The following is a 101537-nucleotide window of genomic DNA, read 5'->3' on the forward strand; positions in this document are numbered from 1 at the left end:
TGTGAAAAATATGTCATTGTCTGAGCGAGTCTATTCTTGTATATGCGGTGTAAATCTCGATAGAGATTATAACGCAGCTATCAATATCAAAAATGAAGCAATACGCCTATTGGCGTTAGCATAGATAGCAATAAAATAACCCTTGGAACAAGGGAGTTAGCTCGACTGTCTTAGGACGAATTCGTTAGCTACCAAAAGTAACGACTAACCGAGAAGCCCCCACTTCAAACAGTCCGTTAGGATGTTAAGTGGCGGGTAGTTCACTTACTTTCCATAAAGCTAATGAGAAAATCCAATTTGGATCACCGTATCCTTGATAACTTTGAACTGCTTCATAAATTTTACCTTGATGTTCTACTCTATCTCCTTTTTTATATGCAGCATACGAATCCCATGCCTTATACTCAGAAGAGGGGGTATCTTTTGTTGTGATTTTGATTTCATTACTCGCAACTGAAACTTTTCCTTGAGTATCTATAGCTTTTACCATATATCTATATTCTGTACTAGCCAGTAAATTTTCATCTGTATAGTAAGTTGAAGGACTTGTAGCTATTTTCGTACCGTTACGATAAATCTCATATTCTTTTATACCAACATTACTTATGGATTCTTCCCATATTAAATGAACACTGTTTGTAGTAGTTTCTGATGCTTGTAATCCTGTTGGAGCTGTTGGAGCTATTTGTTCTGGATTCTCTTCTTTTGTTGTAACTGAAACTTCATTGCTACTTTTTGACTTATTTCCTGCTGCATCTGTAGCTTTAATTGTATAATTATATTTTGTATTGGCTTGTAATCCCGCATCTTCATAACGTGTTGTTTTTGTTGTTCCTACTTTTTTTCCATCACGATAAACTTCATATTCTTTCACACCAATATTATCTGTGGAAGCCTCCCACTGTAGCTCAACAGTTGTTGCTGTTTGACTAGCAGAGCGTAGGTTAGAAGGAGCTGTTGGAGCGATTACGTCAATTTCAGTACTACTATTAAAAGCAGAAAATAGTTTAGAAAAAGCACCGTCGTCTACATCGGGTAATCCAGAAGCATCTCCAGTTGCCTGACCGATTTGCCAACTTTCAGTAGCTTTTTTATCACGATACACTGACCACATACTAATTTCCCCAATACCTTTTTCTTTGGCAAATTGGAACAATTCTTTTGCATTATTTAATGTGAAAATTTCATTTTGAGTATCATTTTTTCCTATCATAGGTGTAACAGCAATCATTTTCCAAATGTCAGAATCTTTAATAGTACCTTTATATAAATTAGTTAATTGTCCATGCAAGCTATTAATAGCATCTATTGCAGCTTGTCCCATTTGTTGGTTTTGTTGCCCGTAATCCATAGTCATAATATTAACTGAATTTAAATCTACATCATGTTTTATAGCGCTTTGAATTACATTTAGTCCATCATTAGTTAGGCCATATGGCATTACTGGTAAGGTATAACCAATTTTTACATCTTTACCTTCAGCTTTTAATTCATTTTGTAATAACGCAATTGCTTTTGATCTTCTTTCGATAGATTCTGGGTGAGCAACTAAGACGCCTTCAATATCAAAATCCATGTGTGTTAAATGTAATGTGTTAATTACACTTTTATAAGCATCTTTTAATTTATTCACATCTGTAATAGCTGCGGCAAGATCTGCACCTAATCCAGGGATATTACCAGCATTTGCTCCACCAAAAGATACTTTAACATCTCCACCTATTTTTCTAATTTGTTTAATTTGATCATCTAAGTTACCATCTCCAATAGGGGTATGACTTCCTCCCCATACTGGATTTCCATTTTTATCAGCCACTATAAAGGAAAGCGTGAAGAAACTAGTATTTGTTTCTTGGGCATATTTTAATAGGTTTTGAGGATTCATGCCGTTATCTACATATGGTGCAAAAACATGAGTTGGCCAAGTGATTCCTTCACCAAATAAATCATTTGGATCACTATTGTCAGTTATATATTCTGAACCAGTATATAATTCCCAACCGCTAAATTGTTGGGTAGGTAATGTACCTGCATTTACCCAATATACAGAATGATAAATCTTACCTTCATATGTAACGTAAGATTCACCTGGATAATCTTTATTTTTATTCCAAAATGGCGCTACTTGTTGTTGAGAATTCGCTATATTTTCTTGAGCGTAGGCAAACGTATGGCTAATGGCTTGGGATGTAGGAATGATCATAGTTAATGCAACAGCTGTTTTTGCTAGAGTACAAAATGGATGTTTCTTTCTAATCATAATAATATCTCCTCACTTCTAATTTATAATTAAAAAAAGAAATTATATTTGGCATTATTAAAATTCTTTTAATATATATTTTGAAGAATTATTGCCGTAACTCCCAATACTGATACTTTTATACGTGATGATTACCCTCATTTAGTAGGATAACAACTTACAAAAAATGAAACAAATTAGAGGGAAATATAATAATATTCATCCAAAAACAATATATTTCTTCTCATAAACTACAGAAAATCGAATTAAAATGTACATATATATACCATTTTTGTAAGGTGGGGATGAATAGTGAGCTAGAAGTAATATAAATGTACACAAAAGTGTCGATTCTAATAATCTAGTTTGGCTAAAAATTTTTTATCTTGAGTACAAGACTAACTACTTCTATTACTAAATCTAAACAATTTGTTGTATTCTTTAGTAATAAAATGAGAATATTATTTTTAGGTTTTCTAAAATTGTCTTACTTTAGTTGAGTAGGTAAACTGGAAGCAGCATAAATTAAGTCCTTTACTTCTCCTACATTTTTTATGAATTATATCTTTTTAGTATTCTCATAAAAACTATAGGATGTTTGAAAAATTGACACATAGATTTTTGGTTTCTATATGTTAAGATGGTGTTGCTAACCTATTGTTTATAATAAAAACAACTTATTTTTTTATCAAAAGTATAGGACTAGAAAAAACCTCATAAAGAGGTTTTTTTATTTCTATATTTATTTTTGGTGTGAAAATTCAGTTGCAAAATTAATTTTGACATAATGCTATGATTCATTTAAATATTTCGTGCTCTTATATGTTGGATGAAGTCTTCAGATTATTTCATGATATATACAATTTTAATGCTTATTTAGTTTTTAATATATGGTATTGTAATTTTGCTAAACTCTTAAAAGAACACATACAAAATTAAATAATGTGTAATATACACTTAATTAATTTTTTGGATTGTAATTTTGAACTAATTTTTTTAATTTATACTCTGTAGCATAAGCATTAGCAGCAATAATTGCATCAAAAACCATTTCTGGTGAAATTTCAAATGGCATATTATGTATAGTTTCACCATCTTGACAGGCAGCTTCAGCCACTTTCATCAATTCTTCTTTACTTGCATCACCTAAGTTCAGATCTTCAAGTGTAGTTGGTAAGCCAAGCTTGATACAGAAATCAATGTAGTTATATAGTTCTTCAGTTGTCCAAGATTCCAATGCCATTTGTACTAATGTGCCAAATGCAACCTTTTCTCCATGCATCAAATCATGAGTCTTATCATGTAAAACAGTAAAACCATTATGGATGGCATGAGCTGCAGCTAACCCCACACTTTCAAATCCAAGGCCACTAAGCAAGGTGTTTGCCTCTATTACGGCTTCAACTGCTGGAGTAACAGTTTTTTGTTTAACTGCTAAAAGAGCAGCTTCTCCATATTGAAATAAGGTATCCCAACAGAGTTCTGCAATCCTAGCAGCTGCTAGGGTAGAGAGTCCTCCAGCCATAGCGGGTTTTCGGGATTCTAAATTTGCTCTAGCTTCAATCCATGTAGCCATTCCGTCTCCAATCCCAGCAGCTAAAAATCTGGATGGAGCTTGTGCAATGACTTGGGAATCTACTAAAATAATATCCGGATTTTTTAAATAAAATTTGTATTTCTCAAATACTCCATCATCAGAGTAAATAACAGAAAGAGAACTGGTTGGTGCATCTGTTGAGGCAATAGTGGGAACGCTTACAACTTTGGCCGAAAGAATTTCTCCTACCGCTTTTGCTGTGTCTACTGATTTACCACCACCAATACCAATGATTACATCAGCACCAAATTCTTTTCCTATTTTCTCAATTCTTGCAATTTCATTTTCAGAACTTTCACCATTAAAACCGACTTTTTCAAAGCATAGATTTTGTTTATGAAAGCTTTCCATAACTTTTTCACCAACAAGATGCCAAACACATTCATCTACAATAACTAATAAATTGGTTCCTAGAGGTTTTACATACTCTCCAATTTTTTTAATTACATTTCTTCCCTGAATATATTTTTGCGGGCTAATTAGGATACGTTCCATGATAATCACTCCTTGATTTTTTTGTAAGTAAGCTGAAAATCTAACCTTGAATCTAATGTTATCAAAATTCTGAGTACAGAATTATGAATATTTTATGTATATTTTTCGTCTGTTATATGACGGATTAAAAGATAGTGTTATGATTATCAAAAATCAAATACTATTTTTTAAGAAAGATGAAATGGGAAAAATAGTATTAAAAACCTATATTATCAGGTTTTGTATAAATAATCTTATTATATAATAGTTAGAGTTTTAACAATGAAAATAAAAATACATAAAATTCACTGGTTGAATTTTATGTATTTTTATGCATGTATTATTATGAAATAGGTTCTTGTGATACAAAAGATTGAAATTAATATTCATATTACAAATGGTCCACATGCTCGAGCCGTAGCTACACTTATAGCAAAATTGAGCGGAATACTTTTAACGATGAATCTATTCATGAAACACAATCATTATTAGACCAATTGACTCTTGAAAAGAACAGAATAAAGTATTTAGAATGTGAATTGTCGAAATATAAAAAACTAAACAACTCTTTTCCAGACATTATTATTTATAGTGACACTTTAATTAAGACGCTCTTTGTTGCGAATAAAGTAGCAGAATTAGATTCTACGATTCTTATTACTGGAGAGAGTGAAACAGGAAAAGAACTTATAGGTAAAGGTATCCATAAAGCTGTTTTCAGAAAGGATAAGTCGTTTATTCTAGTAAATTGTGCGGCTATCCCCCCTAATTTAATTGAAAGTGAGCTATTTGAGCATGAAAAAGGAGTATTCACTGGAGCACTTCACATGAGGAAAGGGAAATTTGAGCAAGCAAACATTGGAACAATCTTTTAGATGAAATTGGAGGCTTAAAGCTAAATGTCCAAGTGAAATCATTATAGGTTTTTATAATAAAAGGGAATTGTAGGAGGGAATAAAATTATAAAATTAAATGTTAGGGTACTAGCGGCGACTAATGGAAAGGAATAGATGCCATGAAAAAATTTATTAATAATCCAGAAAAAGTAGTTAGGGATATGATTGACGGAATGTTGTTTGCACATTCTGATAAACTACAAAATATGGGTGAAACAAATATAATTCTTCGAGCTAATAGTCCATTTCCAGGAAAAGTGGCAATTGTCAGCGGAGGCGGGAGTGGTCATGAACCAGCGCATATAGGATTTGTTGGTAAAGGAATGCTTGATGCTGCTGTAATGGGCGAAATTTTTACTTCTCCTACACCAGACCAGATTTTGAAAGCGATTCAAAAGGTGGATGCTGGAAGTGGGGTTTTATTAATTGTAAAAAACTACTCAGGAGACATAATGAATTTTGAAATGGCTGCTGAAATGGCTGAAGCACAGGGAATCCCAATTGCTACAGTCATTGTTAATGATGATATTGCTATTGGTAATAGTTCACACACCATGAGAAGAAGAGGAATTTCTGGAACAATATTTGTACATAAAATAGCTGGAGCAATGGCTGAGAAAGGAGCATCGCTTAAAGAAGTTGAAGATGTTGCAAATAAAGTGATTGCTAATATGCGTAGTATGGGAATGGCATTAACAACGTGTACTATACCTGGATCTGATACAGTCGGTTATAGAATTGGTGAAAATGAAGTAGAGGTTGGTATAGGCATTCACGGTAAACCTGGAACTCATCGTATTAGTATGATAGCAGCTAATGAAATGGCTGAACTCCTTTTAGAGCATATTTTAAGTGATATGCAATTGAAAATTGGTGATAAAGTTGCAGTAATGGTAAACGGCTTAGGTGGAACGCCGTTAATGGAATTATATATTTTAAATAAAATGATTAACATAATATTAAACAAAATTGGTATCGATATCAGTAAAACATATGTTGGGGAATACATGACAGCGATTGATATGGCCGGTTTTTCTATTACTTTATTAAAACTAGATGGACAATTATCTGCTTTGCTTAATGATCCAGCAAATACGACTAACTGGCGTGTACAATAGGAGGGCCAACATGTATATTACACCAAGACATATCATCAATTGGATGCAACTTACTGCAAAACAACTTGAGTATCAAAAAAAAAATCTAACGCAACTTGATCAATTTATAGGTGACGGAGATCATGGTATTAATATGAATAGAGGGTTTAAAGAGGTTGAAAAAAAGATATCATATACAGCTTATGATGATATTGGAAATGTATTTCATGATATTGGAATGATACTTATTTCAAAGGTTGGCGGTGCATCAGGGCCTTTATATGGAACAGCATTTTTAAGGGCTGGTAGTGTTTTGAAAGGGAAAAATAAAATTACAATCAATGAATTGGGGATTGCTTTTCAAGAATCTGTAGATGGCATCTGTCTAAGAGGAAAAACTCAGATAGGAGATAAAACAATGCTTGATGTTTGGGATCCTGTTTTGAAGTATATCCAAAGAAATGGAGAAAAAATAAAACCTATTGGTCTTATCATTTTTGCAAGAGAACAAATGGAAAAGACTAAGCCATTATTAGCTAAAAAAGGGCGTGCTTCCTTTCTAGGAGAAAGGTCTATTGGTCATTTAGATCCAGGAGCAGTCTCATCTTTTATTATCTTTGAAACTCTATGTTTATCTCTTATAGGTGAAAAAGATATTGTTAATGAACTGAGGGAGCAATTGTGATGAGTAATGTAGGATTAGCTTTAATTTCTCATGGTTATCTGCAAGTTCAGAGATTTAAAAGCTTTACTCGCCAAATTAAGTTCCGGTGTTTTAATAGTTTCTGTAGGAGGAGTAGATAACGATGAAGTAGGTAGAAGCTTCAGATAAATTCAAGAGGCTATTTATAATGAACGAGTTGTAATTGTATTCGTAAATTTGGGAGGCGCTCTAATTAAGAGTGATTAAATCAAAATAGCAGATTGACCATTAATAGAGGGTCCTTCGTAGCAGTTGTTGAATTAGGGATTGGCAAAATATTAGAAGAAATATATAAGATTTAAGGCTGTACTTGAAGCGAAAACCATTATAAAAATATAAAAGGAGCTAATCTTATGAGAATCGAAAGAAAATTAATTGTAACTCGTAAGGATGGAATTCATGCAAAATCAGCAAGTGAAATTGTAGATGGCTTAAGGGATTATGATTGTTCGGTTCAGTTTATATTTAAAGATAAAAAAGTTAATGCAAAAAGTACTCTTCAATTAATCGATTTAGCAGTAAAAAGAGGGGCAGAAATACATGTAATTCTTGATGGGGAAGATGCTGATGATGCCCTTGTGTTTATACAATGGTTTTTGAAATAACAAAGGGGGTCATAAATATGTCTCCATTTATGGGGGAATTAATTGGAACCTTGGTTCTTATTTTATTAGGGAACGGCGTTGTAGCAGGTACTTTGCTGAAAAAATCCAAAGCACAAAATTCCGGATGGGTTGCAATTACTCTTGGCTGGGGATTAGCAGTTACATTCGCTATATATATAGTAGATAACATAAGTGGTGCACATTTGAATCCTGCAGTTACAATTGCTTTTGCTTGTATAGGGGTATTTCCTTGGAGTGAAGTTCCTTCCTATATTGGTGCACAGTTGATTGGGGCTTTTTTAGGTTCAATATTTGTCTGGCTCCAGTATTTTCCGCATTGGAAAGAAACTAAAAATCAAGAAATTATATTATCGGTGTTTTCTACAAGCCCTGCAATAAAAAGTTGGCCTTCCAATTTGTTAAGTGAAATTATTGGCACTGCGGTATTTGTATTTTCAATTTTAGCTATAAGTCATAATAAAGTTACAGATGGACTACTTCCAATAATAATAGGAGCGTTAATAGTATCTATAGGTTTATCTCTTGGTGGAACAACTGGATTTGCTTTAAATCCGGCTCGAGATTTTGGGCCAAGGCTAGCACATCAAATCTTACCAATATGTAATAAAGGTTCTTCGGATTGGGGATACGCATGGATTCCCATAATTGGTAGTACCATAGGAGGAATCATAGGAGCTATAGGTTTTCAATTGATTTATTAAGCACTTAATATATTAAAATTCAATTAGAAAGTAATTAGTTAACCACATTTACTATCAATCATGTAATGCGAAGGGGTATCTAAGTAAAAAATGTATGCTAAAAAAATCACTATACATTTCTTATAATGTGGAATTGTTTTATTCATAAAATGTTCAATTTATATCCATTGTGAAAAAAATCACAATGGATATAATGAATATATGACGGTTGTAGAGGATGATAGTGGTTTTATTCTTTTGCGACGAATCAACTCTTATATCAAATTTCTGTCTCCAACTATAAACTGTTTTCTGGATAGCTATCTTTAGCAAAATTCTGACTCGTAAGTAGGGGTTATTGTTTTTTTGTTTGCTATTTTGTATGCAGGCGATATAAATCATCTTATCAGATAGAACGGCAATGTTTTTAGTAAATGGAATCGATTTCATTGTGCGAATAACAGTGCTTTTCTTTAGTTGGGAAAAGGAGAAATGTGTATACTCTTTCATTCTATTGAACTTTTGGTAAGTAACATATGCGTAATAAAAACTTACATGGTATTTTTATCATTCGAAAGAACTTTAAATTGTTTTCTGTCATGTTCGTTTGCATTGATAATCATGTTTTTCGAGATAAACGCTTTCCTTATCAATGAGGCAATTCGCAAATGGAGTTTTACTCCTATTTTTGTTTGAAGCAACTCAGTCTATTTATAGTTGGTTAGGTTTAGAGTAAGTGTATTTGAAACAATGATTTTCAACGGTATGTTTTTTCTATATTTTGAAAGCGTTTTCTTATAGTGGGTTATTTTATAAGATTATGAACCTTTTACTTAAGAAATTATGTGTTTTAAGTAATGATTTGAAAAATGATGAATTGGAGATTCACAAACTCATTTTTAGTAGTAAACAAAATTTTATAAAAGAAGTGAGATTTAAATAGCCTAGGAGGTGGTTTTCTCAAGGATAGAAAAAGTTGGTTTTTAATAGTTAAAGATTGATGAAATGAAGAAGAAAAGTTGTGTTGGTTGCGTCAATTCAGAAAAAATTAGGATGAAATATTTAGGAGGTAGAGAGATGGTAGGGATTATCCTAGCAAGCCATGGCCAATTTGCTGAAGGCATTTTACAATCTGGCGCAATGATTTTTGGAGAGCAAGAGAACGTTAAGGCTGTTACCTTAATGCCAAACGAAGGGCCAGACGATTTGAGAGCAAAAATGGAAGCGGCAATTGCATCTTTTGATAATCAAGATGAGGTATTGTTTTTAGTCGATCTATGGGGCGGTACTCCATTCAATCAAGCTAATGGCTTGTATGAAGAACACAAAGACAATTGGGCAATCGTTGCTGGTTTGAACTTACCTATGGTGATTGAAGCTTATGCATCGCGTTTATCAATTACGTCTGCTCAAGAAATCGCAGCGCATATCGTTAAAACAGCGAAGGAAGGGGTCAGAATTAAACCTGAAGAGCTGGAACCCAAAGAAAATACTGATATCGCAGTTGCAAAAGATGTAAAAGCAAATGGCAGACTTGCTCCCGGTACAGTAGTTGGTGATGGGAAAATCAAGTTCGTTTTAGTCCGTGTGGATTCTCGTTTATTGCATGGTCAGGTAGCGACTGCATGGACAAAGTCTACACAACCAAATCGTATTATCGTAGTTTCAGATGCAGTGTCTAAAGACGATCTTCGTAAAAAATTAATCGAACAGGCGGCACCACCAGGGGTTAAGGCCAATGTTATTCCAATCAGCAAAATGATTGAAGTTGAAAAAGATCCCCGTTTTGGTAATACTAATGCACTGGTATTATTTGAAAACCCACTAGATGTCCTGAGAGTTATAGAGGGTGGTGTGGATATTAAAGAAGTTAACGTTGGTTCTATGGCTCATTCAACTGGAAAGGTTGTTGTTAATAAGGTTCTTTCTATGGGAAGAGAAGATGTAGAGGCTTTCGAGAAAATGAAAGCAAAAGGCATTCATTTTGATGTACGTAAAGTACCGAATGATTCTCGTGCAAATATGGATGATATTCTAAAAAAAGCGAAGGTTGAATTATCGTAGTTACATAGCAAATTTAAATGAAATGGGGGATCATAATGTCTACTATAGAAATAATTTTAGTAATACTAATTGCATTTCTAGCCGGTATGGAAGGAATATTAGATGAATTTCAATTCCATCAACCACTAGTGGCATGTACACTAATTGGTTTAGTAACAGGTAACCTGGAGGCGGGTATTGTTCTTGGCGGTACACTTCAAATGATTGCACTTGGATGGGCAAATATTGGAGCAGCCGTAGCGCCAGATGCTGCATTGGCATCAGTTGCATCAGCAATCATTTTAGTATTAGGCGGACAAGGTGTTAGCGGTGTTGCATCAGCAATTGCAGTAGCGGTACCACTTGCAGTAGCAGGACTTTTCTTAACAATGATTGTTCGTACACTTGCTGTTCCTATTGTACACATGATGGATACGGCAGCTGAAGAAGGAAATATAAAAAAAATTGAAGTGTTACACATCGCTGCGGTGTGTTTACAAGGTATCCGAATTGCAATTCCTGCCGGAGCACTTTTATTTATCCCTGCACAAAGCGTTCAAGGATTCTTGGAATCAATGCCTGCATGGTTAACTGATGGAATGGCTATTGGTGGCGGAATGGTTGTTGCTGTTGGTTATGCACTAGTTATTAATATGATGGCAACAAAAGAAGTATGGCCATTCTTCATTATTGGTTTCGTAATAGCTGCGATTTCTCAATTAACACTTATTGCTCTTGGTGCATTGGGTGTGGCTTTAGCTCTTATTTATTTGAGCCTTTCTAAAATGGGTGGTTCTTCAAATGGTGGTGGAGGTAACTCTGGTGACCCGCTTGACGATATCTTAAACGATTATTAATTCAGGAGGAGGAGAAGACAAATGGCAGAAAAAATACAATTAACAAAAAGAGATCGTTTAGCCGTTGCATGGCGATCTACATTTATTCAGGGCTCTTGGAACTATGAACGTATGCAAAATGGTGGTTGGGCCTTCTCGATGATTCCAGCGATTAAAAAGTTATATAAATCAAAAGAAGATCGAAAAGCAGCATTAAAACGTCACTTGGAATTCTTCAATACACATCCTTATATTGCTTCACCAATTCTAGGAGTTACATTAGCACTTGAAGAAGAACGTGCTAATGGTGCAGAAGTTGATGATGTGGCAATTCAGGGGGTTAAAGTTGGGATGATGGGTCCTTTAGCCGGTGTTGGTGATCCGGTATTCTGGTTTACTTTACGTCCGATGTTAGGTGCTTTAGGAGCATCATTAGCAATGGGGGGGAATATCCTTGGGCCAATCCTTTTCTTCTTAGCTTGGAATCTGGTTCGTTGGGGATTTATGTGGTATACACAAGAATTTGGTTATAAAGCTGGTTCTAAAATCACTGATGATCTTTCAGGTGGATTATTACAAGATATTACAAAAGGTGCATCTATCCTTGGTATGTTTGTACTTGCAGCCTTGGTGGAACGGTGGGTATCAATTAAATTCAAGCCAGTTGTATCTGAAGTTCAGTTAGATAAAGGTGCGTATGTTGAGTGGGACAAACTTCCTGGAAATGGTGAAGGGATTCGTCAATCTTTTGAACAAGTAAACTCAGGAATGGCACTGTCACCTACGAAAGTAACTACCTTGCAAGATAACTTAGATCAATTGATTCCTGGTTTAGCTGCATTACTTCTGACATTCTTCTGCATGTGGTTGTTGAAGAAAAAAGTCAGCCCAATTGTTATTATTCTTTCATTATTCGTAGTTGGGGTAGTTGGTCACGTAATCGGACTTTTATAATTTAAGTTGCTCACGTTTTCAATTCTTAAGATATAATATTTAGGAATTGTTGAGATTGAGGTGTAGATTAGTAGCCTGTGAATTGATAATAGTTCGTATAAAAAAGTGGCTGGGGATTATCGTTTCAGCCACTTTTTGTATTGATCTAATTGTTTGAAGTTACGAATTATAAATAGGATAAATGAAATGGAGTGGATATGATGGTTCAATCAATTAATACAAGGGTAGATTTAGTAATAGATGCTACCGCTTTTACGGGACTTACGGACTATGGGAAAATTATGATTGGTGATAAAGGGTTTGAATTTTATAATTCTCGTGATACGCGTAAATTTATTCAGATTCCGTGGGAGGAGGTAGATTACGTTATAGCTTCTGTAATGTTTAAGGGGAAATGGATTCCACGTTATGCTATTGAAACCAAGAGAAATGGGATCTTCACCTTTTCTTCTAAGGAACCTAAGAAAGTTCTTCGGGCTATACGAGAATATGTAGATCCAGGTCATATGGCACAATCTCTAAGTTTCTATGATGTTATTAAACGTGCCCTTAAATCGATGGGTAAAAAGAAATAATAGAATGAAAAGAAGGCGTGTATTTTTCATATAAGAGCTAACATGGTTCTGGTGTAAAAATAGATTAAAAGATAATAAAGCGTATAGACTTCTAACGGGATTGTATCTTATGCTGCAAGTCCAAACAATTGATATATGAATTCTTGTTGGTTTTGGATAGACTGGTTCCGTAGTAAATCAATCTGCTCTCTTTAAGCATATGCACGGATTTCACTCCAGAAATAATGGACGTAGTTGTGACAAAATATTTGAACCTTAGCATAGAACAAGAGCATACCACCTTACTGTTAATAAGATTAGTTCAGGCTGATAATGCCTCCATTTAAACAAATTTTCCTTTTACATACTGATCACGTACCTTTTTTAGAGTCATACTACCAGTATGTCCAAGATTAGGATATTACTTGCAAGAGTCTTGGGATTTTTACAACAAAACCGTTTTATACATTAAAGGTTATTTATGTTATTGAATTATATTTTTGCAAACGTGCTGTGTTATAATTCGAAAATACTGACATTTTTAGTAGGACTTATAAATTTCGGTTTGTCATATGAAATGAAAAATCAAGCCGTTATTTTTGGGGTTCAGTCTACCATTATTTAAACTATTATTCACACTAAAAGAAGTACAAGGGGGAAGGTATATCTATTAAAATAGTGAGATATACCAAATTGAAAATGAACATTAAATTTAATAAAAAAGTAGTAGCATTCACGGCAGGATTAACGGTATTATCTTCACCATTGGTATCGTTCGCAGAGGAAGAACAATTAGTAAACAATAAACAACCTACAAACGTTCAGGAACAAAGTAAAACAACATCAGATGAACAGGCTTTAAAAAGTATTGAAGCTAGTTTTAAAGAGATAGACGGACGTGGTGGAGGTACTGTCGACAATAAGAAAGTAGATAGTCTTCAACGTTCAGAAGGTATTCATGAAGAAACAGGTACACTAACTGTTCCTAACAATTCAAACAGAACAAAACGTAGTCTGTCTCCCATATCACCTAGCACCTCTAGTACAATAAATGGTGTTCCATTCACTGAATGGATTGTTCCAGCAGGTAACGATAATATTCGTCCTCAAAACTATATGAGCCCAAAGTACATTACAATTCATGAGACTGATAATACAAGTGTAGGAGCAGGTGCTAGAAACCACGCTCAATACCTATATAACCAAGCAGTAGGCAACACAGACCGAGCTGCATCTTGGCATTTTACAGTAGACGATAAAGAGATTTATCAACACCTACCATTAAACGAGAACGGATGGCACGCAGGAGACGGTGATGGTCCAGGTAATAGAGAATCTATTGCAATTGAAATCGCAGTTAACAGTGACGGTAACTATAGTAAAGCGGTAGATAATGCTAAGAAACTTGTAGCTTATTTAATGAAAGAAACTGGTGTACCGTTAAATAACATTGTAAAACACCAAAAATGGAGTGGTAAAATCTGTCCTGCTAATATGATTAATAATGGACAATGGGATGCATTCGTAAATGGTGTTGGTGGGTATTATAATAATCTTTATCAACCAAAAGATGACATTACTGGAGGTTGGTATGAAGAAGCTATACGAGAGTTAAATAGAAGGGGTATTATGATAGGGGAAGGAAACGGAGTTTTCGCACCTAATAGAGCGATAACAAGAGCCGAATTTGCTCAATTAATCTCTAAATCTCTAAACCTGCCAGCTGGAGATGCTTCATTTAAAGACCTAAACGATGCAAACTCAACTTTACGAGATGGTATTAAACGTGCTGCAAGTGCAGGTATTATTCTAGGTAGAGGTGATGGTTATTTTGACCCAAACACACCTATTACGAGAGAAGAATCAGCAATTATTGTAAATAAGGCTTTACAGTATAAAGGTATATGGGGACCAGTTGTAAACCTACCATTCTCAGATAAAGACCAAATTAGCTATAAAGAAGACGTACAAAGATTGTATGGTCTAGGTATTGTAAAAGGTAAGGGTGATAATCAATACGACCCTAAAGGAACAACAACTCGTGGTGAAACAGCAACATTCATTCTAAATATGCTACAAGTAATTGAAAATGGTAGTGTTGAAAAGGTAATTGGAATGGCTCAAATTAATGGTATTGGGGTAAATGTTCGAAGCGGATCAGGGACAAACTATTCTATTGTTAGAAAGACAAGTAAAGGCGAAAAAGTTACAGTATATGAAGAAAAGAACGGCTGGCTAAGAATTGGAACAGGTCAGTGGATTTATTATGACTCTAGTTATATCGACTATAACAGATTATAAAAGACTTAATAGTTAAAAGAACAAATCATATTTGGATATATAATTTACTCTCAGGTTGTGAAGAAGACTTTCTCCACAACCTGTTTTTATGCCTGGCCCCCCTTTACTTACCAATACTGATAAAAAGAGGAGAAGGAGGGATTCATTATGATGCTGGCATCGGTAAATCAATGAGATTATTTTCCTTTTGGAACACAGTTTTTTATTAGCTTGATGGATATGAGGTCCCGCCAGCATTTTGGAAAAAAACACGCTAAGAAAATTTTGATATTAAAAAGACTGATTAATCCATGCTTAGATTACTCAGTCTTTTAATATTCAATGGATTTAATTTATTCATTCTTCAAGAATTGTTAATGTTTTATTTGTTGCATCCATCTCTATTTTGAAATCAATTGGGACAGTTAACATCGGGTGAGTATGGCAGCAATCAAATTCTGCAATAAAAGGTATGTAACTCCCCTTTAGAACCTCTAATAGAATCTCAGATGTTTTTTTATTTGTACCCAGTTATTTATGAGGCTTTGGCGTGTTTTATTTTCGTTTGGGAATAATTAATTTCTTAAGTCAGTACGTATATGAGGTGCCCCCTATAAGAAAAATATCTGTCTAAATTGAAAAGTTTTTTAGTTGTAACGGTTAATTTTTTGAATTGTTTCCGTAACATTAAATGGTCAATTTTTAGTAACATACCTAAAAAAACCGTCACAGTAATGTGACGGAAACATGGAAAAGTATTAATGTATTACTATTATTATTTATTTGTAGCTTTTAAAGTATTTAAAACAATTTTGGTTGCATCTGCAATAAGTTTATCATCGTATTCAGCATCTTTTTTATCATGATTAGAAAGGATGGCAAGAACAATTGGTTTTTTATTTGGTGGCCAAATAACTGCAATATCATTCCTTGTTCCATAAGAACCTGCACCTGTTTTATCAGCTACTTCCCATCCTTTTGGTACGCCCGCACGAATTAATTTATCCCCAGTTGTGTTTCTTTTCATCCAATCTACTAATAGTTCACGTTTCTCAGATGGTAGTACAGTTCCTAATGTAAAAGACTGAAGTGTCTTAGCGATTGCTTTTGGTGTACTCGTATCATGTGTTTCTCCTGGATTTACTTCATTTAATTCAGGTTCAAATCGCTTGGAATTAGTAACAGTATCACCAATTTCTCTCAAGATTTTTTCAAATACGGATGGACCACCTAACTTTTTAAGAATTAAATTATGTGCTGTACTGTCACTATATCGAACAGAAGCATCTGCAAGTTCTTTTAATGTCATTCCTGTATCCACATGCTTTTCAGTAATTGGATTATAATTAGAAAGGTCTTCACGCGTATACGTAATCCTTTCATCAAGAGCTTCTATTGAGTTCTGACGTAAAAGAACGCCCGCTGCTAATGATTTAGATGTAGAGGCAAATGCAAAACGATCATCTGATCGATAAGAAACAGTTTGATTCGTACCAGTATCCAGTGCATAAATACCAAGCTTGGCATCATATTCTTTTTCAAGTTTAGCAAAAGAATTATCACCAGTATTTTCTTGTTTAATTGGATTTGTTTGTTTCGTTTGTTTAGGTGATTCAGATGGAGTATTACTATTGGAACAGCCTATTAGTGTTACACATGAAAGTAATACGACAGATACAATCGTAATGTTAAAGAACTTGCTTAATATGAACATAAATTTTCAACCTCTTTCAAGAATATATGGTTTTTTCCTAGGTTTTTCATACAGATGTAAGTAAAGAGAATATGGGGTAACAATACTTCTACAGCTAAAATTTTATAGCTTAAAGCACATGCAAGATGTTTATATGCTTGATAAGCTATTGTTTGAGTTATTCCTTCTTCAATCTCACTTGCAATACTTTACCTGTAAAAGGATTAAGCTTGTATCTCTTAAATACTCATCCTTCTTTTGCATCCTTTTCCTTTTCAAAATAAAAGTCCTTTCATATTTTTGTAATACTTAAAAATAGATTTCAAACGGGATTTATTATATCTAAATTGAACATCTAATTTTAGGAACACATTTAATAGACAATCTAAGTAATAAAATTGTTCCACTTTAATTTGAGGAAGAACTTGATGTTTAAATAAAATGAAAGTAAATTTTTAGCCAAAAGTTTACTTCCAAATTAGAAAAGATTAGGTCCTCAATAGGCTTTACCCCAGCCATAAACCTTACAATCAAAAACAAAGGGTAATTCAACTATCAAACTCATATAAAATTTTAATCTTGTCTAAGCATCCAGTAGGATATACAATTGATCATCTATTTTTCTTTACATAATCTCCAGATACAGTCCATATCAACTATAGATTCTTGCCTTATGCTAAACGTAATCAAAAAGCAAGTAGATAAAGATAATGACTAAAACATTAACTCTAGATACTTTTTTGATGAATATTACAAATAAACAGGAGGTAATGAAAAATGATTAAAACATTATTAGCAGGAGCATTTTTAAGTACAGGATTATTAGCGGGTGGTGCAATTGGTGCAGATGATGCGAAAACGGACAATCTAAAGTCAAATGAAAATTTAAATCAAGTAATTAGACAGAGTGCAGATGGAACAACGTCTTCCTCACAAAACTTTGATTTACCTAAAGATGCAGTGCCAGCATCTAAAGGAGATGTAAAAACTGTTGAAAAATCAGAAGGTACAGGTACAGATTCTCAAGAAGGAAAAATGGTAGAAACAAAAGAAGGTACAGAATCACAACCTGGAAAACATGCAAAAACTGTTGAAAGAACAGAAGGTACAGGTACAGATTCTCAAGAAGGAAAAATGGTAGAAACAAATGGAGGTACAGAATCACAACCTGGAAAACATGCAAAAACTGTTGAAAAATCAGAAGGTACAGGTACGGATTCTCAAGAAGGAAAAATGGTACCAACAAATGAAGAAAATTAAATAATATATAGTTATAACGAAGAGCATCCAAAAAGGGGTGCTCTTTTTATATTATAGGGATCAACTAGTTTTACACAACATAGAGCTGTAGGAGGAATTGAGGATTAGAACATGGGGTACGGTTTCTTCAAATCAGGGTGTTTAGAGCAATAGTTTTGGTGGTAACGTTACAATACAAACATTTTGTTAGAGATTTTTTTAATTTACATAGACTCTAGATAGACTACATATCAACTTCAGATACTTGTTTTATGATACAAGTAATCAAACAAAAGGAGGGCAATACAAAATGATTAAAACAGTATCAACAGGCACTCTTTTAAGTACAGGAGATTATTAACAGGTGGAGAAAATGCTGAAGATGTACAGACAGATAAGCATATTCCATATGAACAAAATGAATTGCAGCAAATTCTAGAAAAGTACGATTCGAAGAAATTTGAGTTATAAAAAGAAAATAGATAAATATAGTAAAAATAGATAAATTGACAAGAGAAAAGCACTTTGTGTATATCACAGGTGCTTTTTATTTTTATTTTGATCTAGGATTTAAATTAAACTTTTATACTAAAATATATATAGGGAAATTTGGAAGTTCATTGTACAAAATTATTTATGGAATATTAATTTTAATTTATACTTTGTATTCATTTTTTGTAAGTGATGGAAGTGAAGTAAGGTTTATTATGGTGTTAACTATAGTACTTATTTTTTCTGTGGTTTTAGAAAAAAGGATTGATTAAAGGTCGTTTTTTAACACTTTTTAAAGATATCTAATTTAAATTATTATTCAGTAGTTTACTTTCATAATATTGATTTTTATACGTGTTTGGTAAAGAAGATACAATGAATTACTAATAAAAAGTATAACGAAATCTAGTTCGGTATAGTAAAGTGCAAATGAAGATGCCCTCTTTGCTATCTCCCCAAAAAAGAGCCATTGCTGACAATTTTATAGACTGTATTTTCAGAAACATTACAAGCGTGTAAGTAAAATGAAAGGAAATTCAATATGAGAAAAAAAATCTTACTACTATAATGAATAACAGAAACACTCATGAAAAAATGTGGTGCGAATCTAGGTGATTTTTATGTCTTTTCATTAAGGTTTTGTCGCAGGAGCAGTACTGTACTAAAATTCAATTAAAAAATTTGATGAAGCTATCACCTTTAGAAAAGATGATTCCGTTAAGTATACATCAATTAGAGAGAACCACATAGATACCGGTATAATTCTGGATTAATATTTACTAGAGGTAACGATACATCGTTATTTTTATCTAGAATATTATTTAAACTACCCAACACGTAACCTAATGGACTGTTGGAGATAGGCGATTTCTGAGAACACCGATGTATCCACCAGTTATCTTAGCAGGCTCTACCTATAGTCCCTGCGGTGAGAACATAAGTATTTTGTACGTTGATTTACCCCAATTTCTACTTTAGCTTGCTTGTCACAACTTTGACAAGCGTGGAGCGATAGAACGTTGAAGAATGATTTGTACCAGTATATAGTGGCGAACAGATTGACTTAGGCCAACCGACATTCATCTTCAACCTAAAATTAGTGTTGCACACCCTCACATTTTTGAGGAAGGAGTCTTCTGTCGGAAAAAAATAAAAAACACAGAGGTGTAAAATGAACATTATTTCCGAACTATTCGTTAGTTTTGCAATTCCTACGATACAACTCACATTTTTGTTCCTTCTCATACTTATTTTTAGCTATTTTGTAGTATACAAAAAGGTATGTAAAGGTGAAAAAAAGTTTACCGTACAACAAATTATATTATTGATATTAATAATAGGATATTATTCTCTTGCATTATCAGCTACTTCATTTGGTCGTTCAGATGATATAGCTTATGCAAGAACAATTGACTTTGATGTACTTAGTGTTTATAAAAAAGCATGGAATACCTTTTCATTTTCTTCTTTTTTCCATATCATTGTGAATATAGGTATGCTTTTTCCGTTAGGAATTTTATTCCCTTTATTTAGTAAGGTTTTTCAAAAAACAAAATGGATGTTAATCATCTCAATTATAGCAAGTTTATTGATTGAAATTCTTGAATTCACACTGCAACGCGGAAGTATGGAACTAGCCGATTTACTTCATAATACTTTAGGCATGATGCTAGGATATTCTGTGTTAAACATAGTTCTTATATTTTTGAAAAAAAAAGAAACAGATACAAAAATAATCAAATATTTATACCTTCCCATTACAGTAAGTTTCGTCGCACTCGGGATAATGATTTCGTATCAAATGAAGGAATTTGGGAATATGCCTATTGATCCCATTACAAAAACTGATATGTCTCATGTTACTATAAAAACATCAATAGAGTTAAAAGACGAAGGGAAAAAAATGCCTGTTTACAAAAATTACGTTACAAAAAAATCACCTGTTCGAGATGTTGAAATTCTTTCTCCAAAGGAAGCATTTCAAAAACTGAAACAAGGAGACTTCGATCCTATAATATCTTTCAAAGCAGGTGATACATTATTCATTACAAAATATAAGATAGATTACTACACTGATACTAAAGGTTTTTCTCAACCTATATATGTTTTTGAAGTACACTTAAATGATAAAGATATTTGGTCTCAACCTATTTCCGCAAAGAAATAACGTAAATTTGGTTCTGTTGCAAATTTTTTCACGAAATACACAGAGACATGAATGTATGAGGAAATATTATGAGGAGGCTACTAGTACTGGCTATAATTCATGATACATCGAAAAGGCGGAGTCCGTTTGCAGACTTCGCTTTTGTTTTTATAGTGCATGCAAGGGTACGGAAACGAAGGGGTATCATCAATCAACTCTCATTCTTAGTGTGTAAATTTGAAGGGGATTTCTCATATAAAAATAGTAAAAGATCTTAGTAAAGAATACACAAGAAAGGTTTCACATACAGCACTTTCAAATATAAATTTAACAATTACAGAGGGAGAATTTGTTGGGATTATGGGCCCTTCGGGTAGTGGAAAAACAACGTTATTGAATATGATTTCTACTATTCACTCGCCAACATCAGGCAGTGTATTCATTAATAGTAAAAATCCGTATTAACTTTTACCCAATGATTTTGCCTTATTTCGCAGACAGGAAGTAGGATTCGTCTTTCAATCCTTTAACCTGTTGCATACATTAACAGTAAAAGAGAATATGGTTCTTCCGCTCGTATTAGATGCCATAAATGTGAAAAGAATAAATAACCGAGTAGAATCTATTTCGAAAAAATTAGGAAACAGTGAAATTTTAAATAAACGAACATATGAAATTTCTGATGGACAAGCACAGCGAATAGCGATTGCCCGTGCACTCATTCATTCTCCTAAATTGGTTCTTGTCGATGAGCCAACAGGAAACTTAGATTCTAAAGCTTCTCAAGATGTAATGGAGTTATTAACACAATTAAATAAAGAGGAAAAGGCAACAATGATGTTAGTAACGCACGATCCAGTTGCTGCAAGTTACTGTGACCGCATAATTTTTATTAAAGATGGCCAGTTATTCAATGAAGTTAATTGTAAAGACGATCGTCCATTATTCTATAAAAAATTATGGATAGTCTTTCTATGTTAGGGGGAAATAAACATGAATTTTCGACAACTTGCACTCAATAATGTTTTACGGAATAAACGAATATATCTAGGTCATTTTTTTAGTAGTACATTTGCGGTATTGATTTTTTTCACTTATGGGCTACTTGTCTTTCATCCGAACCTACAAGGTGAACTAACTCATGTAAGTACCATCATGAGTACATTTGGGAAAATAGGATTTCATTTATCGTATTACTTAATCTTTGTTTTTTCTTTCTTATTTATTTTCTATTCTGTTAGTGCATTTTTAAAAAATAGAAAAAAAGAGTTTGGATTATTAATGTTACACGGAATGTCTCATCAACAGTTTCATCGATTAATTTTTTTCGAAAATATGTTGATTGGAATCCCTTCTATAGTAGTAGGAATTGGACTAGGAATGGTTTTTTCTAAATTGTTTTTACTGGTTAGTGGGTCTTTATTAGGAGTAGAGCAAACGTTAGCATTTTACTTTCCATTCAAGGCAATAGTAGTAACAGCAATGTCCTTTTTTGTTTTATTTCTACTTATTTCATTGTTCACATCAAAAATGGTGAAAATGAATGAGCTTGTAGAACTTATAAAATCAGAGGAAAAACCAAAACCTGAGCCAATAGTGTCTGTTTATATATCTTTGTTGGTACTTATTTTATTTGGAGCGGGTTACTCCTGCATTCACCACAGTATCGCTGCGGTCGATTACATGCGTTTAAATCAATTATTCCTACTCGTAGGAGTAGGAGTCGTATTCATTGTATGTGGGACCTATTTTTTCTTTACTCAATTGTGTGTATATGTGTTATCTGCTTTAAAAAATAGAGAAACTACATTTTTTAAAAGAACCAACCTCCTTGTTATTTCAGAATTAATGTATCGCATGAAAGATAATGCGATAACGTTTTTTATCGTTTCAATTATATCTGCAGTATCTTTTACAGCAATTGGAGTTTGTACGGCTATTGCAAATCCTGAATTGGCAAAGCATGAGACACCATATGCATTTACCTACCGTTCAGATAAGGGGAATATACAAGAAAAAATGCATATTGAAGAGATAAAAAAACAATTAAAAGAATCTGGATTTTCATATAAAATTTTAGCAACAAAATTTAAAGGGGTACAAAGTGGGCCGGTTTTAATTAATCTTTCTACGTATAATGAATACGCTAAAAAATTAGGGTATGAAATAGAGAAATTAACAAATGAAAATGAAAGTATCGTTATACGATCAGAGAAAAATCACAAATATGCTGAGGATCTAGAACCTATTGAATTAAGGCATGGTGAACTAGAAGTACCACTTGCTGTTCAAAAAACAGTTTATATCCCAGAATTTACGGGCACGTTTGTTAAACCTGTTATTGTTTCTGATGCTGTTTATAATAAGGTCCTACGTGTTCAAGAAGAAGGCGTACTCCGAGATTACACAATTTACGGTTTTATCGTTAAAGATTGGTCTGAAACAAGAGCGATTTCCACAAGTCTTAAGAAGTTCATTGGTAAGAATCAAGAAGATTATTATAAGTTTTCATCACTGTATTTAAGATGGATTGAAATGAAACAACAAAACGGACTACTTTCTATTTCAAGTGTAATGGTGGGGATTGTATTTTTCGTATTTACGCTAAGTTTTTTATATTTCCGCCTATTTACTGATTTAGAACGCGATCAAGAGCAATATGAAATGATCTCAAAATTAGGTTTAAGTCAAAGAGAGTTAAAGCAAATCGTGACAAGACAAATGATATTACTATTTTTCCTGCCGATAGTAGTGGCTATGCTTCACAGTAGTTTTGCGTTTCTAACGTTTCATCAATTAGGACAAACAGTAAGTAAGGAAATGTCTGTTCTACAAAGTTCAATTGTTGTATTAGTAATCTTTATTTGTATGCAAATGATTTATTTCCTTATTATTAGACATCATTATTTAAAACGCATATGTACAAAAATGTATTCATAAAAAAGATAGTCAAAAAATTAAAGGTGCATACTCAATCATTAATTTTGATTGGATATGCACCTTTATTGTGTTGAAAAATATACCAAGATTAATATGTATTTGTTCCAATTTCTTTTAACATTCTTGACTTAATCATTTATGAGTGGCTCCAAAAAGAAGGAATGGTTGCCGTACCCCAAATAGAGAGCAAAATAATATAAAATAGTTTAGGAAATATATGACCACCCGCTAATCTATGGGTGGTCTTTTGGTTACAAATAAGCATCAACAACCCAAATAGGTAAAAGTATCGCTTTGGGGAACTACCAATTTCTTAAGTTGATGGGTATGTGATGATACCCATCATTGTATTTAGAGTAAAAATTTTTAAATATAGCAGAAATGATAATGAAGTATTTATCTCTAATTTGCTAACTAAAATTTTTCAATACAATTAATGTAGTAGAAGCAATAGAGAAATAGGTTATTAAATATTCTACATTTTATAGACTTGCTAAACAGTATAAAGAAGTAAAAAAAGGGAAACCTAACGAATAATTAAGGATGATTCAGGGGGTACCAAATGGAGCATAAAACAGAAATAACAATTGGGGATTACGTTCAATTTTTATATCGTAAAAATCCTAATTTAGAATTAACCGGATATGTAGTCAGTGTTCTACAGAATACAATTGTTGTAGATATTACAGAGATAATGGGATTTGAAGTAGATGATGTTAGGCAAGTAGTAAAACACGGTTACTATAATAAAGTGAATCAAAAGCAAATAAAAAATAATGTTTCATAAAAAATGCTCCTAGATTAATCTAGGAGCATTTTTTTGATGAAGTTACTGGATTTCTTACGATGATAAATACCAGCCGTTAAAGAGTAACATATTCATTTAGAAAAAGCACTATCATGGATTCTTTTATATGCCAACCGACGCTCATCTCTACCCAAAATTGGTGTTTCACACCTTCACATTTTTGAGGAAGGGGTCTTCTGTCTGAAAACGATAAAAAAAGTCCTTAACAACTTGTTAAGGACTGCGGAATAGAACCGCAATTTGGGCGGACACCCAATCAGTTTGTAGAAAATAAATTGCGATTATAATAGCAATTGCATTCCCAAAAGCAATATTTCAAATGGATTGTAGCATACCTGTAACTATATTGGTATCAATAAAATATGGATTGGATTACAAAAAGTGGTTTTGAATATTAGAAAAAGTTTAAAAGTTAATTACTTCTCATGAAGAAAAAACCTTAAGAAAAACTTGTAACGATAAATTTTTAGAGGGAAGGTGGATTTTTACTTTTTAATTCACATAATTTTCAAACATTAAAAATCTGGATGTTAATATTTGTTATATAATGGTATCAAGCCGTAATCAATATGGTTTCCCCGTTATGAATAATGAGATAATTTATGTGTCCCATGTACTCGCTTTAAAGCAAAAAAACTTGTAGTGATTTCTACAAGTTCTTTTTGTTTTTCATTTTAAATAACCTACAATAGATCTTTAAAAGAAACTAAATATCTTAATTGTGGAAATTTGTTATTACACCGTCTTCAACATGTTTTTTGAACTCTTTTTCATTCACCTTATAAGTTTGATAAACTCTCTATACGGGGTTCATCCGAGATATATGTAATTTAGAGCTATATTTTGTATTTTATCTCTATATCCGATTATACTGAAAAAAGAGATTATAATAATAATGTTGCGAATTATTTTTGATACAGCAAATTTAACAGTTAGAATATTTCATATTTCCAAACACAAGATGTAACAAAACCTAATAAAAAAATTATATTTTGTTACATTAGATAGCGTGTTATAATGAGTTAGCGTTAACTTTAAGAGAAACAAATCTATATATAGGAGGGGTTTAAGTGAGTTTTTCTCAGGAAAAAAACCTAAAATTAATGATGCATACTATTACTTTACTATCTTTCATCATTCTCATTTTTTTTAGCATTACAATTTTTTATATACCCTTTATTTTTTATTTTATATTTAAATCAAAAGAACTTCGTATCATTGCTATTGAAACAGCTGTTTATCAGCTATTCACTTGGATTATTACATTGATATTGAATACTTTTGTAATGAGGACGTTAATGCTTTCTATGTTCTATTCCGATATGAATGCGGGTAATATATCAGTGATATTGTGGGCAGCCCCAGTTTATATAATCCTAACTATTTTATTAGTTTTCGGGCCTCTTAAAGGAATTTTATATGTATTAAAAGGGAAAGATTTTCATTATCCTATTATTTCTAAATGGATTAGCAAGTAAAAAATAAAGAAAGAAGAATCCAGCGAATTATGGATTCTTCTTTCTTTTATATTTAGTGTCTATTTATAAAATATAAACTCATATTTTGTGTTTAAATGCTAGTTTTATTTATAATTGAGATATTCTTTAACTTCTAAAAATACTTAAAATAAGCATCGCTAAACCGCTTAATGTCATAAAGGTAAAAGCACCATAGCCAAAAATTTGAATCCATTTTGGTAATTGATTCATGTTAATTTTATTTGTTGGGACTCCTTGTATAGAAAACATCATTTCTTGGTCTCGATCCCTATTATTTTGTTGTTGGTACATAAACTCATCACCTTTCTGACTATTTTATTTATAGTATATCATGTTAGCTGTAGTTATATATATAATTCAACAAACAGAAAACTAATAATAGAAATAAAATATAAATGATGAACTATTTTTACATGTATCTCAGCTATTCTCCACGTACGCTTTTCTACTCTAATCGAAATTTACTTAACAAAGGAAATTTCAGTTTCCACCTTCAAAAAAATGTTTTATCTTAGGTTTTATGTCATTTGGTTGCGGGATTTCATTAATTGTCGAATTGGTACATTTTATCTTATTCCAACTTTTCGGGGATGGGCAAAAACACCCAATATAAGTAATTCTTTTTATTGTTTATATTTTGTTATTTCTTGTTGCAGAATCCTTAAGCTATTAAGGATTTCTTTTTTGTATCTAAAATCCAAAAATAAAAAGATAAGATCGGCGAACACGATCTTATCTTTAGCACAAGGAGTAAACAAAAGGATAACCATCATATTTTTATTATAATTTCCTTTTTGTTAATTTTGAATATTGGAACTATAATTAATAAGTATATCTATATTGAGAAATTTATTACAAAATTAGTTTTAAGTCTAAGGAAAAAGCATAATCCCTTTGTTAGACCTTAATACAGCTATTAGCTTTTACTTAAAAGCAGGGTGAATACCTTTGTTTTTAGTGAATCTATATTACATTTTTAATGGAAATAAACAAAAACTTTTTCTTATAAAAATTTTGTTTTATTAAAGAAATAAAATATACTAGACTATAAATCAATTTATAGAATGAGGTATAATACATTGAATAAACGACATATTTTTATAGGTGCTGCAATGAGCAGTATTTTATTATTATCTGCATGTGGTAATTCTGATAATCTTGTTACATCGAAATCAGGAAATTTGACACAAGAAGAATTTAATAAAAAGTTAAAAGAAACAGCAGGAAAACCCGTTTTACAACAAGTAATGTTAGATAAGATTTTATTAGATAAATATAAAGTTTCAGATGATGAAGCAAAGAAAAAAGTTGAAGAATTAAAAAAACAAATGGGCGATAATTTTAAATCCTATTTAACACAAGCTGGTGCTAAAGATGAAGATGATCTTAAAACAAAAATAAAAACGCAAATAGCCTTTGAAAAAGCTGTTAAAGCTTCAGTTACGGAAAAGGAAATGAAAGATTACTATAAACCAAAATTAAAGGCAAGTCATATTTTAGTAAAAGATGAAAAAACAGCGAAAGAAATAAAAGAAAAATTAAATAATGGAGAAGATTTTGCAGCATTAGCAAAACAATATTCAGAAGATCCTGGTTCAAAAGAAAAAGGTGGAGAATTACCTGATTTTGGTCCAGGTGAAATGGATTCTAAATTTGAAGAAGCTGCTTATAAATTAGAAGCTGGACAAGTAAGTGATCCAATAAAATCTTCTTATGGTTACCATATTATTAAATTAACAGAGAAAAAAGAGTTAAAACCTTTTGATCAAGAAAAAGATAATATTCGTAAGGAACTAGAACAGAAGCGTTTACAAGATCAACAATGGCAACAACAATTCTTTAAAGATTTATTCAAGAAAGCAGATATAAAAATAACAGATAAGGATTTAAAAGATACTTTTAAAGAATTTGAAAAATAAAGCTATGTACAAAAAAATAACCCCTCGGGGTTATTTTTTTGTACATAGCTTTAAACTAATGAAATAAAAGCTACTTACTTGCCTTAAAAATAAGTAGGGGTGTTCATTTCATTTTTATTATATCATCTTATATCTTAATTATTTCTTTTTATAAAAACTAACTATGTTATTGTCATATTTATGTTAAATAAGGACTCCCGCCAGATTGTTATCAATCTAAAATTATGAAGTACTCCCATTATGAAAATTTTATATTTTCGCAGCTAAAGGACAAATAAAAAAGGTTTTTAACAATTTATTAAGGACTGCGAAATAACAACGCAATTTAGGTTGGAACCCAATCAGTTTGTAGAAAATAAATCGTGATTATGATAGCAATTGTATTCTCAAAAGCAATGTTTCAAATGAATTTTAGCATATCTGTAACTATATTAGTATCAACAAAATGTGGATTGGATTTCGTTTTTTGTACCAGAACAGATACCCCTACATTTATCTGCCTCTTTGGTAAGGCATCGAATATTCCTTACTTATACTATCACGATTTCTGATAGCTTACATGTAGAGGTATCGCTTAATATAACAAAAATGTAATGTTAATGAAATGTAATCCCATCGATACTATAAATGAATTTATATAAAATGAATTACATAAATGAATGGGAGTTAAAGAATTTTTATAATGAAAAAGGAGAAGTATTAATGCGTAATATATTAAGTGTAGAAAAAATTGAAAAATATTATGGTAATAAAGATAATGTAACAAAGGCTATAGATAATATTAGTTTTAAGGTAGATGAGGGAGAATTTGTTGGGATAATGGGGCCTTCAGGAAGTGGCAAAACTACATTACTTAACTGTATATCAACGATTGATCATGTTACGACGGGAAAAATAATAATCAATAATAGTGACATTACTCGGTTAAAATCAAATTCACTAGATAAGTTTAGAAAAAATGAATTAGGGTTTGTATTTCAGGATTTTAATTTATTAGATACTCTTACTGCTTATGAAAATATTGCCCTAGCGTTAACTATAAAAGGTGAGGAAAGTTCAAAAATTGATGGCAAAATACAAGCAGTTGCAAAATATTTAGAAATTGAACAAGTATTAAGCAAATATCCTTATCAAATATCAGGTGGACAAAAACAAAGGGTTGCTTCGGCAAGAGCTATCGTAACAGAGCCATCTTTAGTACTTGCAGATGAACCAACAGGATCGTTAGATTCTAAATCGGCTAGATTATTACTCGAAAGATTTGAAAGTCTAAATAAGGATTTGAAAGCTACCATACTTATGGTTACTCATGATGCGTTTACAGCAAGCTATGCTCGTAGAATTCTTTTTATTAATGATGGCAAAATATTTATCGAGTTGGTAAGAGGAAATGATTCCAGAAAAGAATTCTTTACTAAAATTATCGAAGTTATAACCCTTCTTGGAGGTGACGATAATAATGTACTCTAAGATTGCTATTGGGAATGTAAAGAAAAGTTTTAAAGATTATGCAATATATTTCTTAACACTAACACTGGCTGTTTGTATATTTTATAGCTTTAACTCAATAGAATCACAAAAGGCACTTATGGAAATTAACGCTTCAGATAGAAAGTATGTGCCTACAGTAATGAACGCTATCTCAAATGTGTCAGTATTTGTATCCGTAATATTAGGTGGTTTAATATTGTATGCAAATAATTTCTTAATTAAAAAACGTAAAAAAGAATTAGGAATATACATGACTTTAGGTATGGGGAGAAGAAACATATCCAGAATATTAGTAACAGAGACATTTCTAGTTGGCGTTATATCTTTAGTGAGTGGACTTATAATAGGTATTGGAGTATCGCAGGGGTTATCTACATTTGCATTAAAGCTATTTGACTTGCCCATCAATAAATATAAATTTGCAATTTCAACAGGTGCTATAGGTAAAAGCGCATTATACTTTGGGATCATGTTTTTACTTGTTATGTTATTTAATGTATATGTTGTTTCTAAATACAAAATAATTGATTTGTTAACAGCAGGTAGAAAAAACGAAGATGTAAAATTTAGAAATCCTCTTATCTATGTAATCACATTTATTATGTGTGTAGCATCACTTGGATATGCATATGTGACTGTACTAAAAATCGGATTGAATTTTACTAATCCTATGATCGTGGTATCAATCATTCTTGGCATATTAGGTACATTTCTGTTTTTCTTTAGTTTATCTGGATTTATATTATATGTTGTAAAGAAGAATAAAAAAGTCTATTTTAAGGGTTTAAATATATTTATCATCAAACAAATAAACAGTAAGATTAATACAAATTTTATATCCATGTCTGTAATCTGTTTAATGTTATTCCTTACTATGGTGACTTTATCTACAGGAATCAGCTTTAACAGAATGATGGACGCAACAATAAAAGAAACAACACCATTTGATGCCAGTATTGTGTTGGTGAATAGGGATGAAAGTTACACTATAGAAGACGTATTAAATAAATCAAATTTTAAACTAAGTAATAACGAAAAATATGTATCTTATAATGTATATTCAACAGAAATGAAAGTGGGGGACTTAATACCAGAAGCATTTAAAGATTATAGGGATAGCGGTGCGAATAGCATTAAATTATCTGATTATAATAAAATTTTAAATCTTAAAGGTGAAAAGAAAATTACTTTAAATAATAATGAAGTTTTATTTCTATCAAATAATATGCGGTTGCTTAATTCGATAAATGAAAGATTAAAAAATAGCAATAAGGTGAATATTAAAGAAAAAGAATATCTGGTAAAAAACGCAAAAGTTATACAAGAGAATCTTTATACTGCTGATACGCAACCTTATTTCTTCACAATCATTATAAATGATGAGTTTGTATCAGACCACAAAATTAATACATCCTTACTTAATGTAAATTATTTAGATGGAAATAGAGAAGAATATAATAAAAAATATGATAATGTTGCACGGGACTTTTATGACGAAAATGGCCCGAAATTAAATATTAGTCATATATCAGGCAAATCAAAGGATGAAGTTCGTGCAGAAAGTAGGGGATTGAAAACAATCATACTGTTTATTGGGATATATATAGGAATTGTATTTTTAATAACGAGTATGGCTGTATTAGCTCTTCAACAATTATCAGAAGCCAGTGATAGCATAGATCGATATAAATCTTTGAAGAGAATTGGTTCAAACGGAACCATGATTAACAAAACGATTTTTATTCAAACTTTCGTATACTTTAGCCTACCAGTTATACTTGCTCTAATTCATTCTATAGTTGGAATTTATGTAATCAATAATTTTATTAACGCAATTCAACCAACAGACATTACTTTGCCAGCATTGATGACTGGCTTAGTATTTCTTGTAGTTTATGTGGGATACTTCTACACAACGTATGTCGGGTATGAAAATATTGTAAAAAGTAATACTTGATTTTATAATGCTCATTAGGGCTATTACACCTTGTTTCTCAAGATGTAATAGCCTTATATTCTGTATAGGGAGGGAAAAGTCATGAAAAAAATCATTCTGATTGAAGATGATGAAATCATCAGAGAAGAATTACAACATTTTTTTATAAAGTATGGATATGAAGTAAAGGCTCCCACAGATTTTAATCATATTATCGAATATATAGAAAGTGAGAATGCAGACCTTATATTACTAGATATAAATCTTCCTGTGTTTGATGGCTATTATATATGCAGAGAAATACGTAAAACTTCAGATGTTCCAATCATCATGGTTACAAGCAGAGATAGTGATGTAGATGAACTAATAAGTATGAATTTAGGAGCAGATGATTTTATAACAAAGCCGTATAATACAGAAATACTATTAGCAAGAGTAACAAATATTTTAAGAAGAACATCTGGAGATTTCAAGATGAATCATATCTTAATTTATAGGGATTTTAATTTAAATCTTTCAAATGCAACAGTTACTTATCAAGACAAGTCTGTAGAATTAACTAAAAATGAAGTCAAAATACTCTCATGCTTAATAAATAATCGCGGGAATATTGTAAAAAGAGATTCACTCATAGAAACTTTATGGAAATCTGATTATTTTGTGGATGATAGCACCTTAACTGTTAATATAAATAGATTAAGAAAAAAGCTTGAAGAGATAGGTATAGAAAATCCAATTGCAACAAGAAGAAGCTTAGGGTATATAATGCCATGAATATAGGTGAATTTATTAAAGATAAAATAGTAGTGATACTATCAAATGTACTGGTATATATCATACTAGCAGGTATATTGCTGACTGCGCATGTTCCGTTCATTATCATATTCTTTGTCTTTTGTATTTGGTTTTTTCCATTGATTTCATATATGGCTATAGAATTTATAAGATGTAAAAATTATTATAATGAGATTAACGGTATATTAGAAAACTTGGAGAAAAAATACTTACTTCCAGAGGTAGTAAAGGAAGCAAACTTTATACATGGGGAAAAGCTTAACGCAATACTAAAAGAAGTAAGTAGAGATATGCATGAAAATGTAAAGTATTATAGAGATATGCAATTGGATTACAGAGAATATATAGAGACATGGGTGCATGAAATTAAGACACCAATAGCTTCTACAAAGCTTATTATTGAAAATAATCAAAATGAAGTAACGAATAAAATTGACTCTCAAATGGATCGGATTGAGGGGTTTGTTGAACAGGTTCTGTATTATTCTCGAAGCTCTAACGTGAATAAAGACTATATGATAAAGCCAATCAATCTTGATAATGTAGTAAGGAATGTAATTAAAAGAAACTATAGGGATTTTATTCATAAGAGAATAAAATTAGATATACAGGGTATTGATGAGATTGTATATAGTGATGTAAAATGGGTTGAATTTATTATTAATCAAATAATAGGAAATTCTATAAAGTACTCAAATAACAAAGAACAAATGATACGTATATACTCAATTAAGAAAACTAACTTAGTAATATTAACTATAGAGGATAATGGCGTAGGGATAGTAACTAAAGATATAAATAGAGTTTTTGAAAAAGGATTTACTGGAGAGAATGGAAGAAGATTTAGCAAAAGTACAGGAATGGGCTTGTATCTATGCGAAAAACTGTGCTCAAAATTAGGTATGAAAATTACCATTGATTCTGAAGTTAATAAGGGAACTAGGGTTACATTAATATTTCCGTTGTCAGGTATGGTAACTTTTGAGTCTTATTTATAAAAGAAATGCTGCATCTTCCCACGAATTTCATATGAAACTTATAAACAAATGCAAAACGGTATGAAAAGAGTAGAAATTCTCTTCATACCGTTTGTCTTATTTAGCCATTTAAAATATTGGTATATTTAATTGTACATCGGATGGATGTTAATCTGAAGTAGTCATTACTATTTTTGATGGCCACTAATACTTAACGTAAGATTTGATTCGGTTGCTACACAGACCTCGTAAGCGAGAAATTGTACACTATATAAAACAGTAAAATAAATATCCGATCCCTTATCGTACAAGGAATCGGATATTTTGTGTCCAAACGTACAATTTTTTTTGATATGGTGCCTCCTACAAGTTCTTTTTGTACTTCGGATTGACGAATAGTAAGTGTTATTGGGGATACCGCTTACATTTCAAAGGTGGTCATATATTCTTTTGATAAAATGCTGTAGAAAGCTTAAGAATTCTTAAGAACTTTTGCCCCTTTTTCTTAAGGTTTGGATTCTAGAGTATAATTATGAGTTCAAACCTGTGGGATGATTAGGTATGAAAACAATTCGCTTTCTCATTTCTATATATAATGCACTAAAAATCAATTGGTGCAGCTATTCCAAGTTCAAGGTTGCTTGGAGACAAAATAATTGAAGGAATTGATTTGAAGAAAGTAAATTACATTCTCAAATATGGACTGAGTACAGGTGTATTCGCAGAAAAATTAATTAAAAGAAGAAATCTCAAGACAATTATTTTATTAATGGAAAATAATAAGGAATTTTATTTTTTTACTAAAAGCAAAATTTAAAGAAGAAGGGAACTTATTAATTGTATATGGATTAGTAGTAAATACTGAACAATGCATTAGGGAAAACGATATTACGTATATACATTATGTTATTTCTTGTCTTCCGTTTGCAAGCTTAAGAAAAAAAGAAGATACAAATGTCTCACCTGCTTATGTCTTTAGCTGTTTAGTGCGAGAAAAATATGGAGGAATCATATGGAGTCAAAAATTCTTATTGTCGATGATGATAAAGAGATTAGAAATCTTATCTCTGTTTATTTGGAAAATGAAGGTCTGAAAACTCAAAAAGCTGAAGATGCTATAGAAGCTTTACAACTGTTAGAAGAAAAGGAATTTGATTTGATTATTTTAGATATTATGATGCCGAATATGGATGGTATTGAAGCGTGTATGAAGATTAGGGAAGACCGCAATATACCTATCATCATGCTATCTGCAAAATCTGAGGATATAGACAAAATTCAGGGGCTAGCCTCTGGTGCAGACGATTATTTATCAAAGCCGTTTAACCCACTAGAATTAATCGCTAGGGTAAAATCCCAATTAAGAAGATTTAAAAAATACAATACGTCCATAGAACATAATAAAAGTATTCTAGAAATTGGTGACTTAACCGTGAATACAGATACTCGTCAAGTATGGGTAAGGGGAATAGAAACAAGGTTAACTCCAAAAGAGTTTGCTATTCTAGAACTACTTGTCCGCAACAAAGGGGTTGTCCTGAGCGTTGCGAAAATATATGAAGCAGTTTGGAAAGAGGTTTTTTATAAATCAGATAATACAGTTATGGTCCATATTACAAAAATAAGAGACAAAATTGAAGAGGATTCTAAACATCCCATTTATATTAAAACCGTTTGGGGAATTGGGTATAAAATATGAAGAGGGTTAGCTTTAGAAATAAAATAATTATAAAACTTCTGGGTGCTGTTGCAGTTAGTTTTTTTGTTGCGTTTGGTTTAACAATCCTTATGGTGCTATTCGTCATAGATCCATTATTTAAAAAACACGAAGATTTTGGTATGTTTGAATTCAATTTATCATTGTTATTTTTATTCTCGTTCGCAACTTTTAACTTTATAGTAATTTTTTTGATATTGGTTCGAAAGAAAATAGCATATTTGAAGCTCATTTCTGATAATGTGAATGAAATTGCCAATGGAAAACTGGGTTTGACCATTGGGATTAAGGGGAAGGACGAATTGACCCAACTTGTCCAAAATATCAACTATATGTCCAAGGAATTGGAAAATACATTTGAACAGGAAAGACGATTAGAACGTACAAAAAATGAACTCATAACTAACATATCTCATGACTTACGCACACCGCTGACATCTATTATTGGTTATATAGATTTATTAAAAAGAGGGCAATACAACAGTAACACACAATTACAGGAATACCTTGAAACCACGTATTTAAAATCACAGAGACTGAAATATTTAATTGATGAACTGTTTGAATATACTCGTTTATCAGGTATAGATGCTAAGTTAAACTTTAATGAAGTTGATCTATCAGGTTTGTTGGAGCAAATAGTTGGAGAATACATTCCTATATTTGAAAAGGAAAGTTTAATCGTTCAAAAATCAATCACGGAAGAAATAATACCTATCTTCATAGATATAGAAAAAATGGTACGTGTTTATGAAAATCTGTTTATGAATGCGATAAAGTACAGCATAAAACCTTCCGAATTATTCGTATGTCTTGAATTAATAGATAACAAAGCGATTTTGAAAGTATCAAATAAAGTCGAGAAACCGCCTGTTAGCGATCCAAATAAATTGTTTGAAAGGTTTTTCAGGGGGGATAAGGCAAGAAAAGATGATCAAGGAAATGGACTGGGACTTGCTATTTCAAAAAGAATTGTTGAACTTCATCATGGTAATATATATGCAGAATATAAAGAAGGTTGGATGTCCTTTATTGTTGAACATCCAATCATATAGATTGGCTTATGGAATGACAGGTTCCATAAGCTTTTTTTTATAAAACTTAAGAATTCTTAAGGATTTTACAGGGTGTTTTCTAATTTTTATAGTTTATCATGTATGTATTCAAAGCGATGAGGTGAGTGGAGAAATTAAAATGAAATTTTCTTTACAGCTTTCAATCGGATACATCGTAACAGCCTTTTGGAAAAGGTAGATACAACATGAATATTTTGTTAGTAGCAAATAAGAATAGCAACTTATTTTAAAGAAATGAAAAAACAAACGTAGGAGGATATATATGGTGAAACCAGTTGTAGACGTGAAAAACGTCCAAAAAGTTTATGGTAAAAAAGGTGAGAACCAATCACACGCGTTAAAAGGTGTTTCATTCTCAATTCATGAGGGTGAGTTTGTGGGAATTATGGGGCCATCTGGTTCTGGTAAAACAACATTATTAAATGTAATTTCAACGCTAGATAAAGCGACAGGCGGCGTTGTTGAAATTGCAGGAACAGATATTACGACAATGAAACAAGGTGAGCTTTCTGATTTCCGTTCACAAAAGTTAGGATTCATTTTCCAAGACTTTAACTTATTGGAGAACTTATCTATTTATGAAAATATTGCACTTCCGCTTTCTCTTCAAGGTGTTCCATCACGTAATATTGGACCGAAAGTAGAAAAGGTAGCTGATATGTTAGGAATTTCAGCAATACTTCAAAAGTATCCATCTGAAGTATCTGGTGGACAAAAACAGCGTTCAGCAGCAGCACGTGCGTTAGTTCATGAACCAGCGATTATTTTGGGAGACGAGCCGACTGGAGCTCTGGATTCTAAAAATGCAACGAGTTTACTGGATGCCATGACAAACTTAAATAAAGAGCAAGGTGTATCCATTATGATGGTTACGCATGATCCTTACAGCGCAAGTTACTGTCAGCGTATTTTATTCATTCAAGATGGTGAGTTATATAAGGAAATTCATCGCGGTGGTACCCGTGATGAATTCTATAAAGAAATTTTAGACGTGCTTGCAAACTTAGGCACACAAAAAGCGTAAGGAAGGAATTTCAATCATGTTATTTAAGCTTTCCATGTCAGGCCTAAAAAGTAAGTTGCAAGATTACATTGTCTTACTTGTTGGTCTAATTGTATCTATTTCAACTTTTTATATGTTTCAAACATTAGCACTAAATAAAGCGTTCCTTGAATCCAATCCACATGCTAATACGGTTGCAATTGCATTCCAAATCGGTTCCATTTTATTAGCAATTGTAACGTTTTTCTATATTTTATATGCAAATTCTTTCTTACTATCTCTTCGCCAAAAAGAATTTGGTATGTACATGATGTTAGGGGCAAAAAAGTATAAAGTTACCTTACTTATGTTTATTGAAACAATCGTAATAGGTGCCGCATCTCTTGTAATCGGAATGGCAGTTGGTGTAGGCCTTGCAGAAGGTATTGGTCAGTTATTGATGAAGCAGTTGGAATTCTCTGGTGAAGATTATAAAGCATTTTATATTCCATCTATGACTGTTACTTGCCTCTTTTTCTTTGCACTATTTATAGTATCAGCAATCATGAATAGCATGAAGTTATCTCGTATTTCTGTATTACAACTTGTACATGCAGATGCAAAAACAGAGCGTATCGCTGTAAAAGGAAAAATGACAGGTGTAGTTGCATTCCTTGGTCTGATTTTGCTAGGGATTGGGTATGCATCACTAATCCATATAGCGCATTTACAGGGAAAAGAGCTAGTAACCGTACCTAAATTCATGGGTATTGGATTAATCACAGCAACAGTCGGTACTTACATGTTATTTGGATCACTTCTCCCAGTTATGCTTAACAAGATAAAGAGTAATAAAAAACGTCGTGAAAAAGGGCTGAATGCTTTTACTTTTGCACAATTGAATTTCCGAATTAATAGCCTAACACGAGTGCTTGCAACGGTAGCAATCCTAGTGGCCCTTGGTGCTGGTGGAATTGCGTGTGGTATGGCATTTAAAAATAACGTTCTAAAGACGACTGATAAAGAAAAAGTTTACGATTCAGTCGTTCATAATCCAACAGCGGAAGAAAAGAAAATTTTGAGTGGCATCTTATTTCAAAAGAAGTTTGAATATCGCTACAAAGTAGATAATCGGTATGTGTATTATATAAAAGAAGATGTAGAGAAAAATCGTCCTTTAGCAGAAGATAGTGAAAATAGGAAGAAGATCAAAGTTTCAGAGGAATTTCCTAAGGATGCATTTAAATTGCCAAAACAACTGTATAAACTGTATAACGATGATACGAAAACAAAACAATGGAAAGAAGCTTTCTTCACAATCCAGCCAACTTATATGTATCCTGATCATGAAATAAAAATTATAGACCAAAGCATATACGATAGTATGAAGGATAAAGAAAATACTGTGTTTATTGGAAAAACAGATGATTTTGGAGCACATTTAAAAGAATGGAAAAAACTTGATGAATTACAGGTAGCGAAATATAAAAATGTGAAAGCGGAAGAATTAGGTAGTACGTATCAAATGTATAATCTGAGTCATGGTATGGCCAGTGGATTCATGTTTATGGGCTTCTTCGTTGGAATTGCGTTCTTAGCAATGATGGCAAGTTGCCTAATGTTTAAAATTCTATCTGGCGCATCGAAAGACAGCACACGTTATCAAATGCTTCGTAAAATCGGTGTCCGTCAGGGGTTATTAACACAATCGATTTATAAAGAGCTGTTCTTCATATTCTTAGTACCGGCAATTGTGGGTATTGCTCATATATTAGTTGGTATGAACATGTTCAGTCCGCTTTTGATTGATCCGTATTTCCGAATTTGGTTGCCACTTGTCATTTTCGTAGTGATTTACTTAATTTACTACTTGATTACAGTTCAATTGTATAAAAGAATTGTACTTCCGAAAGAAAAATAGTTTTAAAAAACATACAAAATATTATACTCAAAAAAACCAGCGATATTATACACATGTACTGATATCACTGGTTTTTTATATGGATATTTGATGGCCAATTTTACAAATTATAGAAATTACAAGCTCAGTTTTACATTTTCACAACAATATTTTTGTAATATTATCTTTCTTTTCCCTCTGTTTGATTGGCTTGGAACTCCATTTTTAGCGCAATACTATCCCCTTGGAAAACGTTTTGATCTGTTCCGTTATCCTCAAATATAAACTTTATCCAAAACCAATCCATTTTCCCAGGTTTTAACCCCCCTGTTTCAGTCCACTTAGAATGAAATACTTTTTTGGAGACAATCTCTGGACTTTGCGATTTTAGTTCTGCAAGGGTTGTCTCGTATGCAGGGCTTTTTGCAGGATCCCAATCCCAAAGAAATTGTACTTTAATATGTTTACCGAAATCTTCTGTAGTATTATTTTGTTTTAAGTCGTTTACAGTATAGTCTATTTTCATCATGATATCTTTAATATCTAATGTACCACTATTTTTTAAATTGAATTTCTTTAATATTTTGTCCCCAGGTTTTAAATTTTCTAAGTTAAGTGAAGTAGTTGGTTGCATAGCTAAATCCAATGTACCTGCAGCAAATGAATTATTTGTCACCACCTGATCACTAAAATATGCATATGTTCCCCCGCCAATTAAAGACAAACCAAGAGCGGCTGTAACCACTCCAACACCTAATTTCTTTTTCAATGACATTTTTGTTCCTCCCATATCATTTTATAATTTTTCTCCCTAATCAACCGAAAAGGTCCCCTTAATTCAGATATACCATGAATTGTTAAAAAATCATATTAAAAGAATAAAATCCCTTATTGAGAAAATTATGTTATTTTTATGTTCTATAAATGAAACGTCCCAAAAATAGAAAAGGTGAATTTATAATTATTGAAAATTCTGCCAAAAAAAATATTAACTTGCTTTTATGATTAGAATTATTTATTTCTTCAGTAGTATTCTAACGCTTCAAAAGATACACCATTCGTGTATAGATAGAGTTTTACTTGAACCATGTGAGATATAAAGTTTTGCCAGCCTACATGTACATGGTCATAGTGTCCAGTTTTATCTGAACTGTGTGGGATATAAACTTATGTAACAGGACATCAATGTAGATCTGTTTCCTGTTTTGTCTAAACGTAGTGGGATTTAAAGTATTGTTACAGCGATATAACTTATGTTAACAAGGGATTTTATCTGAAATATGTGGGATATAAAATGGGGAATGAATCCTAAAGACATCAAAAAAGGAAGTATTATTTGAACTTTGCAGGATATAATTGCAAAAGTTCATAATGAAACCATAGAAATAAAGTCCTAATTAAAAGGGGCTCTATTTCTATGGTTGATACATTCAAATGTTTTATCTATCATTGGTTCATATTGAGAAACCTTACATTAGTATTACAAGTTTATAAGGTTTCTGAATATCTTGTGGCCTAGTAACAGGGAGAGTGTAAAAAGGTTCAATTGAATATTTAACAAAATCCTTATTTGAAAACAAGAGGCCCTAGAGTTAGGGCTCTAGGGCTTCTTATTTTGGTATTCTCACATGGTTTTTCAAAAAGAATAGAACATATTGAAGATATCATGTGAATGTTTCATAAATGTATCAAAAAAGTGAACAAAATTGCTATTGCAGAAGAATCAGAAATGAAGTTTCTAATATGTAAGTACGTGAAAGATATTATTTCCAGTGGATAAAATGGGCATGGGACACCTAATCATTATTTTATCGGGGGAAAAGAATATGTTATGAACTTGGTTGAATGAAAAAATGAAAATTTTACTTTAAGCGCAGTTAATGAAATATATTTTTGGGGTTATATCAATGATTGTTATCTTGATGGACACTTTAACTTTATAAAAGTCACAGAAGAAAACAAAACCATGAGGAATAGTAGGCTATAAACATTTTCAACTACCTTAAAAATCTTTTCTTGATATCCGGAGTAGGAATAAGACATTGGTTTTGTTTGCCAAACCATTTGTATCTATTTTCTGCAACTTTTTTGTAATAAAAGTTTCGAATAGGTTTTGGAATTATTAAAAGGATAAATAATAATTTACAACTTCCTTTTAAGTATTTACAAATATTCAGTATGGCATCGGATCCTGTATAAGCCCTATTATTATCAATAAATATCACACTATCTATTGTTTCGTTAATGTTGTATTGATTTAATAACTGAATGCCAATACTACTTTGGCGTGATGCAAATTTAAAATATTCTTTAGTATCTCTTTTAATAATAAACTGAACACTTTGATTACATAAGTTGCAGTCCCCATCAAAAAGTATAATTCGTGTCATTAATAATCCCTTCTAAAACGTTTATTTAATCTTTTTTATTTTAACGGAAAAGAGAATTTAAATACACTCGTTTTAAATTATTGAATTCCAAAGAACTTTTAATAAAAACGCTATTTTATTAGAAAAGGGGAATGGATATAAATTTATTAGAGCAATAAATTGAAGAAGTGATTAGTGAGGAACCGTACACTGAGGAATGGACAAAAGATTTTGATAAAAAATTTGTAAAGGTAAAGTTGGTTACCAATTGCTATGTTCGGAAACGCAATGAAGACCCAATTTTTGATGTTGATAAATGGGAAAAGGTAAAAGAACAAGGTTATTACATGGGATAAGTAAAAAGCAGCTAGCAATAGCTAACTGCTCATATAAGGAAATCGGAGAAAGATAACCATGTGTCTACAGTATTGACGGAATATTGAGTTTTATTTAGGCGGTAGAGGGAAATGGAAGAAAAAAAGTAACCAAAAGTGGTATCTATGGCATGTTACGGGTGGAACAAAGAAAAACGATGTGTAGAGTTCCAACTATTAAGAAATGAAGAGATATTTGTAATGCCAATGTATAAGAAGGATGTAAGAAGCATGGAACAATTTTTTCTGATTAATGAAAAATAACTGAACAAAATAATCTTTTTAACAGAAAATGAGGAATAAAGATGAGACAAGGAAACCGCGGAATGGCGTTTGAAAAGCTTATTAACCTATCGAATGAAATGTATCAAAAAGGGGGAGTGTATTTATAAACAAGCGCTTAACTCCTGTGAAGGTGTTAAAAAGTAAAGGTGGACGTGTACTAAATGGATTCTATAAGGCTAAAAGTACAGTAGACTATGACGGTGTGTATAAGAGACGCGCTGTAGCATTTGAAGCGAAGTCTACAGAAAATGCTAATCGTTTTGATTTAAAGAACATTGCGCAACACCAGATGGATTACTTGGAGAAAGCAGAGAAGATGGGAGCGATTTGTTTCTTACTTATTGAGTTTAGCAAGGATAAGTCAGTATTTGTAGTAACACTAACGGTGATTCAACCGTATGTAAGGATTTCTCATCAACCTTAAAGGCAAGAAGTCCATATAAAGAACAGACTTTGATATTTATGGGTATGTGGCGGTGCCCCATGCCCATCAAGCTAACATTTTGAAGTGCCCCCAAAACGAAATTTTTATCTCTCTACAGTTGTTTATGTGAATTAAGCTCGTGTTTTGCGTTTTGGGGGATAATTAGTTTTTTAACTTGATGGCGATGTGTCTGTACCCCTAATTTAAGATGATGTCGTACTTCCTCTTCAATCAGATTCGACTATACTTATTCTAACTTTCTACCTGTTAATAAACTTTACAACTGAACCCTAATTTGCAAGCTGGCGGAACAAATCGAAATATCATGCTTTCCCATCAAATAACAAACAGCAACAGTACTTTAAATTTAATTCTTAGGATATCGCTCTTTTACAAGTTCTTCGATGTTAATAGCTTTTTTAATTTCTTCTGATGATAACCAAGGTGTATATCTTGTTCCATTCTTAGTTTGTAAATATATCTGAAATTTTTTATTATATAGTTCTTCTTTAAGGATTGTGGTTACCTTGATTAAATCTTTAATTACAAGGGGATTATTTTCAAATTCATTACTACCGGTATTAATAATTAAATTCACCTTATATCCTCGGATATCCATATATTCCAAATTCGCATAAGTAATACCTTGTAATTCAAAACGATTGTTTTGAATTGCAATTAATCTCTCTTCTATTTTTGTATGATTTTTAATCCAATTTTCCAAATAAATGTCTATGGTATTGTTCATCGTTTTTTTCATTGTTAATAACAGCTCTTCTTTTGTTATCATTTTTTGCAGATTTTTAAAAGGTCCACCTAAAGATTTTCCATTATAATCCTTAATTTCAAGTTCTGTTATCTTTTTATTATTTTTCTGGATGAGTTGAAATAGAGTATATAAACGATCTAATTCTACTGATTCAAATTGGCTAAAATCAATCTCGTTACTCATTTGCAAAGTTAATAATAATTCATTAGTTGGTTTTCCTTCATCTGATCTTCTATCCTCTGACAAATATTGAAGAGTGTTATCAGTTTTAGTTTCCACGTACCCTAACTTTTTTATTTCTTCTAGAGTTGGTTGGAATTTCTGATATGCCTCATATGTTTTTTTTCCATATTTGTATTCATCACTTTTTATGGATGAATAGAAGAGACCATCTACCTCTACTCGAAATTGAATATTTTTATTATTCTTTACTTGCACAGTATGGTATGCATGTCCCATATTATTTTCATTTAAAGGGCTCATATGTGTTACAACAACATCGATTCCGTGTTTTTCTTTTATATATTTTTGTACCTCATCTTCATTAACTTGATTACAACCACTTAAAAATATGAAACATACTACTAGCAATATTACATTTTTCATGCTTTTCATATAAGCACTCCCTACGTAAGATTAATTCTTGAATATGCAGCACACTGCAAAGCACTCTTTCCTTAGTCGTATACTTCAACTTTTATATAGTGTGAATCTTAAATCATTTAAGTTCTTGACGTTCCCATCTATACTGCTTGGAACATTACTGTCTTAAAATATATAACTTATTTATTTCAAGGTCTTTCTCAGTTCTAAAAGCATATGGTTCATTGGGCAAATATCTAAATTGTACATTCATACCATGAGACCTATTTTACTATAAAATAACGAAAAAACACGCTATTCTTTCTGTAGAATCATAGGAAAGGATGGCGTGTTTTATGTCTGTTTCTGTGTCTAACGAATTACAACTATTTGCTCAAGAGATTCAAAGCTTTTTATCTCCAAATATCTTGCGAGATCTTGCTAGAGATGTTGGTTTTGTACAACGAACCAGTAAATACCAAGAAAAAGATTTAGTCGCTTTATGTGTATGGATGAGCCAAAATGTCGCTACGACTTCTTTAACTCAGTTATCTAGCTGCTTGGAAGCATCAACAGAAGTGCTCATCAGTCCTGAGGGGCTGAATCAACGATTTAATCGAGCGGCTGTCCAATTTTTACAACACCTATTAGCTGAACTACTAACCCAAAAACTGGCCTCATCTATTCCGATTTCTTCTCCATACAATTCTGTTTTCAAGCGTATTCGTATTTTAGATTCAACCGCATTTCAACTCCCAGATCCCTTTACATTCGTTTATCCAGGTGCAGGAGGATGCAGCCATACAGCTGGGATAAAAATTCAACTTGAGTATGATTTGTTAAGTGGACAGTTCCTACATATTCATACTGGCCCAGGTAAACAACATGATCGAACCTACGGTTCTCTGTGTGTCCCAAATGTGTCAGCGAATGATTTATGTATCCGAGATTTAGGTTATTTTCATTTGAAAGATCTTCAACATATACAAGATAAAAAGGCTTATTATATCTCACGTATCAAATCGAATACACGTATTTATCAAAAGAATCCTAACCCTGATTATTTTCAAGATGGCAGAATCAAGAAAAGTACAGAGTATATCCAGATAGATATGGAGGTTTTAATGAACTCTCTTCAACCAGGACAAACATGTGAAATATCCAACGCTTATGTAGGAATGACTGATAAAGTCCCAACTCGTGTGATTGTTCATCGACTAACAAAAGAACAACAACAAAAACGATTACAAGATCAAGCTGTAAGAGAAAAAAAGAAAGGAATGAAGTATTCTCCTCGTAGTAAACGACTCAGTGGTATCAATGTATATATGACAAACACCCCTACAGATATTGTCCCGATGGGACAGGTACATGACTGGTATTCTTTGCGTTGGCAAATCGAAATTTTATTTAAAACGTGGAATTCATTCTTTCAAATTCATCATTGTAAAAAGATAAAATCAGAAAGATTGGAGTGCCATTTATATGGTCAATTGATTGCCATTCTACTCTGTTCTTCTATCATGTTTCAAATGCGTCAATTGCTCCTCATGAAGAAAAAACGAGAGCTTAGTGAGTATAAAGCCATATATATGATTAAAGACTATTTTCTTCTTCTATTCCAAACTATACAAAAAAACACCCAAGAGCTATCAAGGGTGTTACTTCGCCTGTTCAACCTCCTACAGCAAAACGGGCGGAAATCTCATCGATATGAGAAAAAAACGGTCTTTGATATATTAGGTGTCGTTTACAATTGTACCCTGTCTGATAATCAAGCCGCTTAATTCAAAAAAGTGAAACCCGTTAGGGTTTATTTCGTATGCAAATCTTTCAATCACCTACACTTGCCCTTTAGAAAAAAGAAACAATCTCGTCTAAAATTGATTTTGCATAAGCTTAGCTTGATAGCGATGGGGTAGCACCACATGCTCATCAATTTAAGAAAAGTAAACATCCCAAAAATAAAAAAAGGACCTTCTTTCTCAAAATAACTAATTGTAGAGAAAGAAAATTTTTATTTAGGGGGTACTTAAAAAACTTAGTTTGATGATGATGTATGGTGATCGCTACTAGAAGGAATTGAATAAAACCTGATTTGAAATGGGAAATGAAAGCTATCATAGTTGTTATTTTTTGTTAATAGCTTTGTTGTTGATTTAAAATACTGTTAAATGTATGGAACAAACTTATTACTTAGGTTGTCTATTAAGTATACGTATAAAACAGGTGTTCATTATAGTTCGCTCATTTTATGAAAAGTGAGATGCAAGAAGAGTGATATCCGATATCCTCTTTAATTGTATCGATATGTATAACACCTAGAAAAACCATATATTCTTGAAAGAGGTTGAAAATGTATGATAGTCTTAAACAAGTTTTTTAACATTTTACATTACAAAAAGATGGTACCTTTAGTATTTCTTTCATGTGCAACGCTTATAGGCTGTTCTGATGGTAACACTCAATCTGAATCACCTAAACAAACGAAACAAACAAATCAAATCAAACAAGAAACTACTGGTAATGATTCTTTTGCTAAGCTTGAAAAAGAATTTGATGCTAAACTCGGTATTTATGCATTGGACACTGATACGAATCAAACCGTTACGTATCAATCAGATAAACGGTTTGCATACGCATCTACCCACAAAGCTTTAGCAGTGGGAGTACTTTTACAAAAGAAATCAATAGAAGATCTAAATCAAAGAGTTTTGTATACTCGTGAAGATCTTGTTAATTACAATCCAATTACAGAAAAGTATGTTGATACAGGTATGACTCTAAAAGAGCTTGCAGATGCTTCCCTTAGGTATAGTGATAATACTGCACAAAATCTTATTCTTAAACAATTAGGTGGACCTAGTGAATTCAAAAAATCATTGAGAGAAATAGGAGATACAGTTACGAATCCTGAACGTTTTGAACCAGAATTAAACGAAGTGCATCCAGGAGACGTACATGATACTAGTACCCCAAAGGCATTAGCTACTAGCCTTCAGGCTTTTGCACTAGGAGATGTACTTTCAACTGAGAAACGGGATTTATTAATAGATTGGATGAAAAGGAACACTACGGGAGACAACTTAATTCGTGCTGGAGTTCCAGGAGGATGGGAAGTAGCTGATAAGACTGGCTCAGGATCTTATGGAACCCGAAATGATATCGCAATTATTTGGCCACCAAATAAAAAGCCAATTGTTCTTGCGATACTTTCTAATCATGATAAAGAGGATGCTAAATACGATGATAAGCTTATTGCAGAAGCAACCAAGATAGTGTTAGATGCTTTAAAAGCGACAAATAAATGAAAATAGTAATTAGTTATTAAAATTTCCCCGTTTTTCCGTCACAATACTGTGACGGTCTTTTTGTGTATTTTAAAAAGAATCGACTTAAGTGAAGAAAAAAGATAGAAACAATCCCTATTGAATTTATTAATTAAGTAACAACAAATATACGCTTTATTGGATACTCATTGCATTTGAGGAGGTATGTAAGATATCATCTTTTTTAAATAAATAAATAAAACATAAAATGCTAAACGAACTATAAAAATTACACCTAAATTAAAGGAGAGTACAAAATGAATACAATCATGATTGTAGAAGATGATATGAAAATCGCTGAATTACTGGGAGCTCATATAAAAAAATATGGATACCAAAGTGTTATTATAGAGGATTTTGAAAATATCTTAGAAATATTTCAAGAGATAAAACCAGATATAGTGCTATTAGATGTAAATTTACCTAATTTTGATGGTTATTATTGGTGTCGCCAAATACGAGCAATTTCTACTTGTCCAATTGTATTTCTATCTGCAAGGAGTGGAGAGATGGATCAAGTTATGGCTTTAGAAAATGGTGGTGATGATTATATTACGAAACCTTTCTATTATGAGGTTGTAATGTCTAAAATCCGTAGTCAACTCAGAAGAGCATACGGTGAATATGCTCCTAAAGTAAAAGAACGGATAGTTGAGCAATCGGGATTATTCCTGTTCCCAGAAAGAATGGAACTTCAACTAAATGATAGGACAATTTTACTTACTAGAAAAGAAACAACTTTATTAGAAATATTGATAACGAAGTCTCCGCTCCTTGTAAAACGTGAAGTGATTTTAGAACAACTATGGGATAGCTCATATATAGACGAAAATACATTGAGTGTAAACATAGGTAGAATTAGAAGGAAATTGCAAGATTTAGGTATCGAAAACGCACTGGAAACAGTTCGTGGTGCTGGATATCGTTTACATGCTACTTGGGAGAAGGAAGGAAAGGAATAATGAAATTATTTTTACAAGAACATATTCCACTTATTTGTTATACATTTGCCCAATTGCTTATTATTCTTTTTATATATTGGTTTGATGGTTATCCACATATTTTGACAGCATTATATTCTGTATTTTTGGGTGTTTTTTTATTAATGGGTTATTTAATATATCGCTTTTATAGCCATCGTTCATTCTACAAGCGCCTATCAACACCAATGGAAGGTTTAAATGAATCAATAAAAGATAGTGATTTGACTCCCTTATCAATGGCCTTAGAAACATTACTACAAACTCAATATCAATATTATCAAAACCAATTAAAAAAATGGGAACGAAAACAACAAGAACAAATGACTTTTATGAATCAATGGGTTCATCAAATGAAAACACCTCTTTCTATTATTGAGTTAATTACACAAGATGCAGATGAATCTCGATTTGACAGTATTAATGAAGAAACGGAAAGAATCAAAAAAGGATTAGAAATGGTCTTATATGTTGCTCGTTTGGAAACATTTGAACAGGATTTTCATGTGGACAGATTGAAGTTATTGGAAATGATTGATTCTGCTATTCATGAAAATAAACGTCTATTTATACGTAGTTATGTGTATCCAGAGGTAAAAGTAGATCCAAATCTTATCGTAGAAACAGATAAGAAATGGTTTCGATTTATACTCAATCAAGTACTGTCAAATGCAATTAAATATTCATCAAGTAAGCAAGAAAAAGTAATAGTATCGGCGTGTTCAAAAGGACGAGCAATTATTTTGGAAGTAAAAGATCATGGGGTTGGTATTCCTACTGCTGATTTACCACGTGTTTTCAATCCATTTTATACTGGAGGAAATGGCAGGAAATTTAAAGAGTCTACGGGAATGGGATTATATCTTGTTAAAGAAGTATGTGAAAAATTAAATCATAAGATTGAGCTAGAATCTGAGGTAGGTAAGGGAACAAAAGTTAGAATCATATTCCCGTATGCATCTCGTTAACCGATGAAAGGTATACTTTTCATCGGTTTTTCTTTTGAATCTTACAAACTTGTTAGATAACTGTTAGGGAAATCGATATGAGACATACTATATATAGGTTACACTTCATGTATCGAAAAGAGAAATGGAAGGTGAAATACTTGTGGAAATACTACATGTTTCAGATTTAGGGAAGGTTTATCCTGGGAAAATTTCTTATACAGCATTATCCCATATTGATTTAAAAATAAACAAAGGTGAATTTGTAGGAATTATGGGACCCTCTGGGAGTGGTAAAACAACGCTATTAAATATGGTGTCTACTATAGATGCTCCAACATCAGGAGAAGTATTAATTCATGGAGAAAATCCGTATCTGTTATCTCCAAATCAGCTGTCTTTATTTCGAAGACGTGAATTAGGGTTTGTTTTTCAATCATTTAATCTCCTTAATACATTGACAGTGAAAGAAAATATTGTTCTTCCACTTACACTTGATGGTGTCAGTCCTAGAGAAATGGAAGGGAAAGTAGAAGCTATTGCTAAAAAACTAGGGATAACTGAAATATTAGATAAACGTACGTATGAAATTTCTGGTGGGCAGGCACAAAGAACTGCAATCGCACGTGCTACTATTCATAATCCAAAATTATTACTTGCGGATGAGCCTACAGGAAATCTGGATTCAAAATCTGCTAGTGATGTGATGGAATTATTGACAAAGCTTAATAAAGAAAATAGCACAACGATGATGTTAGTGACACATGATGCAATAGCTGCAAGTTATTGTGATCGAATTGTGTTTATCAAAGATGGACAGTTATACAATGAGATTTATTGTGGAGATAATCGTAAAGTATTCTATCAAAAAATTCTAGAGGTTTTAGCATTATTAGGAGGAAATGCAAATGACTTTTCGACAGTTCGCATTTAATAACGTTATTCGTAGTAAAAGAACATATTTGGCTCATTTTTTAAGTAGTACGTTTGCTATTATGATTTTCTTTACCTATGCATTACTTGCATTTCATCCTAATTTACAAGGCGATCTTGCTACCAGTGTAACAATCAATACATTTGCAAAGTCAGGATTACAGATATCGCAGGGGTTAATATTTTTCTTCTCATTCTTCTTTATCTTATATTCTGTAAGTGCATTTTTAAAAACAAGAAAAAAAGATTTTGGAATTCTAATGCTACATGGGATGTCACGTACACAGTTGAATAAATTAGTATTTATTGAAAATATAATAATTGGAATCGCTTCTATTTTAACAGGAATTACAATTGGATTGGCGTTCTCTAAGTTTATCTTAATTATGAGCAACAATCTGTTAATGATTGATAACGGACTCCCATTTTACATGCCCTTTAAAGCAATTGGAATAACATTTGGAGCGTTCTTCTTATTATTTTTATTTATTTCACTTTTCACTTCTCGACTAGTAAATGTAGAGCAATTAGTAGAATTAATAAAAGCAGAAGAAAAGCCAAAGCCTGAACCAAAAGCATCCCTTTGGTTATCTTTGTTCGCGCTAACTTGTATTGGATTAGGATATACGACTGTTTTTCATAGTGTTAACGCAATTCAATATAAGGATGTAAAATATGTATTATTCATGATGGCGATAGGGGTGAGCTTTGTTGTACTTGGAACGTACTTCTTATTTACACAGCTCAGTGTGTATGTGTTACGTATATTAAAGAGAAGAGAAAATATTTTCTTTAATAAAACAAACATACTCACCATTTCAGATTTAGTGTATCAATTAAAAGATAATGCAAAAATGTTTTTTATGGTCACTATTATATCTGCTGTTGCCTTCACTGCAGTGGGAACTTGTATGGGATTAGGTAACTCATCCATGGCTGAATCAAATAGTCCCTTTGCATTTTCTTATAAGTCTTATAATAATAATCTTTTAGAAAAAGAGCATCTAAAAAGAATAGAAAGCGAACTCAATAATGGTGGGTTTAAACTCAAACAAGTAGCTTATTCCATAAAACAAATTCCAGATACCCTTTATAACAGTAATATATTATTAAGCGTTATAAAACTAAGTGATTATAATAAGTTAGCTGAGGCATTTGGTTTTGAAAAAGAAAGCTTAAAAGAAGAAAATGATAGTTTTGTCATACCTGCAAGAAAATTCGCAAATACGAAATCGGATCAAAATAACTTTCAATTGTTGCATGAAAATATAAAAAAAGATATGCATGTAGATAAAATACTAACTCCGAAAGAACTACAAGATACAACCGTCACGACAATTATTGTACCAGACGCTGTATATAAACAAATGATAGTCGATCCAGAGAATCATCATGGTGAATCTACTATTAATGGTTTTATTGTGAAGGATTGGGAGAAAACGAAAAAAGTTGCTGAAAAAATTGTGACTACCCTTCAGAAAGATAATGAAGGTATACATGAGCCTGTATTATACAACGAACAATATAATTTTTCTTCTTTAATATCTACATGGATAGTGATGAAACAAGGTTTTGGACTTGCATCCATTATGAGTGTATTAATAGGCATTGTTTTCTTTACGTTTGCTGCAAGTTTTTTATATTTCCGATTATACACGGACTTAGAACGAAATCAGCAGCAATATAAAATGATAGCAAAAGTTGGTTTAAGTAAACCTGAATTAAAGAAAATTGTGTCACGTCAACTTGCATTACTATTCTTTTTACCCATTGTAATAGCAGTTGCACATAGTGTCGTAGCTTTTATGGCCTTGCAAAAGTTAGCTAACTTTTCAGTCTTGGATAGTTCCGTTATAGTATTGGTTTGTTTCTTAGTTTTACAAATTATATACTTTTACTTTGTTCGTGCTCAATATTTGAAGAAAATGTATAAAACAATCATTTAATTTAATTCAAAAAAATAAAAATAAGGAGAATATAGGATGAAAAAAAGATATGGATTATTAATAGTATCTGGTATTTCGATTACCTTGTTAGGAGCGTGTTCATTATTTGGTACAAAAGACTCTCCAGCAAATGGAATTTCAATAGAAGTAGGAGCGATAAACGAACAAACAAGAAGCTCTATAATTGACTCATACAAAGATATAACAAGCTCACAAGACCTATATCAATTAAAAGAAGGGACGATAGATAATAACAAGCTCGACATAAAGCTACCGGCTAATTTTGAGGATTCTATGGATACTGCTACTAGTAATTTACTATTTATTAGTAGAACAACTGCTGAAAAAATGAATAAAAAGGGACTTATACGCGAAAGAGATAATAACGAGGGGCTTACATCATCAGTCCCTATTGATTCGTTACCAAAAATAGAAAAAGATGAAACTATCTTATTTGCAAATAAAGAATATAAAGGCTTGAAAGAACTAACATTTGATCAGAAAAAAATGAATGTTCAATATAAAGGGGATGTATGGCTATCTCCGCATCGTGGTGGATCCAACGTAATCCTATTAATTGTAGATGATACAGTATTTAAAGAAATAAATGGGAAAGAAAAAACTAGACAGATTCTATCTTTTAATAAATCTTTTGGGAATCTTAATTTAGTCAATCAAGGGAAAGCACCAGAATTAAGTAAGGAAATAGATAAAGTGAATGTGGCTTTAGGCACTGAGGACAAGAGAGCTATCAATTTCATAAACATTAAATAAAAGTAAAATGATGGGAAAATGGTTTGGGACGTATTAATCATCTTTGAAACAATCATTTATTGTTTTTTCAAAGATGATTATTTTTAAGGACACAAATAAGTGGACCTGATTTTTTAGTTATAATAAAAGGAAATATTTTACTAGTAGTTAAATGTTTAGGTATATCCTTTTTGTAATTATAAGGAAGAAATTCAAGTTAAGACTGAAACAGTAAGTTAGGAAAACAAGACTGACGGAGTAGAGAATGCAAACAATGAAGAAACTCATGAAGGTCTGTCTATTGTTGAAGAAAAATATTTAGTTGAAAAGTGTATTGAAAGGGTTAGCTCCTCGATAAGTTTCATCCCAGCAATAAACCTCATGCTCAAAAACAAAAGGTAACTCAATTATCAAACTCATATAAAGTTTCAATCTTGTCTAAATACCCATTAGGATATACAATTGATTATCTTTTTTTCTTTACATAATCTCCAGATACAGTTCATATCAACTATAGATTCCTGTCTTATGCTGAATGTATTCCAAAACAAGGAGTCCCACTCCGAGATTACACGATTTACGTATTTATCGTTAAAAATTGGTCTGAAACAAGTGTGATTTCTACAAAGCTTACAAAGTTCATTGGTACAAGTCAAGAGGATTATTATGCCTTTTCATCTTTAAATTTAATACGAAAATTCCCTTCAAAAGATACACAGATTGAATATGTACTGCTTATATCAGGAATGTAACGAAACATAAGCACAATATGTACAATTCTCCAACTGCACTAGTATAGTGGTCTTTGTTAACGGAAAAATAGCTTTTAAAATACGTAAATATGTTTATGTGTGTTAATAAATTTAATAAAATCTTAAAAAAATTTTTAGATAAAATTTCTTTTTTCTTTTTATATTTATTTTATAATTTATGCATAAATATGAAAAATCCCTTTAAAAGATACACAGTTTTTTGTAGTGTTTATATCGGAAGTTTAACGAAAAATAAACACAATATATTTATTTCACTCACTACACTAGTATAGTCATCTGTATTAATAACAAAAGCTACAATTTACAAGGAGAACACTTTATGAGTAAGAGAATAAACGAATTAGACTCAATACGAGGATTAGCGGCTATAACAGTTGTATTTGGACATTTTTGTTTAATGCTACCATCATTGCCTAATTCTATAAAACTATCGCCTCTTAGGTTTTTATGGGCTGGTGGAGAAGCTGTAATCATTTTTTATGTACTCAGTGGTTTTGTGCTATCTATGGCACTCTATCATTCAAAAACGAATTATTGGGGATATTTAATTAAGCGATTTGTAAGAATCTATATCCCTTATTATTTTTGGATATTTATCACCTTTGCTTTATTTATTTTGTTTTCATCATATGAAGTTACGGGACTGCGAGATTGGTTCTATGATAAGTGGCAAGGGCCTATAACAAAATTAGATATGATGAATCACTTTGTACTTCTTAATAACTTTTTTACGGATAATTATAATCCGGTTATCTGGTCATTAGCTCAAGAAATGCGTATATCTATCGTGTTTCCCTTGTTATTCCTTCTGTTTTATAAACAGAGTTGGAAGAAAACGATACTGTTTGCTATGAGCTTTTCTTTAATCGGTATTTTCCTTAATAAGTTGCATATTGGGAAAGCTGAGGGGTTTTATAATGGTTATGCCGATACACTGCATTTCACATCTATGTTTATGGTTGGAATGCTACTTTTTAAACATCAGGAAGAACTTACTCAATTATATAAAAGGATGAAAAACTTAAACAGAAAACTTCTTATCGTATTAGGGATCTTTCTATATCTATATTCCATTATGATTTATGGGCTTTCTAGTAATGATACTACTTTCTTATTAAAAGATTGGGGTGTCGTAATTGGTGTGAGTATAATAATCATTATGGCAATGAATAACCTAAAGGTAAAAGCTATTTTAAATAAGGGTGTATTTGTATATTTAGGGGAAATTTCATATAGTATCTATTTATGTCATTTTCCAATCACGATGGTACTCTTTAAACTTTTGTATGCAAAGATACCTACCCTTTTTCTTCTTATCTTATGTATTACAACGACAATACTTTGTTCTATATTAACGTATCATTTAATTGAAAAGAAATGTATCAATTGGGCAAAACAAAGAACAAAAAGTTTCAAAAAAAAAGTGTGATACTTGTAGGGAGAAGGAAACGATTCAAAGAATAACCCGCCTTGAAACAACCTCCAATTCAGGCGGTTGTTTTTCCTTTAAATTCCTATATTAAAATTTACACCTAAAAAAATAATTTTGAACCCAAAAAGGTACGAATTTTTTATACGAGGAGGAGTAATGTATGAAGGATACGATTAAATCACGATTTATTATATTATTCATTATAAGTATTTTAGGTTTAGGAACCATGCTTGTAATATTTTATGTAAAGCATAAAACCAATATTCAAAGAAATAAAGTGATTGCTGCCGAAAAACGTGTATTGCAATATGAGTCTACCTTGAAAAAAGAATTAGAAAAATATAATTTAGGAGAGAAAACAGCAGTTTTATTAGGAATTATGTACCAAGAGAGTAGAGGTGAGGGAAACGACCCTATGCAGTCTTCTGAATCACTGGGATTAAAGCCAAATGAAATTCAAGAGACAAGTTTGAGCATTAAACAAGGGGTAAAATACTTTGCTCAAATGTACAAATATGGAACGGAAAAAGATGTTAGCATGGAGACAATTATTCAAAGCTATAATATGGGACCAGGGTATATTGATTTTATTGCTAGTCAAGAAGTTAAACAACACTCGGAAGACTCGGCCAAAAATTTTTCTAAGATGAAAGTTGATCAAAATCCAGAGATGTACACTTGTGGTGGAAATAAAAAAAATTTTAGGTATCCATATTGTTATGGTGATTTCACATATGCAACAAGGGTGAATGAAAAAGCAAAGGTTATTGAAGAACTTCTCCGAAAAAATTCAAAGAGTAACTCAGAAAAATTATAATGTACGAATTTTAAGATTCGTGTGAAGTATTTATTAAACCAGGTCATAGTGATACCCGTATTCTAAAAATGGTCTGACTACATGCCTGGTTCAGATGAGTTTGGAGTGACTCATGCAAAGTAGGCAGGACTTAAAAAGCACTCCACCAAGCCACGAGAATTTAGGTTTTACCGTAGGTACCATTTCACGTTCAACAAAATAATATTAGGCTCATAATGTCTCCATTTAAATAAACTTTCCTTATCCACACTAATCAGTCACCTTTTAAAGTAGCCTCATCAGTATGGATAATTTTGAGAATGTTCAATATCTCCTTATTATTGTAAAATTATATTAATAAATGTTAATGTACACATAAAAAACAGGATAGTTCCTATAAAAAGTAAATACCACAATGTCTAGGGGGTTGAAATGGTGGGGAAAATAGTTTTTTTAAAAAAATTAGATAAGAAACTAATCTTCATTTTATTCATATTATGTATCACCAGTATTGTTGCAATATACAGCAGTCAGCAAACCGGGCAATATGGTAACCAAAATTTTGCTATGAAACAAATGGTAAATTACGCCATAGGTTTTGTTCTATTATTAATTGTTGCCAATATCGATTTAGATCAATTACAAAAATTAGCTTGGCCGATTTATATTGTGGGGTTCATCTCAATTATCATTTTAAAGCTATTACCAGTGTCAAGTTTTACACCTGAAATATTAGGGGCAAAAAGATGGTTTAGATTTCCAATTATTGGTGCTATTCAACCAGCTGAATTTTTTAAGCTTGCCTTAATTCTTCTGGCCGCAAGTTTAGTCGTAAAACATAATGCACAGTATATGGCACGGACATTTCAAACTGATTTACTTTTGATTGGTAAAATATGTTTGATAACTATTCCACCTGCGTTACTTGTATATAGTCAACCCGATACGGGAATGGTGTTCCTATATATAGCAGCCATTGCATGCATTATATTTATGTCAGGAATTCAAAAAAAGTTAATCATACTATTTGCAGGGATTCCGATGACTGTATTGTCTGCTTTAATATTTATATACGTAAAATATCCAGATATTTTCTTCAATAAGTTAGTTACTTTATTAAAGCCCCACCAACAATCGCGAATTTTAGGCTGGTTAGATCCATTTCAGTATACAGATCAGGGATATCAAACTCAACAAGCACTTTTAGCAGTAGGTAGTGGAGGGATAGAAGGAAAAGGCTTCAGTTCTGGAAATGTTTATATTCCAGAAAAACATACTGATTTCATTTTTGCCACAATTGCCGAAGAAGGCGGTTTTATAGTTGCCACTTTTATAATATGTATATTCTTCTTAATGCTTTCCCGAATACTTATAATTGGTAATTCCGCAGATAATTTATTCGGTACCTTACTATGCGCAGGAATTGTAGGCGTTCTAATGTTACAATTTTTTCAAAATATCGGTATGATTGTGGGATTAATGCCTGTCAAAGGTATTGCACTTCCATTTTTATCATATGGCGGAAGCTCTTTATTTTCGAACATGCTAATGATGGGGCTTATTTTATCCACACGAAAAACATACAAAGAATATATGTTTTCAGTGAATCAGCACTAAATATCAAATAAGAAGTACTTATACCTTAAACTATTCGTAGAATAACACGAGATGAATAAAAAAGGTTACAGAGCTATAATCAAGTAGAGTTAATGGACAGAGGGAGGAGAATAATAAACATTCTTCTCCCTTTGTCTGTGATTAGAGTTTGTATATATAAATATATGTTGTAAGGAATTGCTGGAATGAATTTTAAGGTTACAAAGGGGGAGCACGCACATTTTAACGTTTTTATACGCTAAGGGATTCTCAAAACTTCATAACGCGAGTTAAATTGAGAATCAAATTACATCTAGTTTGATTCATAAAAGATTGGCGTCATAGACTGCTGGATAAAAACACAGGGTTTTATCTCTGTGTTTCTTCAAATTTTCGTTTTTGAATATAAGCTTGAGCATGAATAATTTCTTCCTGAAGTTCTTTTAATTCTTTCATAGATTCTGTTTCAATAGTCATGTAGGTAGTAACTAAACTAATCATCATATCCATCTTCTCTACTATATTTTGAATGACCTGTACAGATTGCTCTTTTTTAGGGTGTTGTATTGCTGTTAATACATCTTCCATATAATTGTTCTTTTTTTTCTGGATATCATAAATAAACTGTTTTGTGTTTGAGTTCAGTAGTTTTTCCTCCTCTTTAGATATCTTTCTATTCTATCATATTTAAATGGGAAACATTGGATTTTTTGGAATTTACACCAGCCTAATTGCTTAACGTAATCTATATATTTCTAAAGAGATGATAAATATATATTTTTTATCAAACTTGGAACTTTATCATGATTACTGTCCAATATATAGTGAAATCAATCTTAAAATATGATCAATCTAGGCCTTTTTATTTTGGTTGAATGGCATTGTCTATAAACAAATTAGTCAATGGCGTTTACATAAATAACTGTAGAGAGAAAAAATTTGTTATGGGAAGATTTTGTTCCTCCGAGATAGGCTAAATATATGTTCACATGTGTTTTTAAAAGAAATAGCCTATTCTTGGTCCATTGGAGAAGTAATGTTATCTTTATATGTATCAATGTAGATATTTCCATTTAAAGCAAGTACAGCATACGTAACATCATTGTAGCGAAGGTTACGTTTTTTTAGTTCACATTGTAATTCTAACTCCGTCTGATTGTTTTGTCTCAGGTTTTCTGTCATAATTTCTCCATCCATAATTAGCTCAATGGGGAGTGTACACTCTTTTTTCGTTGGTATATTTAAATCTTGTTTTGTAACATTACGATATTCAGGTTTTTTCAAAACAGATATTTTACCATTTGTTTCAACTAGGACATAAAGAACTTCTTCAATGTTAAAAATACCATTCTCTCTTAATTGTTGGTTTAAATAATCTAGAGAATAGCGCATTTTTCGCATGTTATTTTCTAAAATTTTTCCGTTTTCCATAATAACTGTTGGATTTCCAGCAAATACTTTTCTGCCTATCCGACTTTTCATGGATATATAACTAACCATTAAAATGATAAATACTAAAATAAGAAAAGCGATAACTGCATGATGAGTTTTTACATTTAAATTAAATGCCAAATTTGCAATAATACTTCCGATAGAGATAGCACCAATAAAATCAAAGGTATTCATTTCAGCGATAATTTGCTTTCCTAATATTTTAGCTCCAATAAATAAAATTGAGAAAGATAACAGAGTTCTCAAAATAATCTCTATATGTTCAGACACAAGTAGCTCCTCCTTTTGGGATTGCATGTTCGTATTATAACAATCTATATAAGGATAGTATGTATCATTGTAAAAGAATTTATTATGTTCAATAGCATGAATGAAAGAGGAAATATAATGATGTTGAATGTTTTGATACAGAATATTTTTTGTAAGCGAATAAAATATTCTGTATCAAAAAGAGATTGGATTCCCTTAAAGGGTATTAACTAGATAAATATGAACTGATTTGAATTATCGGGATATGTTTTTTACCTACAAAATCCTGTTTCATTCTCATTTGTCCAGAGAATCATAACTTTTTAAACTGGTTATATCTTTGCGTAAAAACAATCATGTACCGACAGGGATTAATATTTTAAGAGCGTCCCTAAAATATATTTTTGGTGTTTTTAAATTAAATGAGAAGTGGTTATGATATGCATTGTTTTTTTATTATCTAAATAAGATTTTATTAAATTACTTATATAAAAGCTAATGGGCGAGTATTAATATTTATGAAGTAACTTTTATCTGATAAGGAAGGGGCATCAGATTTATGAACAATCTTAATTTCCTTTGTGAACAATTTGCTAAAATTCTTAATGGAAAAAGTAACTTAAATCAGGGTGTTTGTTCTGTCTCCTTGCGTCGTAATATTAAAGTGTTTGTTCAAGGACGACCAAGCACCTCAGTGATACCGGTTGGGATATCTTTCGAATCGTTAGATCAAAGTGGCAATGCATTGAACTTTGGAGAAATCGCTATTTTACAAGAAGAAATCCCTTTATTTATGCAATCGATTGTTCAACAAGGGATTATTGTTAGTGCATTACATAATCATTGGTTGTATATGAAACCATTGATTATGTATATTCATATCCAATCTGTTGAACCACCATTGAGTTTTGCAAAAAAATTGGCAAATTCCTTTTCAGTTTTAAGTAGTTATCCAATTGCTGATAATGGGAGCTAATGTTAAGTAAATCATATTTATTCTTTTCCTATATCAAGAATCATGTGAACAAAAAATACCCTCCAGCTAAGCGATCTGGAAAGCATTCAAAAAGCTTATTTTATCGTTTTGGGATGGGATTTGTTTACTTAAGTTGATGCGCATATATGGTGACCCCTATAAAATAGCCGTAAGTTAATTATTAACCCATAAACTTGCCGAAACTTTAATAAGAACCATAAAGATAACTAGAGTTAAGGTGTTTTTATGCTAAAAAAACTAGAATATCAATAAAGCCTTCACTGAAAGATAGCACCAACAATAACCGAATTTCTTTCGCTAATCCTATAACTAAAAAGTCGCTTTCCTGTACGCTAAGAAATCGACTTTTTAGTGAGTAACTTAATGTCTTTATTAGTAAGAAACTTGATTAAATTAAATCCAAAATATCTTTTGGGGAATTTAATATATAATCAGCTTTCTCAAAACCTTCTTTTGTCTTTGAACCCCATAAAGCGAGTGCGAATTTAACACCAGCACTTTTCGCACAGTTCATATCGTATATTGAGTCTCCTATGTATACTGACTCATCATTAGGAACATCTAGTTGTTTCAAACAAGCTAATAATGGTTCAGGGTGTGGTTTGTGTTTATCTGTATCACACGCACAAATTAAATGTTCAAAATGATCGCTTAGACCAAATGGCTCGAACTCGTCTATTAATTCTTGCTTAGTTTTTGATGTAACAATACCAAGCTTTAATTTACTAAAAGATAACTCTTTAATAATGTTTTCTAATTCTTCAAACACGGAGACTTCATGAGAAAAATCTAGTACAGATTTTGCCCATTTTGGATGAACAAAGTCTATATTTTTAACATTTAATTTTTTTAAGGTTTCTTTTCCAGGAATTCCTAATGCAAATCGTAAATCCTGTAACGCATAATCTTCCTTTAGTTCTTCTTTTAAAACTTTTTGTAAGGATTTTAGTATTGCTTTTTCTGTATCTAAAATTGTGCCGTCTACGTCAAAAACAAGAGATGTAATCAAAATAAATCCTCCCGATTTTTTAATCTTCATTTGCAATTACTACTTCAACACCGTTTTCTTTCAAAGTGTTATATAGATCACTAGACATAATTTGATTTGTAATGAATGTGTCTATAGATTCAAGCGTTAACCCCTTATAATTTCGTCGCTGATTCCATTTAGTGTGATCTGCCACTAAAATAACTTGATCAGCATGTTTTATTAATTCACGCTTGAAATAAATATCTTCTTCAAAACCATAGTATATCCCGTCTTCTGTAATACCTGCGGTTCCAATGAATACCTTGTCAAAGTGATAATCTTTGAGTTTTTCAGTGGTCGAAGTCCCCGTAGTATGTCGAGAAACCTTATTTAAAGTTCCTCCCAAAAGGTGAATAGTCGTATCTTCAGATTGAGCTAACATATAAGCAGTATCAATAGAGTTTGTCACAATAGTTACGTTCTTTGATCGTAAATGTTGCGCTACAAAGTTGACAGTTGTTGAAACGTCTAAGTAAATCATTTCATTGTTTGCAATTATATTTGCAGCTTTCATTCCAATTGATTTTTTCGTTTCTAATTCAGTCTGTGACCTAACTTGATAAGTATCAATTTTCTTATGAAAAGTAGCTAAAGCCACTCCGCCATAAGTTCTAACTATTGCTTTGTTTTTTGAAAGTTTTACTATATCTCTTCTTGCAGTATCTCTTGAGATATGAAACATTTCACACATTTTTTTTATATTCATAGTTTTATTTGTTTCTAAATAATTAAAGACTCGTATCAATCGTTCTTCTTGATTCATAAGTAACCTCCATAAGAATATGTTAAGTTAAAATAAGTTATTATGCAAGTTATTTTAAGGTGTAATGTACGATAACGCTCCTATAATTAAGTGTTATTAAGTGAGTTTGGTAAAACCTTATTTTTAATGCCTTTATAATATTAAGCGATTTTATGGTGGATTTAAAATTTTATCATTGTAAGCAGAAATTTGCCAAATTGGCAAGGTTATGGTCTAAATCACAGTTTATATGTCCAAATTTAAAAGGCTACTTGCAATTATCTTGAAGTTTTTGCACCAGAAACTCATATAAACTCCACATATCTCTAGATAATCCCCATATAAACTCCAGATGGATACAATACTATGGCATCAAGGAGGTTAGAGAACATGAATTTTATCAAACGATCATTTTTGAGTTTACAATCAAGAAAGGGAAAGTCACTTATATTACTTGCTATTTTTCTAGTTGTTACTAATTTGGTATTCGCTGGTTTTACGATTCAAAGTGCATCCAGTAAGGCAACAGATTTGGCTAGGCAACAATTAGGAGCTGATATCAACTTAAGAATCGATATAAATAAGTATTTGGAAGAACAGAACAGCAATCAAAATGCTAATGAAGCAAGAAAGGTACCAAGTATAGAAAAAAAGAAGCTGATAAATTAAAGAACTCTAAGTATTTAGATCACTATAATTATCTAAAAAGTGTTATTGCTGAGCTGAAAGAGCTTCATAATGTCGAACCATCTGGAGGAGCTCAATCATTTGGTCCAAATAATAATTTAAATTTCACCTTACAGGGTGTTAGAGACTTTTCTTTATTAGAAGCTGCTCAAGACAAAAAATTAAAACTTGTTGAAGGAGAGGGAATTACGTCAAAAACAGTAGGGAAAAACGTTGCTATGATTGAAAAAAAACTAGCTGAAAAAAACAATTTAAAAGTGGGTGATAAATTACAGATAGGTGAAGTAATGGATGAGGAACTTACCACGAAAGAGCTAGAAATTATAGGTATATATGAGTCTAAAGAAGAGGCTCCATCTTTTGGGGGACAATCTTTTGCTTTATTAGAGCCTGCTAATCAAATATATGTACCGTATTCTGTTATGAATTCCTTGGAAAATGCAATCTATTCATTAAAGGATCCTAAGGATATTGATGCATTTAAAGAAGAAGCAAAAAAATTGGGGTTACCAGCGTACTATGAATTAGATGCACAAGATAATGTTTATAAACAGATGATTGGTCCAATCGAAAATATTGCATCTTTTTCGAAAATGATTGTAATTATGATGTCTATTGCAGGTGCAACGATTTTAGGATTAATCATTATGCTCTCTATTAAGGAACGTAGAAAAGAAATGGGAATTTTGTTATCTATAGGCGAGAAAAAGTGGAAGTTAATGGGTCAACTACTAGTTGAGGTATTATGTATTGCTGTATTAGCTTTTGGTTTATCTTTAGCAACAGGAGAGAAAGTTTCTCAAAAAGTGGGTGATAATCTGTTATCTAGTGAAATAGCAAAGAATGAAGATAAACCGGAAGATCCTATAGCAAAATTAAGTGGTAACCCTGCTGCAGACGTAGATCCGGTTGATAATATCGATGTAAGTATTTCAACTGAAGATTTAGGAAAAGTAGGGGGAATGGGATTAGGAATCGCTATGCTAGGAACGATTCTTCCGGCATTATCCATTCTTCGTTTAAATCCAAAACAGATTTTATTAAAAGACGAATAAGGAGAATTTATATGGAGAAAATTTTACAGTTTAAAAATATCAATTATCATTATGAAAGTAATAATAAGAGAACTACAATCTTACAAAATGTAAATTATTCTTTTCAAACTGGAAGATTTCATACTATCTTAGGGCCATCCGGTTCAGGAAAAACAACAACTCTTAGTTTAGAAAGCGGATTAGATGTTCCAAAAAATGGATATGTCTTATATAAAGGAACGGATATACGTAAAATTGGTCTCGACTCCTATCGAAAACAGTATGTATCAATTATCTTTCAATCTTATAATCTCATTACTTATATGACCGCATTGTAAAATGTTATAACAGCAATGGAAATAACAGGAGTCGATGTAAAAGATAAAAAGATAAGAGCATTAGAGCTACTAAAAAAAGTAGGATTGACAGAAATAGAAGCAAAAAGGAATGTGTTACAGCTTAGCGGTGGGCAACAACAACGTGTCGCAATCGCTCGTGCATTATCTTGTAATGTAAATTTATTAATTGCAGATGAACCGACAGGAAATCTAGATCAAGAAACGTCTATGGAAATTATTGAGTTGTTTAAAGAGTTAGCACATAAAGAAAATAAATGTATTATTGTTGTAACTCATTCACAAGACGTAGCCAAACAGTCAGATAAAGCTGTTTATCTACAAAAACAGAATTTAGTTGTACAAGATATTTCTTGAAAAATGAATGTGTTTACTTTAGAGAAAACACAGGATGACTTAACTTCAAAGTAACTGTAAGTTCAATTTATACTTTTTTACACCTATGAAGAAAATGAAGAGAACATGGATTAAGGTAGTTGTTTGCGATATACCGGTTATAATTGGTATTTCAATAGGGTATGTAACACATGTTTTTATTCAAGAAGATATAAGTGAGTCTAACTAAGATCAAGTAAATATATTTCAAGAAGAGATTGGCCCGAAGCAAAGACAATCCTCATTTATTGAAGGGGGAATTCAGGATTCGGTACTACTAAAGAATGTATTGAAGGCGAAGTGAAATCTAAAGACCCAGGAAGTAATTAATAAAATATAACTTTTTTAATAAGTCAACAACCAGTTCCTTAACATATAAGGAACCGGTTAATTTATATACAAAATATGTATAAATATCTAATTTTCTTTATTTACACTTGCGTACTTATTTGAGTACGGTGCTGAATTTAATTTTTGTTTTTTTACTTGTATGCGACTATTATCCTGATGATGAGCAATTCACACTTGTACATCTAATAAAGAAAGAATAATGTTTGTTTCAAGTGACATCTTGATTACCTCTTTCTTTTTAGTGTTACTATGCATATAAACTATCGCATGCACCTGAAGCTGATATGAAGTAAAGATAATTTTCCTATGAAGTTTTTATGTCTCCACATAAACTCCAGATAGCAAGGCTATAATGACTACCAGAGAAAAGCTTCCTTTGTAGAAAAAATTTCACCGTATTTTTTCTACAAAAACCTCATATATTTAAGCATAATTTATTGGGAGGTTGATTATGAGCATGTATTTAAAAATAAAAGAAAGTGCGAAGCGTATAAATGAATTGACTAAGCATCAAAAGAAACTAGAGCGCGAAAAAAATGTATTAAAAAGTGAGTTTTATAGATTGTTGAAAGAAAATAAAAAACACAAAGATACTCCCGAAGAGATAAGAACATTGGATAATTAGTCTCAATTTAACGTTTCATTTAAATTTTAGTCAACTGCAGAAGTATGGAAATAGTATAACTTCAGTACTTGGTTAGCTATAAGTATTTTGATACTATATTTATTCGTAAATTCGACACAGCCTTTTATAATATATACATGCTATACTTAATTGCATAGTAAATAAATTGTATCCCAGTACATTACTTACTATTACTAGTACCCGAAAAATCTTAATATGATACGGTAAAAGGCCTCTTTTCAACGAGAAAAGAGGCCTTTTTTCATTAATATTTAGTTAAGTATATGCTATGAATTAAAAAGGGAACTTTATATTAATTTACATTTCTTTCATAGAGTTAAGATAAGGATCATATATTATAACAACATGTTACATTGAAAGGGTGAATATATGATTTCATCGTATTCGGTTAGTTATATTTTAGTCACGGGTAATACTGCTATAAAAAAGGTAGCTAAAGTTCATGCATCCTCAGAAGTTTTTGCTGTTAATAAAATTAAAAGAGAATTAGAACGTAGGTTTTCACAGCCAACAAAAATTGAAGTTTTTCCGGTTTAATAAAACGGTATAAAAAGAGGAATCACTCTTTGTTTTCTTATTAATTAATTTGTAATTATTATGGATTAAACCTCATATTTTTTAATTAAATTTCCAACTACATTTAAAAAGAGTTCTTTTATTTTATTACCATCAAGCTAACACTTTGATTATCAGTTTACCTATAAATTAGCCGTAGGTTAATTATTAACCCATAAACTTTGCCAGGAATTTTAATAAGAAGCATAAAGGTAACTAGAATTAAGGTGTTTTATGCTAATAAAATTAGAATATCAATAAAACCTTCACTGAAAGATAGCGCCAACAATAACCAAATTTCTTTCGCTAATCCTATAAATAAAAAGTCGATTTCCTGTACGTTAAGAAATCGACTTTTTAGTGAGTAACTTAATTTCTTTATTAGACACGAGCTTGGTTAAAGTAAATTCAAAATATCTTTTGGTTTATTTAATACAAAATCAGCTTTTTCAAAACCTTCTCACCTGAAATTGATTTTACATAATCTTAGCTTGATAGCTATGTGGTGCTACCCCTAATATAAAGTGCTTCACTACGTTACGTTTGAAAAATTCATATTTGATTACCAAACACACTAAATGCTTAAATAGGTCTACGTCCACTCGCTAATAAAAATACATAGAGTTACATCACTTTGTTAAATAAAGTTAGTACCCTTATTTAGAAAACTCTTCAATACTTTCGTAAGCAATTAATACCCTTTTACTTTTTGCCACTCAAAATCATTGCATTTCCTAATACTTTTTTATTTAATAAAAGCTTTGGTAATTTCATTTCTTCAGCAAGCTTGTAGCTATTCAATTTAGATATATCGAGTTTCTCTAGGTTATATAATAACTCTTCTGTATCCCCAAATATTTTTTCATCCATAAATAAATCTAAGAAGATAAATTCACCACCAGGTTTTAATACTCTTATAGCCTCTTTAATTAATTCTATTTTATTGTTTGTATCTTTCACTTCATGAAATGTTAGGCAACTTACAACTATATCAAATGCATCATCCTGCAAAGGGAGCGCAGCGGCACTTGCTTTTAAAAAATTAACCCTATCAGATACACCTTCTATTTTAGCATTCTGTTGGCATTGATCCTGTGAGTATTCCCAATTCTTCCCCCAATAATCAATTCCAGTTAAAAAAGATTGAGGAAAAGCTATTGCAAGCTTAATAATCAATGACCCACTACCTGTTCCTATATCTAATATTTTTCCTTTTCCATCCCAAATCACTTTTTTAACAATTAAATCATGTATTTTTGATTGGTAATCCTCTCCGAATGCTGCGAATTGGTATGTAGAATAAGAAAGTATAAACGTTATATAAATAAAAGGTATCGCTATAGCTCCTGATAGAATTCGCAGATAGAAAGTAATAGGCAATAATGTTATTAATAGAAGAATTATTGAGCTTATCAAAAATACAATCAGTTTTTTCATTCGAATCCATGTTTGATATCTGGTTTTATTTCTCATTAGCACCATTCCTTTGTATTTTTCACATATGGATAAGATACTTTTATCTATCCTCACCTATAAGGTCATTTTTTAACTATTAACAAATAATCTTATAGGTTTTAAGCAATGCTAAAGCCACTTCAATTCATTTTCATAGCTCCATATGTTTTCCGGACTTGAGATATGCTGAATTTATTTATATTTTCATAGCATTTAATATTATGAATAATACCATCATAATTTAGATTATTGGAAGACTCAACTCAAAAAAATTTGCAAATTAGCCCTAGGTTGTAACTAAATCTAAAAATCTTTGTACTAGTATTACCTATTTACACAATGGCTGAGTGAATATATATGAAATTGGCTGGTTTCTATTCTAAATACATACTCTATTATATAGATAAATACAAATAGATTAGGGAGTTACTAGTAATATGAAAGAAATAGAAATTATAAAATCAATCGAAAAAATAGCCATTACATGGCAAGGCGCAACAATTAATATTCCATTAAAAGATATAATTGAGGTTAATAAAAATAATACGTTAAAAAATACTGACAAAGCAGTAGAAATTGGTAATAAATTCAAAAATTCAGAAGCAATCTTTATTAGAACAAAAAAATTGAATTATATATTATTTACAACTAATAAATTAACACTTCTAAATGAAATCAAGTTTTAAATTATGAAAAATTCTGGTGAGAATTTTTCTAATTATTTTATAAAAGGGTATACTAAATTACCCAAAATACAACCTATTTATAGGGATACTTGGCGAATTACTAATGAACATTTATGTGAATAAATAAAAATAAACAGACAATAAATCGATTCTAGTTATGTAAAAAATACATAACTAGAAGTGGTGTTATTGAATCGCTTTAATATTTATTTAATAGAGGTTCAATTTAAAATTCATCTTCCAAAATTAAATTACCGGCATCATTATCTTTCGTCAATCTCTGATTCAAATAATTTTCTTTAGTAGTACGATCATTTTTATGACCTACTGCAGCTGCGATAATATGAGGTGGTAATCCTTTGTAATCATATAAGTACTGTACATAAAAATGTCTAAAGAAGTGGGGAGTAATTCCCATATTCTCTGTAAAGGGTAGCTGAGTATCCTTAATGATTTTAGAAATATATTGTGACAAATAATTCTCTCTATAAGCAGTATGGTTTTTAGTTTGAAATACTGTTCCACCATTTCTATTTCCAATGTCTATAGGTAATCTTCTCCGCATTCGAAATGCGACAATCCGATTGAAAATCTCCTTATTAATGGAAACAATCCGCTCATTATCTCCCTTTGTATCAACCTTTAAATAATATCGTCCTCGTATAGTATCATACTCAAGATCTTCCCACTTTGCATGTGCGACTTCTGCAACACGTAACCCTGTGGTAGCTAGAACTGACAATAAAGCGTAATTGATTTCATTATCCTTGTAGTAATGAAGCAATTGTTTTACTTCCTCATATGATAACTCCCGTTTAGGTTTATGTTGTTTATTTACAGTTGTACTTAGTATCTCAACATGTAGAGGATCCTGAATATATTGGATTTCATATAGCCATTTCAAATATGAACGAATAACACCAAGCTTTCTACTAACTGTAGATGGCTTGTATTTATCTTTTGACTGATAGGAGGTTGCCTCTTGAGATAACCATTTTTGATAATTACGGATATGCCGTTTCCTAAGATTTCTCCATACTTGACCAAATTTATAATCCTTTACATCTTTCTGTAGAAATTCCTCACTTTGTCTAATAAAGAAATAAAACTGACTTAAATCACGTGCATATAGAATTGTTGATGCATCCTTGATTCGTTTTTCTTGGTCAAAATGTGTTTGTCGATTCAAGTAGTAGTACAGTATTTCTTCATCTGAAAATCCTTCATATGTATATGAATCTTCTCTTTCGTTATTTTCCTTTTTTAATTCCGCTTCATTTATATAATCAGGATTCCATAATGTAATTAGATTTGTAAAATTTTGTTTTTGTTGCTCTATGTTATCTAAAGAAGTATTACTATGAATAAGATCTATTTCAAATTTCAATGTTATTCATTCCTTTATAAATTTCTTTTATATTAAATATTATAACGTAATCAATTAGAAATTAAATTATATATTAAGATTAAATTTTACAAAGCTATAAATAAATAAAGACTATAGAAAATCTCCCATTTTCTATGGTTATTATTTAATTTAAAATACAGTATTTTTGTCATGTAATTTAATCATTAATAAAATATAATTTTAAAAGAAAATTAAATCAAACATTATTCTAAATTACAATCCAATGTATATATTGATATATGTTATAATTTATTTAAAATGTAAATACTATAAATTTTAATTTACATAATATTATTATGTAAATTACGAAGTGTGAGGAGGAATTAGAATGATTAGCGCATATGAAATGACTATGACTACAAATGAAGTAAAAGATTATTTAGATATAAGTCACTTTATTTTTAATAATTTAATGAAGCAAGGAAAGCTAACACCAATCAATAAGGATACGTGGCGTTTAGATGGTAGTTTTTTATTTAGTAGAGAAGAAGTAGAAAAAGTAAAAGAAGAACGTAAAATTGAGGGGATTACTTTATACCAAGCAAGTAAAGAGTATCATATTAGTATGAACCAGCTTGAAAAATGGATAGAAGAAGGAAAGTTAGTATATTTTTTAATAGAACATCGTAATCGACAAACGAAATTTGTGAAGGAGGAAGATGTTCGTGAACTTGTTCAGCAAGTAGAACAAGCTAATCATATATATACATTTTCGCAGAAATATAATGTAGTATTATTTCAAAAGTTTGTAAAAGGCAATACATTAGCACGTGTTATTTCTATTCCAAAACGTGGTGATATTATAGTTCTTGATGAATTTGGAACTAATATGACACTTAGTGAGGCATTAAAAGCAGGATATGAGTCCGCTTATAAACTGTCGGATAAACCTAGAAGTCATCATCAAAGGTTTGTTAAGTTTCGTTTTCCTAAATCTGCGCAATTAAGAAACAACATTTTTCATATAATCGATAATATATTACAGTACGTATCTCCAAGAAATATAAAGATTTTAGAAGAAGAGACATTTTGGTATTTTGAAATTCGTCAATCATTAATTACATTACCACCAGGAATTCAAATGGAATGGATTGAGGAGTTAACGCCTTATATAATAGAAGGGAAAATTGTTCCAAGAATGAATCATAGCGTATATTTGGATAGTAATACAGTAACGAAGTCTGTCATACTTACAAGTAAGGAATACAAATACTTGAAAGAAATTACAAATGAAACAAATAGCTCTATTGAAGAATTTATAGCCATTGCTATTAGAGACAAGATTAATGGGCACTTACTTAAGTGAAATCGAATTTTTTAATGAATTAAAGCTAAATCTAGGTATTTTCTCTTTTACTTTTATTAAAACTCTTTAGGTGAAACGGAATAAATGCTAAGTTCCTATTACTAATAGTTGGGATATAAAAACTGAATATGTAGTTTTTATATATTTAATACTTCCTATAAAGTCTGTTATCAGACTTTCGGAAGTATAGAGAAGAAAAAATTCAAAAATAGTTGTATGAATAATGTAGCGACAAATTATCTCTTTATGTATTATGTAAAAATATCTATTGTGTATGTGAAATAAATTTATATGTATGTTTTAATTATTAATGTTAAAAAATTACCCTATATTTTTTTGATATTATTTATATTTTTGTTTTAGTCCAAACTGCATTACGGCCTTTTGATATTAGTTTAATTAATTTTTCTTCTTGTAAACATGCAAATGCTTTATTGATCGTGCTTGGTGAAACATCTGAAAATACCATCCGTATTGCTTCTTTTGTAAAAGGAAGTTCTTGTTTTAATATATACTCTTTAATTTTAAAGCTTTTGTTCCCTTTCAGTTGGTAACTTGTAATATGTACGTCTAGTTCTTTATATGCTTCTAGAATAATATGTAATAGACATTTTAATATAAAGGATACATTGTGCTCTTGAAAATGCCAATTTGCTGAAGATTTATATAGGGCATCATAATAATCTCTCTCGTATTTTTTTATTATTTTATCTAGTGAAATATATTTCACTAGTGAATGTTTACTTTGTAATAGTAATAAAGATATAAGTAGACGTACCATTCTTCCATTTCCAGATTCAAAAGGAAAAATACATATAAAATTAAGTACAAAATTACAAATTAAAATTAGTGGATCAATATCTTTTTGATTTAATAAATAATTATATTCTTCACATAAATTTTTTACTGCTTCTGGGATTTCTTTAATCGTTAAAGGGCGATAGCAATAAAATGAGAAATTAAGTTGCTCATGTTCTTCAAGTAAGATGTCCTGTTTTCTCCACGTTCCACTATCCGAAGTAGCATATTTAAAAAGTTGAAAATGTATTTCTAAGATTGTACTTGGATCAATAGTAAGCCTTTCATAGTTATTATGAATGAGTGATAGCGCATCAACGTAACAAGATATTTCATCTTCAATCATTGTTTTTGGCGACAGATCATATGTAATTAATTCTTTTAACCTTTTATTTGTTATTTTTAAGTTTTTATACATTGCGACAAAATCTTTGGTATGTTGAAGTTGAGTAGATATTTGCAACTTTTCTAATGTACATGGAAATTCCTTCTCATAGACCTCCAATCTCCCTTGGTATTGCTTTATTTTTCCAATTAGGCTTGCTACATCTAAATTTACCAATAAATTTGTGAATTTTTCGCCAAAAAACGACATATTTTTCCCCTCCTATAATATAAAACTATACAATACTTAACTGTATTTAAAGTGTTTTTTTGAATAATTTTCTAAAAAAAATTAAAAATATAGTTTTTTATGTGTGAAAATTACAATAATTAGGGTCTTTTTGCCTTATTTTGTGACAAGATTTAACATCAGATTAAATAGTTTCATGTTAAAAAGCAGAGTTTTATATTGTGTAATTGCTTTTTATCAATAAGTGAGTCATTGCATATGGGGAAGGGGGAAGTCCTTACTAATGAAGACTATTGCTTTTTACTTACCACAATTTCATGAAATACCTGAAAACGATTTATGGTGGGGAAAGGGTTTTACAGAATGGACCAATGTAAAAAAAGCAAAACCACGTTTTCTGGGACACTATCAGCCTAGAGCTCCATTAAGGGATTATTATTACAATTTGTTAGATTTAGATGTACATAAGTGGCAAATAAATTTAGCAAAACAGTATGGTTTAGATGGTTTTTGCTATTATCACTATTGGTTCAAAGGGAAAACATTACTAGAAAAACCAATAGAATTGAGAAATCAATGTAAGGAAATTGATTTCCCATATTGCTTATGTTGGGCAAATGAATCTTGGACAAGATCTTGGGATGGGAAAGACCAAGAAGTATTAATGCGACAAGAATATGGGGATGAGTCTGATTGGAAAGAACACTTTAATTATCTATTGCCATTCTTTAAAAACAAAAACTATTTAAATATTAAAGATAAACCGATATTTGTAATTTACCGACCAGCTTCTATACGAAACCTAAATAAAATGTTGAGTCTATGGAATGAATGGGCCCAATCTGAAGGGTTTCTAGGGATACACTTTGTAGAAATGTTAACAATTTTTGAAGATAAATCAGACTTTCCTTTTGATGCTGCTATAGAGTTTGAACCTATGTACACTTTAAAAAAACTAATAGGTAATAGAACTTCACTACATCAAGAAAAAAAAGATTTTCACTTAAGTTATGATTTTGTATGGAAAAGAATATTAAACCGTCAAATTAAAGAACGTGAAAACATATATAAAGGAGCTTTTGTAGATTGGGATAACTCACCAAGAAAAAAAGAAAGCGCTTTAATTATGAAGGGGTCTAATCCCGATAAGTTTAAGAAGTATCTTTTACAACATAGTAAGGACACTGATTTTTTATTTATTAATGCTTGGAATGAGTGGGCAGAAGGCACATACCTAGAACCAGATGAAAAGTATGGATATAAATACCTTGAAGCTTTAATGGAGATAAAGAAGAGTCACTTCTAATAAATTGTAACAGCAAGAAAAAGGGGGAAACATTATGACTGATATAAATACTATGATTTCCATTCGAAACATTAAGAAATCATATGGAGATTATACAGTTATTAAGAATTTAAGCATAGATATCCGTAAAGGTGAAATTATAGGATTACTAGGACCGAATGGAGCTGGAAAGACAACACTTATATCGATTTTATCTACTCTTACTCTGCCAGATGAAGGGGATGGTACAGTATGTAACTACGACTTGTATACTGAACGGAATAAGATTAAAAAAAATGTGAGTGTAGTACCTCAAGATTTAGCGCTATACCCGACTTTAACTGCATATGATAACTTATCTTTTTATGCGGATTTATATGGATTAAAGGGAAATAGGAAAAAAAGCCGCATAAAAGAAGCCTTGCAATTCGCACAGCTTGAGGATTGGGCACATAAGAGAATTGATACATTTTCAGGTGGTATGAAAAGAAGAATTAATTTAGTGGTCGGTTTGTTAAATAAGCCAAAAGTTATTTTCTTAGACGAACCAACAGTGGGCATTGATCCACAATCAAGAAACCATATTTTTAATTGTATTCGCCATCTCGTAGAAGAACTAGGAATCACTGTCATATATACAACTCATCATATGGAAGAGGCAGAAATGTTATGCCATCGTGTAGCAATTTATGATAAGGGTGAAATATTAGATGTTGACACCCCAAAAAATTTAATAAAAAAATATGGGGAAAATTATTTAGAGATTGTAATATCAAATATTCCAGAAGAATTTATACATAAAACAAAAATGATTTCAGATGTGAAGTCCTGCACATTGGTGGATAAAAAAATCATCATTCAATGTGTAGATAGCTTTAATGTTACAAGGGAAGTTATGAAATTAATTCAAAAATATAATCTGAAGATCGATTTATTTAATGTTAAAAACTCTAATTTAGAAAATGTATTTTTACATTTAACGGGGAAAAACTTAAGGTCGTAAATGGAAAGGGGTTGGTAAACATGAAATCTTGGTATATAGCAAAGAAAGATCTGCTTATTCTTTTAAAGGATATTCCTGGTCTAATCTATTTATTTATTACACCCATTATAGTAATAGCAGTTGCTAGTTTTGCATTATCCAATGTATTTGATAGTAAGACAGAAAAATTCAAGATTCCTATAGTAGTAAATGATAATGGAGAACTATCTAAAAGGGTTATTGAAGAGTTAAAAAAAATACCTGCTCTTGAGCTAGAAGAAACTTATGAATTAAATGGTAAAAAGAAAGCCTATACAGAAGAACAGGCGAAAAAGGAAGTTCAAACTAAAAAAGCGGCAATCGTTATCCCTAAGGATTTTACACAAAATGTATATTCAGGGACAGAGGCTAAAGTTATCATCATAGAAGATAAGGTTGATCGTATTATTCCAAGTGTTGTTTCAAATGCTGTAACTCAAATTGTGTCAGAAATACAAAGAGATATGACTAAAGAGATTGTAAAACAAGCCTCTGCCCAAATGGAAGTAAATGTGAAAGTGGAGTTTAAAGAATTAGCATCAGATAATGAACATAAACCTACTCCATTTGAATCTAATGTACCAGGATATGCTGTAATGTTTGTACTCTTAGGTACTGCTGCAGCTGCAGGTGCATTAGTAGAAGAGAGAGAGAATGGAACGTTAAGAAAAATCCTTACTTTACCTATTAATACATTATCAATTATTTTTGGAAAAATGCTCTCATGCTTTATAACAGCAATTGTTCAATGTGCAGTCCTTTTTAGCGTAGGACATTTTGTATTTGGAATGTGGCTTGGAAAAAGTGTATTAGGAATTATGTTACTAGTGATATGTACTGCATTTGCAGCTTCAAGCCTGGCAATTTTACTAGCTTCTATATGTCAAACAAGATCACAAGCAAATGGTATTTCTATTTTAATCGTGTTAACTATGTCTGCTTTAGGTGGGTCTTGGTGGCCACTCTATATAGAGCCGGAATGGATGCAAAACATAGCACATATTACGATTACAGCCTGGGCAATGGGAGGGTTTAACGATTTATTAGTATATAACAAGGAGTTCTCCTCTGTGCTTATTCCATCAGCTGCATTAATTGGCATGGGAATTTTATTTTTAACAATCGCCATACAAAAATTTCGACGTTCTTATGAAAAGTAGGTGAAATAAGTGTACATAGTAAAAAATGAGGTGAATGTTCGTTTTGGGGAATGCGATCCCATGGGAATTGCTCACCATTCTCATTATTTTCACTGGTTTGAGCTGGGTAGGTTTAAAATACTGGGTATGACTGGAATAAACCGATATTTAAAACAGGAAAAATTATATTTTCCAATAATCGATATAGGATGTACCTATAAAAAATCAGCTCGATTTCAAGATGACTTAATTGTAGAAACCTATCTTAAGAATGAAAGTAAAGTTTATATAGAATTTGTTTATAAATTATTCCGCAAGAGATGCCGAGTTTTGTTAGCGGAAGGATTTTCGAAACATGTTTTAACACGGTCGAATAATCAATTAATCAGTAGATTACCAGAAGAAATTTTAGAAAAGATTCAATTTGAAAATAGCGGGGGTGTCATATGATTACATTTATTTTTCCAGGACAAGGGTCTCAATCTGTAGGGATGTGTAAAGGGTATTTAGATAAATACCCAAACATATTTGTCCCATTATTTGAGGAAGCAAATGATACGCTAGGATTTGATTTAAAGCAACTATGTTTATATGGGCCAAGTGAAAAATTAATAGAAACCAGTGTTACACAACCAGCTATTCTTACGGTAAGCACAGGGATATCACGAATTTTACATTTGTACGGTATAAGGCCATCTAAAGTGGCGGGTCATAGCTTAGGACAATTCTCTGCACTGGTAGAAGCAGGATCTTTACAATTTTCGGATGCATTATCCATTGTACGGAAGCGTGGTCAGCTGATGAGTAATGTAAAGCAAGAGGGGTGTATGTTAGGAATTGTGTCAAACACATATCAAACATTATTTGAAGTTGTAGAGGAATCTAAACAATATGAAATTGATATTGCTGCCTATAATTCCCCTACACAGGTTGTATTTTCTGGCGAGAGTAAGAGCATTCTTAAATTTCAAAAGGTACTAGATCAAAAAAATGGTATAAAAACTAAAATACTCTCAACTAGTCATGCATTTCACTCACGTTTAATGGGAGAAATGGTTCTTGAGTTTAAGGAGTATTTAAATTTATTTTCGTTAAAAAATGCTCAAATACCAATTGTTTTAAACTGTTCAGGAAAACCAACTACAGATAGAATCAATATTTTACAAGATATAGAAAGACAATGCGTAGATCCAGTTATGTGGCAAGACACTATCTACACTTTATTGAATAATGGTACGAAACACTTTATAGAAGTAGGTCCCGGAAATACTTTAACCAAGTTATGCCGCTCCTTTAAGCAGAACATATCTGTATCCTCTACAGAAACACCGATGTATTTAAAAAGAAGCCTTACTACAATAGAGAAAGAATTTAAGGGGGAACGGGTCTATGTTTAATGGAAACGAAGTGGCATTAGTTATCGGAGGATCACGAGGCATTGGTAAATCAATAACAATGGACCTAGCCAAACAGGGCTTAACTGTTTACTTTACGTTTCAAAGTAATCAAAAATCAGCAAATGCAATAGCAAATACTATAGAAGAAAAAGGTGGAAAATCATTTCCTATGCATGTTGATATTACAAATGAAGACTCTATTCATAAATTGTTTCAACACATACGCTCAAAGGAAAAAAGAATAGATATTTTAGTAAATAATGCAGGAGTTATAAATGATGGATTTGCTGCAATGATGAGCGAGGAAAAGTGGGATCATGTGGTTGATTTAAATTTAAAAGGAACATTTCTTTGTTGCCGACAAGCATTAAGAATAATGATGAGACAGAAAAGAGGTTCTATTGTAAATATCACGTCGACAAGTGGAATAACGGGTGCAAGAGGTCAATGTAATTACTCTGCCTCAAAGGGTGGGGTTATTTCCCTAACCAAGACTTTAGCATTAGAAGGTGGGGAATACGGTATTAGGGTTAATGCTGTTGCACCTGGTTTTATACAAACAGATATGACAAAAGGAATGGATCAACAGACTTTAAAAAGGATGTTAGAACTGGTGCCGCTTGGCAGAATTGGAGATCCTAAAGAGGTAGCACATTTAACAACATTTTTATCCTCTAACTATGCGAGTTATATAACCGGGAAAGTTTTTACAGTGGATGGTGGATTAGTTAATGGCTAAACAATAGGTGATTTAATGACGAATCTTGAGTTAAACAAGGAAAAGGGGAAAACAGATGTTTACGTATGTAGAAACAAAAATTATTGCTGAAAAAAGAAAACAATTAACTACTAGAATTAAAGAAATTATTACTGAGAGATTAGATTTAGAAATCGAACCGCATTTCATTACTGATGATCAGCCATTATTCGGAAGAGGCTTAGGGGTTGACTCCTTGGATGCATTAGAGCTATTTCTGGCAATTGAAGAGGAATTTGGCGTTGCAGTATATGACGAGAATATGGCAGTACTGGGTTCTATTAATAAAATTGCCGATTTTATTGAAGAAAATAGGGAGGATGATGTGCAGTGAGACCGATATTAAATGCAGATCAAATCCGAAATATCTTACCGCATAAATGGCCATTCCTTTTCTTAGATAAAGTTATTCAACTTGAGCCAGGAAAGAGTGGAATTGGTATTAAAAATGTAACAGTAAGTGAACCTTTTTTTGAAGGGCACTTTCCAAATGAATCAATTATGCCTGGAGTGTTAATTATTGAAGCTTTGGCACAAATGACTGCTGTTGTTTATGTTACAGGAGAACTAGCAAAAATAGATGCACATGGTGCATGTTCACCTAAAATCGATCCAAGTTCATATGTGGGTTATTTAGTTTCTGTACGTAATATGAAATTTTTAAAACCTGTAGTACCAGGAGACCAGCTAGAATTACATGTCCAAATTGGAAGATCACTTGGGGTAATCTCACAAGTGGAAATCACGGCTTATGTAGATAAAAAGAAAGTTGCTACTGGTAGTATTCAAGTTTCTAAAAGAGTTGAGGAAATATGATCCATGGTATAGATGTTCAAGTTCGTGAGTGTACAGAGGCAGACAGTGAGAATTTAGCGCAATTTTATAATAAATATCAATATGGCCCCATTAAACATGGGTATCCCTTAAATAAGCAAGACATCAAGCAATTATTTCGAGAGCGGAAGATAGAGTTATATTTAATTGCTGAATATGAAAATGAAATTATAGCTAGCTTATTATTTTCTAGTTTATCAGGTCAAAGAGCAGCCACTCCAGATGGAACCTGGGCTGGATTCTTTTTAATCCATCCAGAATTTCGTTCGGGAAATATACCAGATAAATTATTTGCCTATGCAATTAAAAATCTTATTCAACAAGACATTAAGTATATTGATACAGAAGTGAATCCGGAAGATAAAGTAGCCATGGCACTTTATAAAAGAGTAGGGTTATATCAAACAAGTAGGTCGTATATAGACTATGATGGCTACTTAAATTTAAGAAGCTATTTACCTTATGTTATTAATTATCTGTTAGATGCATTTAAACCAATTATTTCAAAAAGTGACCAAGATATATGGCTATCTAGAGGTTGGAAAACAGTTAGGGGATTGAAATCCCTACGTTCTATTCAGAGTAACGCCATAACAAGAAATGGAATTGAAGTTGTAAAGTATGCCATTAATCTTGGAGCAAAAGATGTAAATTGTTGGGTTGATATAAAAAGTGAAAAAATTACTGAGGTAGAAACAGAACAAGTAAGATTCACTAGTTATATTTTAGAAGGAAACAATTTAATTGTTGGAGAGAAGGTTCATATCTGTTATGTATATGAAAATCATTTTTCAAATCCTATTGAAGCTAGTATTACATCGAAAATAGGCGACGATTACTTAATTGATTTAAAGAAAACTTTTTTTCCAAATAAAAAGTACGAGTGGGAAGAAGTTATAACAGTTACTAAGGAAATTGAGGGAGAACTTGTTACAAAGTTAAAAGCAAAAGAACTAGAACTAATTGTTCATTTTGGAGTAACCATAGCAAATCCGTTAGAAGTAAATGTTGCTAATCATCCTAAGTTAATTAATGGAAAAGAATCTGCATGTATCGTTAATGTGAAAAATAATTCTTTAGATAGATTAATTTACAAATTATTTATCCAACAAGAAAACCCTAAAATACTAGATTTCAAACCGCTAGAAAAACACCAAATTTGTATTATAGAGCCGGGTGAAATAAAGAAACATCCTATTTTATTGAATCCCCAAAAAATTGGTATCACTAATATGACATTTTCAGCTGTTAGTCATCAAAATAAAAGTATTGGGGAATTAAAGGCCTTAATTCCGGTTTATGCGCTTGGGAGAAATCATGTTTATGAAACAGAAGAATACTTGGTTCTAGAAAATGTGTATATAACTGTACAAATAAGTAAAAGTACTGGTTGTTTATATATATATGACCTTAGAAAGCAGCAATTATTAGTAAAAGAAGCATGGCCAGATTTAGATTACCCATTTTTAAATGCAGTAAAAGAACCGAAAGTAAATGAGCTGTCATGGGCAATAAAATCTGATTCATGTTTTGAGATCATTCATAAGGTCACAAGATTAAAGAGAAGCATTCGTTTTTTGTCAGATAAGATAGTTCAAATAAAAGATTTTGCACAAGAAGGAAAATATATAAAGATATACCCTTGGTGCATGTTATATGATGCGAAGATGACGGTACCATTAAAGAGTGGGTTAGTTTCTAAACCTATGGTATATGGTGAGTATCCATATGCACTACATGACTATGAATTTGTAAACCAATTCGATCTACCTAGTCATCCAGACATGTATGAGCGAAATTATACATTGTTTGAATCGCAAAATATTAATATTGGATTCATATGGAAAGGAAATATAGAGCGTATCCTATTTGGATTAAGATGGATGCCAGCTGTAATATTTACACGGAATGATAAAGAAAAATGTATAACAAAAACGCACTATTATACTTTATGTTCTCGTGATAGCAAAGATGAAGTAGAAGAAATCTATAACGATATTACTAGTCATACATCCAAATTTATATCTAATAAGATTCCATACTCAATTGAGACTGACCAATTTCATATTATAAATGAAAACGGGGAATTTTATATTCACGGAAGCCTAAAAAACTTATTTTCTTCCATATTAAAGGGGAAATTAACATTGGTTTTCCCTCAGATACCTTACGAACAACATTTATTTATACAAGACATTGATTCCATAAGCAATTTTGATTTTGAATTTAATGGAAAGGTTAAATGGTCAAAAGCCCATTATGCCACACTTACGTATCAAGATGACTTGAATGGAAATACGATAACTAAAAATATATATCTTTTCCCTAAAGGAAGAAATGAATTAACATATAACGAAAAAAAGCAGGAATATTTAGTTCAGAATAACGTACTAGACATAATGATTAAGGTAAACCAAAGTAGTAAAATAACAGAATTTATGTATAAAGATAAAGAGATTTTAAAAGGTAAATCAGCATTAAATTCTTATAATTTTTTACCTGGTTTGATGATACCAACGGTTCAATCTTGTACTCCAGATTGTAGGGAAGATTTGAGTATTAATTCCATACATCTCAAGAACAGTGCCAATTCAGTAGTAGTAAAAGAAAATACATACAGGGAATTCATTCATCAGATCTTCTGTCAATCTAATGAATCGAAAGTTGGATATACAACTATATTTGATTTACCAATTTTACAAGTACAAATGAAAAATCTACAAAAAGAGAAGATGAAAGCTAGTGTCTTTCATTTATTCTGGGAGAAAAAAGGGAAAACAAAAATTAAAAAGATTTATTATTGGCAGAACGGAGAGCAAAATACATTAATACCAAATGACAAACAAAGAAAGATTTACTTAGATAAGAAGGTAATTCTCGAATTATCTAATGGGTTATACGTATCTATTTTAGCACTATCTCATAATACAAAATGCTTTATATACGAGTGGCCAAAGAAAGGTATACAAATCGGTATATATGATAATCAGAACGAATTTTATGATGCAGATATTCGCTTTAATATTGCAGTTGGAGAAACTTTACTTGATAGTGAATACTTTTCGCAAATTTTATTAGAGGGGAATATGACATGAAAGTATTGTTTATTGCACCTAGTCACTTTAGCATTGGTGAGTTGCACAATGCCTTATGTCTAGCGAAACAAATTGAAGAGGATGGAGAAGTATATTTTTTAACAAGTGAAAAATTCTTATGGTATGCCAGTAAATCTGTAGCAAATGTTAGATCACTAACAAAGGGGCTAAAACAAAAAGAGGTTATAAAACAAATCAATAATTCATTTCAACCTGATGCTATTGTTTTAGCTGATTACCATAATTTATTTTTAGAGTCTCCAATTATTGATCTTGATTATCTATTAAACCTACACATACCTTGTTTTTCTATTGATTCTTTAGCTTGGGGTAGTGAGGATCGATTATTAGAAAATAAACTTTTTAAAAATGCAAATTACAATAGCTTAAAGAAAAGGTCATTGATAGAACTACCTAAAATCCCCTCTCAATTTAGGCTAATTAGAACTTGTCCAGTGAATAGTTATAAACAAGATAGTGAGAATGTTACTTCTGTCAAATTATATAAAGAGGCTTTACAAATAGATGAAGAATTAAGAATGAAAATAAGAACACAACTAGGTTGTAGGGAACAAGATAAATTAATTATGATTGCGAAATCATCATGGGCCAACCTATTAGTAAAAATGAGGCTCATGGAGAAGAAACAGTACAATGATGCAAGGTTTAGTTATGAATATATATTACAAGAACTATTAAGCCTATATCTTCAGGACTTTCCAAACGATACATGTATTAAATTAATTGGGGTTTCAGATGAGACCAAATTTGTTTCTATGAAAAATGGAGGAAAAATAGAATTTGTTTCACTACCATTTCTTCATTTGGAAGAATATGAGCAACTAATATTATCATGTGATTTATTTATCACCGATAATATTACATCCTGTTCAATGGGAAAAGCGGTATTTGGAAAAATACCTGTAATTAGTCTGGTAAACCATATGGAATATGAAGAATTAAAGACTCAAAGAGATAGCCATAATCCTACCTTAAGAAGCATTATAGAAAAATGGAATTATATAATACCTAATGGACTTTATCCATTTCTTGTATTTCCAAATGGATGGCATAAAGAATTAGCACCATTGATGGAGCAAAATGATTATTTTAAATGTGTGCATACTTGTGAAATGTTTGATTTAAAAGAAACTAGTCAAACAATATTTAATATGCTGTATAGCAAAACGGAGATTGATAAATTAAAGAAAATGCAACAACTGTATATAAATAATGTATGTAATCTACCGACAATTAAAGATGTGATAAAGAGAGAATTGGGGGCGCTTAATCATGAGTAATCAAATTAATGTACAAGAAGAAACTAATGAAGCATATGATGCAGTACGTAACGGAATTGGTGTAATAGATTTATCAGCAACAGGAAGAATTATTGTGAAAGGTGAGGACCATGTAGAGTTCCTAGATCGTCTAGTTACGAAAGATATTATATTTATGGAAGAAGAAACAACACTCTTTACTTTATTATTACAAAAAGATGGGACTGTAATTGATATTATTAATCTGTTTAAAAATGAGGATTCTCTTACAGTTATTACGACACCACATAAAAAAGAAATGGTACTAGCCTGGTTGCAAAACCAAAAACCAAGCGGTGTTGAGATTATAGATATAAGTCAAACACATTCTCAACTTGGATTTGAAGGTCCGTATGCATGGAAATTAGCTCAAAAGTTTTTAGACTTCGAAATATCATCACTGCCATTTCAATCATTTGTGTTAAATCAATTATTTGGGAAAGAATTTCTATTAGCAAGAACAGGTGTAACAGCAGAGTATGGTTATCAATTATTGTTTGAAAAATGCCTAGAGCCAATAGTATTAGAAACTGTAAATTCTTTTAAAGAAGAAGATATTAAATTGAAGAAAGTAGATTGGGAAACATTAGAGACGCTAATGTTAGAAATTCGACATCCATATTTTGAATTCAAACATCTAGAAGAACTAAATATTTTTGAAGCTGGTTTAGAATGGTTTATTGATTTTTATAAAGACGAATTTTATGGAAGAGAATCCTTAGAACAGCAATCGGAAGCTGGAGTAAATAAAAGAATTGTGGGATTCACGACAGGAATAGAGAGCAAAATTACAGTTAATGATGAAATTTTTATAGAGGAACAATTAATTGGTAAAGTTATTGAACTTAAAGAAAGTCCTGTATTAAATATGAAACTCGGAATTGCTTTATTAGAGGAACCATTTGCTGTTTCAGGAATTGGATTTTATGTGAAAAATAAAGAAAATGCTTTGTATGAGGCACATACTCAGTCCTCACCATATATTCTACCTAAATCATGGTCAATCAAAATACTGTAAAGGTGATGGCATATGAACATGAATAATCAACGAATCGTCGTAACTGGCATGGGAATTATTTGTTCAAACGGAAATAGTGTAAAAGAATTTTGGGATAATATTAAATCTGGGAAATCTGGTATTAAAGTAATCCAAAATATCGATATGGCTGAAATGGTAACAGATTATGGTGGAGAGATTGAAAACCTTCAGGTAGATGATTACTTCTTTAAGGATGAAATAAAGGATATGGATCGCTGTGGAAAATTAGGTGTCATGGCGGCAAGAGAAGCGGTAGAAAACGCAAAATTAAAAATAGAAAACTTTAATCCATACCGAATTGGAATATCATTAGGCACATCTTTAGGAGGCATGTTGAGCGGGGAAGAATTTCATAATCAGTGGATTAAAGATGGAATTGAAAAAGCAGATGAAACGTTACTTTTTAAGTATCCAATCCATACGCCCTGTGACAATATTACTCGAGACTTAAAAATAAAAGGGCCAAAAATGATTATTTCGAATGCATGTGCCGCTGGTACAAATTCAATTGGATTTGCGCTGGATACAATTCGAAATAACAAAGCAGATATCATGATAACCGGTGGTGTAGATCCCTTATCGAAATTGTCAATGAGTGGTTTTAATAGTTTACAAGCACTAGCACCAACGCCACCATCCCCCTATAGCAAGAGTAATGGCGTAGTAATCGGAGAAGGTGCAGCTATTCTTGTTTTGGAATCCTTAGATCATGCGGTTGAAAGAGGTGCAAATATCCTAGCTGAAGTAGTGGATTACGATTTATCTTCAGATGCATATCATCAGACGGCACCAGATCCGGGCGGGGAAGGTGCTTTGAGATCCATGCGAGGTGCTTTAAAAAAAGCCAATATAGATGCTAAGGAAGTAAGCTATATCAATGGACATGGTACAGGTACACCAGCAAATGATGTATCAGAGCCAAAAGCAATTCGTACATTAATTACTGAAAATAATACACCAGTTTCTTCAACTAAATCAATGATAGGACATATGTTAGGAGCCGCAGGAGCGGCGGAAGCAGTAACAAGTATTCTTGCTATTCAACATGGATATTTACCTCCAACTATAAACTTTGAAGTTGAAAGTCAAAAGTTTAATCTAGATTTTGTACCTAACATAGGTAGGGTAAGTGATTTGAGTTATGTACTATCAAATTCATTTGCTTTTGGTGGAAACAATGCAAGTATCTTATTCTGTAAGTACAATGAGAACCTTGAGTTATCAGCGGCAAAGGAAAAGCTAATTAAAGAAAAAAAAGTCGTAATTACTGGTGTAGGGGGACTTGCTGGAAATTCTTCAAACCTTAAGGAAATTAAAGATTGTATGTTTAAGGGGAAGAGTGGTACCTCAAAGATTAAACAGTGGAATGACAATCCTAAGTGCATACAAGCCGGGAAAATACCAGAACAAAACTATCGAAGGCTAATACACCCTAATTTATTAAGGAAGATGGATTCAATTAGCAAACATGCAGTATTGTCAGTGAAAATGGCGATAGAAAACGGGAACTTAAAGATAGATAAAAATAATAGGGACAAGATAGGAATTATTTTTGCTACTGGTACAGGACCAGTTGGAACGGTAGAATCATTTAACCGGATTATTATCCAAGAGGGTGTTAAGGCCGCCAATGCTAAATTATTTCCAAACACAGTTATGAACGCAGCAGCTGGACATATTTCATTAAACTTTAAAATAAAAGGGCCTACTTCAACTATTTCATGTGGCGGGGTTTCTGGTATTAGTGCACTATACTATGCCTATGCCATGATTCAATCTAGTGATTATGACACATTCATTGTGGTAACGGCAGATGAAGTAAATAATCCAATAATAGAGGGACACTCAAAAATAAAAAGATACTTAACAACTGAGAATATAAGTCCTTTTGATTGTAATAATAGCGGTACCATACTTGGTGAAGGGAGCGTTGCCTTTATTGTAGAAAGTGAGGAGGCAGCGTTAAAAAGAAATGGTAATATTTTAGCTGAAATTAAAGGTTTTGGGTTAACATCTGATGATAGTAAAATAGGGGACTTAAATCATCTAGGAAAGGCATGGGAGGAATCTATGCGTTTAGCAATGAAAGAGGCGATGATTTCTCCAGGGGAGATAGAATATATTTGTGCAGCCGCCAATGGTCATACATATTTTGATCGTATTGAAGAGAGAGTTATAGAACGTACATTTGGTAATAAAACTCCTGTTAGTGCCACTAAATCTATCTTTGGGGAAACCCATGCAACTGCAGGACTTCTTTCTCTCATTAGTGTAATATGTGCATTTGATGGTGAAATACCAGCTACGCAAAATGTAAAAAGTCATAGAGGAAGAATCAATCTTGTCACAGAAAATGCTCGTAAGGCTCCGGTGAGCAATGCCTTAATTAGTACATATTCCTATGGTGGTAATTATAATTCTGTTGTAATAGGAAAATATTTAAATTAATTATTTATGTAGGAGGCCACTTTTATCAAGTAAGTATCGGTCTCCTGCATAATAAGCTATATAGTTTTTAAAGCTTAAGCTTTTAATTGAGCATATCAGAAAAACTATGAAGGAGCACAATGCCATGAAAGGTATCATTCTTGCAGGTGGGAGCGGTACTAGATTGTACCCCCTTACCCAAATTGTATCAAAGCAATTATTACCTATCTATGATAAACCCATGATTTATTATCCTTTATCAGTACTAATGTTGGCGGGTATAAGAGAGATACTAATTATTTCAACGCCACAAGATATTAATAAATTTGAGCAAATGTTAGGTGATGGTTCAAAATATGGAATTACCCTTTCATATACTGTTCAGCCTTATCCAGAAGGTATAGCACAAGCATTTATTATAGCTGAGGAGTTTATTGGAAATGATAATGTAGCTTTAATTCTTGGCGATAATATCTTTTATGGTCATGGACTAACAGAATTACTAGAAAAGGCTGTTAAGAAGACTAGGGGAGCTACAGTTTTTGGTTATTATGTCAATGATCCAGAGCGCTTTGGGGTAGTAGAGTTTGATTCTAAAAAGCATGTAATTGATATCATAGAAAAGCCAAAGGAACCAAAATCAAACTATGCAGTAACTGGCCTGTATTTTTATGATAAACGTGTGATAGAAATAGCAAAAAATATTAAACCATCTAATCGTGGGGAATTAGAGATAACAGATATAAACAAAGAATATCTTGAAATGGGAGAATTAGAAGTTGAATTATTGGGAAGAGGCTACGCATGGCTGGATACAGGTACACACGAATCATTATTAGAAGCAGCACAATTTATAGAAACAATTGAAAAAAGACAGAGCTTAAAAGTAGCTTGTTTAGAAGAAATTGCATTTAAAAAGAAATATATAACCAAGCAACAACTATTAAAAATGGCAAATTCGGTAAAGGAAAATCAATACAGCCGATATTTATTAAGGGTTGCCCATCAATAGCATTTAAATGAATGGAGAGAGAAGAATGCGTAAAATTCATACAGCATTAGATGGTGTTTTTATTATAGAGCTTGATAAATGCAGTGACAAACGTGGTTACTTCATTGAAACATGTAATAAGAAAAAATTTGAACTCTTAGATGTACAGGGAGACTTTGTACAAGATAATCAATCATTATCTGTTCACACAGGCACGATACGTGGGCTGCATTATCAGTTGAATCCTAAAGCCCAAATGAAGGTAGTGAGCTGCATTTCTGGTTCTATTTACGATGTAGTTGTAGATATCCGAAAGGGCTCCCCAACGTATGGACGATGGTTCGGAACAATTTTAAATGAGTATAATAACCGTCTACTTACCGTTCCTAAAGGGTTTGCTCATGGTTTTTGTACTACAGAACCTAATACAATTGTCCAGTATAAAGTAGATGAGTATTATTCACCTAACCATGAAGGGGGAATTCTATGGAATGATGAAACGATAGGAATTTTATGGCCAACTAATCAACCAATTTTATCAGAGAAAGATAAAAAACTACCTAGATTAAAAGATACTAATGTCAACTTTGTTTATGGAGATGATTTTAATTGAAATTATTAATAACGGGTGGGGCAGGATTTATTGGTAGTAATTTTATTCGATATATGTTAAAGAAATATCCTCAATACCAAATTGTAAATGTAGATTTATTAACATATGCAGGAAATTTATCTAATTTAAAGGAAATATCACTAAATCAAAATTATAAATTCATCAAAGGGAATATTTCAAATGAAATATTCATAGATAAGCTATTTAAAAAAGAGAAATTTGATTATGTATTAAATTTCGCAGCAGAATCTCACGTTGATAGAAGTATTAAAACTCCCCATATCTTTGTCCAAACTAACATATTAGGTACACAAGCCTTATTACACTCAGCATATAAAACAAAAGTGAAAAAGTTTGTACAAATTTCTACAGATGAAGTATATGGGACATTATCTCAAACGGGTGCGTTTACAGAGCATACACTAATAGCTCCTAATAGTCCTTATAGTGCAAGTAAAGCTAGTGCAGACTTCATGGTACGAGCGTATCATGAGACATTCGGTTTACCTATGAATATAACTCGTTGTTCCAATAATTATGGTCCCTATCAGTTCACGGAAAAATTAATACCATTAACAATAACTCATGCATTAAATAATAAAAATATTCCTCTATACGGTGATGGATTACATATAAGAGATTGGCTTCATGTAGAGGATCACTGTGTAGCTATTGATTTAGTTCTGCATGGTGGAGCAGATGGGCACATTTATAATATCGGAGGAGATAATGAATATACAAATCTAGATATTGTACAAAAAATACTCAAATTCCTAAATAAAGATCAATCGCAAATTACATTTATCTCAGATCGCTTAGGACATGATAGACGTTACGCCATGGATGCTACTAAGTTGAAAGAAGAATTAGGTTGGAAACCACAATATCTATTTGATGATGGACTCACTCAAACAATTAAGTGGTATATAGATAACCGTACGTGGTGGGAATGAATTTTATTAGGTAAAAATTACATAAGTTAAACGAGGAATTTTAAAATGAAGATACTGATAACGGGAGTAGAGGGGCAACTAGGACAAACTTTAATACAAGTTCTCAGCAGAACACATCATGAGCTATATGGTGTGAATCGAACCACGTTAGATATTACAAATAAAATAAGAGTTAGCTCTTATCTTGATAGGTTAAAGCCAGATGTAATTGTACACTGTGCAGCATTTACAAATGTAGATGGGGCAGAGAAAAATAAAGGACTGGCATATGAAGTAAATGTATTAGGTACCAAGTATATTGCTCAAGCTGCAGAAAGAATAAAATGTAAATTTGTATATATTAGTACAGATTATGTGTTTGATGGCGAAAAGCATACACCATACAATCTTGTGGATCGTCCTAATCCATTAAATATATATGGAGAAACAAAATTGGCTGGAGAACATTTAGTAACAAAATACACGAATAATCATTTTATTATTAGAACTTCGTGGATATTTGGAAAGGGAGACGGTCACTTTATCGCTAAGATAAGAAAAATAGCAAATCTATACGGTGAAGTCCGCGTGGTATCTGACCAGTTTGGTTCACCTACCTATGCACTAGATTTAGCAAATTTTATTGCAGAGTTAATAGAGACGGATCAATACGGTTTATATCATGTGACAAACGAAGGAATATGTTCATGGCATGAGTTTGCAGTTGAATTTTTTAAAGACTTTAATAAAGACATCAATATAATTTCCTTAACGACGGAAGAATTCCCGCAAATAGCCAATAGACCTAAATATTCAGTGTTAAGCAAAGATTGCATTATCCTGAATGGATTAAAACCATTAAGACATTGGAAAGAAGCATTAAAAGAGTATAAGGAACAATTAAATAGTAGATGATCATTTTAATTTATATAAAATTAGCTAGTAAATATAGCTTTATTTTTTAGCAAGTTGCAGTTGATTTTTTTAGAAATTTGTCGTTTATAAAGTATTAACTGTAAAATAAAAAACCACTACTTAAAGTAGTGGTTTTTTATTTTACAACTATACATTACATCGTAACAAAAGCCATTATACATTCGCTGAAAGATTAACGGTACATTTACTATTTTAGCATAGTTGCATTCAAATAAATGTTCCAATCTAGTGAACTTTCAAGTTTGAATAGATTTAGATACTACCTATTATGTAATTAATTCATTATTACAGATGGGCATAAATTAATAATTAGTATTTGAATTAGTTTCCCTCAAAGAATCAAACAGGATTGCGGCAGCTTGCTGTTACTATTTTTCCTTTGTTATCACGTATAATAACAAAGAATATTTTGATGGTAGTATAAATGATGTTTGAAAAGCAAACAGAAAAAACAATTATGGCGTAAAAATAATTTGAACATGTATATCATATGCATTTAAGTCTGGATTTTTGTTTGTTAGAAGTATTTAATTCACCGTACATATAACAGGTAGAATAAAAAATAAACAAAATTCATATACAACCTAATAAAGATTATAACTGGCTTTTAAAGATGTTTCAGGTCAATAGTACTAACCCTTATAAATATTTGCATTCTAGAATAAGTTATAATACCATATATTTGAGAACTATTCATTTTATTAGGAAGAAGGTATAAATATGAAAGGTGAAATAAATAAGAATATTCAAAAGTTACAATTAGAAACATTCAAAATGCTATCAAGTTCGCCTTCTCTTAGACTTATTTTACGAAGTATGGGAGTTACATTCGTAATTATTTTTGGAACAGCTTTTACAAAGAAACCGATTGTATTCTCAATTAACTTTGTAATGATCATTTTAGGTTTCTTTTTAATTTTTTCACCATATATTTATAAGAATTTAAAAAAGTTTAATTAGCCCATAGTACATTTAATACCATTAATAGGAGAATTTTAAAAACATTGTTATGATTTCTCATTATAACAATGTTTTTTTTGTTAATTATGCCTATATGTACGTTGCTTAGTATTAATTTATTTGAAATTGTGTCAATAGTTAATACTATTCTAAAATATTAACGTTTTGTGAATGGATTGAAAATTACAATTTGTAATCTTATAATAAGCTTGTGTTAAAGAAAATGAAAAAGTATTGAAAAGTTAGTTGTTAATAGGGGAATGATATCAATCTTAAAGTTCAATTAATAATTAATGAGGTGTAATTTATGGATACCATATTAAAAGTAAAAGGTTTATCAAAAAAATATAATGATTTTTATTTACATCACATTAACTTTGAATTAAAACATGGATCAATCACTGGATTCATCGGTGAGAACGGTGCCGGAAAATCTACTACGATTCAATCGATACTAAACATCATAGACTATGATTCAGGTGAGATTCTATTTAATGGCGAATTCTTTGGACGAAATAGAAATGATTTAAAAAAAAGAATTGGATATGTGGGAGATAACAATAAATTTTATGATGATGTCAAACTGAAGGTAATACGTGATTTTGTCAAAGATGCCTATTCAGAATACTGGGATGAAAAATTTTCTGAGTATCTAATTAGGGATTTATTCAACCTTAAGCTTGACATGAAAATCAAGGAATTATCAAAAGGTATGCGGGCGAAATTTTCACTTGCCTTAGCTATGTCACACAATCCAGATTTATTAATACTAGATGAACCAACTTCTGGTCTAGATCCTATTGTAAGAAATCAGTTACTTGAAATTTTGAATGAGCTTGCACAACAAAAAGGAACCACAATCTTTTTCTCCTCTCATATTACTGATGACATTGAAAAAATAGCACAAAAAATCATTTACCTTGATAATGGTTCGATTCTATTAAATGAAGAGAAGGATATTATTTTTAATAGGTTTAAAAAAATATCAATTGATAAAATCAATTCAGCACAAATTGATAAGTTAAAGGAAATCGGAGTTTTAGTACAAGGTTATATAGTATTAGATGAACAGGAGTTAAAGAAACAAAAAATATATAATCTTAATCTTGAAAAGGTAGTTTTAGATGAAGTACTTCTATTACTAAAGAAACAAAAAAGAAATGACCGTATGAAGTAATCAATTTTAACGTGATTGGATGAGTGATTATTATGTTAGCAATTCTAAAAAAAGATATATTAATTAATCAAAAATATTTACTAATTATGTTACTTTATTCAATTATATTTCCGCTCATTTTAATAGTAGATGGAGATAATAAATATTTAATGATGAGTTTCTTATTACCCTTCATTAATGTGAATTTTTTTGTAGGTAAATCTTGTTACATAGAAGATTCAGAAGATGTTAGAAACTTTTTGAAGATCTTACCTATTAATCATAATAAAATTATTTTCACTAGATACATTGAAATGATAGTAACCTTAGCCATCTCGAATCTATATGCATTTTTTATTCAATTATATTTAATGAAAGATGTAAATAGTAGCTTCTTAATACATATAAATCTACTAGTTTTTTCTGCGCTTTTAATTTACTTTGGTATTTATTTATCCGTTTATTATAAACTGAACTATCATGCTGCTCAAAACACACTAATGTTTTTATTTGTAATAGGTATTTCAACTTTTATCCTAGCAGAAAAAGTTTTTAATATAAAAATTGAAATGATAAATCATCTAAATTATAGTGCATCTTACATTATATTTGCAATCTCAATAATTGTAGTTGCTATTACGTATTTATATTCCATTAAGGAATTTAAATTTAATAAATTTGCTTAAAACATTTTTGAAGAAGAGGACCTTAAAAATAAGGAGGAATCTATAATGGAAGTTTTAAACAAAAAAAATGTAAGTGTTATATCAGAATCTGAAGAAGTGGGAGGATGGGTAGCATGTGTTGGAGCATGTGGTACTATATGTTTTGCTAGCGGTGGTGTTGGAACAGAGATTGCAGCTGCAGCTTATTTCCTATAAGCACAACATAAATGTAAAAAAGAAGAAAAAATAAGGAGGAATTTATTATGGAAGTTATGAACAATGCCTTAATTACAAAAGTAGATGAAGAGATTGGAGGAAATGCTGCTTGTGTAATTGGTTGTATTGGTAGTTGCTTAATTAGTGAAGGTATCGGATCACTTATCGGAACAGCATTTACTTTAGGTTAAAAATAAATATTTAACAGCATAGCAATAAAACATTTAGTATACCTCTTCTTCTAAATGTTTTTTTATAAATTTTAATCCGCTATTAACTGGGAGTGAATAAGAGATGTCTAAACAAAGACTGTCAATGATGCCCTTTAAAACAGACAAATTTTCATATGTACTAGATGGTAATACAGGTAGGGTAATTGTTGCCGATAGCCCTACAATATATATTATCTCACAGTACCATCAGCTTGAAAAGAAAGCACTAATAAAAAAAACAAAAGAAAAATTTGCTGATTTTCATAAGGATTACCATGCTATATATAATTATGTTTCCAATCTTATTAATATGGGGATGTTTTATTTACAAGAAACAGAATATTCAAATTCATCTATTAATTCAAAGGAATTAGCAATAAATAGTAACCAATCACAACTAATATTAATACTCACTGAAAAATGTAATTTACGCTGTGAATACTGTATTTATAACGATAAATATCCAGAAGAAATGGGATATTCTGATGAGGAAATGGATTTTGAAACAGCTACAAAGGCAGTAGATATGTATTATCAATTGCATATGGAAAGGGTAAAAAGAGGACATAAAAAATTCCCGGTAATTACAATGTATGGTGGTGAACCATTGTTAAAATTTGATTTAATAAAAAGAGTAATGGAATATGCAAAAGAACTTATGCCTGACACACTTTTCTATACAACTACAAATGGTACTCTATTATCTGAAAAAATGATGGATTATTTTGTTAATAATAGAATTATTATTACTTTTAGCATTGATGGTTTTAAAGAGAATCATGATCGAAACAGAGTCTTTGTCAATGGAATGCCCACCTTTGAACGAGCGTTCAAAAATATTAAAAGACTTCAAGAAAAGAAAAAGGAACAAAATATAGAACAAGTTATTAGTTTTAATTGCTGCTTTGACCAATATACCGACGTATATAAAGTAGCGAAATTTTTCGAGGAAAACTATGATTTATTAAATCCGTTTTTTGTTCTTTATAATCAAATTAATCCATTTGATACATTATATTTTGATTGGTGTGAAGAACAAGTTAAAACTGGAAAATGGAATTTTGATAAAAATAATTTCAAAAATGCTATGCAGAAAATTGAACACGAATTATATGAATCTGAAACATGTGATGATCATTTTCAACAAGTGGCTGGTCCGCTAGTAATGAAAGATTTTGTTCTTTCAATAAGAAATAAGGATGGACAACAACAAATTACCCGAAATAGTTGCATTCCTACTAGTAAAATAGCTGTTTCTCCTGATGGCACTCTAACATTATGTGAAAAAATGTGTAAAAAGTATCCGATAGGTACTGTTGAAAAGGGTTTAAATTGGAAACTTGTAGATAGTGTTACTGAAAAATTAGTTCAACATTTTAATAGTGATTCATGTAAATACTGTCCGATTAGAACAATGTGTGAGGCTTGTTTTATGTTTCTAGATGAAACTGGACGAATTAAACCATCATTTTGTAAATCTAAGAAGGTAGCGGTTAAAAAAAATTTAGAAGATTATTTTACAAAGAAAGAAAAAGGTTTTGATGTAATGAAGGTTTACAATCATACTAGTGATCTTGATTCTGTCAAGGAGATGATGAAATGAAAAAATATTTCAGATTGTATCCATATTGTCACTTAGAGATAGGAAAAAATAATTCGTGTTTGTATGATATCAGTAGCGGAAAAATGATTAAAATAAACAAAGAAAACGCTGAATTATTAAAACGATGTCAGGAAAATGAACCCCTTAGTTCCATTGATATAGAATTGGGTATTTTAGATGAATTAATGAATTTGAATTTAGGTACATATTACGATGATCCACAATTTATTGAACCATTTTTTGAAACTAACGAAACAAAAAACAGAATATTCATAAAAAATAACACTCTAAGACAAATGTTCATTTTAACCTCCACAGATTGTAACATGAATTGTAAGCACTGTAATGTGGATTCAAGCATTTTTCGAAAGACAGGATGTAAAATATGGCCCCAAAATATTAATTTTAATATATTAACCCAATCGCAGTGGAGAATAATTTTAGAAGCATTTTATAATCTTCATGGAGAAGAGCTTCTATTCATTGGTGGAGAACCATTTTTAGAATTTAATTTCATCAAAACTATCGTAGGAATTGCTAAAAAAATTGGCATCTCAAAATTTTCAATATTCACTAATGGAAGCATTCTTGATGATGATATACTTAGATTTTTGATGGAATATGAAATAAAAGTGTACATACAAGTGTTTGAAGCTGATGAAAATAAATTCAAGGCAATTACCAATTCGGATATCCCTTCCATACAAATTATAGATAATATAAGAAAATTGAGTGATTATCACGTAAATCTACAACTTAGTGTATTGGTGACAAGAGATAATGACGAGGATATTGTAAATATTGTTAATACCTTTCAAAAAGAAGCTAAGGTTAGAAATATTAAAATCGAATTTCTATATCCAAAACCAAATAATAACTATTATTCTAAAAAGTATACTTCTTTTATGTATGATAAAAAAAGAGAATTTTCACATGTTAATGCTCATAAAATGCAATTTTTACATCAGTATAATCCAAGCTTTTTTGGTCAAATAACCTTAAGAAGGGATGGAAAAGTAAGCCCACATCCTATGTTATTAACTAGTATCATCGGTGATCTTCAACAAGATGATTTATCTACTATTATTAACAGCGATGTATTTCAAGAATACCTTACCCTCAATAAAGGAAAAATATCAAAGTGTTCGACATGTGCATACAAATATAATTGTTTGGATGATCGAGTAATTGAGAGTTTTGCCACTAGTAATCTATACGGAATGGAGTATTGTAACATTTAACTTCAACACTATATTTTAGGAGTACGTGATATGAATCAAAGGAATGTACTTTTAGCTGAAATTTTGATTCGAATTATTAACGAAAATTACTTATTTACAGGTAATCAAAAAATAAAATGGGATAGACTTAGCTCATTTTATGTAAGAAAAGTTCAAGATTCAAAAGTAGATTCTATAGCTTTGGATTTAATTCAAAATATGATTTTAGAATTACATGATCCTCATACTTTATTTTTTCAAAGGAAGGAATTTCACTATTGTTTTGATATCAATGTACAGTGGATTAATAATGAGTTATTTCTAATGAAAAATAAAAATGGATATCCAGAAAATTATGTTGGAAGTAAAATTTTAAAAATAAATTCATTTAATATTATGGATGAGTTTAAGGCGCAACAAAAGAAACTTGTAGGCTTTCCTACAAATTTCATAAGGAAAGCTATTATACAAAATATAGTTGAAGGAAAATATGGGTGTGATAAATTAAAGATGCTTGTTGAAACAACTAATAAAGAAAAAAAAGTATTCTTTATCAACTCACAGTCTATAGAAAATATATTTGATTATCAAAATAATATTAATAAAATTAAAAATAGCTTTAAACCAATTATTTTCGAAACTATAAGTAAGGATACACTGTTAATAAAAATTGTAACTTTTAAGTTTCCTGGTATGAGTAAAATGTTCTTATCTAATTTGAAATTAATGAAAGGTTTTAAAAATATTATTTTTGATATTAGGGATAATTCAGGAGGTTATATTTCAGAAGCAAGACAAATATTATCCTCTATTATTTCTAAGGATATTCACATGGACTATAGAATAATACAACATGCTGAAGTTAAAAATAAATTTGAAGTTTCTTCAATTCAAATCATTAGCAGTCAAATTCCATTTTTTTTAAAACGAAAATTTTTCGTTTTATGTAATAGTGATACAGCAAGTTCAGCTGAGTTCATCTTTTTAAAGGGATTAGTTTTATCCAATGAAGATTTGACAATTATAGGCGAACAAACTGCTGGCTTATCAGGGCAAGCACGAATATTTACTATTGATGAAAAAGATACCCTTCAGGTAACAACAAAGAAATTTGTTAATAAACATGGTAAAGAAATTAAAGAGGGAATACAACCTGATTATAAAGTTTTTCCTTTAATAAGCGATATTATAAATAATGAAGATACGCTTTTAAACTTTTGTCTTAATCGATTTAAATTAATTTAATATCATAAGAGTGAGTTAACAAATAAAAAGAATAAAGGCATTCAAAAATATAAATGTTGAAAAATATACGTTTGTGAATGCCTTTTTATGGTGAGATATTTATAGTTTAAGTTATAGCGTAATAAAAAAGATAATTTCATTTGACTTTCTGTATATTAATTGATTTAACATTGAAATCACAGGAGCAATGCTTTAATAATTTGAAAAGCTTATTATGTAACAAATATTAATAATTAAAGATTATAATTTTTCACCGGTAGATTCCCACCTAAACTTTCGTGAAGGTAGATAGCGCCAGAACCTTTCCAATTTATTTAATTATTTGATTTCATTGGAATATTATGTTAGCAAAGAGAATTACAAAGAATCTAGTCAAAAGTTTTTAAGCATTTTTATTAAATTATACTCTGCGGTCTATAACAGCAAACCTGTCACTCTAAATTAATAGCTTCAAAACAAAAAAAGCCGCTTACTTTAGTGGCTTTTTTGTGGGTAATGAAGATCAAATACTAAATTGAAACACAATCCGTTACGCATTCACTGAGAGGTTGACCGCTTACATTAATTATTTTAGCATAGTTGGATTCGATTGAATGTTCCAATTTAGTGAACTTTCAAATCCCAATTCGATCAGCACATGCTAATATAGCTGGAGGTTCATGGATATGGATAAAAATTACTTATTAATATTGGAACTATATTGTCTTCTAAATGTCGTTAGATCTATTATTACAGTTATTAAAGGGGCATGCTTAAATTGGCACCAATCTTCTTTTTCTATAGGATATATCTAAAATGAAATGAGAACAAAAAAATTAAAAGAATTGTTCTCTTATAACCGGGAATACTCCTTAAGGAAGACTGACCAAAATGCTAAGAAGTTGTACACGATATGGAAAATGCAATTGGAATTGTATATGATGGGCAATTTTATCAACTTTTACTTCATAAAAGTCCAACTATTTTTAAAGAAATTATCAGACCAATGGAAGCGCGCTTACCAATACCTTTGATTTTCTCAGATGATCAAAATGGACAGATCGTAAATGTAGCCTATGTTTCTAATAAGCCTGAGGTAGTAGGGAATACCGTAGCATTATCAAGTGAAATGTTAGAGGTTTTACTTGGTAACAGTACAGAAGAGCCATGCTCCTTCTTACCAGGTACTGTAGGCGGGTCAACCAACGTTCATTCTTAATATAAAGAACTATTGATTGAATTAAACTGCACGAGAAGGAAGCGAAATCTACATGAAAACGTTATGATTAAGCAGATGTTTTTTAGTAACGTATAATGAATTAACCAATAATATTAAATTAAGGCTGCTTTTGTACATTTAGTTGAAATCTCAAAAATCTATATGACAACAGCCTTAATTTAATATTGTTCCATTTTTGTTTGATTAAGTAGAGTGCGATGTTAATTCGATTCAAGAGTTTATTTTTTCTCAATTAATATGAGATAGAATAGTTTCTAAATCAATCATTAAAATTGTATTATCAATATATAATCAAAAGATTATAAAGGAGATAAAGAATGACAATTAGTATTAAGCAAACTGGGCCTACTTGTGGAATTTATGCAATGTTAAATGGCTTATACAACTTAAACAAGATTAAGGATGTTTCTAAGAAACAGACGGATGATGTAGTTTGTAATTTATTCAGTAAAAATGTAATAACAAAAAGAGGTATTGCTATTAATGGTAATACATTTTTAGGAGAATTTTTCGATTTAAATTTGTATAGAATGTTTCTAGATAATAATTTGGAGATATTCAATCAAGCAACTGGATGTGAAGATATAAAATATGATGTAAGTATAAAGAACATAAAACATCTAAATTCTAAGGAGTTAATTATGAAGTTACAACAGAATAAGTGTTTTGTGCTTTTTAGTTTATGTACATATAAACATCTTACAAAGAATCATATAATTTCTCATTGGGTTTCTATAGTTGGTTATGATAAAAAAACTAGTAAATATATTGTAGTAGATAGTCTAAAAGGGAAAATCAAGAAATACTCTTTGGAGCGATTATATCAAGGGAATAACCGGCTGCAAGATGCTCAGTTTCAATGGGAAAATTTTAAACTCGGTAAATTCCATTATTGGGACCACCCTTGGGGATTGCACCCTGTTAAGAAGCGTGTAAAAGAACAATATGACAAGAAAAAGGCTTATTTAAAAGAGGGGATTATTAAGCATGAAGTACCTCATACATCAGGGAAAATGATAGTGATTGAAAAGTTATGAGCGCTAAGAGATTATTCTGGGTTATACAGAAATTGCAACTTCCCCTAGTTGCACACTTACGATATTATAAAACTTTTCCTCTTAAAAACTAGGGTCTTAGTTAATAAGATTACTTTTAAAAAGTAGTATTTAGTCGTAACCACTCACCTTGTGGTAGTAGTTACAGGAAGAGATGTTAGCGCATTTTTTCTTTTGTTGAAATTCGATAAGATGTTAGTTTTCCAATCTAACATTGTTAAGAGTGACATCTTTGATTTAATTATATATCAGAATTTATTTTCTTTGCATTGAGAAAATGAGTTCCAAATATTCCTAATAATTAAACAAAATTTTCTATATATTATAAATATTTACATTGATGTAAAACGTGTTACAGTTGAGGTGCAAGTTATAAAACTATTAAAGGGGGAATTTTTATGTTCAAGAAATTAGTAGTGGGAGCATTAGCAACTGGTTTTGTATTAACAGGAGGTATGGGAGCCTCAGCTGCAACATCTTCAGTTGCTGATACTAATAACAAACTTGATTCACCACAGTTTTCATCTTATGACATGTATGAATATCATTCTAGTTGTCCTAGGCTTACTAGTAATGCACCCTATAGAATGTCAATGATAAATGAAAATGGGTATTTCGCTAACTCTTTTACTGATCCAGCAACAGGAATCACTTGGTATTTTAAAGGAAACGGGTATAATAAGACCATTGGATGCTACGAGGGAAGAGCGTATTAATCAAAGAAAAAACACTCAATTGAGTGATAAAAAAAGAAGAGTGAAATCTCACTCTTCTTTTTGTTGTACGCATTCTACTTCCATGTAGTCAAAAACAAGTGCATGAATATCCTCATCAAAATGTGTACATTCTTATAAGGACTCGATGTTTATATCTTTATAATGTGACGCTAACCAGTCTGCAGCGAACTTAGTTCGGCTATATGGGGTAGCACCACATCACTATCAAGCTAAGGTCATACAACATCAATCATAGTAGAGGTTGTTTCTTTTTTTCTAAAGGCTACGTGTAGGCAATTGAAAGATTTGCATACGAAATAAACCCTAACGGGTTTCATTTTTTTGATTTAAGCCGCTTGATTATCTGACATGGTACAATTGTAAACGACACCTAATATATCAAAGACTGTTTTCTTCTCATATCTGTGAGATTTTCGCCCGTTTTGCTGTAGGAGGTTGAACAGGCGAAGTAACACCTTTGATAGCTCTTAGGTGTCTTTTTGCATCGATTGGAAAAGAAGAAAAAAGTAATCTTTAATCATATATATGGCCTTATATTCACTCAGTTCTCGTTTCTTTTTCATAAGAAGTAATTGTCGCATTTGAAACATGGTAGAAGAACAAAGTAGAATGGCAATCAGTTGCCCATACAAATGGCATTCCAATCGTTCTCGTTTTATCTTTTTACAATGATGAATATGAAAGAATGATTTCCATGTTTTAAATAAAATCTCGATTTGCCAACGTAAAGAATACCAATCATGTACTTGTCCCATCGGGACAATATCTATAGGGGTATTTGTCATATATACATTGATACCGCTAAGTCGTTTACTACGAGCAGAATACTTCATTCCTTTCTTTTTTTCTCTTACCGTTTGATCGTCTAATCGTTTTTGTTGTTGTTCTTTTGTTAGTCGATGAACAATCACACGAGTTGGTACTTTATCAGTCATTCCTACATAAGCGTCGGATATTTCATACGTTTGTCCTGGCTGAAGAGAGTTCATTAAGACCTCCATATCTATCTGTATATACTCCGTACCTTTTTTGATTCTTCCATCTCGAAAATAATCAGGATTGGGATTTTTTTGATAAATACGTGTATTCGATTTGATACGAGAGATATAGTAAGCCTTTTGATCTTGTATATGTTGAAGATCTTTCAAATGAAAATACCCTAAATCTCGGATACATAGATCATTCGCTGCCACAGTTGGGACACACAAAGAACCGTAGGTTCGATCATGTTGTTTACCTGGACCTGTATGAATATGAAGGAATTGTCCACTTAATAAATCATACTCAAGCTGTATCTTTACTCCCGCTGTATGGCTGCATCCTCCCGCACCAGGATAAATTGATGAAAATGTATATCCGGAAGTTGAAATGCAGTTGAATCTAAAATACGAATACGCTTGAAAACAGAAGTATATGGATAAGAATTTGGCATAGATGAGGTCAGTTTTTGGTTTAGTAGTTCGGCTAATAGGTGTTGTAAAAATTGAACAGCCGCTTTATTAAATCGTTGATTCAAGCCCTCAGGGCTGATAAGTACTTCTGTTGATGCTTCTAAACAGCTAGATAACTGAGTTAAAGAAGTCATAGCTACATTTTGGCTCACCCATACACATAAAGCGACTAAATCTTTTGCTTGGTACTTACTGGTTCTTTGTACAAAGCCAACATCTCTAGCAAGATCCCGTAAGACATTTGGAGATAGGGCACTTTGAATCTCTTGAGCAAATTGTTGTAATTCGTTAGAAACAGACATAAAAAACGCCATCCTTTCCTATTGGAGTGAACCCTGAGAATGAGACGATAAAAAACACCTCTCTAAATCGTAAGTATCAGTTATGATTTTAATGGAGGTGTTTTTCGTATGGGGAAAAAGGTGCATTATCCCG

The 101537-nt window shown here is 31.4% G+C and carries 80 protein-coding genes and 9 pseudogenes; 71 read left to right on the top strand and 18 right to left on the bottom strand.

Translation table 11 applies throughout. From position 1 onward, the window contains the following. Positions 1-124 (top strand): zinc ribbon domain-containing protein (locus ACUN13_RS26680; RefSeq protein WP_272514186.1); only part of this gene is annotated, 124 nt, incomplete at its 5' end. Between the two features lie 120 nt (positions 125-244). Here the strand turns inward: ACUN13_RS26680 and ACUN13_RS26685 are convergent. Next, positions 245-2260, bottom strand: coding sequence for a fibronectin type III domain-containing protein (locus ACUN13_RS26685; RefSeq protein WP_445424030.1), 2016 nt, complete (start codon positions 2258-2260; stop codon positions 245-247). 940 nt (positions 2261-3200) lie between these two features. Next, positions 3201-4331: a glycerol dehydrogenase gene (locus ACUN13_RS26690; RefSeq protein ID WP_445424031.1), complete on the bottom strand. Its 1131-nt coding sequence runs from the start codon at positions 4329-4331 to the stop codon at positions 3201-3203. A gap of 518 nt (positions 4332-4849) precedes the next feature. On the opposite strand from ACUN13_RS26690, the gene ACUN13_RS26695 reads away from it, so the two are divergent. From ACUN13_RS26695 to ACUN13_RS26735, 9 genes are all read left to right on the top strand, one after another. Then, entirely contained in the window at positions 4850-5185 is a 336-nt protein-coding gene (locus ACUN13_RS26695; protein WP_445424032.1) for a sigma 54-interacting transcriptional regulator, read from the top strand. 140 nt (positions 5186-5325) lie between these two features. After that, positions 5326-6324 carry a dihydroxyacetone kinase subunit DhaK gene (gene dhaK, locus ACUN13_RS26700; protein ID WP_445424033.1) on the top strand — a complete coding sequence of 333 codons (999 nt, stop codon included), beginning with the start codon at positions 5326-5328 and terminating at the stop codon, positions 6322-6324. Positions 6325-6334: 10 nt separating this feature from the next. Then, positions 6335-6988, top strand: a complete 654-nt coding sequence (dhaL, locus tag ACUN13_RS26705; RefSeq protein ID WP_086422660.1) for a dihydroxyacetone kinase subunit DhaL — start codon at positions 6335-6337, stop codon at positions 6986-6988. A gap of 371 nt (positions 6989-7359) precedes the next feature. Continuing rightward, the gene (locus ACUN13_RS26710) at positions 7360-7611 is read left to right on the top strand and encodes an HPr family phosphocarrier protein (RefSeq protein ID WP_065705945.1); all 252 of its coding nucleotides are present in this window, start codon (positions 7360-7362) and stop codon (positions 7609-7611) included. Between the two features lie 17 nt (positions 7612-7628). Further along, entirely contained in the window at positions 7629-8333 is a 705-nt protein-coding gene (locus ACUN13_RS26715; RefSeq protein WP_445424034.1) for an MIP/aquaporin family protein, read from the top strand. Between the two features lie 1056 nt (positions 8334-9389). Continuing rightward, positions 9390-10376, top strand: coding sequence for a mannose/fructose/sorbose PTS transporter subunit IIA (locus ACUN13_RS26720; protein ID WP_341723404.1), 987 nt, complete (start codon positions 9390-9392; stop codon positions 10374-10376). A 35-nt stretch (positions 10377-10411) separates the two neighbouring features. Beyond that, positions 10412-11212 carry a PTS mannose/fructose/sorbose transporter subunit IIC gene (locus ACUN13_RS26725; protein ID WP_000103758.1) on the top strand — a complete coding sequence of 267 codons (801 nt, stop codon included), beginning with the start codon at positions 10412-10414 and terminating at the stop codon, positions 11210-11212. Positions 11213-11233: 21 nt separating this feature from the next. Next, positions 11234-12145, top strand: coding sequence for a PTS system mannose/fructose/sorbose family transporter subunit IID (locus ACUN13_RS26730; RefSeq protein WP_000818327.1), 912 nt, complete (start codon positions 11234-11236; stop codon positions 12143-12145). Positions 12146-12342: 197 nt separating this feature from the next. Beyond that, entirely contained in the window at positions 12343-12720 is a 378-nt protein-coding gene (locus ACUN13_RS26735; RefSeq protein ID WP_445424035.1) for a DUF956 family protein, read from the top strand. 107 nt (positions 12721-12827) lie between these two features. Here ACUN13_RS26735 and ACUN13_RS26740 read toward each other — a convergent pair. After that, a pseudogene (locus ACUN13_RS26740) lies at positions 12828-12985 on the bottom strand (IS6 family transposase); the annotation flags it as partial. 413 nt (positions 12986-13398) lie between these two features. On the opposite strand from ACUN13_RS26740, the gene ACUN13_RS26745 reads away from it, so the two are divergent. Next, positions 13399-15000, top strand: coding sequence for an S-layer homology domain-containing protein (locus tag ACUN13_RS26745; RefSeq protein ID WP_341723403.1), 1602 nt, complete (start codon positions 13399-13401; stop codon positions 14998-15000). Positions 15001-15336: 336 nt separating this feature from the next. Here ACUN13_RS26745 and ACUN13_RS26750 read toward each other — a convergent pair. Both ACUN13_RS26750 and blaIII read right to left on the bottom strand, forming a co-directional pair. Further along, positions 15337-15507 (bottom strand): annotated as a pseudogene (locus ACUN13_RS26750) (LD-carboxypeptidase); the annotation flags it as partial. Between the two features lie 247 nt (positions 15508-15754). Further along, positions 15755-16693: a class A beta-lactamase BlaIII gene (gene blaIII / locus ACUN13_RS26755; RefSeq protein WP_341723402.1), complete on the bottom strand. Its 939-nt coding sequence runs from the start codon at positions 16691-16693 to the stop codon at positions 15755-15757. Positions 16694-17449: 756 nt separating this feature from the next. Between blaIII and ACUN13_RS26760 the strand changes: the two genes are divergently transcribed. The 6 genes and pseudogenes from ACUN13_RS26760 (at position 17450) to ACUN13_RS26785 (ending at position 25775) form a co-directional block, all read left to right on the top strand. Next, positions 17450-17932, top strand: coding sequence for a hypothetical protein (locus tag ACUN13_RS26760; protein ID WP_445424036.1), 483 nt, complete (start codon positions 17450-17452; stop codon positions 17930-17932). Positions 17933-19574: 1642 nt separating this feature from the next. Further along, positions 19575-20570: a VanZ family protein gene (locus tag ACUN13_RS26765; RefSeq protein ID WP_341723401.1), complete on the top strand. Its 996-nt coding sequence runs from the start codon at positions 19575-19577 to the stop codon at positions 20568-20570. Positions 20571-20804: 234 nt separating this feature from the next. Further along, positions 20805-21571, top strand: a pseudogene (locus ACUN13_RS26770) (ABC transporter ATP-binding protein). Then, positions 21543-23489: an ABC transporter permease gene (locus ACUN13_RS26775; RefSeq protein ID WP_341723400.1), complete on the top strand. Its 1947-nt coding sequence runs from the start codon at positions 21543-21545 to the stop codon at positions 23487-23489. Before ACUN13_RS26770 ends, ACUN13_RS26775 begins: the two are co-directional and overlap by 29 nt. 562 nt (positions 23490-24051) lie before the next feature. Beyond that, entirely contained in the window at positions 24052-24276 is a 225-nt protein-coding gene (locus tag ACUN13_RS26780; protein WP_341723399.1) for a DUF2187 domain-containing protein, read from the top strand. Positions 24277-25367: 1091 nt separating this feature from the next. Next, positions 25368-25775 carry a hypothetical protein gene (locus tag ACUN13_RS26785; RefSeq protein WP_341723398.1) on the top strand — a complete coding sequence of 136 codons (408 nt, stop codon included), beginning with the start codon at positions 25368-25370 and terminating at the stop codon, positions 25773-25775. Between the two features lie 126 nt (positions 25776-25901). Here ACUN13_RS26785 and ACUN13_RS26790 read toward each other — a convergent pair whose 3' ends face one another. Further along, entirely contained in the window at positions 25902-26087 is a 186-nt protein-coding gene (locus tag ACUN13_RS26790; RefSeq protein WP_320483427.1) for a hypothetical protein, read from the bottom strand. 788 nt (positions 26088-26875) lie between these two features. Between ACUN13_RS26790 and ACUN13_RS26795 the strand changes: the two genes are divergently transcribed. From ACUN13_RS26795 to ACUN13_RS26835, 9 genes are all read left to right on the top strand, one after another. Beyond that, the gene (locus tag ACUN13_RS26795; RefSeq protein WP_322371560.1) at positions 26876-27715 is read left to right on the top strand and encodes a peptidylprolyl isomerase; all 840 of its coding nucleotides are present in this window, start codon (positions 26876-26878) and stop codon (positions 27713-27715) included. A 702-nt stretch (positions 27716-28417) separates the two neighbouring features. Beyond that, positions 28418-29185, top strand: a complete 768-nt coding sequence (locus ACUN13_RS26800; protein WP_001244395.1) for an ABC transporter ATP-binding protein — start codon at positions 28418-28420, stop codon at positions 29183-29185. Next, positions 29175-31163 carry an FtsX-like permease family protein gene (locus ACUN13_RS26805; RefSeq protein WP_445424037.1) on the top strand — a complete coding sequence of 663 codons (1989 nt, stop codon included), beginning with the start codon at positions 29175-29177 and terminating at the stop codon, positions 31161-31163. Before ACUN13_RS26800 ends, ACUN13_RS26805 begins: the two co-directional genes overlap by 11 nt. Before the next feature lie 81 nt (positions 31164-31244). Continuing rightward, positions 31245-31916 carry a response regulator transcription factor gene (locus ACUN13_RS26810; protein ID WP_064532237.1) on the top strand — a complete coding sequence of 224 codons (672 nt, stop codon included), beginning with the start codon at positions 31245-31247 and terminating at the stop codon, positions 31914-31916. Then, a complete protein-coding gene (locus ACUN13_RS26815) occupies positions 31913-32935 on the top strand; it encodes a sensor histidine kinase (protein ID WP_322371562.1) in 1023 nt (340 codons plus the stop codon). The genes ACUN13_RS26810 and ACUN13_RS26815 overlap by 4 nt, the downstream gene beginning before the upstream one ends. A gap of 991 nt (positions 32936-33926) precedes the next feature. Beyond that, positions 33927-34613, top strand: coding sequence for a response regulator transcription factor (locus tag ACUN13_RS26820; protein WP_322371563.1), 687 nt, complete (start codon positions 33927-33929; stop codon positions 34611-34613). Then, entirely contained in the window at positions 34610-35686 is a 1077-nt protein-coding gene (locus tag ACUN13_RS26825; RefSeq protein ID WP_322371564.1) for a sensor histidine kinase, read from the top strand. The genes ACUN13_RS26820 and ACUN13_RS26825 overlap by 4 nt, the downstream gene beginning before the upstream one ends. 283 nt (positions 35687-35969) lie before the next feature. Continuing rightward, on the top strand, positions 35970-36731 hold the full coding sequence (locus ACUN13_RS26830) for an ABC transporter ATP-binding protein (protein ID WP_089172264.1): 762 nt from the start codon (positions 35970-35972) through the stop codon (positions 36729-36731). Between the two features lie 16 nt (positions 36732-36747). Further along, a complete protein-coding gene (locus ACUN13_RS26835) occupies positions 36748-38610 on the top strand; it encodes an FtsX-like permease family protein (protein ID WP_089172265.1) in 1863 nt (620 codons plus the stop codon). A gap of 160 nt (positions 38611-38770) precedes the next feature. Here ACUN13_RS26835 and ACUN13_RS26840 read toward each other — a convergent pair whose 3' ends face one another. Further along, on the bottom strand, positions 38771-39364 hold the full coding sequence (locus ACUN13_RS26840; RefSeq protein ID WP_086422709.1) for a TasA family protein: 594 nt from the start codon (positions 39362-39364) through the stop codon (positions 38771-38773). Between the two features lie 1222 nt (positions 39365-40586). Then, positions 40587-40979: a thiol-disulfide oxidoreductase DCC family protein gene (locus ACUN13_RS26845; RefSeq protein ID WP_322371566.1), complete on the bottom strand. Its 393-nt coding sequence runs from the start codon at positions 40977-40979 to the stop codon at positions 40587-40589. A gap of 658 nt (positions 40980-41637) precedes the next feature. Here ACUN13_RS26845 and ACUN13_RS26850 point away from each other — a divergent pair. Continuing rightward, positions 41638-42057, top strand: a pseudogene (locus tag ACUN13_RS26850) (Holliday junction resolvase RecU); the annotation flags it as partial. A gap of 351 nt (positions 42058-42408) precedes the next feature. On the opposite strand, the gene ACUN13_RS26855 reads toward ACUN13_RS26850, so the two are convergent. Next, on the bottom strand, positions 42409-43425 hold the full coding sequence (locus ACUN13_RS26855; RefSeq protein ID WP_322371567.1) for a hypothetical protein: 1017 nt from the start codon (positions 43423-43425) through the stop codon (positions 42409-42411). A gap of 323 nt (positions 43426-43748) precedes the next feature. On the opposite strand from ACUN13_RS26855, the gene ACUN13_RS26860 reads away from it, so the two are divergent. From ACUN13_RS26860 to ACUN13_RS26900, 9 genes are all read left to right on the top strand, one after another. Next, positions 43749-45179: an IS4 family transposase gene (locus ACUN13_RS26860; protein WP_341723412.1), complete on the top strand. Its 1431-nt coding sequence runs from the start codon at positions 43749-43751 to the stop codon at positions 45177-45179. A 573-nt stretch (positions 45180-45752) separates the two neighbouring features. Next, a complete protein-coding gene (gene bla / locus ACUN13_RS26865) occupies positions 45753-46703 on the top strand; it encodes a class A beta-lactamase (protein ID WP_341723395.1) in 951 nt (316 codons plus the stop codon). Positions 46704-46978: 275 nt separating this feature from the next. Next, positions 46979-47683: a response regulator gene (locus ACUN13_RS26870; RefSeq protein ID WP_445424038.1), complete on the top strand. Its 705-nt coding sequence runs from the start codon at positions 46979-46981 to the stop codon at positions 47681-47683. Then, a complete protein-coding gene (locus tag ACUN13_RS26875; RefSeq protein WP_341723383.1) occupies positions 47683-48669 on the top strand; it encodes a sensor histidine kinase in 987 nt (328 codons plus the stop codon). Before ACUN13_RS26870 ends, ACUN13_RS26875 begins: the two co-directional genes overlap by 1 nt. Positions 48670-48811: 142 nt before the next feature. After that, entirely contained in the window at positions 48812-49582 is a 771-nt protein-coding gene (locus ACUN13_RS26880) for an ABC transporter ATP-binding protein (protein ID WP_341723409.1), read from the top strand. Further along, entirely contained in the window at positions 49557-51527 is a 1971-nt protein-coding gene (locus ACUN13_RS26885; RefSeq protein WP_341723382.1) for an ABC transporter permease, read from the top strand. The genes ACUN13_RS26880 and ACUN13_RS26885 overlap by 26 nt, the downstream gene beginning before the upstream one ends. A 36-nt stretch (positions 51528-51563) precedes the next feature. Further along, a complete protein-coding gene (locus tag ACUN13_RS26890; protein ID WP_341723381.1) occupies positions 51564-52301 on the top strand; it encodes a lipoprotein BA_5634 family protein in 738 nt (245 codons plus the stop codon). A 1071-nt stretch (positions 52302-53372) separates the two neighbouring features. Then, a complete protein-coding gene (locus ACUN13_RS26895; RefSeq protein ID WP_341723380.1) occupies positions 53373-54482 on the top strand; it encodes an acyltransferase family protein in 1110 nt (369 codons plus the stop codon). Between the two features lie 163 nt (positions 54483-54645). Next, entirely contained in the window at positions 54646-55302 is a 657-nt protein-coding gene (locus ACUN13_RS26900) for a lysozyme family protein (protein WP_341723379.1), read from the top strand. A 170-nt stretch (positions 55303-55472) separates the two neighbouring features. On the opposite strand, the pseudogene ACUN13_RS26905 reads toward ACUN13_RS26900, so the two are convergent. Continuing rightward, a pseudogene (locus ACUN13_RS26905) lies at positions 55473-55550 on the bottom strand (IS6 family transposase); the annotation flags it as partial. Between the two features lie 163 nt (positions 55551-55713). On the opposite strand from ACUN13_RS26905, the gene ACUN13_RS26910 reads away from it, so the two are divergent. After that, positions 55714-56898 carry an FtsW/RodA/SpoVE family cell cycle protein gene (locus tag ACUN13_RS26910; RefSeq protein WP_341723378.1) on the top strand — a complete coding sequence of 395 codons (1185 nt, stop codon included), beginning with the start codon at positions 55714-55716 and terminating at the stop codon, positions 56896-56898. 348 nt (positions 56899-57246) lie between these two features. On the opposite strand, the gene ACUN13_RS26915 is transcribed toward ACUN13_RS26910, so the two are convergent. Both ACUN13_RS26915 and ACUN13_RS26920 read right to left on the bottom strand, forming a co-directional pair. Then, positions 57247-57522, bottom strand: a complete 276-nt coding sequence (locus ACUN13_RS26915) for a hypothetical protein (protein ID WP_445424048.1) — start codon at positions 57520-57522, stop codon at positions 57247-57249. Positions 57523-57888: 366 nt separating this feature from the next. Continuing rightward, positions 57889-58599 carry a DUF421 domain-containing protein gene (locus ACUN13_RS26920; RefSeq protein ID WP_445424039.1) on the bottom strand — a complete coding sequence of 237 codons (711 nt, stop codon included), beginning with the start codon at positions 58597-58599 and terminating at the stop codon, positions 57889-57891. A 538-nt stretch (positions 58600-59137) separates the two neighbouring features. Here ACUN13_RS26920 and ACUN13_RS26925 point away from each other — a divergent pair. Continuing rightward, on the top strand, positions 59138-59554 hold the full coding sequence (locus tag ACUN13_RS26925) for a DUF1259 domain-containing protein (protein ID WP_001061496.1): 417 nt from the start codon (positions 59138-59140) through the stop codon (positions 59552-59554). Positions 59555-59963: 409 nt separating this feature from the next. On the opposite strand, the gene ACUN13_RS26930 is transcribed toward ACUN13_RS26925, so the two are convergent. Further along, positions 59964-60584, bottom strand: coding sequence for an HAD family hydrolase (locus tag ACUN13_RS26930; RefSeq protein ID WP_341723408.1), 621 nt, complete (start codon positions 60582-60584; stop codon positions 59964-59966). Between the two features lie 19 nt (positions 60585-60603). Further along, the gene (locus ACUN13_RS26935; protein ID WP_341723376.1) at positions 60604-61368 is read right to left on the bottom strand and encodes a DeoR/GlpR family DNA-binding transcription regulator; all 765 of its coding nucleotides are present in this window, start codon (positions 61366-61368) and stop codon (positions 60604-60606) included. Positions 61369-61737: 369 nt separating this feature from the next. Between ACUN13_RS26935 and ACUN13_RS26940 the strand changes: the two are divergent. From ACUN13_RS26940 to ACUN13_RS26955, 4 genes and pseudogenes are all read left to right on the top strand, one after another. Beyond that, positions 61738-63089 (top strand): annotated as a pseudogene (locus ACUN13_RS26940) (ABC transporter permease). A gap of 11 nt (positions 63090-63100) precedes the next feature. Further along, positions 63101-63781, top strand: a pseudogene (locus ACUN13_RS26945) (ABC transporter ATP-binding protein). A gap of 94 nt (positions 63782-63875) precedes the next feature. Then, positions 63876-64129 (top strand): annotated as a pseudogene (locus ACUN13_RS26950) (hypothetical protein). Between the two features lie 472 nt (positions 64130-64601). Continuing rightward, positions 64602-64775, top strand: a complete 174-nt coding sequence (locus tag ACUN13_RS26955) for a hypothetical protein (protein ID WP_322371575.1) — start codon at positions 64602-64604, stop codon at positions 64773-64775. A gap of 1278 nt (positions 64776-66053) precedes the next feature. Here ACUN13_RS26955 and ACUN13_RS26960 read toward each other — a convergent pair. Further along, the gene (locus ACUN13_RS26960; protein WP_173600985.1) at positions 66054-66824 is read right to left on the bottom strand and encodes a class I SAM-dependent methyltransferase; all 771 of its coding nucleotides are present in this window, start codon (positions 66822-66824) and stop codon (positions 66054-66056) included. A gap of 419 nt (positions 66825-67243) precedes the next feature. Between ACUN13_RS26960 and ACUN13_RS26965 the strand changes: the two genes are divergently transcribed. Then, on the top strand, positions 67244-67492 hold the full coding sequence (locus ACUN13_RS26965) for a SunI/YnzG family protein (RefSeq protein WP_000658334.1): 249 nt from the start codon (positions 67244-67246) through the stop codon (positions 67490-67492). Between the two features lie 226 nt (positions 67493-67718). Here the strand turns inward: ACUN13_RS26965 and ACUN13_RS26970 are convergent, their stop codons facing one another. Then, a complete protein-coding gene (locus ACUN13_RS26970) occupies positions 67719-68879 on the bottom strand; it encodes a tyrosine-type recombinase/integrase (RefSeq protein ID WP_400154882.1) in 1161 nt (386 codons plus the stop codon). 349 nt (positions 68880-69228) lie between these two features. Here ACUN13_RS26970 and ACUN13_RS26975 point away from each other — a divergent pair, with 349 nt between their 5' ends. Further along, positions 69229-70206, top strand: a complete 978-nt coding sequence (locus ACUN13_RS26975) for a DNA-binding protein (protein WP_086422568.1) — start codon at positions 69229-69231, stop codon at positions 70204-70206. 346 nt (positions 70207-70552) lie between these two features. Here ACUN13_RS26975 and ACUN13_RS26980 read toward each other — a convergent pair whose 3' ends face one another. After that, entirely contained in the window at positions 70553-71599 is a 1047-nt protein-coding gene (locus ACUN13_RS26980; protein ID WP_000007498.1) for a Fic family protein, read from the bottom strand. A gap of 262 nt (positions 71600-71861) precedes the next feature. On the opposite strand from ACUN13_RS26980, the gene ACUN13_RS26985 reads away from it, so the two are divergent. From ACUN13_RS26985 to ACUN13_RS27115, 27 genes are all read left to right on the top strand, one after another. After that, positions 71862-72884 (top strand): glycosyltransferase WbsX family protein, encoded by a 1023-nt coding sequence (locus ACUN13_RS26985; RefSeq protein WP_242785742.1) that lies wholly within the window; start codon positions 71862-71864, stop codon positions 72882-72884. A 34-nt stretch (positions 72885-72918) separates the two neighbouring features. Then, entirely contained in the window at positions 72919-73866 is a 948-nt protein-coding gene (locus tag ACUN13_RS26990) for an ABC transporter ATP-binding protein (protein ID WP_221826628.1), read from the top strand. A 20-nt stretch (positions 73867-73886) separates the two neighbouring features. Continuing rightward, complete coding sequence (locus tag ACUN13_RS26995) at positions 73887-75044, top strand: ABC transporter permease (protein ID WP_221826626.1); 1158 nt, start codon at positions 73887-73889, stop codon at positions 75042-75044. Between the two features lie 9 nt (positions 75045-75053). Then, positions 75054-75473, top strand: coding sequence for an acyl-CoA thioesterase (locus tag ACUN13_RS27000; protein WP_445424040.1), 420 nt, complete (start codon positions 75054-75056; stop codon positions 75471-75473). Next, positions 75470-76420: an ACP S-malonyltransferase gene (locus tag ACUN13_RS27005; RefSeq protein WP_221826623.1), complete on the top strand. Its 951-nt coding sequence runs from the start codon at positions 75470-75472 to the stop codon at positions 76418-76420. Before ACUN13_RS27000 ends, ACUN13_RS27005 begins: the two co-directional genes overlap by 4 nt. Then, entirely contained in the window at positions 76413-77159 is a 747-nt protein-coding gene (gene fabG, locus ACUN13_RS27010) for a 3-oxoacyl-[acyl-carrier-protein] reductase (RefSeq protein WP_088346370.1), read from the top strand. The genes ACUN13_RS27005 and fabG overlap by 8 nt, the downstream gene beginning before the upstream one ends. A gap of 55 nt (positions 77160-77214) precedes the next feature. Next, on the top strand, positions 77215-77511 hold the full coding sequence (locus ACUN13_RS27015; protein ID WP_000495741.1) for an acyl carrier protein: 297 nt from the start codon (positions 77215-77217) through the stop codon (positions 77509-77511). Further along, positions 77508-77993 carry a 3-hydroxyacyl-ACP dehydratase FabZ gene (gene fabZ, locus ACUN13_RS27020; protein WP_086422562.1) on the top strand — a complete coding sequence of 162 codons (486 nt, stop codon included), beginning with the start codon at positions 77508-77510 and terminating at the stop codon, positions 77991-77993. Before ACUN13_RS27015 ends, fabZ begins: the two co-directional genes overlap by 4 nt. After that, positions 77990-81106 carry a GNAT family N-acetyltransferase gene (locus ACUN13_RS27025; RefSeq protein ID WP_088346368.1) on the top strand — a complete coding sequence of 1039 codons (3117 nt, stop codon included), beginning with the start codon at positions 77990-77992 and terminating at the stop codon, positions 81104-81106. The genes fabZ and ACUN13_RS27025 overlap by 4 nt, the downstream gene beginning before the upstream one ends. Then, the gene (locus ACUN13_RS27030; RefSeq protein WP_221826622.1) at positions 81103-82407 is read left to right on the top strand and encodes a DUF6365 family protein; all 1305 of its coding nucleotides are present in this window, start codon (positions 81103-81105) and stop codon (positions 82405-82407) included. The genes ACUN13_RS27025 and ACUN13_RS27030 overlap by 4 nt, the downstream gene beginning before the upstream one ends. Continuing rightward, the gene (locus ACUN13_RS27035; RefSeq protein WP_088346364.1) at positions 82400-83443 is read left to right on the top strand and encodes an aminomethyltransferase family protein; all 1044 of its coding nucleotides are present in this window, start codon (positions 82400-82402) and stop codon (positions 83441-83443) included. The genes ACUN13_RS27030 and ACUN13_RS27035 overlap by 8 nt, the downstream gene beginning before the upstream one ends. Positions 83444-83455: 12 nt before the next feature. Then, positions 83456-85912, top strand: a complete 2457-nt coding sequence (locus ACUN13_RS27040; protein ID WP_221826620.1) for a beta-ketoacyl-[acyl-carrier-protein] synthase family protein — start codon at positions 83456-83458, stop codon at positions 85910-85912. 124 nt (positions 85913-86036) lie between these two features. Continuing rightward, the gene (rfbA, locus tag ACUN13_RS27045; RefSeq protein WP_088346360.1) at positions 86037-86903 is read left to right on the top strand and encodes a glucose-1-phosphate thymidylyltransferase RfbA; all 867 of its coding nucleotides are present in this window, start codon (positions 86037-86039) and stop codon (positions 86901-86903) included. A 25-nt stretch (positions 86904-86928) separates the two neighbouring features. Then, positions 86929-87495 carry a dTDP-4-dehydrorhamnose 3,5-epimerase gene (gene rfbC, locus ACUN13_RS27050; protein WP_088346358.1) on the top strand — a complete coding sequence of 189 codons (567 nt, stop codon included), beginning with the start codon at positions 86929-86931 and terminating at the stop codon, positions 87493-87495. Continuing rightward, positions 87492-88448, top strand: a complete 957-nt coding sequence (gene rfbB, locus ACUN13_RS27055; RefSeq protein ID WP_088346356.1) for a dTDP-glucose 4,6-dehydratase — start codon at positions 87492-87494, stop codon at positions 88446-88448. The genes rfbC and rfbB overlap by 4 nt, the downstream gene beginning before the upstream one ends. A 45-nt stretch (positions 88449-88493) precedes the next feature. Further along, positions 88494-89342 carry a dTDP-4-dehydrorhamnose reductase gene (rfbD, locus tag ACUN13_RS27060; RefSeq protein WP_445424041.1) on the top strand — a complete coding sequence of 283 codons (849 nt, stop codon included), beginning with the start codon at positions 88494-88496 and terminating at the stop codon, positions 89340-89342. Positions 89343-90083: 741 nt separating this feature from the next. Next, positions 90084-90323 (top strand): hypothetical protein, encoded by a 240-nt coding sequence (locus ACUN13_RS27065; RefSeq protein WP_088346728.1) that lies wholly within the window; start codon positions 90084-90086, stop codon positions 90321-90323. 307 nt (positions 90324-90630) lie between these two features. After that, positions 90631-91500, top strand: coding sequence for an ABC transporter ATP-binding protein (locus tag ACUN13_RS27070; protein WP_088346726.1), 870 nt, complete (start codon positions 90631-90633; stop codon positions 91498-91500). 32 nt (positions 91501-91532) lie between these two features. After that, entirely contained in the window at positions 91533-92165 is a 633-nt protein-coding gene (locus ACUN13_RS27075) for an ABC-2 transporter permease (protein WP_088346724.1), read from the top strand. A gap of 45 nt (positions 92166-92210) precedes the next feature. Then, positions 92211-92360, top strand: a complete 150-nt coding sequence (locus ACUN13_RS27080) for a hypothetical protein (protein WP_153600700.1) — start codon at positions 92211-92213, stop codon at positions 92358-92360. A gap of 47 nt (positions 92361-92407) precedes the next feature. Then, a complete protein-coding gene (locus ACUN13_RS27085; RefSeq protein ID WP_176543679.1) occupies positions 92408-92551 on the top strand; it encodes a hypothetical protein in 144 nt (47 codons plus the stop codon). A gap of 103 nt (positions 92552-92654) precedes the next feature. Further along, positions 92655-94175, top strand: a complete 1521-nt coding sequence (locus tag ACUN13_RS27090) for a radical SAM protein (RefSeq protein ID WP_445424042.1) — start codon at positions 92655-92657, stop codon at positions 94173-94175. Further along, on the top strand, positions 94172-95416 hold the full coding sequence (locus tag ACUN13_RS27095) for a radical SAM protein (RefSeq protein WP_445424043.1): 1245 nt from the start codon (positions 94172-94174) through the stop codon (positions 95414-95416). The genes ACUN13_RS27090 and ACUN13_RS27095 overlap by 4 nt, the downstream gene beginning before the upstream one ends. Positions 95417-95446: 30 nt before the next feature. Continuing rightward, positions 95447-96640, top strand: coding sequence for a S41 family peptidase (locus ACUN13_RS27100; protein WP_445424044.1), 1194 nt, complete (start codon positions 95447-95449; stop codon positions 96638-96640). 892 nt (positions 96641-97532) lie between these two features. Then, entirely contained in the window at positions 97533-97838 is a 306-nt protein-coding gene (locus ACUN13_RS27105) for a hypothetical protein (protein ID WP_445424045.1), read from the top strand. A 338-nt stretch (positions 97839-98176) separates the two neighbouring features. Then, positions 98177-98896, top strand: a complete 720-nt coding sequence (locus ACUN13_RS27110) for a hypothetical protein (protein WP_445424046.1) — start codon at positions 98177-98179, stop codon at positions 98894-98896. Positions 98897-99312: 416 nt separating this feature from the next. Beyond that, positions 99313-99630: an LCI fold-containing protein gene (locus tag ACUN13_RS27115; protein ID WP_445424047.1), complete on the top strand. Its 318-nt coding sequence runs from the start codon at positions 99313-99315 to the stop codon at positions 99628-99630. 347 nt (positions 99631-99977) lie between these two features. On the opposite strand, the pseudogene ACUN13_RS27120 reads toward ACUN13_RS27115, so the two are convergent. Next, a pseudogene (locus tag ACUN13_RS27120) lies at positions 99978-101404 on the bottom strand (IS4-like element IS231Y family transposase). Positions 101405-101537 lie beyond the last annotated feature (133 nt).

This window comes from Bacillus cereus group sp. Bce041 (genome assembly GCF_052646455.1).

What these genes read in the sequence shown, in the direction of transcription:
- ACUN13_RS26685 (WP_445424030.1), bottom strand. Translation starts at nt 2,260, where the DNA reads ATGATTAGAAAGAAACATCCATTTTGTACTCTAGCAAAAACAGCTGTT.
- ACUN13_RS26690 (WP_445424031.1), bottom strand. Translation starts at nt 4,331, where the DNA reads ATGGAACGTATCCTAATTAGCCCGCAAAAATATATTCAGGGAAGAAAT.
- dhaK (WP_445424033.1), top strand. Translation starts at nt 5,326, where the DNA reads ATGAAAAAATTTATTAATAATCCAGAAAAAGTAGTTAGGGATATGATT.
- dhaL (WP_086422660.1), top strand. Translation starts at nt 6,335, where the DNA reads ATGTATATTACACCAAGACATATCATCAATTGGATGCAACTTACTGCA.
- ACUN13_RS26710 (WP_065705945.1), top strand. Translation starts at nt 7,360, where the DNA reads ATGAGAATCGAAAGAAAATTAATTGTAACTCGTAAGGATGGAATTCAT.
- ACUN13_RS26715 (WP_445424034.1), top strand. Translation starts at nt 7,629, where the DNA reads ATGTCTCCATTTATGGGGGAATTAATTGGAACCTTGGTTCTTATTTTA.
- ACUN13_RS26720 (WP_341723404.1), top strand. Translation starts at nt 9,390, where the DNA reads ATGGTAGGGATTATCCTAGCAAGCCATGGCCAATTTGCTGAAGGCATT.
- ACUN13_RS26725 (WP_000103758.1), top strand. Translation starts at nt 10,412, where the DNA reads ATGTCTACTATAGAAATAATTTTAGTAATACTAATTGCATTTCTAGCC.
- ACUN13_RS26730 (WP_000818327.1), top strand. Translation starts at nt 11,234, where the DNA reads ATGGCAGAAAAAATACAATTAACAAAAAGAGATCGTTTAGCCGTTGCA.
- ACUN13_RS26735 (WP_445424035.1), top strand. Translation starts at nt 12,343, where the DNA reads ATGATGGTTCAATCAATTAATACAAGGGTAGATTTAGTAATAGATGCT.
- ACUN13_RS26745 (WP_341723403.1), top strand. Translation starts at nt 13,399, where the DNA reads ATGAACATTAAATTTAATAAAAAAGTAGTAGCATTCACGGCAGGATTA.
- blaIII (WP_341723402.1), bottom strand. Translation starts at nt 16,693, where the DNA reads ATGTTCATATTAAGCAAGTTCTTTAACATTACGATTGTATCTGTCGTA.
- ACUN13_RS26760 (WP_445424036.1), top strand. Translation starts at nt 17,450, where the DNA reads ATGATTAAAACATTATTAGCAGGAGCATTTTTAAGTACAGGATTATTA.
- ACUN13_RS26765 (WP_341723401.1), top strand. Translation starts at nt 19,575, where the DNA reads ATGAACATTATTTCCGAACTATTCGTTAGTTTTGCAATTCCTACGATA.
- ACUN13_RS26775 (WP_341723400.1), top strand. Translation starts at nt 21,543, where the DNA reads ATGAATTTTCGACAACTTGCACTCAATAATGTTTTACGGAATAAACGA.
- ACUN13_RS26780 (WP_341723399.1), top strand. Translation starts at nt 24,052, where the DNA reads ATGGAGCATAAAACAGAAATAACAATTGGGGATTACGTTCAATTTTTA.
- ACUN13_RS26790 (WP_320483427.1), bottom strand. Translation starts at nt 26,087, where the DNA reads ATGTACCAACAACAAAATAATAGGGATCGAGACCAAGAAATGATGTTT.
- ACUN13_RS26800 (WP_001244395.1), top strand. Translation starts at nt 28,418, where the DNA reads ATGCGTAATATATTAAGTGTAGAAAAAATTGAAAAATATTATGGTAAT.
- ACUN13_RS26805 (WP_445424037.1), top strand. Translation starts at nt 29,175, where the DNA reads ATGTACTCTAAGATTGCTATTGGGAATGTAAAGAAAAGTTTTAAAGAT.
- ACUN13_RS26810 (WP_064532237.1), top strand. Translation starts at nt 31,245, where the DNA reads ATGAAAAAAATCATTCTGATTGAAGATGATGAAATCATCAGAGAAGAA.
- ACUN13_RS26815 (WP_322371562.1), top strand. Translation starts at nt 31,913, where the DNA reads ATGAATATAGGTGAATTTATTAAAGATAAAATAGTAGTGATACTATCA.
- ACUN13_RS26820 (WP_322371563.1), top strand. Translation starts at nt 33,927, where the DNA reads ATGGAGTCAAAAATTCTTATTGTCGATGATGATAAAGAGATTAGAAAT.
- ACUN13_RS26825 (WP_322371564.1), top strand. Translation starts at nt 34,610, where the DNA reads ATGAAGAGGGTTAGCTTTAGAAATAAAATAATTATAAAACTTCTGGGT.
- ACUN13_RS26830 (WP_089172264.1), top strand. Translation starts at nt 35,970, where the DNA reads ATGGTGAAACCAGTTGTAGACGTGAAAAACGTCCAAAAAGTTTATGGT.
- ACUN13_RS26835 (WP_089172265.1), top strand. Translation starts at nt 36,748, where the DNA reads ATGTTATTTAAGCTTTCCATGTCAGGCCTAAAAAGTAAGTTGCAAGAT.
- ACUN13_RS26840 (WP_086422709.1), bottom strand. Translation starts at nt 39,364, where the DNA reads ATGTCATTGAAAAAGAAATTAGGTGTTGGAGTGGTTACAGCCGCTCTT.
- ACUN13_RS26845 (WP_322371566.1), bottom strand. Translation starts at nt 40,979, where the DNA reads ATGACACGAATTATACTTTTTGATGGGGACTGCAACTTATGTAATCAA.
- ACUN13_RS26855 (WP_322371567.1), bottom strand. Translation starts at nt 43,425, where the DNA reads ATGAAAAGCATGAAAAATGTAATATTGCTAGTAGTATGTTTCATATTT.
- ACUN13_RS26860 (WP_341723412.1), top strand. Translation starts at nt 43,749, where the DNA reads ATGTCTGTTTCTGTGTCTAACGAATTACAACTATTTGCTCAAGAGATT.
- bla (WP_341723395.1), top strand. Translation starts at nt 45,753, where the DNA reads ATGATAGTCTTAAACAAGTTTTTTAACATTTTACATTACAAAAAGATG.
- ACUN13_RS26870 (WP_445424038.1), top strand. Translation starts at nt 46,979, where the DNA reads ATGAATACAATCATGATTGTAGAAGATGATATGAAAATCGCTGAATTA.
- ACUN13_RS26875 (WP_341723383.1), top strand. Translation starts at nt 47,683, where the DNA reads ATGAAATTATTTTTACAAGAACATATTCCACTTATTTGTTATACATTT.
- ACUN13_RS26885 (WP_341723382.1), top strand. Translation starts at nt 49,557, where the DNA reads ATGACTTTTCGACAGTTCGCATTTAATAACGTTATTCGTAGTAAAAGA.
- ACUN13_RS26890 (WP_341723381.1), top strand. Translation starts at nt 51,564, where the DNA reads ATGAAAAAAAGATATGGATTATTAATAGTATCTGGTATTTCGATTACC.
- ACUN13_RS26895 (WP_341723380.1), top strand. Translation starts at nt 53,373, where the DNA reads ATGAGTAAGAGAATAAACGAATTAGACTCAATACGAGGATTAGCGGCT.
- ACUN13_RS26900 (WP_341723379.1), top strand. Translation starts at nt 54,646, where the DNA reads ATGAAGGATACGATTAAATCACGATTTATTATATTATTCATTATAAGT.
- ACUN13_RS26910 (WP_341723378.1), top strand. Translation starts at nt 55,714, where the DNA reads ATGGTGGGGAAAATAGTTTTTTTAAAAAAATTAGATAAGAAACTAATC.
- ACUN13_RS26925 (WP_001061496.1), top strand. Translation starts at nt 59,138, where the DNA reads ATGAACAATCTTAATTTCCTTTGTGAACAATTTGCTAAAATTCTTAAT.
- ACUN13_RS26935 (WP_341723376.1), bottom strand. Translation starts at nt 61,368, where the DNA reads ATGAATCAAGAAGAACGATTGATACGAGTCTTTAATTATTTAGAAACA.
- ACUN13_RS26955 (WP_322371575.1), top strand. Translation starts at nt 64,602, where the DNA reads ATGAGCATGTATTTAAAAATAAAAGAAAGTGCGAAGCGTATAAATGAA.
- ACUN13_RS26960 (WP_173600985.1), bottom strand. Translation starts at nt 66,824, where the DNA reads ATGAGAAATAAAACCAGATATCAAACATGGATTCGAATGAAAAAACTG.
- ACUN13_RS26965 (WP_000658334.1), top strand. Translation starts at nt 67,244, where the DNA reads ATGAAAGAAATAGAAATTATAAAATCAATCGAAAAAATAGCCATTACA.
- ACUN13_RS26975 (WP_086422568.1), top strand. Translation starts at nt 69,229, where the DNA reads ATGATTAGCGCATATGAAATGACTATGACTACAAATGAAGTAAAAGAT.
- ACUN13_RS26980 (WP_000007498.1), bottom strand. Translation starts at nt 71,599, where the DNA reads ATGTCGTTTTTTGGCGAAAAATTCACAAATTTATTGGTAAATTTAGAT.
- ACUN13_RS26985 (WP_242785742.1), top strand. Translation starts at nt 71,862, where the DNA reads ATGAAGACTATTGCTTTTTACTTACCACAATTTCATGAAATACCTGAA.
- ACUN13_RS26990 (WP_221826628.1), top strand. Translation starts at nt 72,919, where the DNA reads ATGACTGATATAAATACTATGATTTCCATTCGAAACATTAAGAAATCA.
- ACUN13_RS26995 (WP_221826626.1), top strand. Translation starts at nt 73,887, where the DNA reads ATGAAATCTTGGTATATAGCAAAGAAAGATCTGCTTATTCTTTTAAAG.
- ACUN13_RS27005 (WP_221826623.1), top strand. Translation starts at nt 75,470, where the DNA reads ATGATTACATTTATTTTTCCAGGACAAGGGTCTCAATCTGTAGGGATG.
- fabG (WP_088346370.1), top strand. Translation starts at nt 76,413, where the DNA reads ATGTTTAATGGAAACGAAGTGGCATTAGTTATCGGAGGATCACGAGGC.
- ACUN13_RS27015 (WP_000495741.1), top strand. Translation starts at nt 77,215, where the DNA reads ATGTTTACGTATGTAGAAACAAAAATTATTGCTGAAAAAAGAAAACAA.
- ACUN13_RS27025 (WP_088346368.1), top strand. Translation starts at nt 77,990, where the DNA reads ATGATCCATGGTATAGATGTTCAAGTTCGTGAGTGTACAGAGGCAGAC.
- ACUN13_RS27030 (WP_221826622.1), top strand. Translation starts at nt 81,103, where the DNA reads ATGAAAGTATTGTTTATTGCACCTAGTCACTTTAGCATTGGTGAGTTG.
- ACUN13_RS27035 (WP_088346364.1), top strand. Translation starts at nt 82,400, where the DNA reads ATGAGTAATCAAATTAATGTACAAGAAGAAACTAATGAAGCATATGAT.
- ACUN13_RS27040 (WP_221826620.1), top strand. Translation starts at nt 83,456, where the DNA reads ATGAACATGAATAATCAACGAATCGTCGTAACTGGCATGGGAATTATT.
- rfbA (WP_088346360.1), top strand. Translation starts at nt 86,037, where the DNA reads ATGAAAGGTATCATTCTTGCAGGTGGGAGCGGTACTAGATTGTACCCC.
- rfbC (WP_088346358.1), top strand. Translation starts at nt 86,929, where the DNA reads ATGCGTAAAATTCATACAGCATTAGATGGTGTTTTTATTATAGAGCTT.
- rfbD (WP_445424041.1), top strand. Translation starts at nt 88,494, where the DNA reads ATGAAGATACTGATAACGGGAGTAGAGGGGCAACTAGGACAAACTTTA.
- ACUN13_RS27065 (WP_088346728.1), top strand. Translation starts at nt 90,084, where the DNA reads ATGAAAGGTGAAATAAATAAGAATATTCAAAAGTTACAATTAGAAACA.
- ACUN13_RS27070 (WP_088346726.1), top strand. Translation starts at nt 90,631, where the DNA reads ATGGATACCATATTAAAAGTAAAAGGTTTATCAAAAAAATATAATGAT.
- ACUN13_RS27075 (WP_088346724.1), top strand. Translation starts at nt 91,533, where the DNA reads ATGTTAGCAATTCTAAAAAAAGATATATTAATTAATCAAAAATATTTA.
- ACUN13_RS27080 (WP_153600700.1), top strand. Translation starts at nt 92,211, where the DNA reads ATGGAAGTTTTAAACAAAAAAAATGTAAGTGTTATATCAGAATCTGAA.
- ACUN13_RS27085 (WP_176543679.1), top strand. Translation starts at nt 92,408, where the DNA reads ATGGAAGTTATGAACAATGCCTTAATTACAAAAGTAGATGAAGAGATT.
- ACUN13_RS27090 (WP_445424042.1), top strand. Translation starts at nt 92,655, where the DNA reads ATGTCTAAACAAAGACTGTCAATGATGCCCTTTAAAACAGACAAATTT.
- ACUN13_RS27095 (WP_445424043.1), top strand. Translation starts at nt 94,172, where the DNA reads ATGAAAAAATATTTCAGATTGTATCCATATTGTCACTTAGAGATAGGA.
- ACUN13_RS27100 (WP_445424044.1), top strand. Translation starts at nt 95,447, where the DNA reads ATGAATCAAAGGAATGTACTTTTAGCTGAAATTTTGATTCGAATTATT.
- ACUN13_RS27105 (WP_445424045.1), top strand. Translation starts at nt 97,533, where the DNA reads ATGGAAAATGCAATTGGAATTGTATATGATGGGCAATTTTATCAACTT.
- ACUN13_RS27110 (WP_445424046.1), top strand. Translation starts at nt 98,177, where the DNA reads ATGACAATTAGTATTAAGCAAACTGGGCCTACTTGTGGAATTTATGCA.
- ACUN13_RS27115 (WP_445424047.1), top strand. Translation starts at nt 99,313, where the DNA reads ATGTTCAAGAAATTAGTAGTGGGAGCATTAGCAACTGGTTTTGTATTA.